Origin of the sequence: Acerihabitans arboris, from assembly GCF_010131535.1 — a bacterium.
In the GTDB taxonomy this organism is placed as follows: domain Bacteria; phylum Pseudomonadota; class Gammaproteobacteria; order Enterobacterales; family Enterobacteriaceae; genus Acerihabitans; species Acerihabitans arboris.
Genome location: NZ_WUBS01000010.1, coordinates 1 through 115,343, shown reverse-complemented (window position 1 = coordinate 115,343; position 115,343 = coordinate 1). Strand labels below are relative to the sequence as shown.

Annotated in this window: 101 protein-coding genes, 2 rRNA genes and 2 pseudogenes (1 of these 105 running past the window's edge); 68 read left to right on the top strand and 37 right to left on the bottom strand. The window is 58.4% G+C overall.

From position 1 onward, the window contains the following. Both GRH90_RS14935 and GRH90_RS14930 read right to left on the bottom strand, forming a co-directional pair. Window positions 1–127, bottom strand: partial view of a M24 family metallopeptidase gene (locus GRH90_RS14935; protein ID WP_162366756.1) — the beginning only. 584 nt of this gene lie to the left of the window's left edge; the window shows 127 of its 711 coding nt (coding positions 1–127); its start codon is at window positions 125–127; the stop codon falls past the left edge of the window. Window positions 128–260: 133 nt separating this feature from the next. After that, window positions 261–1,265 (bottom strand): ABC transporter substrate-binding protein, encoded by a 1,005-nt coding sequence (locus tag GRH90_RS14930; protein WP_162366755.1) that lies wholly within the window; start codon window positions 1,263–1,265, stop codon window positions 261–263. A 227-nt stretch (window positions 1,266–1,492) separates the two neighbouring features. Here GRH90_RS14930 and GRH90_RS14925 point away from each other — a divergent pair, with 227 nt between their 5' ends. The 8 genes from GRH90_RS14925 (at window position 1,493) to GRH90_RS14890 (ending at window position 11,625) form a co-directional block, all read left to right on the top strand. Next, window positions 1,493–2,263: a glutamine amidotransferase gene (locus tag GRH90_RS14925; protein WP_162366754.1), complete on the top strand. Its 771-nt coding sequence runs from the start codon at window positions 1,493–1,495 to the stop codon at window positions 2,261–2,263. Between the two features lie 48 nt (window positions 2,264–2,311). Then, a complete protein-coding gene (locus GRH90_RS14920; protein WP_162366753.1) occupies window positions 2,312–3,190 on the top strand; it encodes a nitrilase family protein in 879 nt (292 codons plus the stop codon). 265 nt (window positions 3,191–3,455) lie between these two features. Further along, entirely contained in the window at window positions 3,456–4,979 is a 1,524-nt protein-coding gene (locus tag GRH90_RS14915; protein ID WP_162366752.1) for a sodium:solute symporter family protein, read from the top strand. A gap of 16 nt (window positions 4,980–4,995) precedes the next feature. Then, window positions 4,996–5,769, top strand: coding sequence for a glucosamine-6-phosphate deaminase (locus tag GRH90_RS14910; RefSeq protein WP_162366751.1), 774 nt, complete (start codon window positions 4,996–4,998; stop codon window positions 5,767–5,769). After that, complete coding sequence (locus GRH90_RS14905; protein ID WP_162366750.1) at window positions 5,762–6,919, top strand: N-acetylglucosamine-6-phosphate deacetylase; 1,158 nt, start codon at window positions 5,762–5,764, stop codon at window positions 6,917–6,919. Before GRH90_RS14910 ends, GRH90_RS14905 begins: the two co-directional genes overlap by 8 nt. A 72-nt stretch (window positions 6,920–6,991) precedes the next feature. After that, on the top strand, window positions 6,992–8,128 hold the full coding sequence (locus tag GRH90_RS14900; RefSeq protein ID WP_162366749.1) for an ROK family transcriptional regulator: 1,137 nt from the start codon (window positions 6,992–6,994) through the stop codon (window positions 8,126–8,128). Between the two features lie 253 nt (window positions 8,129–8,381). Beyond that, window positions 8,382–10,244, top strand: a complete 1,863-nt coding sequence (locus GRH90_RS14895) for a hypothetical protein (protein ID WP_162366748.1) — start codon at window positions 8,382–8,384, stop codon at window positions 10,242–10,244. Between the two features lie 238 nt (window positions 10,245–10,482). Further along, window positions 10,483–11,625, top strand: a complete 1,143-nt coding sequence (locus GRH90_RS14890; RefSeq protein WP_162366747.1) for a transposase — start codon at window positions 10,483–10,485, stop codon at window positions 11,623–11,625. Window positions 11,626–11,706: 81 nt separating this feature from the next. On the opposite strand, the gene GRH90_RS14885 is transcribed toward GRH90_RS14890, so the two are convergent. Further along, window positions 11,707–13,863, bottom strand: a complete 2,157-nt coding sequence (locus GRH90_RS14885) for a sensor domain-containing phosphodiesterase (protein WP_162366746.1) — start codon at window positions 13,861–13,863, stop codon at window positions 11,707–11,709. A 379-nt stretch (window positions 13,864–14,242) separates the two neighbouring features. Here GRH90_RS14885 and GRH90_RS14880 point away from each other — a divergent pair, with 379 nt between their 5' ends. Genes GRH90_RS14880 through GRH90_RS14870 form a run of 3 tightly spaced genes read left to right on the top strand, consistent with a single transcriptional unit; the run spans window position 14,243 to window position 18,409 of the window. Continuing rightward, the gene (locus GRH90_RS14880; RefSeq protein ID WP_162366745.1) at window positions 14,243–15,871 is read left to right on the top strand and encodes an MFS transporter; all 1,629 of its coding nucleotides are present in this window, start codon (window positions 14,243–14,245) and stop codon (window positions 15,869–15,871) included. Between the two features lie 10 nt (window positions 15,872–15,881). Further along, window positions 15,882–16,991 (top strand): HlyD family secretion protein, encoded by a 1,110-nt coding sequence (locus tag GRH90_RS14875; protein ID WP_162366744.1) that lies wholly within the window; start codon window positions 15,882–15,884, stop codon window positions 16,989–16,991. Beyond that, entirely contained in the window at window positions 16,991–18,409 is a 1,419-nt protein-coding gene (locus GRH90_RS14870; RefSeq protein WP_162366743.1) for an efflux transporter outer membrane subunit, read from the top strand. Before GRH90_RS14875 ends, GRH90_RS14870 begins: the two co-directional genes overlap by 1 nt. A 131-nt stretch (window positions 18,410–18,540) precedes the next feature. Here the strand turns inward: GRH90_RS14870 and ompC are convergent, their stop codons facing one another. The 3 genes from ompC to treA form a co-directional block, all read right to left on the bottom strand. Then, window positions 18,541–19,629: a porin OmpC gene (gene ompC, locus GRH90_RS14865; protein ID WP_162366742.1), complete on the bottom strand. Its 1,089-nt coding sequence runs from the start codon at window positions 19,627–19,629 to the stop codon at window positions 18,541–18,543. A gap of 124 nt (window positions 19,630–19,753) precedes the next feature. Beyond that, complete coding sequence (locus tag GRH90_RS14860) at window positions 19,754–21,319, bottom strand: MFS transporter (RefSeq protein ID WP_162366741.1); 1,566 nt, start codon at window positions 21,317–21,319, stop codon at window positions 19,754–19,756. A 366-nt stretch (window positions 21,320–21,685) separates the two neighbouring features. Next, window positions 21,686–23,386 (bottom strand): alpha,alpha-trehalase TreA, encoded by a 1,701-nt coding sequence (treA, locus tag GRH90_RS14855; protein WP_162366740.1) that lies wholly within the window; start codon window positions 23,384–23,386, stop codon window positions 21,686–21,688. 478 nt (window positions 23,387–23,864) lie between these two features. Between treA and fucO the strand changes: the two genes are divergently transcribed. Further along, window positions 23,865–25,016 (top strand): lactaldehyde reductase, encoded by a 1,152-nt coding sequence (fucO, locus tag GRH90_RS14850; protein ID WP_162366739.1) that lies wholly within the window; start codon window positions 23,865–23,867, stop codon window positions 25,014–25,016. 46 nt (window positions 25,017–25,062) lie between these two features. On the opposite strand, the gene GRH90_RS14845 is transcribed toward fucO, so the two are convergent. Beyond that, complete coding sequence (locus GRH90_RS14845) at window positions 25,063–25,263, bottom strand: hypothetical protein (RefSeq protein WP_162366738.1); 201 nt, start codon at window positions 25,261–25,263, stop codon at window positions 25,063–25,065. 727 nt (window positions 25,264–25,990) lie between these two features. Here GRH90_RS14845 and GRH90_RS14840 point away from each other — a divergent pair. From GRH90_RS14840 to GRH90_RS14825, 4 genes are all read left to right on the top strand, one after another. Beyond that, complete coding sequence (locus GRH90_RS14840) at window positions 25,991–27,088, top strand: LacI family DNA-binding transcriptional regulator (protein ID WP_162366737.1); 1,098 nt, start codon at window positions 25,991–25,993, stop codon at window positions 27,086–27,088. 397 nt (window positions 27,089–27,485) lie between these two features. Then, window positions 27,486–28,799 (top strand): MFS transporter, encoded by a 1,314-nt coding sequence (locus tag GRH90_RS14835; RefSeq protein ID WP_218586256.1) that lies wholly within the window; start codon window positions 27,486–27,488, stop codon window positions 28,797–28,799. A 45-nt stretch (window positions 28,800–28,844) separates the two neighbouring features. After that, window positions 28,845–29,840: a 2-hydroxyacid dehydrogenase gene (locus tag GRH90_RS14830; RefSeq protein ID WP_162366735.1), complete on the top strand. Its 996-nt coding sequence runs from the start codon at window positions 28,845–28,847 to the stop codon at window positions 29,838–29,840. 26 nt (window positions 29,841–29,866) lie between these two features. Continuing rightward, window positions 29,867–31,066, top strand: coding sequence for a mandelate racemase/muconate lactonizing enzyme family protein (locus tag GRH90_RS14825; RefSeq protein WP_162366734.1), 1,200 nt, complete (start codon window positions 29,867–29,869; stop codon window positions 31,064–31,066). Window positions 31,067–31,099: 33 nt separating this feature from the next. Here GRH90_RS14825 and GRH90_RS14820 read toward each other — a convergent pair whose 3' ends face one another. Both GRH90_RS14820 and GRH90_RS14815 read right to left on the bottom strand, forming a co-directional pair. After that, entirely contained in the window at window positions 31,100–31,429 is a 330-nt protein-coding gene (locus GRH90_RS14820; protein ID WP_162366858.1) for a DHCW motif cupin fold protein, read from the bottom strand. A 33-nt stretch (window positions 31,430–31,462) separates the two neighbouring features. Next, entirely contained in the window at window positions 31,463–32,101 is a 639-nt protein-coding gene (locus GRH90_RS14815) for an RpiB/LacA/LacB family sugar-phosphate isomerase (protein ID WP_162366733.1), read from the bottom strand. Window positions 32,102–32,675: 574 nt separating this feature from the next. Here GRH90_RS14815 and GRH90_RS14810 point away from each other — a divergent pair. After that, entirely contained in the window at window positions 32,676–33,032 is a 357-nt protein-coding gene (locus tag GRH90_RS14810; protein ID WP_162366732.1) for a helix-turn-helix domain-containing protein, read from the top strand. Between the two features lie 360 nt (window positions 33,033–33,392). On the opposite strand, the gene GRH90_RS14805 is transcribed toward GRH90_RS14810, so the two are convergent. Beyond that, window positions 33,393–34,967 (bottom strand): hypothetical protein, encoded by a 1,575-nt coding sequence (locus GRH90_RS14805; protein ID WP_162366731.1) that lies wholly within the window; start codon window positions 34,965–34,967, stop codon window positions 33,393–33,395. A 176-nt stretch (window positions 34,968–35,143) separates the two neighbouring features. Between GRH90_RS14805 and GRH90_RS14800 the strand changes: the two genes are divergently transcribed. From GRH90_RS14800 to GRH90_RS14785, 4 genes are all read left to right on the top strand, one after another. Further along, on the top strand, window positions 35,144–36,424 hold the full coding sequence (locus GRH90_RS14800; protein WP_162366730.1) for a Gfo/Idh/MocA family protein: 1,281 nt from the start codon (window positions 35,144–35,146) through the stop codon (window positions 36,422–36,424). A 359-nt stretch (window positions 36,425–36,783) separates the two neighbouring features. Further along, window positions 36,784–37,476, top strand: coding sequence for an ABC transporter ATP-binding protein (locus tag GRH90_RS14795; protein ID WP_162366857.1), 693 nt, complete (start codon window positions 36,784–36,786; stop codon window positions 37,474–37,476). 71 nt (window positions 37,477–37,547) lie between these two features. Continuing rightward, window positions 37,548–38,480, top strand: a complete 933-nt coding sequence (locus GRH90_RS14790; protein WP_246236077.1) for an ABC transporter substrate-binding protein — start codon at window positions 37,548–37,550, stop codon at window positions 38,478–38,480. A gap of 106 nt (window positions 38,481–38,586) precedes the next feature. Continuing rightward, window positions 38,587–40,239 (top strand): ABC transporter permease, encoded by a 1,653-nt coding sequence (locus tag GRH90_RS14785; protein WP_162366728.1) that lies wholly within the window; start codon window positions 38,587–38,589, stop codon window positions 40,237–40,239. Between the two features lie 43 nt (window positions 40,240–40,282). Here the strand turns inward: GRH90_RS14785 and GRH90_RS14780 are convergent, their stop codons facing one another. Beyond that, window positions 40,283–40,609 carry a glucose PTS transporter subunit EIIB gene (locus GRH90_RS14780; RefSeq protein WP_162366727.1) on the bottom strand — a complete coding sequence of 109 codons (327 nt, stop codon included), beginning with the start codon at window positions 40,607–40,609 and terminating at the stop codon, window positions 40,283–40,285. Window positions 40,610–40,937: 328 nt separating this feature from the next. On the opposite strand from GRH90_RS14780, the gene GRH90_RS14775 reads away from it, so the two are divergent. From GRH90_RS14775 to epmB, 4 genes are all read left to right on the top strand, one after another. After that, window positions 40,938–41,459, top strand: a complete 522-nt coding sequence (locus tag GRH90_RS14775) for a hypothetical protein (protein ID WP_162366726.1) — start codon at window positions 40,938–40,940, stop codon at window positions 41,457–41,459. A gap of 10 nt (window positions 41,460–41,469) precedes the next feature. Next, entirely contained in the window at window positions 41,470–41,919 is a 450-nt protein-coding gene (locus GRH90_RS14770) for a DUF421 domain-containing protein (RefSeq protein WP_162366725.1), read from the top strand. Window positions 41,920–42,363: 444 nt separating this feature from the next. Further along, complete coding sequence (locus GRH90_RS14765) at window positions 42,364–43,206, top strand: fatty acid desaturase (protein ID WP_162366724.1); 843 nt, start codon at window positions 42,364–42,366, stop codon at window positions 43,204–43,206. A 334-nt stretch (window positions 43,207–43,540) separates the two neighbouring features. Further along, window positions 43,541–44,566, top strand: a complete 1,026-nt coding sequence (epmB, locus tag GRH90_RS14760) for an EF-P beta-lysylation protein EpmB (protein ID WP_162366723.1) — start codon at window positions 43,541–43,543, stop codon at window positions 44,564–44,566. Between the two features lie 28 nt (window positions 44,567–44,594). Here epmB and GRH90_RS14755 read toward each other — a convergent pair whose 3' ends face one another. Beyond that, the gene (locus GRH90_RS14755) at window positions 44,595–45,011 is read right to left on the bottom strand and encodes a winged helix-turn-helix transcriptional regulator (RefSeq protein ID WP_162366856.1); all 417 of its coding nucleotides are present in this window, start codon (window positions 45,009–45,011) and stop codon (window positions 44,595–44,597) included. Between the two features lie 213 nt (window positions 45,012–45,224). Here GRH90_RS14755 and GRH90_RS14750 point away from each other — a divergent pair, with 213 nt between their 5' ends. Both GRH90_RS14750 and GRH90_RS14745 read left to right on the top strand, forming a co-directional pair. Further along, a complete protein-coding gene (locus GRH90_RS14750; protein WP_162366722.1) occupies window positions 45,225–46,346 on the top strand; it encodes an NADH:flavin oxidoreductase in 1,122 nt (373 codons plus the stop codon). A gap of 367 nt (window positions 46,347–46,713) precedes the next feature. After that, complete coding sequence (locus tag GRH90_RS14745) at window positions 46,714–47,211, top strand: YciE/YciF ferroxidase family protein (RefSeq protein WP_162366721.1); 498 nt, start codon at window positions 46,714–46,716, stop codon at window positions 47,209–47,211. Window positions 47,212–47,531: 320 nt separating this feature from the next. On the opposite strand, the gene GRH90_RS14740 is transcribed toward GRH90_RS14745, so the two are convergent. After that, window positions 47,532–48,041, bottom strand: a complete 510-nt coding sequence (locus tag GRH90_RS14740; RefSeq protein WP_162366720.1) for a ferritin-like domain-containing protein — start codon at window positions 48,039–48,041, stop codon at window positions 47,532–47,534. Window positions 48,042–48,496: 455 nt separating this feature from the next. Here GRH90_RS14740 and urtA point away from each other — a divergent pair, with 455 nt between their 5' ends. From urtA to cho, 12 genes and pseudogenes are all read left to right on the top strand, one after another. Next, window positions 48,497–49,765, top strand: coding sequence for an urea ABC transporter substrate-binding protein (gene urtA, locus GRH90_RS14735; RefSeq protein WP_162366719.1), 1,269 nt, complete (start codon window positions 48,497–48,499; stop codon window positions 49,763–49,765). A 191-nt stretch (window positions 49,766–49,956) separates the two neighbouring features. Then, on the top strand, window positions 49,957–51,498 hold the full coding sequence (urtB, locus tag GRH90_RS14730) for an urea ABC transporter permease subunit UrtB (RefSeq protein WP_246236076.1): 1,542 nt from the start codon (window positions 49,957–49,959) through the stop codon (window positions 51,496–51,498). Further along, entirely contained in the window at window positions 51,498–52,571 is a 1,074-nt protein-coding gene (gene urtC, locus GRH90_RS14725; protein WP_162366717.1) for an urea ABC transporter permease subunit UrtC, read from the top strand. The genes urtB and urtC overlap by 1 nt, the downstream gene beginning before the upstream one ends. Continuing rightward, complete coding sequence (gene urtD, locus GRH90_RS14720) at window positions 52,571–53,377, top strand: urea ABC transporter ATP-binding protein UrtD (RefSeq protein WP_162366716.1); 807 nt, start codon at window positions 52,571–52,573, stop codon at window positions 53,375–53,377. The genes urtC and urtD overlap by 1 nt, the downstream gene beginning before the upstream one ends. 36 nt (window positions 53,378–53,413) lie before the next feature. Beyond that, window positions 53,414–54,112 (top strand): urea ABC transporter ATP-binding subunit UrtE, encoded by a 699-nt coding sequence (gene urtE, locus GRH90_RS14715; protein WP_162366855.1) that lies wholly within the window; start codon window positions 53,414–53,416, stop codon window positions 54,110–54,112. A 32-nt stretch (window positions 54,113–54,144) separates the two neighbouring features. Then, window positions 54,145–54,219 (top strand): annotated as a pseudogene (locus tag GRH90_RS26700) (leucine-rich repeat domain-containing protein); the annotation flags it as partial. A 622-nt stretch (window positions 54,220–54,841) separates the two neighbouring features. After that, window positions 54,842–55,558, top strand: coding sequence for a leucine-rich repeat domain-containing protein (locus tag GRH90_RS14705; protein WP_162366715.1), 717 nt, complete (start codon window positions 54,842–54,844; stop codon window positions 55,556–55,558). Between the two features lie 176 nt (window positions 55,559–55,734). Then, on the top strand, window positions 55,735–56,259 hold the full coding sequence (gene nikR, locus GRH90_RS14700) for a nickel-responsive transcriptional regulator NikR (protein WP_162366714.1): 525 nt from the start codon (window positions 55,735–55,737) through the stop codon (window positions 56,257–56,259). Window positions 56,260–56,460: 201 nt separating this feature from the next. Then, window positions 56,461–57,564: a cobalt transporter CbiM gene (gene cbiM / locus GRH90_RS14695; RefSeq protein WP_162366713.1), complete on the top strand. Its 1,104-nt coding sequence runs from the start codon at window positions 56,461–56,463 to the stop codon at window positions 57,562–57,564. Window positions 57,565–57,568: 4 nt separating this feature from the next. Next, window positions 57,569–58,432, top strand: coding sequence for a cobalt ECF transporter T component CbiQ (cbiQ, locus tag GRH90_RS14690; protein WP_162366712.1), 864 nt, complete (start codon window positions 57,569–57,571; stop codon window positions 58,430–58,432). Window positions 58,433–58,464: 32 nt separating this feature from the next. Further along, complete coding sequence (locus tag GRH90_RS14685) at window positions 58,465–59,253, top strand: energy-coupling factor ABC transporter ATP-binding protein (protein ID WP_162366711.1); 789 nt, start codon at window positions 58,465–58,467, stop codon at window positions 59,251–59,253. Between the two features lie 108 nt (window positions 59,254–59,361). After that, window positions 59,362–60,225: an excinuclease Cho gene (gene cho / locus GRH90_RS14680; protein ID WP_162366710.1), complete on the top strand. Its 864-nt coding sequence runs from the start codon at window positions 59,362–59,364 to the stop codon at window positions 60,223–60,225. Between the two features lie 33 nt (window positions 60,226–60,258). On the opposite strand, the gene GRH90_RS14675 is transcribed toward cho, so the two are convergent. Continuing rightward, a complete protein-coding gene (locus tag GRH90_RS14675; RefSeq protein ID WP_162366709.1) occupies window positions 60,259–60,837 on the bottom strand; it encodes a DUF1097 domain-containing protein in 579 nt (192 codons plus the stop codon). Window positions 60,838–61,246: 409 nt separating this feature from the next. Further along, complete coding sequence (locus GRH90_RS14670) at window positions 61,247–61,708, bottom strand: Lrp/AsnC family transcriptional regulator (RefSeq protein WP_162366708.1); 462 nt, start codon at window positions 61,706–61,708, stop codon at window positions 61,247–61,249. Between the two features lie 152 nt (window positions 61,709–61,860). Here GRH90_RS14670 and yedA point away from each other — a divergent pair, with 152 nt between their 5' ends. Next, window positions 61,861–62,832, top strand: a complete 972-nt coding sequence (yedA, locus tag GRH90_RS14665) for a drug/metabolite exporter YedA (protein WP_162366707.1) — start codon at window positions 61,861–61,863, stop codon at window positions 62,830–62,832. A 187-nt stretch (window positions 62,833–63,019) separates the two neighbouring features. Beyond that, window positions 63,020–64,477 (top strand): MFS transporter, encoded by a 1,458-nt coding sequence (locus GRH90_RS14660; RefSeq protein WP_162366854.1) that lies wholly within the window; start codon window positions 63,020–63,022, stop codon window positions 64,475–64,477. A 94-nt stretch (window positions 64,478–64,571) separates the two neighbouring features. On the opposite strand, the gene GRH90_RS14655 is transcribed toward GRH90_RS14660, so the two are convergent. The 3 genes from GRH90_RS14655 to GRH90_RS14645 all read right to left on the bottom strand — a co-directional run bounded on the left by GRH90_RS14655 (window position 64,572) and on the right by GRH90_RS14645 (window position 69,588). Continuing rightward, a complete protein-coding gene (locus GRH90_RS14655; protein WP_162366706.1) occupies window positions 64,572–66,128 on the bottom strand; it encodes a methyl-accepting chemotaxis protein in 1,557 nt (518 codons plus the stop codon). A gap of 267 nt (window positions 66,129–66,395) precedes the next feature. Continuing rightward, window positions 66,396–68,885, bottom strand: a complete 2,490-nt coding sequence (gene torA, locus GRH90_RS14650) for a trimethylamine-N-oxide reductase TorA (RefSeq protein WP_162366705.1) — start codon at window positions 68,883–68,885, stop codon at window positions 66,396–66,398. Window positions 68,886–68,898: 13 nt separating this feature from the next. Beyond that, entirely contained in the window at window positions 68,899–69,588 is a 690-nt protein-coding gene (locus GRH90_RS14645; RefSeq protein WP_162366704.1) for a hypothetical protein, read from the bottom strand. Between the two features lie 281 nt (window positions 69,589–69,869). Between GRH90_RS14645 and GRH90_RS14640 the strand changes: the two genes are divergently transcribed. The 3 genes from GRH90_RS14640 (at window position 69,870) to speG (ending at window position 71,678) form a co-directional block, all read left to right on the top strand. Further along, window positions 69,870–70,493, top strand: coding sequence for a LysE family translocator (locus GRH90_RS14640; protein ID WP_162366703.1), 624 nt, complete (start codon window positions 69,870–69,872; stop codon window positions 70,491–70,493). Between the two features lie 204 nt (window positions 70,494–70,697). Further along, entirely contained in the window at window positions 70,698–71,027 is a 330-nt protein-coding gene (locus GRH90_RS14635) for a DMT family transporter (RefSeq protein ID WP_162366702.1), read from the top strand. Window positions 71,028–71,087: 60 nt separating this feature from the next. Beyond that, entirely contained in the window at window positions 71,088–71,678 is a 591-nt protein-coding gene (gene speG / locus GRH90_RS14630) for a spermidine N1-acetyltransferase (RefSeq protein WP_178113163.1), read from the top strand. A gap of 76 nt (window positions 71,679–71,754) precedes the next feature. Here speG and GRH90_RS14625 read toward each other — a convergent pair whose 3' ends face one another. From GRH90_RS14625 to glgX, 3 genes are all read right to left on the bottom strand, one after another. Then, window positions 71,755–72,225, bottom strand: a complete 471-nt coding sequence (locus GRH90_RS14625) for a GNAT family N-acetyltransferase (protein WP_162366701.1) — start codon at window positions 72,223–72,225, stop codon at window positions 71,755–71,757. A 34-nt stretch (window positions 72,226–72,259) separates the two neighbouring features. After that, on the bottom strand, window positions 72,260–73,093 hold the full coding sequence (locus tag GRH90_RS14620; RefSeq protein ID WP_162366700.1) for a hypothetical protein: 834 nt from the start codon (window positions 73,091–73,093) through the stop codon (window positions 72,260–72,262). A gap of 292 nt (window positions 73,094–73,385) precedes the next feature. Beyond that, entirely contained in the window at window positions 73,386–75,533 is a 2,148-nt protein-coding gene (gene glgX, locus GRH90_RS14615) for a glycogen debranching protein GlgX (protein ID WP_376766084.1), read from the bottom strand. 477 nt (window positions 75,534–76,010) lie between these two features. Between glgX and GRH90_RS14610 the strand changes: the two genes are divergently transcribed. The 3 genes from GRH90_RS14610 to GRH90_RS14600 all read left to right on the top strand — a co-directional run bounded on the left by GRH90_RS14610 (window position 76,011) and on the right by GRH90_RS14600 (window position 78,117). Continuing rightward, window positions 76,011–76,826 (top strand): shikimate 5-dehydrogenase, encoded by an 816-nt coding sequence (locus GRH90_RS14610; protein ID WP_162366698.1) that lies wholly within the window; start codon window positions 76,011–76,013, stop codon window positions 76,824–76,826. 346 nt (window positions 76,827–77,172) lie between these two features. Then, on the top strand, window positions 77,173–77,649 hold the full coding sequence (locus GRH90_RS14605) for a cucumopine synthase-related protein (protein WP_162366697.1): 477 nt from the start codon (window positions 77,173–77,175) through the stop codon (window positions 77,647–77,649). Window positions 77,650–77,691: 42 nt separating this feature from the next. Next, window positions 77,692–78,117 carry a hypothetical protein gene (locus GRH90_RS14600; protein WP_162366696.1) on the top strand — a complete coding sequence of 142 codons (426 nt, stop codon included), beginning with the start codon at window positions 77,692–77,694 and terminating at the stop codon, window positions 78,115–78,117. Between the two features lie 120 nt (window positions 78,118–78,237). On the opposite strand, the gene GRH90_RS14595 is transcribed toward GRH90_RS14600, so the two are convergent. Next, the gene (locus tag GRH90_RS14595; protein ID WP_162366695.1) at window positions 78,238–79,251 is read right to left on the bottom strand and encodes an alpha/beta fold hydrolase; all 1,014 of its coding nucleotides are present in this window, start codon (window positions 79,249–79,251) and stop codon (window positions 78,238–78,240) included. Between the two features lie 159 nt (window positions 79,252–79,410). Between GRH90_RS14595 and GRH90_RS14590 the strand changes: the two genes are divergently transcribed. Further along, window positions 79,411–80,046: a TetR/AcrR family transcriptional regulator gene (locus tag GRH90_RS14590; RefSeq protein WP_162366694.1), complete on the top strand. Its 636-nt coding sequence runs from the start codon at window positions 79,411–79,413 to the stop codon at window positions 80,044–80,046. A 140-nt stretch (window positions 80,047–80,186) separates the two neighbouring features. On the opposite strand, the gene GRH90_RS14585 is transcribed toward GRH90_RS14590, so the two are convergent. The 12 genes from GRH90_RS14585 to GRH90_RS14530 all read right to left on the bottom strand — a co-directional run bounded on the left by GRH90_RS14585 (window position 80,187) and on the right by GRH90_RS14530 (window position 92,697). After that, entirely contained in the window at window positions 80,187–80,612 is a 426-nt protein-coding gene (locus GRH90_RS14585) for a VOC family protein (protein WP_162366693.1), read from the bottom strand. 21 nt (window positions 80,613–80,633) lie between these two features. After that, on the bottom strand, window positions 80,634–81,731 hold the full coding sequence (locus tag GRH90_RS14580; protein ID WP_162366692.1) for a PDR/VanB family oxidoreductase: 1,098 nt from the start codon (window positions 81,729–81,731) through the stop codon (window positions 80,634–80,636). A gap of 88 nt (window positions 81,732–81,819) precedes the next feature. Then, a complete protein-coding gene (gene glnT, locus GRH90_RS14575) occupies window positions 81,820–83,178 on the bottom strand; it encodes a type III glutamate--ammonia ligase (RefSeq protein WP_162366691.1) in 1,359 nt (452 codons plus the stop codon). A 38-nt stretch (window positions 83,179–83,216) separates the two neighbouring features. After that, window positions 83,217–84,203: an aldo/keto reductase gene (locus GRH90_RS14570; RefSeq protein ID WP_162366690.1), complete on the bottom strand. Its 987-nt coding sequence runs from the start codon at window positions 84,201–84,203 to the stop codon at window positions 83,217–83,219. 44 nt (window positions 84,204–84,247) lie between these two features. Further along, the gene (locus GRH90_RS14565; protein ID WP_162366689.1) at window positions 84,248–85,411 is read right to left on the bottom strand and encodes an aromatic ring-hydroxylating oxygenase subunit alpha; all 1,164 of its coding nucleotides are present in this window, start codon (window positions 85,409–85,411) and stop codon (window positions 84,248–84,250) included. A gap of 55 nt (window positions 85,412–85,466) precedes the next feature. Beyond that, the gene (locus GRH90_RS14560; RefSeq protein WP_162366688.1) at window positions 85,467–86,525 is read right to left on the bottom strand and encodes an LLM class flavin-dependent oxidoreductase; all 1,059 of its coding nucleotides are present in this window, start codon (window positions 86,523–86,525) and stop codon (window positions 85,467–85,469) included. Window positions 86,526–86,573: 48 nt separating this feature from the next. Next, on the bottom strand, window positions 86,574–87,485 hold the full coding sequence (locus tag GRH90_RS14555; RefSeq protein WP_162366687.1) for an amino acid ABC transporter permease: 912 nt from the start codon (window positions 87,483–87,485) through the stop codon (window positions 86,574–86,576). 191 nt (window positions 87,486–87,676) lie between these two features. Then, a complete protein-coding gene (locus GRH90_RS14550; protein ID WP_162366686.1) occupies window positions 87,677–88,456 on the bottom strand; it encodes an amino acid ABC transporter ATP-binding protein in 780 nt (259 codons plus the stop codon). Between the two features lie 14 nt (window positions 88,457–88,470). After that, window positions 88,471–89,244, bottom strand: coding sequence for an SDR family NAD(P)-dependent oxidoreductase (locus GRH90_RS14545; RefSeq protein WP_162366685.1), 774 nt, complete (start codon window positions 89,242–89,244; stop codon window positions 88,471–88,473). After that, window positions 89,241–90,944, bottom strand: a complete 1,704-nt coding sequence (locus GRH90_RS14540; RefSeq protein ID WP_312857192.1) for an FAD-dependent oxidoreductase — start codon at window positions 90,942–90,944, stop codon at window positions 89,241–89,243. The genes GRH90_RS14545 and GRH90_RS14540 overlap by 4 nt, the downstream gene beginning before the upstream one ends. Before the next feature lie 40 nt (window positions 90,945–90,984). After that, window positions 90,985–91,881: an ABC transporter substrate-binding protein gene (locus tag GRH90_RS14535; protein WP_162366683.1), complete on the bottom strand. Its 897-nt coding sequence runs from the start codon at window positions 91,879–91,881 to the stop codon at window positions 90,985–90,987. Window positions 91,882–92,361: 480 nt separating this feature from the next. After that, window positions 92,362–92,697 carry a DUF2002 family protein gene (locus GRH90_RS14530; RefSeq protein ID WP_162366682.1) on the bottom strand — a complete coding sequence of 112 codons (336 nt, stop codon included), beginning with the start codon at window positions 92,695–92,697 and terminating at the stop codon, window positions 92,362–92,364. 263 nt (window positions 92,698–92,960) lie between these two features. On the opposite strand from GRH90_RS14530, the gene GRH90_RS14525 reads away from it, so the two are divergent. From GRH90_RS14525 to mprA, 12 genes are all read left to right on the top strand, one after another. Beyond that, complete coding sequence (locus GRH90_RS14525; protein ID WP_162366681.1) at window positions 92,961–93,275, top strand: ElaB/YgaM/YqjD family protein; 315 nt, start codon at window positions 92,961–92,963, stop codon at window positions 93,273–93,275. A gap of 351 nt (window positions 93,276–93,626) precedes the next feature. Then, entirely contained in the window at window positions 93,627–93,866 is a 240-nt protein-coding gene (gene nrdH, locus GRH90_RS14520) for a glutaredoxin-like protein NrdH (protein WP_162366680.1), read from the top strand. A gap of 7 nt (window positions 93,867–93,873) precedes the next feature. Further along, window positions 93,874–94,287: a class Ib ribonucleoside-diphosphate reductase assembly flavoprotein NrdI gene (gene nrdI, locus GRH90_RS14515; protein WP_162366679.1), complete on the top strand. Its 414-nt coding sequence runs from the start codon at window positions 93,874–93,876 to the stop codon at window positions 94,285–94,287. Further along, window positions 94,269–96,419, top strand: a complete 2,151-nt coding sequence (gene nrdE, locus GRH90_RS14510; protein WP_162366678.1) for a class 1b ribonucleoside-diphosphate reductase subunit alpha — start codon at window positions 94,269–94,271, stop codon at window positions 96,417–96,419. Before nrdI ends, nrdE begins: the two co-directional genes overlap by 19 nt. Window positions 96,420–96,439: 20 nt before the next feature. Then, complete coding sequence (nrdF, locus tag GRH90_RS14505; RefSeq protein ID WP_162366677.1) at window positions 96,440–97,411, top strand: class 1b ribonucleoside-diphosphate reductase subunit beta; 972 nt, start codon at window positions 96,440–96,442, stop codon at window positions 97,409–97,411. Window positions 97,412–97,888: 477 nt separating this feature from the next. Beyond that, complete coding sequence (gene proV, locus GRH90_RS14500) at window positions 97,889–99,091, top strand: glycine betaine/L-proline ABC transporter ATP-binding protein ProV (RefSeq protein WP_162366676.1); 1,203 nt, start codon at window positions 97,889–97,891, stop codon at window positions 99,089–99,091. Further along, window positions 99,084–100,289, top strand: a complete 1,206-nt coding sequence (gene proW, locus GRH90_RS14495; protein ID WP_162366675.1) for a glycine betaine/L-proline ABC transporter permease ProW — start codon at window positions 99,084–99,086, stop codon at window positions 100,287–100,289. The genes proV and proW overlap by 8 nt, the downstream gene beginning before the upstream one ends. Before the next feature lie 86 nt (window positions 100,290–100,375). Continuing rightward, window positions 100,376–101,377: a glycine betaine/L-proline ABC transporter substrate-binding protein ProX gene (gene proX / locus GRH90_RS14490; RefSeq protein ID WP_162366674.1), complete on the top strand. Its 1,002-nt coding sequence runs from the start codon at window positions 100,376–100,378 to the stop codon at window positions 101,375–101,377. Between the two features lie 148 nt (window positions 101,378–101,525). Continuing rightward, complete coding sequence (locus GRH90_RS14485) at window positions 101,526–102,725, top strand: MFS transporter (RefSeq protein ID WP_162366673.1); 1,200 nt, start codon at window positions 101,526–101,528, stop codon at window positions 102,723–102,725. 92 nt (window positions 102,726–102,817) lie between these two features. Beyond that, on the top strand, window positions 102,818–103,561 hold the full coding sequence (locus GRH90_RS14480; protein WP_162366672.1) for an AzlC family ABC transporter permease: 744 nt from the start codon (window positions 102,818–102,820) through the stop codon (window positions 103,559–103,561). Beyond that, complete coding sequence (ygaH, locus tag GRH90_RS14475; protein ID WP_162366671.1) at window positions 103,558–103,893, top strand: L-valine transporter subunit YgaH; 336 nt, start codon at window positions 103,558–103,560, stop codon at window positions 103,891–103,893. The genes GRH90_RS14480 and ygaH overlap by 4 nt, the downstream gene beginning before the upstream one ends. Before the next feature lie 94 nt (window positions 103,894–103,987). Next, window positions 103,988–104,506, top strand: a complete 519-nt coding sequence (gene mprA / locus GRH90_RS14470; RefSeq protein ID WP_162366670.1) for a transcriptional repressor MprA — start codon at window positions 103,988–103,990, stop codon at window positions 104,504–104,506. Between the two features lie 129 nt (window positions 104,507–104,635). Here the strand turns inward: mprA and GRH90_RS14465 are convergent, their stop codons facing one another. Then, window positions 104,636–105,862, bottom strand: coding sequence for a tRNA/rRNA methyltransferase (locus GRH90_RS14465; RefSeq protein WP_162366669.1), 1,227 nt, complete (start codon window positions 105,860–105,862; stop codon window positions 104,636–104,638). 221 nt (window positions 105,863–106,083) lie between these two features. Between GRH90_RS14465 and trxC the strand changes: the two genes are divergently transcribed. The 8 genes and pseudogenes from trxC (at window position 106,084) to GRH90_RS14425 (ending at window position 114,786) form a co-directional block, all read left to right on the top strand. Further along, window positions 106,084–106,521 (top strand): thioredoxin TrxC, encoded by a 438-nt coding sequence (gene trxC, locus GRH90_RS14460; RefSeq protein ID WP_162366668.1) that lies wholly within the window; start codon window positions 106,084–106,086, stop codon window positions 106,519–106,521. A 192-nt stretch (window positions 106,522–106,713) separates the two neighbouring features. Then, a complete protein-coding gene (locus GRH90_RS14455; protein WP_162366667.1) occupies window positions 106,714–107,421 on the top strand; it encodes a tRNA-uridine aminocarboxypropyltransferase in 708 nt (235 codons plus the stop codon). Window positions 107,422–107,463: 42 nt separating this feature from the next. Then, entirely contained in the window at window positions 107,464–110,136 is a 2,673-nt protein-coding gene (locus tag GRH90_RS14450) for a bifunctional acetate--CoA ligase family protein/GNAT family N-acetyltransferase (protein ID WP_162366666.1), read from the top strand. Between the two features lie 136 nt (window positions 110,137–110,272). Next, window positions 110,273–111,628: a CDP-diacylglycerol--serine O-phosphatidyltransferase gene (gene pssA / locus GRH90_RS14445; RefSeq protein ID WP_162366665.1), complete on the top strand. Its 1,356-nt coding sequence runs from the start codon at window positions 110,273–110,275 to the stop codon at window positions 111,626–111,628. A gap of 101 nt (window positions 111,629–111,729) precedes the next feature. After that, a pseudogene (locus GRH90_RS14440) lies at window positions 111,730–112,072 on the top strand (YfiM family lipoprotein). Between the two features lie 272 nt (window positions 112,073–112,344). Beyond that, window positions 112,345–114,039 carry a pentapeptide repeat-containing protein gene (locus tag GRH90_RS14435; RefSeq protein WP_162366664.1) on the top strand — a complete coding sequence of 565 codons (1,695 nt, stop codon included), beginning with the start codon at window positions 112,345–112,347 and terminating at the stop codon, window positions 114,037–114,039. 48 nt (window positions 114,040–114,087) lie between these two features. Continuing rightward, window positions 114,088–114,420: a hypothetical protein gene (locus GRH90_RS14430; protein ID WP_162366663.1), complete on the top strand. Its 333-nt coding sequence runs from the start codon at window positions 114,088–114,090 to the stop codon at window positions 114,418–114,420. Then, complete coding sequence (locus GRH90_RS14425; RefSeq protein WP_162366662.1) at window positions 114,421–114,786, top strand: hypothetical protein; 366 nt, start codon at window positions 114,421–114,423, stop codon at window positions 114,784–114,786. A 235-nt stretch (window positions 114,787–115,021) separates the two neighbouring features. On the opposite strand, the gene rrf is transcribed toward GRH90_RS14425, so the two are convergent. Together rrf and GRH90_RS14415 are read right to left on the bottom strand one after the other, a co-directional pair. Further along, window positions 115,022–115,137, bottom strand: a 5S ribosomal RNA gene (rrf, locus tag GRH90_RS14420). Window positions 115,138–115,261: 124 nt separating this feature from the next. After that, a 23S ribosomal RNA gene (locus tag GRH90_RS14415) occupies window positions 115,262–115,343 on the bottom strand; the annotation flags it as partial.

The following is a 115,343-nucleotide window of genomic DNA, read 5'->3' as shown; positions in this document are numbered from 1 at the left end:
GGCCCGCCTGGGCGCCGGCCTTGGCCAACTGTTGCGCCCGCCGCAGTCCGGCCGGGGCTTCCGGGGCGACATCCGGCCCGGGACGATAGGCCCAGGCGGGTTTCATCGGTGGTAGTGATAAAGGCATGATGGCGCATCCTTTTGGCAAGCGTTGCCGGCATGGCGCTATGACGGCGTTAAGGGTTACTCGGCGATACGCCGGCGCTGATGCCGGGTGACCTGATTATAGCTCCCGGCATCGGGTGTCGTTACCGCACGCGTTACGGCAGGTACTGATTGCTGAAATACTGCTCTGCCGGCAGCGGCGATTTAACAATACCCTGCGCCTGGATGGCCGTCAGCAATTCTTTCCATACCGCCAGGTCCATTTGCAGCGACCTGCCGTCCACCGGCGCCAGCAAAGGCACGGTATCGGCCCATTGCTGTTTGATAAAGGTGGCGTCGTAGGCTTTGCTGTAGGCTTTGCCGAAAGCCGCCACCCCTTCATCGGGATGCTCGACGGCGTAGCGGATGCTCTTTTCAGTGGCGCGCATAAAGGCTTTGGCCAACTGCGGATTCGCCTTCAGCCAGGCCTGGTTGCCGGCAAACATCAGGATGGGCGTGTTCGGCACGCCGTGCTTGATGGCGGCCAGGAACTCCGGCGTCTGCTTGCCCATGGTGGTCATCTCGGTACCTTCGGCGTTGGTGATGCCGGTAATGGCGTCAACGCGTTTTTGCAGCAGTAGCGGCACCGTATCGTCCGCCGCCGTGACCATATTGACGTCATTAAGCGTCAGGCCCGCGCTTTTCAGCATCAGGGCCAGCTGCGCCTTGCTCCAGGCGTCATTGTAAATACCGATGGTCTTGCCCTTGAGTTCGGCAACGGTATAGGGTTTGCCCTGCTGGCTGATAATGCCCCAGTTGTTTTCCTTGCCGTAACGGCCGATGGCTTCCACCGGCGCGCCCTGCTCCTTGGCGAAAATGACGTCCATTACCGTGGTAAAGGCCACGTTGGCGCGGCCGGTGCCGAGGAATTTCATGGTATCGGCGACGGTGGGCGGCGCGACGATATCCAGATCAATGCCCTCCTCGGCGTAAAATCCCTTATCCTTGCCCAGCACCCAGGGGATCCAGAAGCCGTCGGCCACCGGCCATTCCTGGATAAAGGTCACCTTGGCCGGCGATGCGGCAGCGGCGGCGCCCGTCAGTCCCGGGGCCGGTAGCAAAGAGCCCAGCAGCGTGGCGCCGGCTAATACCGTTCCTACTAAAAACGCACGTCTTTTCATACTCAACACTCCGGCAAGGACTAGTGGATTAATTAAGCGGTCTAGTGCATATTGAAACGGTTCAATGTTTCATGTCAATAATCTTTTAAAATTAAATTTTCACTTGATATATAATAATAAAAATGACAATTTCATTTATTGAAACGGTTCAATAAATGCAGAGTATGGCGCGCTAAAAAGGTGCAGCGCCGCACTACTTTGATCCACGCTTGCGGAGGGCGATATCGATGAGTCGGAAACAGATATTATTAGTGGGTGAGACCTGGGTCACTTCGGCAACCCATTTTAAGGGGTTTGATCAATTCGGCAGCGTGACGTTCCATTCGGGCGCCAAGGCGGCGATTGCCGCGCTGGCCGACACGGAATTTGTCCTGACGCACATGCCGGCGCACGAGGCGGTGGAGGAATTCCCGTTTACCGGGCAAGAGCTTAGCCGTTATGACGCTATCCTGTTGTCGGATATCGGCGCCAACTCGCTGCTGCTGCATCCCGACGTCTGGCTGCACGGCAAAACGGTGGCCAATCGGCTTGATGTGCTGCGCGACTGGACCGCCGGCGGCGGCGCGCTGGCGATGTTCGGCGGCTACCTGAGCTTCCAGGGCATCGACGGCAAGGCGCGCTGGCATCGCACCGCGGTGGAGCAGGCGCTGCCGGTGGAATGCCTGCCGTATGACGATCGCATCGAGGTACCGCAGGGCTTTCGTCCGGTTATCGACCCGCTCCGGCAGGATCATGCGCTGTTCAAGGATATCACCGGCGATTGGCCGCTGCTGCTGGGCGCCAACGAAGTGATCCCCAAGGCCGGCAGCGATGTGCTGGCGCGCCTACCGGACGAACTGGGCGGGCATCCCCTGTTGGTCACCGGCGCCTGTGGACAGGGACGGACGCTGGTCTGGACCTCGGATATCAGCCCGCACTGGCTGCCGCAGAGCTTTATCGACTGGCCGGGTTACAAACAGCTGCTGCTCAATATGCTGGACTGGCTGACCACCCGTTAATCCGCTGATTACCGGGGCCTTTTTTACCGACATTATCCGGAGACCGCCATGGCGTCTAAACCGACTGAAGCCTTAGTAACCGTAGCCTGCCTGCAAATGGAACCCGTATTCGGCGAGACGGCGCGCAATGTCCAGGCCACCGTCGCCCTGATCGAGCAGGCGGCGGCGCGGGGAGCCAACCTGATGGTGCTGCCGGAACTGTGCAATACCGGTTATGTGTTCGCCTCCCGCGCCGAGGCGTTCGCGCTGGGCGAAACCCTGCCCGACGGCCCCAGTTGCCAGGCATGGATCGACTGTGCCCGGCGGCTTGGGGTATATATCGTCGCCGGAATCACCGAGCGCGAGGGCGAGTTGTTATATAACGCCGCGGCGATCGTGGGTCCGGAGGGGTTTATCGGCCGCTACCGCAAGGTACATCTGTGGGGTGACGAAGCCATTTTCTTCGAGCCGGGCAACCTGGGTTTCCCGGTGTTCAAAACCCGCATCGGCACGCTGGGGTGCCATATCTGCTATGACTGCTGGTTCCCGGAAAGCTTCCGGCTGGCGGCCTTGCAGGGCGCGGAGATCGTTTGCGTGCCCACCAACTGGGTGCCGATTCCGGGCCAGGACCCCGACCGCGAGGCCATGGCCAATATCATCTGCATGGCGGCGGCGCACACCAATTCGGTATTTGTCGCGGCGGCGGATCGGGTAGGCGTGGAGCGCGACCAGCCCTTCATCGGCCAGAGCCTGATCGTGAGTTATACCGGCTGGCCGGCGGCGGGACCGGCCAGCGCCACAGACACCGAAATCGTCATGGCGACCCTAAACCTGGCCGACGCAAAACGCCACCGCAACTGGAATGCCTTTAACCAGGTGCTGCGCGACAGGCGTACCGACGTGTATGACCAGATGCTCGGGTCGGCCCATAATCCGGGTAATTTCTAGACTCCCCGGCGGCGGACAGGGTCATAAAAAAGTCCTATGACCCGCCCCGCCTGCGCTGGCAAATAAATGTGATATAACTCTCTTTCATCGTCCTGGGGACGTGTTAGGTTTAATTAGTAATTAATTAGGACTAATTAAACTGCGGACCAAACGACAAGACGGGAAAATATCCTTCAATTAGTCCTAATAAGTGACTAATTGAATCACACGGCGGGCGCAGGGGCCCGCCACGTTGCGCTAACAATACCAGCTACCGGAGTGTGTTATGAACGGGACGGACTATGTGGTCATGGCGCTGTACGCGCTGATGATTGTGGTAATCACGCTGTGGGCAATGCGTAAGGTCGGCAGTACCAAGGATTTTTTTGCCGCAGGCGGTAAAATGCCCTGGTGGCTGTCCGGCATTTCACATCATATGTCGGGTTATAGCGCGGCGGTATTCGTGGCTTACGCGGCGGTGGCCTACAGCTACGGCATTACCATTTATTTCTGGTGGGCGCTGCCCATTTCCATTGCGGTATTTATCGGCTCGTTTATTTTCGCCCCGCGCTGGGCGCGGCTGCGCATCCATATGCATATCGAATCGCCGATGGAGTATCTCGCCACCCGCTATAATGTCCCGACACAGCAACTGCTGGCGTGGAGCGGCGTGCTGCTGAAAACCTTCGACGTCGGCGCCAAATGGGCGGCCATCGCCATTATCATCAACGTGTTCACCGGCCTGGCTCCGGTCTGGGGCATCGCGATTTCCGGCGCCTTATGTCTGTTTTATACGGTAATGGGCGGCCTGTGGGCCGATGCCTGCAACGACTTCGGCCAGTTTGTGGTGCAGTTTATCGCGGCGATTGTCATGGTGGCGGCGGTAGCCTCCCACCTGGGCGGCGTGCACGAGCTGCTGACCGTATGGGACCGATTGCCGCCGGCCCATACCGATATTATCCGCGAGCCTTACACCCTGGGCTTTATGCTGGCCTACTTTGTTATCTACACCCTCAGCTACAACGGCGGCACCTGGAACCTGGCGCAGCGCTTTATCGCCTCGCCGCGCGGCAAGGATGCGCATAAGGCCGCGCTGCTCTCCTCGGTGCTGTACCTGGTATGGCCGCTGGTGCTGTTCTATCCCATGTGGGCCGCGCCGGTGCTGTTCCCCAACATCAGCGATCCGTCCCAGTCCTATTCCATCATGGCGATGCGGTTATTGCCCAACGGCCTGATCGGGTTGGTGCTGGTGGCGATGTTCACCCATACCCTGTCGATGACCTCTTCCGACTCCAACGCCATCACCGCCGTGGTCACGCGCGATATCCTGCCCGTACTGTTTCCCCGCCGTTTCGGCAACGGCCAGTCCTCCCTGGTGGTGGCGCGCATAACGGTGGTGCTGTTTATCCTGACCACCCTACTGATCGCGGTTAACGCCAGCCGGTTCGGCGGCGTGCTGACCCTGCTGATTATCTGGTTCGGCGGCCTGGTCGGCCCTATCTCCATCCCGATGCTGCTCGGCCTGCTGCCCTGGTTCAGGAAATGCGGCCCGACGGCGGCCATCGGTTCCTGGGCGCTGGGGATTGCGGCGTTCTTCGCGGTCAAATTCGTGGTGCCGGGCATGAGCACCACGCAAATCGTGGCCATTCCGGTCATCACGTCGCTTATCGTCTACACCCTGGCGGGCGTGTTCCGGCGCAGCCCGGTCAGCCCGCGGGTGGAGACCCTGCTGGCCGCGTTGAACCAGGATCAGGACGGCGCGTTATCCTCCGGCCCAATCCACAGCCCGCGTAAGCAGGAAGCCGAATAAACCTAAGGAGCGTTATATGTCATTGCCGTTATTGAACCGTCGGTGCGAAAATTTAGCTGTCCAGGTGTTTGCCGATCGCCGGCAAATGGGGCGCCACGCCGGCGAGACCGCCGCCGCGTACCTGCGCAAATGCCTGTCCGCCAAGGATAACGTCAGGATCATTTTTGCCGCCGCCCCCTCGCAGAACGAATTCCTGGCCGCCCTGGCGGCGGCCGGGGACATCGACTGGTCGCGGGTAACGGCGTTTCATATGGATGAATATATCGGCCTGCCGGCCGGATCGGCGCAGCGCTTCAGCCACTATCTGAACCGGCATCTGTTTGATGTGGTCCGGCCCGGGCAGGTGCATCTGATCCCTGAGGGCGACGAGCGCCGGGTATGCCGCGATTATGCCGCGTTGATTAGCCGGGCGCCTCTGGATATGGTCTGCCTGGGCGTCGGGGAAAACGGTCATCTGGCCTTTAACGATCCGCCGGTGGCCGACTTTCACGATCCGGAAATCATGAAAGTGGTGGAACTGGACCCGGCCTGCCGCCGGCAGCAGGTGAACGACGGCTGCTTTGCCGCCATAGATCAGGTGCCCACCCAAGCGGTGACCCTGACCATTCCGACCCTGATGTCGGCGGCCCGCCTGTTTTGCATGGTGCCGGGCATCACCAAACGCGCGGCGGTGCGCGGCCTGTTGCAACTGCCGTTGTCCACCGCCTGTCCCGCCACCGTCCTGCGTACCCATCCCGCCTGCGAGCTGTTTACCGACGTGGACGCGTATGGGGAAATTACCCATGGATAAGGTCAAAATCCGCGGCCGGGACTACCGGGATTTAACCGCCGTCGAGATCCATGCCGCCGGCGGACTGATAAGTGACATCCGGCCGCTGCCGCAGGACGATAGCCTGCCCATTCTGGCGCCGGGTCTGGTGGATTTACAGGTTAACGGCTACGCGGGCGTTGATTTTAACCGCTGCCCGATTGAAGAAGAGTCGGTGCTGGGCGTCACCCGGCATCTATGGCGCCAGGGGGTCACCACCTTCCTGCCCACGGTTATCACCAACGGCGATGAGGAAATCACCGCCATGGTGGCGGCGATCGCCAGCGCCCGCCGGCGGTTTGCCCCGGTCGGGCAAAGCGTGGCCGGCATTCACCTGGAAGGCCCCTTTATTTCCCCCGAGGACGGACCGCGCGGCGCGCATGACAAAACCTTTGTCAAGGCGCCGGACTGGACGCTGTTTCAGCGCTTCCAGCGCGCGGCGCAGGGCAATATCCGCCTGCTGACCCTGTCGCCCGAATGGCCGCAGGCGCCGGCATTTATCCGCCGCTGCGTGGCGGAGGGCGCGGTGGTATCGCTCGGCCATACCGCCGCCGATGCGCGACAGATAACCGCCGCCGTCGAGGCCGGCGCCACGCTGTCGACCCATCTGGGCAACGGGGCGCATTTGCTGCTGCCGCGCCATCCCAATTATATTTGGGAGCAACTGGCGCAGGACCGGCTGTGGTGCGCCATGATCGGCGACGGCGAACACCTGCCGATGTCGGTATTAAAAGTATTTATGCGGGTCAAGGGCGCGCGCGGCATATTGGTCAGCGACGCCACCAGCCTGGCCGGCATGCCGCCCGGGCGCTACCGTCTGCACATTGGCGGCGAGGTAACGCTCAGCCCGCAGGGACGCCTGTCGATGGCCGATAACCCGCAGCTGCTGGCGGGGTCGGCGCGCTCGTTGCTCTATGGCGTCAATACCCTGATCCGCCAGGGCCTGGCAACGCGCCGCGCGGCGTGGGACATGGCGTCGGTGCGCCCCTCGGCACTGCTTAACCTGCCGACGCGCCACGGGCTGAACATCGGCGCGCCGCTGGACGCGGTGGCGTTGCGCCAGGACCGGCAGGGCGAATTAACGGTGCTGGCCGCCTACCAGCGGGGAGGATGCGTCTGGCGCGATGAATAGGTTTTTCCGGACATCATTGGTTATGCCATAATACCCGCTGATGCTTAGCCTCAAGCCATGGTAAACCAGACGATGACAGAGCCAGGAAAAGGCCCCGCGCTACTGCGCCAGTATAACGAGAAACATGTCTTGTCCTTTTTGCGCCAACAGCGCGTCAGCTCGCGTTTGGATATTGCCCGCGCGCTATCGTTAAGCAAAAATACCATTTCACTGATCGTGGATGATTTTATCGCCAGGGGCTACGTCGCCGAGCTTGGCGTGGCTCAGTCCAATGCCATCGGCCGTCCCAAGATCTACATCGCGCTGCTGCCGGATAAAATGAAGGCGGCGGGCATTATGGTCGAGCGCCAGCAGCTGCACTGGGCGGTCTATGATTATTTTTCCGATGTGATTGAACAGCAAACGCTGGCGCTCGACACCACCGAACCCGGGCCGGTACTGGCCGAGATCGCGCGCATAATCCAGTGGATGTACCGGCGTTATCCGGCGCTTATCGGCATCGGCGTGGGTTTCCCCGGCATTATCGACCCGATTGCGGGCGTGATGCACATTTCGTCGCATCTTGGCTGGCAACAGGTCGATCTCCTGGCGGCTTTGGATAAAAGCGTCCCGCCGCCGGTAGGCGTGATGAATATCGTCAAGGCGGCGGCGCTGGTCTCGCGCCAGCGCGGCGCCGGCCTGCCGGGCGCCGAACCCTGCTTTTACCTGCGTATCGCCGAAGGCATCGGCGGCACGCTGCTGACCGAGCACGGGGTCTATTACGGCGGCAGCTGGACCGCGGGCGAAGTCGGGCACCTGAACGTGGCCCCCGACGGGCCGCTATGCTCCTGCGGACAACGCGGCTGCCTGGAATCATTGATCGGACTCAGCGCCGTTAACGCGCAGCTCGAACTGCTGCAGCCGGGGCTGCGATGGGCCAACCGCGCGCAGGCGCCACGGCTGGCGGAGCAGGTCATCGCCCGGGCGGGTGAATTGCTGGGCAAGGCGCTCAGCCAGATCATCCACCTGGTCAATCCCCGGACCCTGCTTATCGACTGCGCCTATAATACGTCGCCGCTATTCACTGAACAGGTATTGTCCGTGGCGCGCCGCAATACCCTCGCGTTCGCCTACGGCCATACGCAGATCCGCTTTCTCTCCCATAGCTACGATCCGGCCCAGGGCCTGGCGCTGGCCATGATCCAGCGTTTCGAAAAAATCGATCTGTAGCCATTACCCGCGCCGCTGGAAAACAACACCTTATTAACCGGGCGTACGGCCACGCCGAGGGTTTATAGCCCATTGTTGTTGGGTATAGTTTCCGTTATCTAAGATGCGGGAGTCAATAAAAGGGAGTATATCAATTTTGTGATAGACCGGGGTTCAAAATAATCCACAAAAAAATGATTAGCATAAACTATTCATCACATAAATAACCACCGGATTTTTATTTGTTAACCGACCTTATGAGGTGAAAGAACCAATGGATAAAATTACCTATTCAGGTGACCTTTTGTATGGCGTCATCAACAAAAAATATGTTAAACAATACAATAAAAGTTGTGCTGGCCGATCATTACTTATACCAAGAAAAATTGCCAATAGCCAACATACCCCCGCAGATAAAAGGAATATTTTCGAACAATGCGGGTCGGAAAAGAGCAAATTGCACACTGAGACGGGGAACGATTCTCATCCGGCCGGAAGTAATAATATGTATGGCAATACTTTTTCTGGCGGCCTAATCGAGATTAATAATATCCATCCTTCAACTACGTTGAGCATGTCATGTTCTTTCAACCCGTCAAATATTTCTGGCGCGGCAAGCGCCCTGAACATTTCATTCACATCGGCCACATCGGGCGCGCAGCCTTACTGCCGCACTGCAAATATCGACGGAATCAACGCGGCCATTTTGATCAATGAATTAGATATACATCGGTTAAACATGGAAAAAATGGATCGTATCTGGCTGCTTAAGCAGGAATCAAAGACGGTAAAGGAGCAATTGAAACAGGATATTTTACGCAATGGCCGGCTGCGCAAACTGATCCAGCCAAACTATGGAACCCTCGCGAGCAGACAAAAACAACTGCACGCCCCTACGCTTCAGGCCGCTACTCCCTGCACGCCTCATCAAAGTCACATAGCCGCCCTTTGTGCAGACTACCATAAGCTACTGACTGAAATTGAAGCGTCGAACACCCCCCCTAATACTTTTATCAAAGACCAGGACGGCCAATACCTAAACAGCGATGTGGTTATCTTGACCCTGTCCTCCATACTGCATTATCTGTTCACAACGGACTCCGATACCCTGCCCGGCGGTGCGCGGCCCATCCCACCGGGTTTCACCGCGGGCACAAGGCACGCGCGCCGCGCGGCGGAAAGCGCTGCAATCGGCGCCAGCCGGGCTGCTGCAACGCATGGATATGAGTTGCTGCGCATTACCCCGGAATACCTGGAGAAAACATGGCAGATAAAACAGCATATTATTGCCCTTATAAATGAGTTGAATAATGAGCTCAAGCAAAATGCCCAACTTCGCCGGTTGATGCGGCAATTTTCCGTGGCTATCCCCCCCTTAAGACACATGCATACCTACACCCTTAAGTCCGCTGATTTAAACGATCCGCAAAAATGCGGCATTTGCGTTCTCTGGACCAAGTATAATAATTTTTTCCATCGCTTAAAGGCATTGAAGACGCAGCCTTACACCTTTGCCGGAGAATATGATGTGCGTTATCGCAACATGTATTCCACGGTATTTAAATTAACCTATACGCTGCTTTCCACATTAAAAAAAGATAAGGACATCCTGCTCGACAGCCTGCCGCGTCACGATATAAATCCATATGATTCAATATACCCTGGCACGTCAAACCTTTCATGGACGGATATTACCGCAGCCATTACTATCGATCCGCCCGTTGCCTTGCCAGGGGATGATTTTCCGCGGATTAACCTGGCTGAAACAGGAAAAACATGGAATTTACTAAAACATATCAACAGGATAAAAGATGAATTCGCCGATGCGCTGTCACTGAATTTCAGGCTGCGCCAGCAGCTTGCGCAACATTTAGGCCCGCGCGCCGCCGACATGCACTTTCATACCGACGAACTTGGGAAAATGGATTTTGACAACTCCCGACAATGCGATTTCTGCAGGCTTTGCGCCAATTACAACGTTTTTTTCAATCATAGCACCAAATTAGAAGCACGATTCAATACCTGTATCAGCGAAAATTATTTCATGGTTTTTGGCTTGACGCACATCTTGCTGGCGCATTTAAAAAAAGATACCCAGCCTTTGCAAGACCACCTGCCATCTTTTTCTGTGGAATAATGACCAAAAATGCAGGAATCCCCGTCCCGCGGAGTCGACCGGCAAAGGCTGACATCGAAATAGCCGGGGTATTGGCCGCGATGCGGGTCAAAACGCCCTGAGGGCCATCACTCCGTATCCGGAACACCAGCAGCATTAACCGTTGGATAAATAGTTATTATTATATAATAACGCCTTATCCGTTGGTTTTTTCGTTAAGGTCATGCCCTGAATGTGACAATACTCACCTGGAACAAAGATGAATAATATTTATGTTTTTAACTCACCAATTACTGTTAATTATCCACCTGATAATATTACAGATGTTGCTAATAACAATGAAGCAAGAATAACATTTCCTGGTCACCTCTGCCGGTGGCTCAGGACGGCTGACGAAACAATGGCAAGTCATTTTTTGGCAGTGGGCAACAATACCTCCCCCCGCCTGCCCATCACCTTCAATAACTGGAATAAGCACACCGAACATTGCCGCGCGCGCAATAACTCACTGGCCCGATTTTCCCGTTTCCTGGCTAAAATAAAACCACAGGGCTACCCCCCTCCCTTTAAGGAGACGGCGCAGCAGGCATTAGCGATTACGCGGTTTTCGGTAATAGAAAAAACCGGTATAACCTATCGTACCCGTTTTTCCCTTCAGCAAAAAATGTTTTTCCTTCATGAGGCATTCAGGCCGGGCAGTTCCTTTATCCAGGTGGCGAGAAGGTATGGCCTGCAAAAGTCTACGTTATTCAGCTGGAGGAAACGTTACGCACCCACCGGCGGCTGGGAATCTATTATCAACAACGAATTTGCCCTGGACAGGGTATCCGCCCGCGTATCGTCGAGCCATGCCGTTCCCGGCCCTGTTATGCCCATGGATGATTGTCCGTCTTATCATGCAAGCCGCGCCAAAGCGGGGATATTACCGTTATCGGCATTATTCTCACGTATCAACCAGCTGAAAATTCATCTTCGCCATCGGCTGAAAACTAACATTTCCCTTATAAAAAGCATTTATCACCATACCAGGGATAGAGAGTTATACCGGCAGCAACTGCATCTGGATTATCGCTATGGGGACCAGCCACGCCATAAAGCATCCCGCTGCGTTTTGTGCCGACTCTATACGCAATACAGCCATTATTTCAGCTATATACCGCCAGCCGTCCGTTCACCGGGCAGCGCGATCGGCACTGACGAGATTTTTCAGCATGCGGCGTTATGGCATGCCCTGTCGTTAAAGCTGATTGCCCTGCTGGAACACGAAAACGATAAACTCAGGATCCTGCAGCGGGAAATCGCTGGACCAGAGCGGGATGCCAAGAAGGATCAGGACTTGCCGCTCGATTTTTCGCATCCAGTATCAAGCAGGCCGTTAACCATGAAAACGGATTTCCTATGACCAACAGCCACCAGCCAGGCCTCGGGCGTCATGGGTTCCCTTTTGTCGGCCGGCCCTGATGGGCCGCTTTTGCCGTCGCCCTCAGCGATCCAGCCCCAGGCGCCCGGCGAATTCATCGGCCGGCATCGGTTTGCCGAACAAAAAGCCCTGCGCTTCCAGGCAGCCTTTTTTCTTCAGGCGCTCGCTCTGCTCCAGGGTTTCAACCCCCTCGGCGATCACCTCCAGTTTAAAGCTGCTGCCCAGGTACAAAATGGCCCGCACGATGGCCGCATCGGGGGGGGAATCCACCATGGCGCGCACAAACGTCTGGTCAACCTTCAAGCGGGTTACCGGGTAGTGTTTCAGCATGCTGAGGGACGCGTAGCCGGTGCCGTAGTCGTCAAAAGCGATGCCGACGCCGTCCGCGCGCAGCTCCCTTAACGGGCGAAGCATATGCTCATCATGGCGCAAAATAATGTTTTCGGTGATTTCCAGCTCCAGCGCCAGCGGGGATAACCCGGTTTCCTTAAGGATAGCGCGCACCTGCTGCGCCAGCGTGCCGGTCCTGAACTGGGCGCTGAACAGGTTGACGCCGATACGGAAATCGGTCGCGCCCCGGTCGCGCCAAACCACCGCCTGTTCACAGGCGGCCCTGATAACCCATTCCCCGACGCGCTCGGCCCAGGGGCCGGACTCCAGCGCGGGCAGGAAGGCCGCCGGTCCCAGCAAGCCTTTGTCCGGATGGCGCCAGCGCAGCAGGGCTTCGGCGCCGACGATGGCGTTATCGGACAGCCTGACCTGCGGCTGGTAAAACAGCTCGAATTCCCCCCGTTCATACGCCCTGCCCAGCTCGCCCTGGTAAGAGCGCTTGGCCAGGGACAGCTCGCGCAGTTCGCGGGTAAAAAAACGGCGACAGTGGCGACCTTCGGCCTTGGCCTGGTACAGCGCCAGGTCCGCGTTGGTCAGCAGCTCCTGGATGGTCAGTCCATGGATGGGATAAAGGACGATGCCGACGCTGGCGCCAATATTCACCGGCTGGCCGTCGACGGTCACAATCTTGGTGATTTCATCGATAATCCGATCGGCAATTTCCGCCGCCCGTTTGGCATCGGCCAGACCGGGCAGCAGCAGCGCAAACTCGTCGCCTCCCATGCGCGCAACCACGTCGCCCGAACGGACGCAGTTCTGCAGCTTAAAGCCCACGTCCACCAGCACCGCGTCCCCGCCCGCATGGCCCAGGTTATCGTTAACGTCCTTGAAACCGTCGAGGTCCACCAGCATGATAATGGCGGCGTCCTCATCCCTGAGCGTCTGCTCCAGGCAGGAGGCCAGCAGGGTGCGGTTGGCCAGGCCGGTAAGGTGATCCATATGCGCCAGCTGGAACAGGCGCTCCTCGTTGCGGCGGCGCTCGGTAATATCACGCAGTATGGCGCCAAAACTGATCTGGTCGTGGTCTATCCACGACGACGCGGACAGCTCCACCGGAATCCAGACGCCGTCGGCGGAGCGTACCTTCAGTTCCAGGGTGCCGCCGTGCAGCGGCCCCTCTTTACTATTGGCCAGCCGGTGCAAACGGGCTATCAGTCCGTCCGGCACCAGCACGTTGACGTTGCGTCCGACGATCTGTTCGCTGTCATAACCCAGCAGCTTGCCCGCCGCGGCGTTCCAAAAGGTAATGGTGCCTATTTCGTCGGCGCAGATAATGGCGTCGGGAGACGTGTGGGCGATATTCTCGAAACGGTACTGGCTGGCGCTGCGCGCGCGTTCCAGACGGCGCATTTCCAGCCGGTCCATCACCAGGGCGGCCAGATCCCGCATGTTTTGCTTATCGCCGCCGCTCAGCCCTTTACGGGGCACGCGATCGATAATACACAGCGTGCCGAGGGCGTAGCCTTCCAGGTTGCGCAGGGGGATACCGGCGTAAAAACGGATAAAGGGCTCGCCGGTCACCAGGGGATTATCCCTGAACTGCGGATCCTGATGGGTATCGGGAATAACCATAATGTCGTGCTGCCGGATGGCATGGGCGCAAAATGAAATATCGCGCGGCGTTTCGCAGGAGGCGACGCCCATGCTGGCGGCAAACAGTTGCCGTTGGGTTTCGATAAGCGAAATCAACACAATGGGCGCATCAAAAATATTGGCGGTCAGATGGATGAGCCGGGTGAAGCCTGCTTCAGTTAATGTTGAATGAATCCCATATTCTTCCAGCACGGCAAGACGCTTATCTTCATCCCAATCAGACGGCGAATAATTCATATATGCCTCTTTGAATCACGTAAGGTAATAATTAAAAAAATTATCTATTTCATGCCTCAAAGCAGCATCGGTGTCATGAAAAAAGGTGTGCCCAAGCCGATATGGAGAGCAAAGCGATGAAGCTTGCCGAGCCGTCGGATGCTACACCATTTCACCACGTTTTTTCTTTTAAAGTATAGACAGCGCTGACGCAATGAGCGGCAGAATCATCCACGCTTCGTTAGCGTCCGGTCTCAAGCCAAAAAAACCGTAAATCAAGAAAATCACGCTTACCCGCTAGGTAACCGCTAATATGTCATGTTAGGTTTATTTTGCCATCAGAAGATAAGAGTTTCTGGTGTTTATATATGATTAACCACAGGGCGCACGGAGGGCCTGCGTGAAAACAGATCCTTACGCCCCGCGCGATTGGTTGCCGCATGAGAAGCCGACCCTGCCAGGTTCGCCCTCCACCCCGCTTCATTCGATACCCAAACGTATCGCCTATGGCATCGTCGGCGTGCTGGTATCGATAACCGGCGGCCTGGGCAACGCGCTGGTGACGGCCAACCTGAGCAACCTGCAGGGCACCTTCGGCGCGTACTCCAATGAAATCGCCTGGCTGCCGGCCGTTTACCTGATGACCAATGTGTCGATCAACCTGCTGTTGGTTAAGTTCCGCCAACAGTACGGCCTGCGGGTATTTACCGAAGCCTTTTTGGTACTCTATGTCCTGGTGGCGTTTTTTCATCTGTTTGTTAACGATCTTAACTCCGCCATTATGGTGCGCGCCGCTCACGGCATGGTCGGCGCGGCGCTGAGCTCGCTGTCGATTTATTACCAGATCCAGGCGTTTCCGGCCAGGCATCGCCTGAAGGGGTTAACCATCGGCATCGGGGCGTCGCAGGTGGCGATTCCCCTGGCGCGGCTGTTCTCATCGGAACTGCTGGCGCTCAACGAGTGGCGCGGCCTCTACCTGTTTGAGCTGGGGCTGGCCCTGCTGTCGCTGGGCGGCGTCCTGTTGCTCAAGCTGCCGCCCAGCGATCGTATCAAGGTCTTTGAAAAGAAAGATTTCCTGACATTTATGCTGCTGGCGCCCGGCATGGCGCTGATCTGCGCGGTGCTCTCGCTTGGCCGGATCGACTGGTGGTTATCCGCCCCCTGGATCGGCGTGTCGCTGGCCCTGGCCGTAGTGCTGATTACCGGCGCCATCCTGGTGGAGCGGAATCGGCGCAATCCGTTGCTCAATATCCGCTGGCTCAGCAGCGGCAGTATCGTGCGTCTCGGGCTTATCATGTTGCTTATCCGCATCGTGCTGGCCGAGCAAAACACCGGCGCCATCGGCTATCTGCAGCAAATCGGCCTGCTTAACGACCAGATGCGCGGCCTATCGCTGGCGATCCTGGCGGGTATCGTGGCCGGCATCGTCATCAGCGCCCTGACCATCAATGCGAAAAAGCTCAGCCAGCCGATCGTTATTTCGCTGGTGTTAATGACCTTTGCCTCGCTGATGGATGCCCAGTCCAATAGCCTGACGCGACCGGATAACCTGTATTTCAGCCAGTTCCTGCTCGGCTTCAGCAGCGCCTTTTTCCTGGCGCCGGCGATGCTGGCCGGCATCGGCAGCGTGGTGACCGAACCGCGCAACCTGGTCAGTTTTTCGGTACTGTTCGGCATGAGCCAGAACCTGGGCGGATTAATGGGCTCCGCCCTGCTGGGCACCTTCCAGGTGGTACGCGAGAAATTTCATTCCAGCCAGATTGTCGAGCAGTTGACCTTGCAAAATCCCCTGGTCGCCGAACGCGTCGGCGGCTATAGCGCCGCCTATGGGGGAATGCTGAACGATAGCGATCTGTTAAGCGCGCAGGGCCTGGCGCAGCTGCAGGCCATCGCCACCCGGGAGGCCAACACGCTGGCCTATAACGATGTGTATATGCTGACCGCGTCCATCGCGCTGGCAACCCTGGTCTGGATTTTATGGCGCTTGTTCCGGCTGCGTTTGCAGGCCCGGCGCCGGGTTCAACGATAACGGAGCGATAATGAGTCAGCAGCCCGACGGTCCGGCCCCGGCGCCGGAAAAGGAAAAAAGCAGTTACGCCCGCATCCTGACCACCCTGGTGGCGGTAGCCATTGCCATCGTCGGCGTATTGGTTATCTTGTACGCCTGGCAACTGCCGCCGTTTACCCGTCAGGTACAGACCACGGATAACGCCTATATCCGCGGCCAGGTGACCGTTATCAGCCCGCAGCTGAGCGGTTACATCACCGGCGTCTACGTGCAGGATTTTGCCTGGGTGCGTAAGGGTGACCGCTTGATGGCCATCGACGAGCGCATTTATCAACAGCGGGTGCACCAGGCCATGGCGCAGCTGGATATGAAAAAGGCGGCGCTGGCCAATAATATCCAGCAGCGCCGCAGTAGCGAGGCGGCGATTGCGCGCAACCGGGCGACGGTGACCAACGCCCAGGCGCAGGCGGAGAAAGCCCGCCTGGACTTAAAGCGCGTCCAGGACCTGACGTCCGACGGCTCGTTATCCGTTCGGGAACGGGACGCCTCGCGCGCCAGCTACAGCCAGGCAACGGCGGATATCGCCCAGGCGACGGCGGCGCTGGAAATGTCGCGACAGGATTTGCGGACGGTGATCGTCAACCGCGCCTCGCTGGCGGCGGACGTCGCCAACGCCCAGGCGGCGCTGGAACTGACGCAGATCGATTTGGCCAATACCCAAATCGTCGCCCCGCGCGACGGCCAACTGGGCCAGATCTCGGTCAGGCAAGGAGCCTATGTCAGCGCCGGCACCCACCTGACCTCGCTGGTGCCCCGACAAATGTGGGCGATCGCCAATATGAAGGAAACGCAAATGGCCGGCATCCGGCTGGGGCAACCGGTGAGCATCCGGGTAGATGCCCTGGATGACGCCCGGCTTGACGGCGAGGTGGAAAACATTTCCCCGGCCACCGGCTCGGAGTTCAGCGCCATTTCCGCCGATAACGCCACCGGTAACTTCGTGAAGATTGCCCAGCGCATCCCGGTGCGGATAAAAATCCACGACGACGGCCGGCTTTACCGGCGGCTGCGGCCCGGCATGTCGGTGGAAGTCAGCATCAGTACCCTCAATGCCGAAAACCGGCAAGGCGAGGTACGGTAATGTCCGCGAAGATATCCCGGTTGGCGTTAACCTTGCCCGGACTGCTGCTGCTGTCCGCCTGCCACTCCGGCCGCGAGCCGGTGGCGCAGGCCAGCCTGCGCATCCCGGCGCAGTGGCGCGAACAGGTGGGACCGGCGGCGCCGGTGGAAGCGCGCTGGTGGCGGGCGTTCAACGATCCGGTATTAAGCGGGCTGGTGGAGCGGGCATTACGCAACAATACCGATATCCTTACCGCCCGCGCCCGGGTGGACGAATACCGCGCCCGGCTGCGCGCGGCCGAAGGCGACCGCCTGCCGTCGCTGGACGCCGGCGTCAACGGCGCCCGCGCCCGCGTGCTTTCCTCCGCCACCGGCCTGCCAATCCACAGCACGGTATACCAGGGCATATTGCAGGCGGGCTATGACGTGGATCTGTGGGGACGGCTCGCCGATACCGCCGCCGCCGCGCGCGCCACCTATGAGGCGCAGCAGGCCGCGGCGGCGGCGGCCATGCTGACGGTCGCCTCTACGGTGGCCTCGGGGTATCTAACGCTGCACGCGCTGGATCAGCAGTTGGCGTTAACCCGCGCCACCCTGGACTCGCGGCAAAACTCGCTGAACCTGGCGCGCCGCCAGTTTGAAACCGGCTATTCCTCGCGCCTGGAGTATGTGCAGGCGCAGGCGGAATACCAGGCCGCCAGCGCCCAGATCCCGCAATTGTCGCATCAGATAACGGAACAGGAAAATGCGCTGAGCATCCTGGTGGGCGATAATCCCGGCGCCATCGCGCGCGGCGGCGATGCCGACCGGCTGCGGCCGCTGCCCTTGCCGACCCTGCTGCCCTCGGAACTGCTGCGCCGCCGCCCGGATATCATCCAGGCCGAACGACAGCTGATCGCCGCCGACGCCACGCTCAAATCCGCCCGCGCCGGTTTGCTGCCGTCGCTGAACCTCACCGCCTCGGGCACCCTGCAGGACAATGCCCTGGAAAAACTGATCGATAATCCTTTCCGGCTGTGGAGCATCGGCGGCAGCGTCCTGGCGCCGTTGCTCAATCGCGAGGCGCTGAACGCGCAGGTGGATCTCACCACCGCCACCCGCAACCAGGCGCTGTATAATTACGAGTACGTGGTGCGTTCGGCGTTTAGCGAGGTGAACAACAGTCTTGACGCCATCCTGCGGCTACAGGAACAGCTGACGGAAACCGCGCGGCAGGAGGACGTGGTGCGCGAGGCGCTGCGCATCGCCCATAACCGTTTCAGCAACGGCTACGCTTCCTACCTGGAGGAGCTGGATGCCCAGCGTACCCTGTTTACGGCCCAGGTCGGCGTAATACAGCTGCGCAACAACGTATTGCTGGCGCAAATCGATCTCTATCGATCCCTTGGCGGCGGCTGGCGGGTGGACGGCGACAACCTGCCGGTGTCGCAGGACCGGTGAAACCGAAGGGTCCGGCCCCGGTGGAAATGCGGCCGCCCGTTCCCGAGGGATTGGGCGGCCGCATGTTTCCGCTTATTCCAGCGGAATTTATTTGGCTCGCTTCCCGGTGAGCCAAATGCCCGGCGGCAGGATTAGAAATAATAGATCAACGCCACGGCCAGCACATCGTCGGTATTGATGCCGCTGTTTTTGGTAAAGTCGTTATCTTTAAGCAGATTGACTTTATAAATAACGTCGGTGGACATGCGCTTATTGAAGAAATAGGCGCCGCCGACGGCTAAGTATTTCAGCGTATCCTGGTTGCCATAGCCTTCAATATCCTTACTGCGGGTCTGCAAATAACTGACGATCGGCGCCAGGCCGTTGACGAATTGATATTGCGCCAGCAGTTCCACCACCTCGGCCCGGTTGGCAAAACCATATACGCTACGGCTGCTGCTGCCGAACGGCGTCGCGTTATAGGTTTCGGTATAGGTGGCCGCCAGGTAGATTTGATTGGCGTCATATTTCAGGGCGCCGCGATAGGCGTCGGCCCGGTCGCCATGGCCATAGGCCAGGTTATTTTGTCCTTCGGTACGATCGGAGGTGGCGAAGGTGGCGCCGGCGCTGATGCCCGCGCCAAAGTCATAAATCAGCGACGCGCCGTAGCCTTTACCGTTCTGGCGCAGCGCATCGCGGCCATTATTGGTCTCGGTGCTGCTGCCGTTCTTGCCCTGGTACTGGGCGGTGAACTTCAGGCCGTCGAGCAGGATATTATTGCGGTAGGTCAGCAGGTTGCTGGTGCGTTTGAACATAAAGTTGTCGATACCGTAGGCGTCGCCGCCAAATTCGGGTATGACATCGGTCCAGGCGCCCAAATCGTACAGCACCCCGAAGTTACGCCCGTAATCCACCGACCCGTAGTCCTGGGTCCGCAGGCCGGCGAAACCCAGGCGGGTGACGCTGGTGCTACTGGCGCTTTCCGCCTGGTTGGCGTTGACCTGGTATTCCCATTGCCCATATCCGGTCAGCGAAGAATTAATAATGGTCTGGCCCCGGAAACCAAAACGGAAATAGGTTTGGTCGCCGTCTATTCCCGGATTATCGCTGAACATATGCAACGTATCGACTTTGCCATATAAATCGAGCTTATTGCCGTCTTTATTGACGATTTCCGCCGACATACTGTTGCCGACGATCAAGACCAGCGGCAAAACCAACCAAAGAAAACGAGATTTCATTTTATGCCAACCCTCAAAATATTAATTTAAAATTTAATTGGAATAGAGAATTACAGCGCTGCGCCCATATTTATTCCCCGGCCGTTTCGGCCAATGGTTTTTCTGCTAAGACTTATTATTTTGGTTAAATCGCGTTTTCCCGCGGAACGGCTTTTTCCGGCGCGCTTTTATGCCGGTTAACGTAGCCGATGTTGTTATTGCCCCACAGGGATTCGTATTTCATCCCGGTCAGCATTTCCACGGTGGCCCGCGCTTCCGGCGTGATCTGCTGCGGCAGCGGGTGATTGGCCTCGCGCATCTTCTGCGTTTCCTGCTGCAGCACCCGGTGGGTCTTCAGGTTCAGCCTAAAGCGCAGGGAGATGATAAAACCCGCGGTCAGCACCAGCACCGTGCCGACGCACAGGATGGCCAGGATGGCGTGGCTGACCTGCGGCAACTGCACTTTTTGCCCGGAAACAAATCCCGACAGCTGCAGGAACACCCCGACCAGCATGACCGCCCCGGCCTGCGACGCCTTGCGGGTCAGCGTCATGATGCCGGCGAAGATGCCTTCGCGCCGCTGCGCGGTGATCGCCTCGTCCACATCGGCGATATAGGTGTAGATATTCCAGGGCACATAGTTGATGCCGCCCCGGCCCAGGCCGGCGATGGCCGATACCAGCAACAGCAGCGAAAACGTGTCGCTCAGGCCGGCGTAATACAGCACGCCGTAGGAGATGGCGCTCAGGCCGAACAGGGTTACCACCAGGCGGTAGGACGGCGCCGGTCCAAAACGGATGCACAGCGGGATCATGCCGATCACCGCCACGAACTGCAGGATCGCCATGACGCCCATCAGGTTGGACGCCACGGTGGCGCTTTGCATCAGCACGAAGACCACATAATAGGTAAACACCGCGTTGAACACGTCCTGGGCGATATACCCGCCCAGGTACAGTCCCAGGTGTTGGCGAAAGATGCGCACGCGCAGCGTGGAGGAGAGTTCGGTATGCAGGCGCCTGAGGCTCTGGCCCAGCGTCAACTGCTGTTTTTCACGCTCAAGCCCGAGCGCCGCCTCCGATTTCAGCGCCGCCGGACGTTCCCAGGTAAACAGGTAGACCAGGGTCAGCACGCAGGCGCAGATCACCGCGAACACTACGCTGGCGTAAAAAAACGAGATGGCGTTGTCCTTGCCGAAATGCGACAGCAGGATGCCGGGCAAAAAGGCGGCCAGGATGGCGGACAGCTGCGCCAGGGCGATGCGGGCGCCGGAAAACTTGGATTTTTGTTTAAAATCGTCGGTCATTTCCGGCACCAGTGTTTCGTAGGGCACCAGGATCATGGTGTAGACCACGTCGAACAGCAGGTAGGTCAGCAGGTAATAACCGTAGCCCATGCCGCCGACCCACATCAGGCAGTAGCTGAACACGCAGGGAATGCCGAGCAGGATAAAGAACTTGCGGCGGCCGAAGCGCTTGCCCAGCCAGGTGCCGCCGAAGTTATCGGTCAGGTAGCCCATCAGCGGGCTGGCCACCGCGTCCAGTACCCGGGCGCAGGCAAAGATAAAGGTAGCCTCGATGGGCGACAGGCCGCAGAAGGTGGTGTAGAAGTAGAGCAGCCAGGCGGCGGTCAGGGCGGTGGTGCCCGCGCCCAGGAAGTCGCCGGAGCCATAAGCCAAATATTGGGGTAGTCCGATGGAGCGTGTTTTCATTGCTGTGATGTCCAGGGTTGTATCTTGGGTAGACAAAGGTTGAAGAACATCTGAATCTGCCGTTTATAACGCGATTCAAGATAGAGCCAACCGACAATGAAAACCTTTCTGCGGCTGCCAGAACCTGTCGTCCGGTGGCAGAAAAACGAAGGGAATAGCGATCGACGTCAAATATATAAAAAAATAGTTTATTATTTATAAAACGCAATTTTAATTAATTAACGGCAATTAAAATAAATATCCGGCCCCGGATTACGCGCCGGCGACTTGCGCAAGCCGGTGGAATTTCTGCGCGGCACCCATAAAAAAACGCCGCGCAGCGGAGCTGGCGACGTTTATTCAATGCAAGCATGGGACAGGCCGGGGTCAGACGCTGACAGCCGCCGCCGGCTGCGGCGCCGTCACGGAGGCGGGCGTGTTGTCCGCATACCCCGTCATCTGGTCGGAATACATGTCCAGCAGCTTCAGGGTCACGCCGTTGGTCCAGCCAAAGCCGTCCTGCAGCGGGTATTCGCCGCCCCCGCCGCCGCCAAGGCCGCTGCCTTCCACCACGTATTTTTCCACCAGCTTATGCTGGTTGTTAAACAGCCGCTGCACGTTGCCCAGGAAGCGGGTGGCAATCTCCTCCGCCAGGTCGCCGTGCCCATAGTTGCGCAATCCTTCCACCGCCACCCACTGCAGCGGCGCCCAGCCGTTCGGGGCGTCCCACTGCTGGCCGGAAACATTAGTGGTGGTAATCAGCCCGCCCTGTTTCAACAGCTGATCGCGTATCGTCTGCGCGGTGCGCGCAGCGCGATCCGGCGGCGCAATATTGTTATACAACGGGAAAACCATGGCGGCGGTCAGCTGATCGCGCAGCCTATCCTGGCGCAAATCAAAGTCGGCGTAATAACCGCCCTCCTCGTTCCACAGGTGCAGGTTAATAGCCTGCTTGCGGCGCTCGGCGCGCTGGCTGTAATAGCTGGCCGCGTCAAGGTTATTGCCAAGCTGGCTGGCCTTGGCCAGGGTCATTTCCAGATGGTAAAGCAGCGCGTTCAGATCCACCGGCAGGATTGAGGTGGTGCGGATAGACGACAGCTGCAGCGGGTCGTCGAACCAACGCGAACTGAAGTCCCACCCGGACGCCGCGCCGGCCCGCAGGTCGCGGTAAACTTCCCCCGCGGGACGATCCTTGGCCTCGCTGGCGGTGACGATATCGTCCATGTAGGATTCCGTGCGGGGGGTATCCAAATCGTCCCAATAACGGTTAAGCAGCGCGCCGTCATTCATGCGCGCCACCCGTTCGGCGGCGGCGCCGTTTTCCAGCGCGTCGCCCCCTTCCATCCAGTACTGGTATTCTTTTTTAAGCTGCGGCAAATAGTTTTGATAGACGCCGTCGCCGTCCCGGCTGGCCAGCAAATCCACCATCAGCGCAAAAAACGGCGGCTGCGAGCGGCTCAGGTAGTAGCTGCGGTTGCCGTTGGGAATGCGGCCGTAGGTCTCTATTTCATGGGAAAAATTATCGGTCATGTCCACCACCAAATCCCACTTGTCGCATTCGGCCAGGCCCAGCATGGTAAAATAACTGTCCCAATAATAGACTTCGCGAAACCGCCCCCCCGGCACCACGTAATCCTTCGGCAGCGGCAGCAGCGAATCATAAGGCCGCACCCTGGACGTGTTGCGGGTGAGCACCGGCCACAGCGTATTGATATGTTCCCGCAGGCTTTGCCCGTTAGGCGGCACATATTTCACCCGGTCGGTGGGGAAAATGAAGTTTTTATCGACAAAGGTATGCAGTTTGAAGTTTTTACGGCGTTTTTTCGTCTGGTAATCGGACAGGATTGCCTCCGGGGTTCGGCGCGGCACCGCATCGGCAAAGGTCTTCTGGTCAGGAAAGAGTTTTGCCGTCTGGACGTCGATATACAGCTGTCCGAGCAAGGCATCCGGCCCCTGGCGTACATTGATGTTATATTTATTTTTTGTTTTTGCCAGTGCCGTCGAAAAAACCTGGCCTGACGCGGTGCTCAGCGACATGCCCATCGTTAGAAATCTTTTCCAGGCCCACCTGAAAGAGCGTGTAATCATAGGTGAATTCTCCATTTTTATACGCCATCCGGCTAATCTGGCCACGGCCGGCTTTGACAAAAACCGTAGCTGACTTATAACTATAGCTACTCACGCCACAAGCTGGGGGCGTACTGGCAATTTAGCCGGGAAAATTAGCCGGTTAGCCGGTTTAACGGTCATATTCGGAATTATCGTAACCCAATTGACGCCCATGGAGCGCTGCCGTCGGATCCACTGGCCAGGACAGGCTCGCCGGGAGGCGGGAGGCGGGAGGCGGGATATCAATCCTGCCCAAACAACATGACAATTACATTAAACACTAACAATTAGCAACAATAACAAAAATAATACATTTGTAGATAAAAAATAATTTATCCGGCAAGCCAACTTCCTTAAATAACCATTAGTGTGAAGTAGAGCAGTTAATATCCCTTGTCGCCTCCGATGCCAGGTGAAAATATTAACTTATTCACTCACCCGACAAAGGTTATTTATTATGGCTAATAGAATGATCCTTAACGAGACCTCTTACTTCGGTAAAGGCGCCATCGCCCATATAATTGATGAAGTACAGGCCAGGGGCTACAAAAAGGCGCTGGTGGTAACCGATAAGGACTTAATGCGTTTTGAAGTGGCCACCCGCGTAACCGATCTGCTTGAAAAATCCGGTCTTCAATTTCAAATTTTTGACAACGTTGTACCAAATCCAACCATAGCGGTGGTAAATAAAGGCGTCGCCGCGTTTAAGGCGGCCGGGGCGGATTATCTGATTGCCATCGGCGGCGGGTCGCCGCAGGACACCAGCAAGGCCATCGGCATCATTATCAATAATCCCGAATTTGGCGATGTGCGCAGCCTGGAAGGCGTCGCCGCCACCAAAAATCCCTGCGTGCCCATCCTGGCGGTGCCTACTACCGCCGGCACCGCCGCCGAGGTCACCATCAACTATGTGATTACCGATGAGGAAAACCGGCGCAAATTTGTCTGCGTCGACCCGCACGATATCCCGTTGGTGGCCATTATCGATCCGGAAATGATGGCCAGCATGCCCGCCGGGTTGAAGGCCGCTACCGGCATCGACGCCCTTACCCATGCCATTGAAGGCTATACCACTCTCGCCGCCTGGGAACTGACCGATATGTTCCATCTCAAGGCGATAGAAATTATTGCGCGATCGTTACGCGATTCCGTACGCGGCCAGGCGCGGGGCGTCGAGGATATGGCGCTGGGCCAATACATTGCCGGCATGGGATTTTCCAACGTTGGGCTGGGGCTGGTCCACGGCATGGCGCATCCGCTGGGCGCGTTTTATGATACGCCGCACGGCGTGGCCAATGCGGTCCTGCTGCCGACCATCATGGAATATAACGCCGCGCATACCGGGGAAAAATTCCGCCATATTGCCGTGGCGATGGGCGTGGAGGCGGCGAAGACCATGGATATTGCCCAGGCACGCGCCGCCGCCGTCAACGCGGTCAAACAGCTGTGCCATGACGTGGGGATCCCCGCGTCGCTGCGGGATGTGGGCGTGAAAAAAGAGGATATAGCGCAGCTGGCGAAAGCCGCGTACGCCGATGTCTGCACCGGCGGCAACCCGCGCGCTACCACGATTGCCGATATTGAACAGCTCTACGAGTCAATTTTTTAACCGCAGCTCAGGCGGGCCAGCCGACGCCGGGCTCAAACCCGGCGTGTTAAAGGGAGCGCGCGCGATCTAAATGGGCGCGATACTCCATATCGCTCACCCGCTGCCAAACCTCGGCCGGGATATACACCGGCATGTTCTCGCAGCCCATGGCGCTGAACAGGGCATCCGTTTCGGATCCGGCGAACATATCGCTGGCCGGTTCTTCCGGCGGGGTGACAAACAGACGTTTTAAACGATCGACAATCATCTCGATTCTCCTGGCTTTTACACTACGCCTGATAACACGGAACCTCATAGCCGGGGAGGTTAATCCTGTACAGATAGCCTACCGACTGTATATGACGGTTATACTGTTATATACATAAATCGCCGCCGCGTGAAAGCATTTTTTCGGCTAACCTTATGCCACCCATGCGCTGCCGCCCGATGATGGTCCTCCCTGTCCCATGCCCGTCGGCCCGGCCGGCGCCCGCCTGTCATCCCCGGGGTTTCCCGCGGGCGTGGTAAAGCCCGGCATTAAATAAATGCGCAAATTTCATGAGGGTTAATGTGTAATAAACGTCCGCTAAAAAATCTTATTTAACGCTTAGATCAGGTGAACTCAAAATGTATTATCCTGATGATTATTCTATTGTGACATAATAGTTTATTGCGCGGCCAGCCATTATACGGACATGCCATGGCGTGAATGTCCTGCGTGCGCAAACACGCAATTTATTACTTAGATAAATTATATTCACTAAAATATTACCATTGACTTGTTTATTGATGAAAGCGGCACTCCGGTTATTGTTCTCGCCCGGTTGGCCCGCCGGCCGCTCTTTTGGCCAATATGGCTAGGATAAAGATCGCCGGTTGAAAGCCGCCCCGCGTTTTACCGGCATCCCGGCACCGCCGTAACCTTCGCGTGTTTAATTTGCTCGTATCCGCGCGCCGTTGTAGCATTGTCGGCGTTTCCCTTGTCGAGCCATACCATGCCCAAGCCTAAAAAAGCCCATCCCGTTACCGCGCGCTCAACCCACGGTATTACTATTTTTGACGTGGCCAAACTCGCCGGCGTGGCGCCGATTACCGTATCCAGGGTGATGAACCAGCCCGACCAGGTCAAGGAATCCACGCTGCTTAAGGTACGGCGGGTGATTGAAGAGACCGGCTATGTGCGCAATCAAATCGCCGGTTCGCTGGCCTCCAACCGTACCCGCCTGGTGGCGGTGGTGGTGCCCATGCTGACCAACCCGATTTTCGCCGATACCTTCCAGGCGATTGCCGCCAGGCTGGAGCAGGCCAATTACCAGGTGCTGTTGGGCATTTCAGGTTATAAGGCCGCCCAGGAGCAGGAACTGCTCGAAGTGGTGCTGAGCCGTCGTCCCGACGGCATTATCCTGACCGGGACCATTCACACCGAGGTCAGCCGCAAACGCCTGCGGGCAACCGGCATCCCGGTGGTGGAAACCTGGGACATGACCGACGACCCCATTGACATGCTGGTGGGGTTTTCCCATGAAACCATAGGCCAGCGGGAAGCGCAGCATCTGCTGGCGCAGGGATATCGCGATTTTGCCCTGATTGAAGTTGACGATCCGCGCGGCGTGCGGCGCAGCAACAGTTTTATCCAGCAGCTTGCGCGCCAGGACGTTACCCCGCTCGACCGCCAGACCTTCCACGGATTGCCGACCCTGGAACAGGGGCGGTTGGGCCTGGTCAACCTGCTGCATCTGCTGCAACGGCCGCCGGTGGAGATCAGGGCCGGATCCGCCGTGATCCAACGGCCGTTAATCCTGGTCTGCACGTCGGACACCCTGGCGCATGGCGTATTGACCGAGGCCGCCAGCAGGGGGATAGCGGTTCCCGGCCAGGTCGCGGTAATGGGATTCGGCGATATGAATTTTGCCGCCCATACCTTCCCCGCCCTGTCGACGGTTAAAATCGACGGCACCGATATCGGCCAGCGCGCGGCGTCGGCGTTGCTGGAAAGATTAAAAGAGCCTAACGGCGCGCCGCCGGAGGCCATGGACGTGGGTTTTACGCTGGTAAACCGCGACAGCACCGGTCCGCTGATTTCCACGCGCTAATCCCTTCCGTCCCCATCCGTGCCGAGCTGGGGTGCGGGTTATGTGATCGTCGTCCCTTTAAAAATTTTTAGCGTCTTTTATAGTCGGCCCGTACCCTACGATTATTTACCCCCCTCTTTAGTAGACGTTTGATTATAAAACCTAAACGGACAAACTCAATATGGCTAAAGTACCCTACAATTTCCATGAATTGCATAAAAATGGTAGCGATACCATAAACAGCGGCGCGGCCGATGTCCTTGATGCCGGCGCCCTTTCCCAGCGGGTCCGCGCATCCGAGCGCACGAATGGTAGCGATACCATTTCAGCCGATACCGCCCTGGCGACCCCGCGCGGCGCGGCGCCGACGGCCGGTCCGGCCACCGGCGCCAAGGCCACCCATGTGCGTTACGGCATCATGGCGATGCTGTTTTTCATGACCGCCATGAATTACGCCGATCGTTCCACCCTGGCCATTACCGGGGCGGCCATCCAGTCGAGCTTCGGTATTTCGCCGGTCACCCTGGGCTATATGTTCTCCGCGTTTGCCTGGACCTATGTGCTGGCCCAGATCCCCGGCGGCCGGATACTCGATCGCTACGGCTCCAAGCGGGTGTATGCGGCCAGCATGTTTATCTGGGCCGTGTTTACCTTTTCCATGGGCTTTGTCATCGGCCTGCCGGTGGCGTTGGGCATTGCCGCCCTGTTTGCCCTGCGCGTCCTGATAGGGCTGGTGGAAGCGCCGATTTTCCCGGCCAATAGCCGTATCGTGGCCACCTGGTTTCCCGCCGCCGAGCGCGGCACCACCTCCGCCCTGTTCACCTCGGCGTCCTATTTCGCTAAAGTGGTGTTCGCCCCGCTGATGGGCTGGATAACCCAAAGCTTCGGCTGGCAGTACGTCTACATGCTGATGGGCACCATCGGCGTGGTGATTACCCTGGTCTGGCTCAGGGTGGTTTATGCGCCTAAAGAGCATCCGCGCATTAACCGGGCGGAACTGGACTATATCGTCGCCGGTGGGGCGCTTATCGATATGGACAGCCCGGAAAATACCCAAAGTAAAAAAATCAATCCCGCCGAGACCGTCGCCACCTGGCCCTGCGTGCGGGAAATACTGGCCAGCCGCATGATGCTCGGGATCCTGATCGGCCAGTACTGCGTCACCACCCTGACCTATTTTTTCCTGACCTGGTTCCCGCTGTACCTGGTGCACGATCGGGGCATGTCGATCCTCAAAGCCGGCTTCGTCGCCGCCATCCCGGCGGTGTGCGGGTTCGCCGGCGGCATCCTTGGCGGCCTGGTGTCCGATTACCTGCTCAAACGCGGCATGTCGCTGACCGCGGCGCGCAAAATCCCGCTGGTGCTCGGCATGCTGCTGTCCACCTGCATGATTATCTGTAATTACACCAACGTGGAATGGGTGATCATCACCCTGATGGCCCTGTCCTTTTTCGGCAAAGGTTTTGGCGCGCTGGGTTGGGGCGTCATGTCGGATGTGGTGCCGAAACAGGCCAGCGGCCTGGCCAGCTCGTTATTTAACGGCATCGGCAACCTGGCCGGGATCTCCACCCCGATCGTTATCGGCTACCTGGTCAACGACGCGGGTAATTTCTCCGCCGCGCTGGTGTTTGTCGCCTCGCACGCCATCGGCGCCATCTTTTGTTATTTAGTGGTGGTCGGGCCGATTAAACGCCTGGTGCTGAAGACCTCGCTGGGGTCGGCGGTACGATAATCCGCCGTCGCACGGCGTTATATATCAATCAATATGGGAGAACACATGAAGATAGTAATGATTGGCGAAGCCGCCACCCACCGCGATGAGATCGCGGACCAGCTGGATTTTAAGGCCGAGTTCGCGGCGCTCCCCCGGGAAGCCCATGAGTCCGACGCCTGGGACCGGCAGATCGACGGAGCCGACGTCCTGGTTGCCATGCGCTTTCAGCGCCGGGGCGCGCCGCCCCGATTCCGCCTGCTGCACGCGCCGGGCGCCGGCCTGGACGGCATCGACTTTGCCGCGCTGCCGCCGGGCTGTACGGTGTGCAACGTGTTTGAACATGAAATTCCCATGGCGGAATATACCCTGGCCTGCATGCTCGACCATGAGATTGGCCTCGGCGCGGCGCGGGCCAGCTTTGATAACCGGCGCTGGTCGCAAAGCTACCTTGAGCGCAAGCCGCGCGGCGAGCTCAACGGTAAGACAGTGGTGGTTATCGGCTTCGGCCGTATCGGCCAGGCGGTGGCGGCACGGGCGCGGGCCTTCGGCCTGGAGGTGGTTGCCATCTCGTCGCGCGCCATGGACGGCAAGGTGGAAGGCCCGGCGGATCGGGCATTTACCCCACGGCAGCTTAACGAGGTCCTGCCTCATGCTGATTATGTGGTGCTCTGCTGCCCGCTTAACGACGCTACCCGCGACTCGTTCGGCGCGCCTCAGTTCAGCGCCATGAGCCGGGACGCGGTGCTGATTAATATCGCCCGCGCGGCCATCGTCAATGAACAAGCGTTGTACAGCGCGCTCAGCGACCAAAGGATCGCCGGGGCTTACCTTGACGTATGGTATCGCTATCCGGCCGGCGGCGGCGAGGCGGTGCCGCCGTCGTTTTATGATTTCGCCGCGTTGCCCAACGCCTTCTGTACCCCGCATATTTCCGGCTGGACCCAGGGATTGTTCGCCCGGCGCTATGCGTTTATCGCCGGCAATATCACCCGGCAGCGCAACGGTGAGCCTTTGCTCAACGTGGTGCACGACGGCCGCCAGGCCACGTCGCGCCCTTAAATAATGGATGATGATCAAGGCATTATATGAAAATAACCAAAATAGAGACCTTCAGGTTGCATGAGCATGCCAACCTGCTGTGGGTAGAGGTGCATACCGATGAGGGCCAGGTTGGCCTGGGCGAAACCTTCAGGGGCGCTGAGGCGGTGGAGGCCTACATCCATGCCATTTGCGCGCCGATGCTGTTGGGCAAGGATCCGCTGCAAATCGAGCGACATAACAAAACGCTGCTGCGCGGCTATCTGGGGTTTAACGGGTCGGGCGTGGAAACCCGCGCCGCGTCGGCGCTGGATATTGCGTTATGGGATATTTTCGGCAAGGCGGCACAGCTGCCGTTGTACCAATTGTTGGGCGGCTTATGCCATGACCGGATGCGCGCCTACAATACCTGCGCCGGGATTAATTTCAACAGCCGGGGCGAACAGCGCCGCACCATAACCACGGGCGGGACGGCGCCGCGCACCCGCTACGACGACCAGGTGGCCTTTGTCGACTATCCGGACGAGCTGGCGCAAAGCCTGGTTGAAGAAGGGTTTTCCGCCATGAAGATCTGGCCGTTCGACAGCGTCGCGCTACAGAGCGACGGCCAGTATATCGGCGCGCGGGATATCCGCCGGGCGCTGGAGCCGTTTGATAAAATCCGTCGGGCGGTGGGCGATAATATCGAGATCATGTGCGAGTTTCATTCGTTATGGAATACGACCGCCGCGCTGGCGATTGCCCGCGAACTCGGGCAATACAATATTCTCTGGGCGGAAGATCCGATTAAAATGGATTCGCCGCAGGCGCTGGCGGACTATCGGCGCTTATCCGGCCTGCCGGTCTGCGGCAGCGAAACGCTGGCCACCCGCGGCACCTTCCGCGACCTGCTGGCCGCCGACGCGCTGGATTATGTCATGATCGACCTGTCCTGGTGCGGCGGCATCAGCGAAGCCAAGAAGATTGCCGCGCTGGCGGAGGCTTACCAAAAACCCATCGCACCCCACGATTGCACAGGCCCGGTGGTGCTGATGGCCTCGCTGCACCTGGGCCTGTCGTCGCCTAACGCCATTTTCCAGGAGGTGGTCAGAGCCTATCTGGCGGGATTTTATCCCGAATTGGTGACGGTATTGCCCGAACTGCAGCGGGGATATCTGCTGCCGCCCGCCGGCGCGGGTTTGGGAACTGAGCTGAGCGCGGGGTTAAAAGCGCGGCCGGATTGCATAACCCGCAGCTCCGGCCGGTAAGGCGCGGCGACGGGCGATGACAAGCCCGAGCCGTCAGTCGACGATAAACAGGGTGGCGCCCTGGTCGGTATAGGACCGGTGCGCTTCCGCATTATCCGCCACCTGGTAACTCATGCCCGGCGTCAGTGTAAAAACACGCCCATCCGCCAGTTCGGTATGCAGCTCGCCTGACAGGCAAAACAGAATATGCCCTTTTGAGCACCAGTGATCGGCCAGGTAGCCGGCGGTGTACTCCACCATGCGCACGCGGATGTCGCCGAAATGGCGGGTGCGCCAGGAGACCGCGCCGCGCTCGCCGGCATGTTGCGTGGGTTCAATGCGCGACCAATCGGTAGTGCCGAAGGGGATATCCTGTAAGTGCATGGTAGTCATGTTCCGGGCCGGACAAGAAGTCCCTCAGGCTACCAGAGCTTCGATATAGGCGCCAAGGGCTTTATCCCGGCAGTTGGCAAAGAAATATTCCTTGAATTTCTCACCGGCGACGGCGCCTTTAAGCAGATCCTGATCGAGATCGGCCAGGATGGACAACAAATCGCGATAGCTCACCGCTTTTACCGCATCAAGGATCTTTTTATTGCGCTGCTCAGGCACCACGCGCTCTTTCGGATACCCCTGGCCGCCGGCGGTTTCGAACAGTTTCTCGAAAATATACTGCAGGTTGAGCTCCGCACCCCAGCCAAAACCTTTGGCGAACGGCAGGGAGATGGCGTTGCCGTCGTTAATCTGCGCAAACATATAGCCGTCGGCAGGATCGATGGCCAGGCCGCAAATCACGCCCGGGAAAGAGTTGCAGGCAAGCATGGCGCCGGCGCCGGTGCCGCAGCCGGTCACCACGTAGTCGGCCGCGCCGGAATTCAGCAATATCGCCGCCAGGATGCCGTTTTGCACGTAGGTCAGCGTGGCCTTGTCCTCGGCAGAATACATGCCGTAGTTAAACACCTGATGGCCCAACGGCTCGACGACCTTGGCCAGGGTGGCGGCGATCAGCTCGTTTTTGGCGGCCTGGCTGTTTTCATTGATCAGTGCAATTTTCATAAAGGCGTTACCCATTGTAGATGAGAATGATGTGCTGTCATGATAAAGAAACCAGCATCACTATTCAATAAAATGAAATGCTGTTTTACTTTCAATTATGCCACCCCGCCGCCGGCAAAAACCTCGGCGGCGTCACGTTAACCACGAAATTCAGACGACCATGGCCGCTGATGGCGCCAATTTCCGCCTATTGATAATAGGTGCATTCATAATTAAATTATAATTTAATTAATTTCAATAAATGCAATAGTAGCGTGATCGGCTATACTTTTTTGCAACCTTTTTTCGCTCTTATCTCCTGCTAGTGGTATTACTTCTTAAGCGCCCTCTGGCTTTAAGAATTATTTTAATAACTTTCCCATTCCATTAAATGACATGTATCAATGAATTATCAGGGTGTTACCAAGTGAACTGTCTTTGTTTATAAGTCATATGTAACCAGGATGCTATATTACAAGGAAAATTTATGTTTAGATATATAGATTGTGGACTATCAAATATCTGGCTAACTAACGGTTATAAGCATCATAATACTGGCAATAGAAAATTTACCGACATAAAAGATATTGTGGGATTGCATCGATTGATCGCCCAGCAATTAATCAACCGCCACAGTCCGCTTATCTCGTCGGAAATGCGTTTCCTGCGTCATGAATTGAATCTTTCCCGCCGCACGCTCGGCATTAAGCTGGGGGTGGAAATGGCATTCATCGCCCATTGGGAACGCAGCGGTCGACGGCTGCCCCACGTCGCCGACATCAGCCTGAGAATATTATATGCCACGACCCGGATAACGGATCGTGAAACCCATATCTCGATCCATCTTCTCGCCGACGCCGACTACCCTCCCTCGTCCGAGGCCATGATCTTCATCTGGTCCGACGGCGGATACTGGTTATCCTCAGCCGATCCGACGCCGGCCGGCGACTGAATCACCCGTGCCGCCGCCCTGGCCGCGAGCCGTCATCACCGTACCCGCGATAGCGCCCGCCGATCGGGTTCCACCCGCCCTGCCGGGGGGGATAAACCTGGACACGGGTCATGGCATCGTCCGGGGTGGCCCGCGCGTCGGCGAGATTGTGACGAGGCGCATATTTTGCCCCACATTTTACGCCCGCGATCGCCTTTCGCTACTGCCCGCGAGTGACATCCGTCACGATCCTTTCGATGACTTCATGAACCTCATCACACTTTAGACGCTTATGCCGCCGACGGGGGCGGCAGGGGCCAGATGCCAGTGGGCTTTATCCCGCCCGGCGTTTAGCATCGTGACGTCCGCAGCACGCGGGCATCAGCGTAAACGGCACTGTTGCGCCAGGGCGTGCAGCCGGGCCGGATTCATCATCATGCGGAGGTACAGGGGATGGTCATCGGCGCTATCGTCAAGCCAGCGGTCTATCTTGTCCGCGCATTGCCCCGCGGCGGCGATGGCGGTAGCCAGCTCCGCGCGCAGCGATGGGCTGTCGCCATATTTGTCGATAAAGCCATGCAGCTCGAGCAGTTGCCGGACGTGGCCGAACATGCGGGAATACCACTCCGCCCGTTCCCAGGCGGCCGCCAGGTTAGCGCCCATGCCCGCGGGCAGGGCTCCGCCGTGCTCAAGCTGTTGCGCCATATGCCGCAGGTGACGGGCCAAAAACTCCACCTGCTGCCGCTCAAGGCGGATAAGCTCCCGCTGCGCCAGCCCCGTGTCCCGGTCGTCGGCCGGAAACAGCGGCTGGAAAGACGCCCGCCAGTGGGCCCCGTCGGCGCCCGAATTGAGCAAACGCCACGCGTCGTTAATGTCCTGCGGGATCTGGCTGTGGCAATGCATTACCCGCCCCAGCAGATAGGGGGCCTTGCACATCCAGTCATAGCTGGTAAAAAACAGCTGGCGCAGCATTTGGCGCTGGCGGCCGTCCACCGGGCGGGCGCCTTTGGCCTCGAGCCAATCATCAAGCAGCGTGACGGCCGCCGCCGGCTGCGCGTCATTTACCATGCGCGCCAGGCCATAAAGATTGCTTTCATTGACCGAATCCAGCAGCGGGCCGTTGTTAATCCATTCCCAGCTGATGCGCACGCTGATCGCTTCCAGCCGCTCGCCTATCACCGTTTGCACCCAGCCCAGGCGGCCCTGTATTTCATCAATCAACAGGCAGGGCAACAGGGTCCAGCCGTAATCAATGCCCCACAAATCGATATCAATCCACATCCGGCGCCGGTCAAAAGCGCCGATCGCCGGGTTATTGGCAAAACCGGGACGATAGTCCACCGCCGTGGCCTTCAGCGAGGCGCGCACATCCCCCGGCAACCGGGCCAGCGTCTGGTGCAACTGCCGGCGGGGCCAGCTGTCGTCGGTATAATCGCGCAGCGCCAGCTTTTTATTTTGCCGCCGCAGCTGGCGATAGAGCGACAGCAGCGGCGCGTGCCACTGCGTTTCATTAAACGCCGGGGTCTGGAGGCTGAGAATGATGCCGTCAATCAAGGGCAGTTGCGCAAGCGACGCGCTGACCACGTCGGTATAAAAATAATACAGGAATTTTTCACCCCGGCCCGCATCGTCCGCCAGGGACAACTCGGGAAATTTGTGCTCGATGCGGCCGTCTTGTGGAAAGGCTTCACCCTGCAGCCAGACCGTCAGCCGCCGCGCCCGGCACCAGGCGCTCAGGCGCTGCAGGTAAAGCAGCGCGCCTTCCCATTCATGCTGCAGGTTGGCCTTATCCGCGCCCTGGTAATGGGGAGAGGGTTGGGCAAGCAGCGCCAGGATATTTTGTTGATGAATCACCAGGCCGGTGAACCGATATTTTTCCATGACCGCCGCCATTTCCAGGAAATGCGACCAGTGCCAGATAAGCGGGGAGTTAACTTCCAGCAAACATTGCGGCACGGTATTTTCCCTGAAAAGTCGGCTGAGAGGCGAATATAGGTTCCCCGGGTATAAAGCATCCGCTTTAGCCTGTCAATAAGGCGGCCTCGCTTGCTGATGAAATGAGGGTGATCAAATTGACCCTGATGAAATCGGGATTAAATAATCTACAGTGATGATAACGGGAGAATAATAAGATGAAAAAATATGCGTTGGTCGGCACCGGCGGGCGGGCCGGGCTTTATTTACAGGCGATCGCCGGGGAATACCGCAACCGGGGAAAGTTTGTCGCCTTTTGCGATACCAACCGGACGCGGATGGAATACGCCAACCGGTTAATCGGCGCCGAGGGCCATAACAGCGTGCCGATGTACGCCGCAACCGAGTTTGACCGCATGATGACCGAAACACTGCCGGATATCGTCATCGTCACCTCTATCGATCGCACCCATCATCACTATATCGTGCGCGCGATGGAATGGGGCTGCGACGTTATCAGCGAAAAGCCGATGACCATCGACGAGGAGAAATGCCAGGCGATTATCGACGCCATCGGCCGCACCGGCAAAAACCTGCGGGTGGCTTTTAACTACCGTTATGCCCCGCACCATAGCAAGATCCGCGAACTGCTTGCCGCCAGGGTCATCGGCGACGTGTTTTCAGTACATTTCGAATGGCTGCTCAATACCGAACATGGCGCCGATTATTTCCGCCGCTGGCACCGCGATAAACGTAACAGCGGCGGTTTGCTGGTGCACAAATCCACCCATCATTTCGATCTGGTCAATTTCTGGCTCAACAGCGAGCCGGAAACGGTATATGCCCAGGGAGACCTGCGCTTCTACGGCAAGGCCAACGCCGAAAGCCGGGGCGTAACGCAGTTTTATTCCCGCGCGTCCGGCAGCCGGGCGGCGGCCGGCGATCCCTTCGCGTTGCATATGGATCAAAGCGAACCGCTGCGGGAACTCTACCTGAACGCCGAACATGAGGACGGTTATTACCGCGACAAAAGCGTCTTCGACGACGGCATCAGCATCGAGGACGTGATGGGGGTGATGGTGCGCTATAAAAACAAGGCCATCATGACCTACTCCCTTAACGCCTACCTGCCGTGGGAAGGCGTTAACGTGGTGTTCAACGGCAGCCAGGGCCGTCTGGAAATGAAGCTGGTGGAAACTTCGTATGTCAACGGCGGCGGCAAAAAAGAGCTGGAAGGCGTAATTGAGAGCTGCTCCATCCGGGTATTCCCCATGTTCGCCGCCCCCTACGGGGTGCCGGTGGATTTCCTGGCCGGCGGCCATGGCGGCGGCGATCGGGTGATGCTGGCGGATTTATTCGGCACGCCGGCGCCGGACCCGTTAAAACGCGCCGCCACCTACCGCGACGGGGCAATGTCAATCCTGACCGGCATTGCCGCCAACCGCTCGCTGCGCACCGAACTGCCGGTGCATATCCGCGACCTGGCGGTAAAACTCTAGCCGGCCGCCGGCATTAAGGCACCCGGCCATAACCGCGCGCGGCCATCTTCCCGGGCGCGGTTATGGCCATCGGGCGCCGGCATGGCACATCGCAACCGGCGCATTTACCGTTGCGGCAATAAAACCGTCATATTCCCTCTTTATACTCCAGCGAAGATTAAGTCCCAAAGAGGATAACAATATGTACGCCCGCCTGTCCTTAGCGCAGGGGCGAACGTCCGGTCGAAGGTCAGCGCCGGGGGTTGTGCCCTGCGCCCTATTTTCCCCCAGGCATTATGCCCGTAATAGCCCCGCCGCACGCCGATTCGTGCCGGTCGTTCGCCTGTTTTATCGCGCCGGAGTTCCAGCGGGGGTCCATGATGCAAAACATAGCCGATAGCACCGATACGCCCATCGTGATCTGCGGACTGAGCCAGGAGTTTACCGGCCGGCGCGTGTTGCAGGACATCCACCTGCGGGTGCCCGCCGGCACCACACTGGCCCTGCTCGGTCCGTCCGGCTGCGGTAAAAGCACCCTGCTGAAATTATTGGCCGGGCTGCTGCAACCTTCCAGCGGCGAGATCCGTTTCGGCGAACGCCTGATCGCCAGCCGGGAGGTCTGTATTCTGCCCGAGCAACGCGATATCGGCATGGTGTTCCAGGACTACGCCCTCTGGCCCCATATGAGCGTGGCGCAAAATGTCGATTTCCCGCTGCGCATGCGCCGGGTGGCGCGCGCCGAACGGGCACTACGCGTCGCCACCGCGCTCGAGCGAGTCGGCCTGGCCGCCTTCGCCGGCCGTAAACCCTCGGAGCTGTCCGGCGGCCAGCAGCAACGGGTGGCGCTGGCCAGGGCTATCGTGGCCGAACCCAGGGTACTGCTGTTTGATGAGCCGCTGTCCAATCTCGACAGCGAACTGCGCGAATCGTTATGCCGGGAAATGGCCCGACTGCTCCGGCAGTTGGGCATTACCGCCGTTTACGTCACCCACGATCGCAGCGAAGCGCACCAGCTTGCCCACCACATTGCGCATATGGCGCAGGGGCGCATCGTCGATCACCACGCCGTTTGAACCGGGGAAAACCTATGCAACAGATTACCGCCCATTTATTAAGCCGTCTCAGGACAGGAGCCTTAACCACGATGATTGTCGCCACCACCCTTATGGCCGCCGATGCGCAGGCGCTAACCTTATATACCGCCGGCCCCGGCTCCCTGGCGAAAAAGCTGGCGGCCGGGTTCCAGCAGCAGTCGGGGATTAACGTTGATATTTTTCAGGCCACCACCGGTAAGGTCATGGCGCGCCTCGAGGCCGAACAGGCCAATCCACGCGCCGATATCCTGGTTTCCGCATCATGGGACACCGCTGAAGAACTGCAACAACGGGGCTGGCTGCTGGCTTACGACAGCCCGAACGCCACGCAGGTTCCGGCGCAGTTCAAAACCGACTACTACGTGGCGCAGGGCATTTCGGCGCTGGGTATCGTATGGAACAGCGCCAGCGGCACGCCGGAGCCGCATGACTGGCAGGATTTGGCGCAGCCGGCGTTCAAAGACCGGGTGACCACGCCCGACCCGGCGCTGTCGGGCGCATCCCTCGATTTGCTGATGGGGTTGCAAAACGCCTTGGGTGAGAAAGCCTGGGCGCTGTTCGGCCGGTTGAAGGATAACGGGATGATTATCGCCGGGCCCAATGCCCAGGCGCTGACGCCGGTATTGCAGGGCGCCAGGGCGGCGGTGTTCGGCGCGGTGGACTACGTCGCCTACGGCAGCGCGCAGGACGGCGAGTCGGTGAAAGTGATTTTCCCGTCCAGCGGCACGGTTATCGCCCCGCGGCCGATGATGATCCTGAAAAGCAGCGCCCAGCCCGAACAGGCCAAGGCCTTTATCGACTATGCGCTTTCACCCGCCGGACAACAACTGGTGGCCGAAGCGTGGCTGATGCCCGCGCGCAGCGATATCAGCGCCAAACGTCCCTTGTTCAGCGACCTGCGGCTGCTGCCGGCCCAGGGTGCCCAATCCGCCACGCGGGAGACGGCGCTCGACCGGTTCGCCAAACTGTTCGGCCAACGTTGAAACCGTCGCAAACCAGCCGCGGCGACGCCGGGATCGCCATGCGCCCGCAACGCTTCTCCGTGGCTCGTGAAGCGAAACATATTGCCTACACCCTGAGAAGCGCGTTATGCGAAATATAGTGCTGCCGTTGCTGACCCTGGCGGCGCTGCTGGTCCTGGTCGCGCTGCCGGCGCTGTTTGTACTGCTGCAGGCCGTTTTTCCCCAGTTGGCCTCGGGTTCGCTGGCGGGCGCGTTTGGCGCGGTCCCGGCCCTGGCGCGCGATCCCCAGGTGCCGGTGTTGCTCGGCGGCACGCTCAAAACCGGCCTGGGCGTGGCCTTCGCCTGCGCCCTGATCGGCATTCCCCTGGGCGCGCTGCGCGGATTATTTGCCGTGCCGCTGGCGCGCTGCTGGGATGTGCTGATCCTGGTTCCCTTCCTGACTCCGCCTTATATCGCCGGATTGTCCTGGATGCTGGCGTTGCAGCAACACGGCTATCTTGAGCAACTCACCGGCCTGCGGTTGGATCGGGTCCTGTTCAGCCGTACCGGCATGGTCCTGGTCATGAGCCTGAATATTTTCCCGGTGGTCTATTTTGCGGTGTCACGCGCCATGGAGACCGGCGGACATCGGCTGGCGGAAGTGGCGCGGGTCCACGGCGCCGGACCGTGGCGGGCATTTCGCCTAATCACCCTGCCGCTGGCGCTACCGGCTGTTTTTGCCGGCCTGCTGCTGGCGTTTACCCTGGCGATTGAAGAATACGGCGTACCCGCCGCCCTGGGAATGCGCGCCGGGGCGCCGGTATTGACCGTCGCCATTGAACAGCGCCTGGCGGACTGGCCTATCGATTTAACCTCGGCGTCGTTGCTCTCTTTATTGCTGGTGGCGCTGGCGCTGACGGCTTACGGCATCCAGCGCGCTTTGTCCGGCGGCCTGGACGTGGCCACCACCGGCGGTAAACCGGCGGCGATTGCCTCCCGGCCTCTCGGCGTATGGCGCTGGCCGGTGCTGCTATTGTTCGGCCTGGTAACCGGGCTGGCGGTGACCGCGCCGGTGGCAGCCATGCTGGCCACCGCCTTCTCCGGCACGGTTTCGGGCGGATTGACGGCGGCCAACCTGACGTTACGCCATTTCGTCAACCTGTTTGCCCGGCACAGCGAGGCGACCGACGCGTTGGGCACCAGCCTGGGCCTGGCCTTCGGTACCGCGTTGCTGACCGGCGCGGTGGGATTTATGGTTGCCTGGCTGACGTTAAACGCCAGGATGCGCGCCAAGGCATTTATCGACGCGCTGTCGCTGCTGCCGGCCGCGCTGCCGGGCGTGGTGGTCGGCGTCGGCCTGATCCTGGCCTGGAACCGGCGTTTCTGGCCGGTGACGCCCTATGACAGCTGGGTAATCCTACTATTGGCCTACAGTTGCCTGCTGCTGCCCTACCCGGTGCGCTATGCCGGAGCCGCGCTGCGCCAGCTGGGCGCGAACCTGGAGCCTGCGGCCCGGGTGCATGGCGCCACCGCCGGGCGGGCGCTGCGTTATATCGTACTGCCGCTGGTATTCCCGGCGCTGCTGGCCTCGATGCTAATGGTGTTCGCCATCGCCTCAAGGGAACTGGTCACCTCGCTGCTGCTGTCGCCGCCCGGGGTACAGACGGTCTCGGTATTTATCTGGCGCCAGTTCGAACAAGGCTCGGTGGGCGACGGCATGGCGATGGCCAGCATCGCCATGTTCTCGAGTATCCTGGTGATGCTGGCGGCGCTGGGATTGTTGCAGCGCCGGCGCCGCTAAGCCGGCGCGGGCAAAACAGGGATAAGGGTATCAGCCGCGGGGATTATTTTTCCTGGCTGTCGCCAAGGCCGAAACGTTCCGACAGCTCACGGCGCAGGTTATCGGACTGACGGCCGAAAATCGCCTGGACCTCCTGGCCGATAACCACGACGCCGAGCGCGCCCAGATGCTGGATCTGGCCGGTATTCACCTTACCCAAATCCTTGACCTTGACCCGCAGCCGGGTGATGCAGGCATCGACATCGACGATATTACCCTGCTCGCCCAGGGCGGTAATCAAAGAGGCAATATCCGGATCGCGCGGGGCAAGGTTATTCTGGTGCGTTAATTTTTCTTTAAAGAAACGCATAAACTCTTTGATATTGACCATTCTGGTATCCTTATGAAAACTATCGACAGGCGCACGGCGGACTGGTGCGCGCCCCCCGCCGGCATGCGGGCGGGAAACGCATTCGGCACCGACAATATCCTACCGCGATGCCCGGTTGCCGGAAAGCGTGATTAATGTCCCGATCCCCGATTGTGGCCACCGGCGTGGAAAAATGTGATCCAGGCACATTTTCCGACACGCCGTTGCGCGTCGCCCATGGCGCATTATCTTCGGCCAATGGCATTTTTACGCCTATACTTTTCAGGACGTGAAACGTGAGGATAGCGCGGTTATCTTCTTATAATTATCGGCTCTCGAGGTAACGGCGATGGATAACAAGCAAATACCCGACGACTATCGCAACAGGCATTACCCGGTAAAGGAAAATATGCGTTTTCAGCTTTTTGCCTGGAAAATGCAGAAAGTTGGCTTTTTGCTGCTGTTTCTCTTTATTGCCGCAGCCTGCCTGGGACTGTTTTCCCAGGGCGTGCTCAGCAATGCGTCCACTCAATCGGCCAGCGGAAACATGCGGCTCGAATATGACCGTTTTGCCCGCAACAGCACGGATACCAATTTTATTATCCGGGTAAAAATCAACAAGGAGAACCAGCTAACGACGGTTTTTCGCGGCGATCTCCTGGATAATTACGATATCGAATTTATCCAGCCCCTGCCGGACACCTCATTTATCAGTGATAAGGCCCTGACATTAACCCAACCCATCAGCAAAAAGGATACCTGGTACAGTATTTATATGACACTGAAGCCCAATAAAATGGGATATTTCACTAATACCATAACGCTTTCCGATAATGAAAAAATAACGTTTAACCAATTAGTTTATCCCTAGGGAGAACAGCATGGACATGGTATTAAGAGCGGCATTTATCTACCTGATCCTTATCGTCGTATTTCGCATCTCAGGCAGGCGCACGTTGCTTGAGATGAACAGTTTTGATTTTATCTTATTGCTGATCATCAGTGAAGCCTGCCAACAGGCGATCCTGGGCGAAGATTTTTCAGCGATCGGCGCCACGATTTCCATCGTTACCCTGATAGGCCTCGATTTAGTTCTTTCCTGGCTCAAGGATAAATATCATATTGTCTGGCTGGCGGCCGACGGCCCGCCGCTGCTGCTGGTGGACGACGGCAAGGTGCTTGAAATGCGGCTTAAGCGGGTCAAGATCTCCCATGACGACCTGCTGACCAGCGCGCGCAAGTCCGACGGCATCCTGGACTTAGACCATATCCGCTATGCCATCCTGGAGCAAAATGGCAAAATCACCATTATTCCCAAAAAAGATCAATGAGCCAAACCGCTCGCCGGAAGACGCCCCTAATTCCGGCGAATTCCCCCCTCGCCCTGCCCTCTTGCCCGCAGTCGTTCCCGACCTCTATTTTTCGTCAATTAGCACTATTTTTATACTTTTATAATATTTTAATTAAACACAATTAACTACTAATTAAAAATAATCGATAAATAATTTTTATTATAGCGTATTGACAGCAGGTGAATATGTATTGTTATATGAGTTTTTCTTGATCCATAAAATAAAAGCAATACAGTTGATATTTTTATTAACCTCAAAATACGTTAGGTATCATTTTGACCAGAACATAATATTATTAATCGCCGGAGGATATATTATATGTTTAAAAACACCTTTACACATTCAATATTAAGGGATTATAAAAGCAAACCATTTAAATGGTTTGTTATCTATTTAATTAAGTTTTTATTTTGGATGGGCTGGATGGCAATATGCATATACGGCATTCTGGCGCTTGAGCACTGGTTGCCCAGGCTTTTCCCCCAAGGGCTGCTGGGGCTGGCCTTTGCCCATGGCGTCGAGCTGCAGCACCAGGCGCTGCACCATACCGGCTTTCGTTCCAGGCGAGCCAATCATTACGCCGGCTTCCTGCTCGGGCTGCCGATGCTGGTCTCCTATTCCGCCTACCGGGACAGCCATCTGTTCCACCACCAGGCGCTTGGCAGGCCTGATGACGAGGAATTTTTCAAGCATGACAAGACCTCCGGGTCACCGCTTCGGCATAAGGTCAAACACATTTTTATGCTGCCTCACTTTTATTGTCAATTACTCAAATTCACGGATGCGTGCAAAGGGCGCGCGTTCCCGCTGAAAATTGCGGCCGGCGATGCGGCCATGATACGCAAAGAATATCTTCTGATGGGCGGCGTATTTTTTACCGCCGCGCTCGGCAGCCTGGCGGCCGGCAGCGATATTTTTATCCAGTGCTGGCTGGTGCCGCTGTTTTTTGTCGCCGCGCCCGTCCACAGCCTGATTGAATTTCCCGAACACTATGGCTGCGACAGATTCGGCGCCAGGGTGTTTGACAATACCCGTACCATCCATACCCATCCGATAATAAGCTGGTTTACCAATGGCAATAATTATCATGTGGAACACCATGCCCTGCCTTCTTTGCCCATGGAGCAACTGGCCTGGGTGCATCATCAAATGAAGGGGGAAATGCGCTATTACTGCCACTCCTACGCGGCTTTTTACCGGCAGGTTATCAGCCAGGCCTGGACCCGCCGCCGCCATGCCAAAACCAATTCCCATCAGGAGAAATAGGCCGATAATGCTGTCCTGGGTCAACATGCCGCAGGCGGGTAATGGCCATCCGCAATTCAGCCCTGTCGTAAATAAATAGGAATTTATATTGATAAATAAATTGAACCATACTCATATGTTTTGAGACTGGTTAATATATTCCTGTGATGAAGACTCGTTTCTATAACTAAAAAAACATGCTAAGCTATCTGGAAATTAACATAGCTTGTCATTTGTTTTTGCGGCATTTTCAATGAATATTGCCACGGTGCGTTTATCAGGCCGGGTTAATATATCAGGATAAAGTTAATTAACCCGCTCACTAACAATTAATCAGCTCACAGATAAAGAAAAAATGGCCAACATACCTGTCAAGGAAATAACGCCTGCGAGCGACTGGCAAACACAATTGTCCGAGGCCATTTCAGATCCTGATGAATTATTATCATTGCTGGGACTTAGCGACCATCCCCGCCTGCGGCAGGGCAAGCAGGCGCGCCGCCTGTTCCCGCTGCGGGTCCCGCGCGGCTTTGTTAAGCGTATGGAGGCAGGCAACGAAAATGACCCGCTGCTGCGGCAGGTGATCACCGCGGCGGAGGAGTTTATCGAAACGCCGGGCTTTACCACCGATCCGCTTGAGGAACATAACGGCGTGCTGCCGGGCCTGCTGCATAAATATCACAACCGGGCATTGTTAGTGGTGAAAGGAGGATGCGCCATCCATTGCCGCTACTGTTTTCGCCGCCATTTTCCCTACTCTGAAAACAACGGCAACAAGGTCAACTGGCGTAATGCCATCGCCTATATCCGCGCTAACCCGCAAATCGATGAAATCATTTTCTCCGGCGGCGATCCGCTGATGGCCAAGGATCACGAACTGGCCTGGCTGGCCGACGAGCTGCAATCGATACCGCATATCAAACGTTTACGCATCCACAGCAGGCTGGCCGTGGTGATACCGGCGCGCATTACCGCGCGGTTGTGCCGGATGCTCGCCGCCACCCGGCTGCAGGCGGTTATGGTCACGCATATCAACCACGCCAATGAAATCGACGCGGAGGTGGCCGGCGCCATGGCGCGGCTGCGCGATGCCGGGGTAACGCTGCTTAACCAGAGCGTGCTGCTGCGGGGCGTCAATGACAATGCCAGTGTCCTGGCGGCGCTAAGCGACCGGCTGTTTAACGTCGGCATCCTGCCATACTATCTTTTTGCCCTGGATAAGGTGAAGGGCGCGGCCCATTTTATGCTGGACGACGACGAGGCCAGGGGCATCGTCGGCGAGCTGTTCACCAAGGTTTCCGGCTACCTGGTGCCCCGGTTGACGCGCGAAATCGGCGGCGAGCCGAGTAAAACGCCGCTGGAGATGCCGCTAGCCTCCTGAACGGGCGCGCTTGATACCCAGGCCTTGGCTAGCCGGGGTTGCCCGCCCCGGTATTCGAGTTGCTGTCGAATGCCGCGCGCGCGCGCTCCACTTCGGGCAGGTAATCGACGGTCCAACCGTACAGCGCCTGAAAAGGTTGCTTCAGGGTGTGCCCAAGGGGAGTAATCCGATATTCCACCGCGATGGGCGAGGCGGTGATGACGCGCCGCGCCACGATGCCGTTGCGTTCCAGGCGCCGTAAACTCTGCGTCAGCGCCTTTTGGGTAATGCCGTCAAGGCGGCGCTTGATGACGTTAAAACGCAATGGCTCCGCGCAGAGGGCGGCAAGGATCAGCACCGACCACTTATCCGCTATCTGATCGAGCAACAGGCGGCTCGGGCAATCCGCCGCGCTAAAAACAGGATAATGACCGTCCGGCGCGGCGGTTCCTCCGGGGCAGCCCATGAAGTCTTGCGCCTCCGGCATGGCGGTGTCCACCGTAAGGTCCGCGGGACGCGGATCATCGGACATGGCGATTTGCGCCGCGCTGCCCCCGGCGTGTTGGTCTCCCGGCATGGCGGTTTCCTCTTGGTTACCTGGTAGCGTTAAAGTGCCTGATTGACTCTCGGTATACATAATATACCATCAAATCCTTATCGTTAACCTGAGATTCAATCTATGAATGCACCAAGCATCGACATCCTGTTCCAGCCTTTCCGGATAAAAACCCTGTCATTAAAAAACCGCATCGTCATGGCCCCCATGACCCGCTCTTTCTCGCCGGAAGGCGTGCCGGGAAAAAATGTTGCCGCCTATTACCGCCGACGCGCCGAGGCAGACGTGGGGCTGATCCTTTCCGAGGGTACGGTGATCGACCGTCCGGCGGCCCGAAATGATCCGAACGTGCCGTTCTTCCACGGCAAAGAGGCGCTGGCGGGCTGGCGGCGGGTAATCGATGAAGTCCATGCCGCCGGCGGTAAAATGGGGCCGCAGCTCTGGCATGTGGGGGCGGTAGCCAGCTTCCAGACCGAATGGGTGCCTGATGTACCGGTGGAAAGTCCCTCGGGGCTGGCCGCGCCGGGCGTGCCCCGGGGTGAAATCATGAGCGACGAGGCCATAGCCGACACAGTGGCCGCCTATGGCCGCGCGGCGGCCGATGCCAAGCGGTTGGGCTTCGATACCTTTGAAATCCATGGCGCCCATGGCTATCTGATAGATCAGTTCTTCTGGTCCGGCACCAACCTGCGTAAGGATCGTTTCGGCGGCGCCACGATCAAAGAACGCGCCCGTTTTGCCGCCGGGGTATTAAAGGAAATGCGCGCGGCGGTCGGGCCGGAGTATCCGATCATCCTGCGGGTAAGCCAGTGGAAGCAGCAGGAATACACCGCCAGGCTGGCGGAAACCCCGGACGCCATGGCCGACTGGCTGGCGCCGCTGGTGGACGCGGGCGCGGATGTGCTGCATTGCTCGCAGCGGCGCTTCTGGGAGCCGGAGTTTCCGGAACAGGACGGGGAAAACGGGCTAAACTTCGCCGGCTGGGCCAAGAAATTGACCGGTGCGGCCACCATTAGCGTCGGTTCCGTCGGCTTGTCGGGAGATTTTATCGATAGCTTTGGCGGGGAAAGTTCAAGTCCCGTCGGACTGGATAATCTGATCCGGCGGCTGGAACGCAACGAGTTTGATCTTATCGCCGTCGGCAGGGCGCTGATAAGCGACCCGCGCTGGGTGGCCAAGATACGCGCCGGCGACACCGGGAACATGGCTGATTTCAGCCCTGCGGCATTAGGCGAATTATTCTAGCCGGAAGGCCATGCCTTTTTACCGACGCCTCTGTACCCCCCAGCTTCGCGCCGGGGGGAATTAATTTATTTTATCCCGCCGCTCCCACGCGCGCAAAACCGCTAGAACATATTATCATTTTTATCCACGGTAGTTATTCTGTTAAATGCCACTATTTTTTATTGCCCGCCAGGATATATATTACAAAAGCCTCCTCGCTAACTAATTGAAACCAATCATAACAGGAAATCTGTTCAACAATATTGACCTAACCAGGGCGCGCAGTTTGTTTTATTGGCCACGGTAGACTAGAGTTATTATTATCAGTTGACTAGCTATTAGCCACTGTTTACAAATTATAATCTCACAACTTTTTATGGTGATCCCGATGAATATCAAGACCCTTGAAGACCTGTTTATCCATGCCCTTTCGGATGTCTACAGCGCCGAGAAACAAATCACCCGCGCCTTGCCGAAAATGGCCAGGGCCGCGACCGATCCCCAGCTGATTGACGGTTTCAAACTGCATTTGGAACAGACCCATGGACAAATCGAGCGTATTGATAAATTGGTGGAAGTAACGCCCAATGTCAAGATTAAGCGCATGAAATGTCTGGCAATGGAAGGGTTGGCGGAAGAAGGCCAGGAAATTATCGATGAGGTGGAAAAAGGCCCGGTTCGTGATGCCGGCCTGATCGCCGCGGCCCAAAAAGTAGAACATTATGAAATTGCCACTTATGGCACATTGGCTACCCTTGCCGGGCTGCTGGGCTACGCCGAGGCAAAAACCCTGCTGGCCGAAACGCTGCAGGAAGAAAAAGATACCGACATCAAATTATCCAAGCTGGCCAGTATTAAAGTCAACGCCGACGCCGGTAAAAAATAATTATTACCATCATGTTCACGACTTAAGCGCACTATAAAATCTATAAAGTTATTCCCGTACTTCTAGGCGCCACGCTATTTTTTAATTTATATTTATCGCACAAAAATCCCGGCTTTTAGTTGCCGGGTTTTTGCGTTTTATCGCATTATTTCAGCGGTATTTTATAACGACGGCAGCTGCGATATATTTCTGACAATATAAGGAAGCGGGCATACTTACGCCGGGTTAGGTAAATACAAGAATTAAGCAATTTTCTGGTTAACAATATCGGGCCAGGCTTATAGCCGGGCGTGCGATAGCTCACTTCCTGGGCTAATGGACTATTTTTTAGCTTCCGTGTGCGGCGCCTGCGAACGTGCCAGGAACTGCCGGGTGGTTTCCGGCAGGTGCTCCAGCAGCCAGGCGGCCATCGCTTTCTCCTGCGCCAGGATCTGCTCGAAAATACGCTCCCCCTCGACATCCCCGACCGCCTGCGCCGCGGCGATAAGCGCGGTATAGGAGGCGATTTCAAAATTTTCGAAAGTATAGCCGCTGATGCCGCCTTTGATCACTTCGTCGCTGGCAAACATGCCGCCCATCGCCTGCCCCATGGCGGCCACTTTCCCCGCCATATCCTTAAACGTGGAGCTGGATGAATCATAACGTTTGATTACGCTTTCCACTAAGCGCTGCTGCTCGATGGTTTCATCGATATGCAGTTTGATCCGGGCCTTCAGCGCCGGGTAGTGTTCCAGACGTCCCGCCATGCCTTTCAGCATGCTCTCCGCCTGCTCTTCCATGGCGTGCGCGTCACGCAGCCAGTCCAGGTAATTGTCATGTAAATCAGCCATAATTCACCTCTCAAACAGTGACGACCTATTAGAAAAAAATACAAATATTTATTATCGAATTACTTATTCAGTTTAGCTCCACTAATCAAACGCGCCAGTAGTCTGTTCATAAATAGAGCGGAAGACACGGAAAACAGCGCGGCGCCGTGCGCCATTCCCGACCGGCGTGGCTCCGGCATCTCGCCTGACTCACCGGCATGCACAATTTTGGCGAGCCGCCCTGCCCCGTTAGTGCCCCAAACCCCCCCAACCCAGGCCCTGGCGGACTAAAAAACCAGCAATTCGCCCCCTAATGCCGCGCAGGCGCCCGTTTTTAGTGCGGAAAACGCGCCGGCACGGCGGCAAAGAAGCCGGTAAGTGCGGCCGGCCCGTTATGCCGCAGCTGGCACGGGGATTGCTTGGGCCATTCAGTCCGCCGGTCATTGTTAATACTCATAAATTCAGGAGTGAATTGTATGCAACGACGTAAGTTACTAAAAGCCTTCGCCCTTTCCGCCACGTTTATCGGCATGGGAATCAGCTGGGGCGCGCTGGCTGCCGATACCATCAAGGTCGGCGTGATGCATTCCTTATCCGGCACCATGGCTATCTCGGAAACCCCGTTAAAAGACGTGGCCCTGATGACCATCGACGAAATCAATGCCCAGGGCGGCGTGCTGGGCAAAAAGCTGGAACCCGTGGTGGTGGATCCGGCGTCGAACTGGCCGTTGTTCGCGGAAAAAGCCCGGCAATTGTTAACCCAGGACAAGGTGGCGGTGGTGTTCGGCTGCTGGACGTCGGTATCGCGCAAATCGGTGCTGCCGGTCTTTGAAGAGTTGAACGGCCTGCTGTTTTACCCGGTGCAGTATGAAGGCGAAGAAATGTCGCCCAACGTCTTTTATACCGGCGCGGCCCCTAACCAGCAGGCCATCCCGGCGGTGGAATACCTGATGAGCGAAGACGGCGGCGGCGCCAGGCGTTTCTTCCTGCTCGGCACCGACTATGTTTATCCGCGCACCACCAATAAGATCCTGCGGGCCTTCCTGCATTCAAAAGGCGTGGCGGACAAGGATATCGAAGAAGTCTACACCCCGTTCGGTTATAGCGATTACCAGACCATCGTCGCCAATATCAAGAAATTCTCCGCCGGCGGCAAAACCGCGGTGATCTCCACCATCAACGGCGACTCCAACGTGCCTTTCTATAAAGAGCTGGCCAATCAGGGCATCAAGGCGACCGATGTGCCGGTTATTGCCTTCTCGGTAGGCGAGGAAGAGCTGCGCGGCATCGATACCAAGCCGCTGGTCGGCAACCTGGCGGCCTGGAACTATTTCCAATCGGTGGACAATCCGGCCAATAAGAAATTTGTCGCCCAGTGGAAAACCTATGCCAAGTCGCACAATCTGCCCAACGCCGATACCGTGGTCACCAACGATCCGATGGAAGCCACCTATGTCGGCATCCATATGTGGGCGCAGGCGGTCGAAAAGGCCAAGTCCACCGATGTGGATAAGGTGCGCGCGGCGATGGCGGGACAAACCTTCGCCGCCCCGTCCGGCTTTACCCTGACCATGGACCAGACCAACCATCACCTGCATAAGCCGGTGATGATTGGCGAGATTGAGTCCGACGGCCAGTTTAACGTGGTATGGCAGACCGAAGGGCCGGTGCGCGCGCAGCCCTGGAGTCCGTTTATCCCCGGCAATGACAAAAAACCGGACCATCCGGTGAAAAGCGCCGAGTAGCTCGTTACTCTGCCCGCCGCGTTTGGGCTAAACAGCCAATCGGCGGGCAGCCATGCCGAAGGGGCCTACCCGGCGCCGGCCGCCCGGTTCCCGATGACAGGCCGCCCGGCCGCATGCGCCATCGGTCCTTGGCGCCCCACAGGGTGAAATATATGCGTTATCTAACTCTATTACTGCGAGGGGTCGGCCTGATGGCGATCCTATGCCTGCCGGCCCGGGCCATGGCCGGACCCGCCGCCGACTTTGCCGCGGCCAGCCGCGCCGATCGGGCCAAACTGCTGCAACAATGGTCAAGCGCCCCGGACGCCGCCCGCCTGCCGCTGTTGCAGGCCTTGCGTCAGGAAACCATGGTGGTTGACGAGGCCGGCAAGCCCTTTATCCAGCAGGGCGCGACGCTGACGCCGATGGAAGGCGCCGCCGCGCCCGCCGGGGGCGTCAAGAAGATCTGGCTGAACAACCGCCTGCGCAATCTTATCGCCAATGCCCTGTCCATCCATCAATTGGTCAGCGAGGATGCCAAGGTCAGGCTACAGGCGGCCGACGCGCTCCGGCGCGAAGCCCAGGCCGACCAGTTGCCGCTGCTCCAGGCCCGGCTGCCCTTGGAAAAAGATCCGGCGGTACACGGCGCTTTATTGATAGCGCTCGCCAACCTCCAGCTTAACGATCCCCGTGCGGAGGTACGGCTGCAGGCGGTCACGCTGCTCGGCGAATCGGGCGATCCCGATATCCAGGTACGTTTGCAAGCGCTTACGCTTGAAAAAACCGAACCCGACGCGCAGGTGCGCGCGGCGGCGCTGGGCAGCCTCAAGCAGGTGCAGCGCCGGCTGATGATAGGCGATCTGCTCGGCCAGGCCTTTACCGGGCTGTCCCTGGGTTCCATTTTACTGCTGGCGGCGCTGGGACTGGCCATCACCTACGGTCTGCTGGGAGTGATCAACATGGCGCACGGCGAGATGCTGATGCTGGGCGCCTATTCGACCTACCTGGTGCAGCAAATGATGGAGCAATACACGCCCAGGCTGCTGCCGTTTTACCCGCTGCTGGCCCTGCCGGTGGCCTTCACTGTCACCGGCATCATCGGCATGATGCTTGAGCGTACCGTGATCCGTCATTTATACGGCCGTCCGCTGGAAACCCTGCTGGCGACCTGGGGCATCAGCCTGGTGCTGATCCAGGGAGTGCGCATGCTGTTCGGCGCGCAAAACGTCGGCGTAGCCAACCCTGGCTGGCTTTCCGGCGGCATCCGGCTGCTGCCTAACCTGGTATTGCCCTATAACCGCCTCGCGGTGATCTTGTTCGTGCTGTGCGTGCTGGCGCTGTGCTGGCTGCTGCTGAATAAAACCCGGCTGGGCATGAATATCCGCGCGGTAACCCAGAACCGGGCCATGGCCGCCTGCTGCGGCGTGCCCACCGGCCGGGTGGATATGCTGGCCTTCGGCCTGGGCTCAGGCATTGCCGGCCTTGGCGGCGTGGCGTTGTCACAGCTCGGCAACGTCGGTCCCGAACTGGGGCAAGGATACATTATCGACTCGTTCCTGGTGGTGGTGCTGGGCGGGGTCGGCCAACTGGCGGGCACCGTGGCGGCGGCGTTTGGCTTGGGGATCGTCAATAAAATCCTCGAGCCTGAAATCGGCGCCGTGCTGGGCAAGATCCTGATCCTGGCGTTAATCGTGCTGTTTATTCAAAAACGTCCGCAAGGGCTGTTCGCCGTCAAAGGCAGGGTAATCGACTGATGAGCCAACCTTTATCCCTTACCGGCCTGCAAAAGGCGCCCCGCGCCGCCATGGCGCTGGGCCTGCTGGCATTTATCGCGCTGGTTGCCCTGCCGCTGCTGGCCCTGCTGCCCGCCGCGCATCCGCTGAATATCTCCACCTATACCCTGACCCTGGTGGGCAAGATCCTCTGCTACGCGGTGGTCGCCATCGCGCTGGATCTGGTCTGGGGATATGCCGGGCTGCTGTCCCTTGGGCACGGACTGTTTTTTGCCCTCGGCGGCTACGCCATGGGCATGTACCTGATGCGCCAGGCGGCGGGAGCCGGCCTGCCGGCCTTTATGTCCTTTTTATCCTGGAGCGAGTTGCCCTGGTTCTGGGCCGGCACCCAGCACTTCGCCTGGGCGCTGTGCCTGATCGTGCTGGCCCCCGGTCTGCTGGCGTTTGTTTTCGGCTATTTTTCCTTTCGCTCCAAAATCAAGGGGGTCTATTTTTCCATTATGACCCAGGCGCTGACCTACGCCGCGATGCTGCTGTTTTTTCGTAATGAAACCGGCTTCGGCGGCAATAACGGCTTTACCGGGTTTACCACCCTGTTGGGGTTTTCGGTCACCGCCACCGCCACCCGCGTGGGCCTGTTCCTGATGACCGTACTGCTGCTGGCGGCGAGCCTGCTGCTGGGCTTCGCCCTGGCGCGCAGTAAATTCGGCCGGGTGCTGACGGCGGTGCGCGATGCGGAAAACCGGTTGATTTTCTGCGGCTACGATCCCAAGGGGTTCAAGCTGTTTGTCTGGACGCTGTCGGCGGTGCTGTGCGGCCTGGCCGGCGCGCTGTACGTGCCGCAGGTGGGCATTATCAATCCGGGTGAAATGTCGCCGACCAATTCCATCGAGGCGGCGATCTGGGTGGCGCTGGGCGGCCGCGGCACGCTAATCGGGCCGCTGCTCGGCGCCGGCATCGTCAACGGCGCCAAGAGCTGGTTCACCATGGCGATGCCGGAGTACTGGCAATTGTTCCTGGGACTGATGTTTATCCTGGTCACGCTGCTGTTGCCGCAGGGCGTGATCGGCCTGCTGCGCGGGAGGAAAAGCTGATGAATGCCCTTTCCGGCCGGGATGAACTGCTGACGCAAAGCCATCCCTCCGACGCCCGTCGCCGCCGGTTCGATCCGGTGCTGGCGCTGGAAAACATTAACGTCAGCTTCGACGGTTTCCGCGCCCTGACCAACCTGTCGCTGCAGATCGGCGTGGGCGAGCTGCGCTGCGTTATCGGCCCCAACGGCGCGGGCAAAACCACCTTGATGGATGTCATCACCGGCAAAACCCGTCCGCAAAGCGGCAGCGCCATTTACGATCGGCACACCGACCTGACCCGGCTTAACCCGGTGCAAATCGCCCAGGCCGGCATCGGCCGTAAATTCCAGAAGCCGACGGTGTTCGAGGCCTTGACGGTATTTGAAAACCTGGAGCTGGCGCTGAAGACCGATAAATCCGTCTGGGCCTGCCTGCGCAATACGCTGAGCGACGAACAGCGCGATCGCATCGACGCCATGCTCGCCACCCTGCGCCTCGGCCAGCTGCGCCGGCGTCCGGCGGGTCTGTTGTCCCACGGGCAAAAGCAGTTTCTCGAAATCGGCATGCTGCTGGTGCAGGATCCGCATCTGCTGCTGCTCGACGAACCGGCCGCCGGCATGACCGATGCCGAGACCGCCTATACCGCCGAGCTGTTCCGCTCGCTTGCGGGTAAGCACTCGCTGATGGTGGTGGAACACGATATGGGTTTTGTGGAAACCATTGCCGATCATGTCACCGTATTGCACCAGGGACAGGTACTGGCCGAGGGATCGCTGCGCGATGTGCAGGCCAACGAGCAGGTAATTGAAGTCTATCTGGGACGGTGAGAAACGGATTATTTCGCATTACGCGGGAGAAAGATGATGCTACAGGTGGAAGAGTTAAACCAGTTCTACGGCGGCAGCCATATCCTGCGCGGCCTGTCGTTCGAGGCGCAGATAGGGCAGGTTACCTGCCTGCTCGGGCGCAACGGCGTGGGCAAGACCACGCTGCTCAAATGCCTGATGGGCCTGCTGCCGGCCAAAACCGGCCGCATCCGCTGGCAGGGGCAGTTGATCAACCAGCGCCGGCCTCACCAGCGGGTGCAGGCCGGCATCGCCTATGTGCCGCAGGGACGGGAAATTTTCCCGCGCATGACGGTGGAAGAGAATATCCTGCTGGGCCTGTCGCGCTTTTCCGGCGCGCGCGCCAAACACCCGCCGGCCCAGGTCTACGAGCTGTTCCCGGTGCTGGAGCAGATGAAAAACCGGCGCGGCGGCGATCTGTCCGGCGGCCAGCAGCAACAGTTGGCCATTGCGCGCGCGCTGGCATGCCAGCCGCAGTTGCTGATCCTCGACGAGCCGACCGAGGGTATCCAGCCGTCGGTTATCAAGGAGATCGGCGTGGTGATCAAGACCCTGGCGGCGCGCGGCGATATGGCGATTTTGCTGGTGGAGCAGTTTTATGATTTCGCCGCCGCCCTGGCGGACAGTTATCTGGTGATGTCGCGCGGCCAAATCGTGCAGCGCGGTCTTGGCGCCGATATGGAAACGGACGGGGTGCGCGGGTTGGTGACTATCTGATGGCGACTTCACCATATCAATAGCCCCGCCATTTTCACGCGGCGTGGGATGACTGGGCGAGCCACGCCTGTCCCGGTGAATATCGCAGCCAAGCAGTGTTGAAATGAAAGAAGCCCCCTATCGCAGGTGTTTATATGATAAACAGATTACCTGATAAGCGGCCATCCTCTCTTGATAATCTCGATCTCGACATGAATAATCCGGACACGGTGCCGAGCCGCGCGGTATGTAACCTAGCTAAAAGAATTTAATAGGAAATTAAATTTATTAATAGAAGATGCCTTCGCCGCAGAAAAACATTCAATAAGTAGTAAACCAAGAAGGTGTATTATGGCTGAAAAATAAAATGAGCTGGCTTTGCTGCCAAGCATTGCTTATGCTTATTAAAATTTATTATTTACGATAAGTTATCAATATAACCATGATCCCGATAAATCGTTATTCCAACCCTGCCTCATTGATTATCACGGGTGATGGCCATATCGATGCCCGTTTGGCGGAGACATCGGAAACCGCCAGGAGTCACGGAGATGCCTGATCGATTTGGGTGATTGGAAGAACCAGGCCGCGCCTGGGGAAATTCGGGGTAAGCGGTGGCGAGAGTAGCAGATCAGCACGCTATTTATAATGATCTCCGCAATACTGCCTTTTTGCGCATAATAAAATATGCACGTATCCATCCCATATCTCTGTCAAGAGATATATTTATTTTCAAAAGGATTAATATGCATGATTAACTCAACAAGCCTCAATCCAAATTTACAAGGGTATCAGATTCCTATCAATTCCCCGCGCCCGATTAAATCGTCTGATGAAATATTATTCCAGAAATGGAATGCGTGGGAAAAAAAAGCCGTGCCGGGAGAAGACCGCCAGACGGCGGTTAAAATAATGAAGGATTGCGTGGACAGAAACGCCGAAAAACTCGAGCTGGCTGGACTCAACCTGCGCACACTGCCTGCTGGTCTGCCACCTTCCTGCACTGTATTAATCCTCAACAATAATCACCTCACCGAGCTGCCACCGCTGTCTGACAACATAACCAGGGTGGAGGTATCGCATAATCACCTAACAAAACTATCAGAAAATAAGCCAGAATCCCTAACTGATTTTCAAGCTAATGATAATTGCCTTACAGAAATGTCGGAAAATTGGCCGGAAAAGATGGAATGGATTCGCGTTGATAATAATCAAATCACCCACCTGCCCGAAAGCCTATGCAAATCAACCCATTTAATAATTATAAATTTAGAGAATAATAAGCTGGTCAGTCTTCCGCCAGATCTCAAGAACTTGCCTAGCTTCCCTGAAATACGTTTGAAGGGCAACCCGCTATCCGACGAAGCCAAGGAATTTGCACAGGACTACAAGAAGTTTATACCAAATAGACTCTATATTGATTTCGATGACAGGGTTCAATCCGACCCTGCCAAGAAAGCCATGTAATCGCCGCCCGTTCAAAGGTGACCATTCAGACGGTCACCAAGCTCAATGACAAAACGGCGCATCGCCAACCGGCGGTATTGGATTGGCAGATTCCATTTGCTCCCTTGCCGGCTGGCCCTATGCTTTATGGCAAAAATGTTCCACACTACGGCTTTGCCACATAGCCAGGATGCCCTATGCAGCGATTAACCATTTCCCTCGACGATCGGCTGGCGGCCGAGCTGGACGAACTGATGCGCCTGCGCGGCTACAGCAGCCGCTCGGAGGCGTTCCGCGACATGCTGCGGCGCGACCTGGGCCAGCAGGCGGCCGCCGCCGACCCCGAGGCGCCGTTTATCGCGGTGCTCAGCTACGTTTACGATCACCATGAGCGACAGCTGGCCACGCGCCTGACCGAACTGCAGCACGACCACCATGAATTGACCGTGTCCACCATGCATGCCCATCTCAGCCATGACGAGTGCGTCGAAACCGCCATCCTGCGCGGCCCGCTGGGAGTACTAACCGATTTTGCCCAGTCGGTGATCGCCCAGACCGGGGTGCGCCACGGCAGCATTAACCTGGTTCCGCTGGACGCGCCCGCCGCGCGCGACGCCAAAAAAATTACCGTCCATGCCGCTATGACGGCAGAGCATGGCCGCGCGGGCGATCGCGAGCAGGGTCATCGACATCCCCATAAGCACGCCCATAAGCACGCATAAAACCGCCGGCGGATGTTCACTATGGGCGCCGGGCTTGCAAATGTGCCCGCCGGGTTTTTGGCGGTTAATTGCGCCCGATCAATAACCCGGTATGATTTTTTCTGGAAAAGTATGAACGGCGGGGGCATACTGATTTTCACCCAGGTTTTAGCCCCTTAGCCACGCGGTGCGATGCGCGCGGTCTGAATACAGGGTTGTCCGATGCATATTCCCGATGGTTATCTCAGCCCGTCCACCTGCGCCGTTGCCTTCCTGATTGCCGCCCCGTTCTGGTGGGTGGCGCAAAGGCGCGTCCAGCGCCTGCTGCACACCCGCCTGGTGCCGCTGCTGGCGGTGGTGTCGGCGTTTTCCTTTGTGATCATGATGTTCAACCTGCCGCTGCCGGGCGGCACCACCGGCCACGCGGTGGGCATGGCGGTGGCGGCCATTGCGCTCGGTCCCTGGGCGGCGATACTGGCTATCTCGATGGCGCTGTTTATCCAGGCGGTCTTTTTTGGCGACGGCGGCGTTACCGCGCTCGGCGCCAACTGCCTCAACATGGCCATTGTCGGCCCGCTGGCGGCCTACGGACTCTACCGGCTGATTGCCGCCGGCTCGGCCATTACCGCCAGGCGGCGGGTGGTGGCCGCCGCCGCGGCCGGCTATTGCGCCATCAATATTTCCGCGCTGCTGGCGGCGGTGGAATTCGGCGTCCAGCCGCTGTTGTTCACCGATGCCGCCGGCACGCCGCTTTACGCGCCCTATCCGCTGTCGGTGGCCGTGCCGGCCATGCTGCTGGGCCACCTGACCTTCGCCGGACTTGCGGAAGCGGTGGTTACCGGCGGCATTGTCGCTTATCTGCAAAAAGCCAATCCCGACCTGCTGCGCGCCACCGCCGGTTCCGCCGGCAACGCGCCGCCGGCGCGCCTCTCCGGCTGGCGGCCGGTGCGCTCGCTGTGGCTGGGCATGGCGGTGGTGATGATTTTAAGCCCGCTCGGCCTGCTGGCCGCCGGTACCGCCTGGGGTGAATGGGGCGCCGCCGACTTTCAGGATGCCGGCGCCAGGGCCGAAATCACCCGCGCCTCCGGCAATATCGCGCCGCCACAGGGCGTGCCGGCCGGCATGCGGCGGCTGGAGGCGCTCTGGTCCGCGCCGATGCCGGACTACGCCCCGTCATTTATGCAAAACGCCCACGTCGGGTATGTGCTGTCGGCCATTATGGGCAGCGGAATGATCCTGCTGGCGTTTTACCTGCTGGCGCGCCTGACGCGACCCGCGGGCCTGACGCGACCCGCGGGCTATCGCCCGTCCTCCGGGCGTCGTTAAGGCGGTGCGGGAACCTTCCTTCAGCCACCGGCGCGCCCCGGTAAGCCGGCATTTTGTCGCCCGCCTGCTGGCGGGCCTGCAGGCGGCCATGGCCCATGCCGACGACGCGCAGCTTACGGCCGACCGGCCGGGCTGGCTGCAGCGGCTCGACCCGCGCGTTAAGCTCATCGGCCTTGGCGCGTTGATTTTCACCGCCGTCGCGGTGCATTCGCTGGCGGCCCTGGCCGGCCTGCTGCTGTCGGCGGTCATCATGGCGCGGCTCTCGGCGATATCGCTGTCCAGGCTGCTGCGCCAGGTATGGCTCGGCGTGCTGTTGTTTACCGGGATGCTGGCGCTGCCGGCGCTGTTTATGGTGCCCGGCGCGCCGCTGCTTACCCTGCCCTTCCCGCCGCTGACCGTCACCTGCCAGGGGTTGCGTTCCGCCGCGCTGCTGGTCGGCCGGGCGGAAACCTCGGCGACACTGACCCTGCTGCTGGTGTTGACCACCTCCTGGCCCCGCCTGCTCAAGGCGCTGCGTTCGCTGCGGGTGCCCAGGATGGCGGTGATGATCCTCGGCATGACCCATCGTTATATTTTTGTACTGCTCGGCAGCGCGATGGCGCTGTTTGACGCGCGGTCAAGCCGGATGGTCGGTCCCCTGCCGCCCGGCGAGCGCCGCCGCCTGGCGGTCAATGCCGCCGGCAGCCTGCTGGAACGCTCGCTCTATCTCAGCCAGGAGGTCCATTTGGCCATGCTGTCGCGCGGTTTTCGCGGCGAAATACGGCTGATGGACGATCTGCGCCTGCAAAAGCGGGATTGGCGGGCGTTGCCGGTATTTATGGCGCTGGCGCTGGCGGGGTTTGCCTGCCAGTGGCTGCGGTTACCCTGAGTGGTGGTTACCCCGGAAAAGGAGCGTTGCAGATGAACCAGGATCCGCCGTTAAACGAGCCGCAGCCGGTCTATGACTTACAGCGGGTGGGTTATGCCTATCAGTCGCAGCCCGCGCTGCTGGACATCACGCTACAGGTCCGGGCGGGCCAGCGTATCGCCCTGCTCGGCGCCAACGGCTCGGGTAAATCCACCCTGCTGCGGTTGTTGGACGGCCTGTATTTTCCCAACGCGGGCACCCTGCGGGCGTTCGGCCGCAGACTTGATGAAAACGCCCTGCGCGCGGACGCGGACGCGTATGCCTTCAGGCGGAGGGTTGGGCTGGTGTTCCAGAATTCGGACGTGCAGCTGTTTAACCCGACGGTGTATGACGAACTGGCCTTCGGGCCGTTACAGCTCGGCTGGGATAAACCGCGTATCGCCCGGCGTATCGACGCCATGCTGGAGCAATTCGGCGTCGGCCATTTGCGCCACCGCTCGCCCCACCGGTTGTCCGGCGGCGAGAAAAAACGCGTTGCCCTGGCGTCGGTACTGATTATCGAACCCGAAGTGTTATTGCTCGACGAACCCTGCAGCGGCCTGGATCCGCTAAGCCAGGGCAGTATGGTGCAATTCCTGCGCGACAGCCGCGGACGCACGCTAATCACCGCCACCCACGATCTGGCCATGGTTCCCGATATTGCGGATGACTGTATTGTGCTGCGTGAGGGGCGTCTGGCGGCCCGGGGCCGGACCGCGGCAATTTTATCCGACGGGGCGCTGCTGCGGGAATGCCATCTAGCCTGGCGCCGGCAGGAGGATGATAACCTTCAGCGGTTTTAACCCGCATAATGCCTCTTTAAATAACGTTTAGCCGTTATAATGCACTGTCGTATCAAAAAATAACCTGCTATGCTGTACATAACAACAGTAAAAAAAGAGTTCATGTCAGTGTCTAAACGTTTGTCCGCCGCCCGCAGGGAGTTCGACCCCGCCGAAGCCTATCAGTATCCGGAACATCTGCGCCAGTATCTCGACGGCCTGCCCGCCGCGCCGGGCGTGTATGTGTTTCATAGCGACAGCGACGTAATGCCGCTGTATATCGGCAAAAGCGTCAACATACGCAGCCGGGTGATGTCCCATCTGCGCACCGCCGAGGAAGCGCGCATGCTGCGTCAGTCGCGCCGCATCAGCTACCATCTCACCGCCGGTGAAATCGGCGCCCTGCTGCTCGAGGCGCGGATGATCAAGGCGTTGCAGCCGCTGCACAATAAACGGCTGCGGCGCAGCCGCCAGCTGTGCTCGATTCATCTGGCGCGGGGCATGCCCGTCATCGTCTCGGCCAAAGAAATCGATTTTGCCCGCACGCCGGATTTATACGGCCTGTTTTCCAGCCGGCGCTCCGCGCAGCAGGCGCTGTTGGATATCGGCGACGGCGAATTGTTATGCTACAGCCTGCTGGGCCTGGAAAAGCTCAGCCACGGCCGCCCCTGCTTCCGCTTTCATCTCGGCCGCTGCGCGGGCGCGTGCTGTGGCCAGGAGAGTCCGCAAGAGCACCAGCTGCGCCTGGTGGACGCGCTGCAGCAGATGCGCGTCGTGGCCTGGCCTTACCCCGGCGCCATCGGCCTGGTGGAACACAGCGGCGATCGGCGGCAAATCCACGTGGTCAACAATTGGTTCTATCTGGGATCGGTGGACAGCCTGGACCAGGCGGCGGCCCTGAACACCGTGGCGCGGGATTTTGATCGTGACGGCTATAAAATCCTGAGCGGGCCGATATTAAGCGGCCGCCATGAGATCATCGAACTGGCCTAGGCCGGTTATCTTCCCTGCCGCCCCGCGTCCCGCTCAACCGAGGTCCGCGCCATTGGATTCGTTACCCCGGGGCGCGGCCGGTTTCGCCAGGCCATTCCCACGCAACGGCCGCGCGGCGGCCCAATATCCGTGAAACGCCTGACAGGCCCAACCGGCGAATCCGCCGATGGCGGTCGCGCCGCCAAGGTGCGCAAAAGTTCCGGGCGACAGCCCCATTTCAGCGGCATGGAACGTCACCATACCGAGAAACCAGGCCAGCGTATTGTTGACGATACGGGTAGCGCGCAGGCCCAGGATCAGGATGGCGACCAAAAATACCACCAACGGCAGGGCCAGCGCGCCCAGGGGCGGCGATAATGCCGACATCGCCACATGGGAAACGGCTGCCAGGCTTATCCCCAGCCACAGGCAAATCATGGCGCACGCGCCTTCGCGCCATGACGCCGGGCGCGTGAACCAGGCGATCAGGCCGGCGAACATCACCCAGACCTCAAGCGCGAGAGCCGCGCTGCTCCAGGCGGCAAGGGCCGCGCTTACGGCGGCGGTCACGGTGAAAAGGATAAACTGCCCGGGGGGTTGACGGTGCAGGTCATCGCTTTGGCGGGTAGGCATGTCCGCACTCCTTTCGAAGTAGATTCACCCGATAAGATAGGCGACCAGTTAACGACGGTCGATGTCGCACAGCACATATTATCTTTGCGTTTTACGCGGCGGCATCCGCCGGCCATCGGATCCGTTACCGCCGCGCAACCAAAAAAAAACGGCCCTGGAAGAGGACCGCCTTTTGCCGGCAAATCTCGCCGTTAACCCGGGCATGCGCCGGGCAGCGCTATCGCCTAGTACAGGCTGTGTTTAGCCGCCTGGGCGTGGATCTTGCCTTGTTCCTTCAGGAACTTGTTAAGCTTACGTATAATTTTCATTGCAGATTCCTCACATTGCCTTGTTATTAATGCGATGCTAATCACACTTTTTCCGCAGTTTAAGCAAAATGAACCGGCGTGTCAATTTTTTGTGAAGATTATCAAACTTTTTTTAACCCCTCGGTAACCGCCGCGCCGGGCGGCGCAATACGCTCCACCGGCGCCGAGAGGATAATCGAGGTCTTGGTGGCGCCGAACTGGCTGATCCGCTCGATAAACGCTTCCATTGCCGCCATATCCCCGACCGCGCCGCGGATAATCACGCAGGCTTCGCCGGTTACCCTGAAGCACTGCAGGATTTCCGGGATCCGCGTCAGCATCTTCAGGGTATTTTGCCAGTGGTTATGGTTAAGCCGCAGCTCCACGATAAAAGCGATGGGCAGGCCGAGTTTTTCCAGGTTGACGTGGGCGTGGTAGCCGGTAATCACCTTTTTCGCTTCCAGCTTGGCCACCCGTTCCGCCACCGCCGGCGGCGAAAGGTTTACCCTTCTCGCCAGTTCGGCATAGGTCAGCCGGCCGTTTTCCACCAGCGCATGCAGTATCAGCTCATCATATTTATCCATAGGTGTCCCGTTTATCCGCCGCCGTTGAATCAAAGGTGTTATCAGGCTATTTTCGTGGTTTAACCGGCTGATTACGACAAAATAAGTGTATTGATCGGCATAAATAAAGGTTTACTAATCGTCCAAACGATAATGGTTTCAAAGGTAGTGAAATGCAATCTCGGGATTCTAACGGACTGAAGCTGGCCCTGGCGCTGTTTACGCTTTATATCATCTGGGGATCGACCTATTTTGTTATCCGCATCGGCGTGGGCAGTTGGCCGCCGCTGCTGATGGCCGGCGTGCGCTTTTTTATCGCCGGTATCGCGCTGTTTACCGTGCTGCGCCTGAAAGGCGACGCCATGCCATCACTGCGCCAGGCGGCTAACGCCGGCATGATCGGCATTCTGCTGCTGGCGGTGGGCAACGGTCTGGTGACCGTGGCCGAGCATATGCAGGTGCCGTCCGGCATCACCGCCGTGATTGTCGCCACCGTGCCTCTGTTCGCCGCCTGCTTCGGCAGTTTTTGGGGCCTGCGCGCCACGCGCCTGGAGTGGTTCGGCATCGTCCTGGGCCTTATCGGCATTATTTTGCTTAATACCGGCGGTAGCCTGACCGGCAACCCGCTTGGCGCGCTACTGGTGATCGTGGCCTCCGTCAGTTGGGCGTTTGGTTCCATCTGGAGCTCCAGGCTTGATTTGCCCAAGGGCATGATGGTCGGGGCGGTGGAAATGATCGTGGCCGGGACGGTGCTGCTTGCCGCCAGCCTGCTTAACGGCGAACGCCTGACCAGGATGCCGGACCTGGCCGGATTGCTGGCGGTGGGCTACCTGATTGTGTTCGGCTCGATGATCGCCATCAGCGCCTATATGTTTTTACTCTCCCATGCCCGTCCGGCGCTGGCCACCAGCTATGCCTATGTCAATCCGGTGGTGGCGGTGCTGCTCGGCATGGGGTTTGCCGGCGAACGCCTTAACCCGGTGGAATGGCTGGCGTTGGGCATTATTATCCTGGCGGTGACGATCGTCATGGTCGGCAAATCCTTCGGCGGCCACGGCAGGTCCGCCTCCCATTCCCTCGCGCCGGTCGACGCCGCGGATAGCCGACCGGCCGCAAAGGAGATCGATCCCGGGTCCGCGCGTTAGCCAAACGGCCGATTGGTAAACCAGTGCGATTTTTTGTATGACAAATCTTTTACGCAAGGTAAAGTGTTATGACCCGCCGGCGAACGGCCGGGGATCTTCGGACGGTGCCGGCATGGCCGGCCGGTGACAGTTGATAGCGTAAGGATTAAGTCAGGCAATGGCGAACGAGAAACAACCGACATCCCCCATGGAGGAAACCGACGCGCCCGACGCGCCGGAGGAGACCGCCTCCCGGGGGTTGTCGGGCATGGCGCTGCTGGTGGCCGGCGCATTTTTTATGGAATACATCGACGGCACGGTGATCGCCACCGCGCTGCCGCAGATGGCCCTGACCTTCGGCATATCGCCGGTGGATCTGAATATCGGCATGAGCGCCTATTTATTGACGCTGGCGGTGTTGATCCCGGCCAGCGGCTGGATAGCCGATCGTTTTGGATCGCGCCAGGTGTTTACCGTGGCGTTGGCCATCTTTACCCTGGCGTCCGTGCTGTGCGGGCTGACGCAAAATGTGCCGCAATTCGTGGTAATGCGCATCCTGCAAGGCGCGGGCGGCGCGCTGATGGTGCCGGTCGGGCGGCTGGCGGTATTGCGCAGCACCCCCAAGTCACAGTTGATCAAAGCCATCGCCACGCTCACCTGGCCGGCGCTGGTGGCGCCGATCCTCGGCCCGCCGCTGGGCGGCTTTATTACCGATTACGCCAGCTGGCGCTGGATCTTCTTTATCAACCTGCCCCTGGGGCTGATAGCGATTTTCGCCGCCTGGAAACTGATCCCCAATCCGCCGCGCGCCGCGCGGCCGCCGTTTGATCTGTTCGGGTTTATCGCCAGCGGCGCGGCAATGCTCAGCCTGGTCTATGGCCTGGAACTGACCGGGCGGCATGACGCGTCCTGGCCCTATATGATCCTGTTTTTAGCCTTGGGCGTGCTGGCGCTGGCGGTAACCGCCCGGCATTTGCAACGGGCCGAGCAGCCGATGATCCGCCTGGGTTCGCTCAAGGTACAGACCTTTCGCGTGACCATGGGCGGCGGATCGCTGTTTCGCATGGCGATAGGCGCGGTGCCTTTTCTGCTGCCCCTGCTGTTCCAGGTCGGGTTCGGCATGGATGCGTTCCACGCCGGGTCGCTGGTACTGGCGGTATTTGCCGGCAACCTGGCGATGAAACCGGCGACCACGCCGCTAATCCGCCATTTTGGCTTTCGCAAGGTATTGCTGGTTAACGGTACGCTGGCGGCGCTGTCGCTGCTGGCCTGCGCCTTCCTGACGCCGCAGACGCCGGGCTGGCTGACGCTGGCGGTGCTGTTTTTCGGCGGCCTGTGCCGCTCGATGCAGTTTACCGGCATCAGCACGCTGGCGTTTGCCGATATTCCGCAAAGCGACATGAGTTACGCCAATACCTTGTTCAGCACCGCGGTGCAGTTATCCATCGGCATGGGCATCACCATCGGCGCCATCGGCATCCGCCTGGGCGAACGGCTGGCGCCCTGGCTCGGGCTGGGGGATTTGCCGGGGATCGCCTATCGGCTGGCGTTCGTGCTGATTACCCTGATGTCGCTGCTCGGCCTGCTGGATCTGCTGCGGCTGCCGGCCAATGCCGGCGAGCTGGTCTCGCGCAAGCCAAGGCCCGGCAGGGCCAAGGCCGGTTAACATAACTGGCTGGTATTCAAGCGGTATAAAAAACGCCCGCTGGCGAAAACCCGTCACAGGTTTTAACCCACGGGAGCCTTCAACTCCGGTTGAATCAGGCGGTCTGGAAGAAACTGACCGCCCGGCGCAGCTCCTGCCCCTGCTCGGTCAGCGAACGGGCGGCGGCGGCGGCCTGTTCCACCAGCGCGGCGTTCTGCTGGGTGACCTGATCCATCTGGGCCACCGCCTGGCCGACTTCCCGGATGCCCATATGCTGTTCGCTGCTGGCGGTGGCTATTTCGCGGATAATGGCGGCCACTTTATCCACCGAACCGACCACTTCGTTCATCGCCTTGCTGGCGTTATCCGCCCGATCGGACCCGGCGCTGATCTTCTCCACCGTGCCTTCAATCAATGTTTTGATCTCCTTGGCCGCGTCGGCGCTCTTTTGCGCCAGCGTGCGCACCTCGCTCGCCACCACGGCAAATCCTTTACCCTGGGTGCCGGCCCGCGCCGCTTCGACGGCGGCGTTAAGCGCCAGCAGGTTGGTCTGGAAAGCAATACCTTCGATAACCGCAATGATGTTGACGATTTTTTTCGAACTTTGGGAAATATCGCGCATATGCGTCAGCATTTCCGCCACGATTTTACCGCCCTGGGTGGCGGTGCGCGAAGTGACCGCCGCCAGTTCGCTGGCTTGCCTGGCGTTATCGGCATTGTGGTGCACGGTCTGCGTCAGCTGCTGCATATTGGCCGAGGTCTGGATTAACGAGGCCGCCTGCTCTTCGGTGCGTTGGGAAAGATCGGTATTGCCCTGGGCTATCTGTCCGGAGGCCACCGATATGGATTCGCTGCCGCTGATAATACCGCTGATGGTGCCGCGCAGCTCCTGGCTCATGGTATTTAACGCCGCCAACAGGCTGCTGCCGTCCCTGGCGCGCAGCCTGATGCCGGTGGTCAGGTCGCCGGCGGCGATTTTACGCATAATCGCCGTGGCATAGGCCGGTTCGCCGCCCAGCTGGCGCCACAGGTTGCGGGAAATCACGGTGGCCAGCAGGCCCGACGCCAGCAGGGCGAACAGCGCCAGGCCGATCAGACTGTACTTGGCGATAATATATCCTTGGGCCGCCTGCGCCGCAGCCTTCTCGCTGCCGCTCACTTCCCTATCCACCATGGTCGCCAGATCCGCCATCAGCTGCGTACGGTATTTGCGCGACGTATCGCCGCTGATCTGGATGGCGCCGGTAACATCGTCAGCCGACATGGCCGCCACCATTTTATCATTCGCCTGGCTGAACTGATTGAAGTTAGCCATGATTTGGCTGAATAAGGCGGTGGAGCCTGCTGGAGTATTGAGGGCCAGGTAAGCATTTTGGGCGCGAAGAAAATTCGCCACCGCCTGCATCAGTTCCACCCGGTGTCCTTCCCGATCCTTTTCCGTCGCGGAGGCAATATACTGCACCTGCTGCAAACGCAGCTCGGCCAACACGCCGCGCATTTCCAGCGTATAGCGTACCCCCGGCAGCCAATTATTGCGATAGGCGTCGATATGGGTATTGTTGGCGCTCAGCTGGTAGAGCGACACGCCCCCCAGGCAAAGCATCAAGGCGATAATGATGGCAAAGCCGCTGAACAGCTGAACCATAAAGGGCAAATGAGTTAATTTTTTCATGACCGTGGCCATCCATGAAGAGAAGTATGGTCTATCGGCATAAAATAAGTGACGATGAGTATCCGGATGGGGTTTATTTACGTTCCGTGATCAACATGTCATTTTTGAAAACCAAGATGTCATACCAATTAAATGTCCGATCTGGTCAAGCCGAGGGTAATGGACCGCGGAGCGCCGGACGGGATCGGCAATAGCGCCGGCCGGCGCATGATGGCGCCCAGCGATGCGTCGCGGGGTCAATAATCGCCCGGCGCGCTGCCGGAACGATCAGATCGTCCTATCCGCACTGGCCGGCAGGTCATACGCATGATTAGCCGGCGGCACGCCCTGGTATTTTTCGATATTCACCTGCGCCATCTGGCCGCAGTTGCCCTGGGCCAGCCGGGAGGAGCCGATATCGAACGTCAGACAGTTGACGCTGCCGTTGGTGCATAGCGCGCCGGGCTGCGCCGCGTCGGCCGCGTCATACCAGGCACCCTCGCTGATACGCACCACGCCGGGCCGGATATCGCCGCTCACCACCGCGCCGGCCAGCACCTGGCCGCGATCGTTCCAGGCGCGCACCAGATCGCCGCTGTTGATGCCGCGCCGTCCGGCATCCAGATGATTAATCAGTATCGCCTCACGATCGGCCACCGCATACTTATCCCGCAGCGGCGTGTTGTCCAGCTGCGAATGCAGACGGTTGATGGGATGCCCGCTGGTCAGGGACAAGGGAAAACGTTCCGCTTCCGGCCCGCGATACCATTCATGGGGAGGCATCCAGGTGGGGTGGCCGGGACAGTCGTCATACCCCATCGCCGCCACGGTTGCGGAATAGATTTCGATTTTACCCGATGGGGTGCCCAGCGGATTGAGCAGCGGATCTTCGCGGTAATCGGCAAAACGCACCCAGCGCCGGCTGGCGTCCGGGATGGGAAAACACACATAGTTATTGGACTGCCAGAATACCTCGAACGACGGCAGGGCCACGTTATTTACCGCCGCCTGTTTTTGCATGGCGTCATACATGCCCGCCAGCCACTGCATTTCGCTTTTGCCGTCGGTAAAGGCCTGCTCCCGGCCCAGATGGGCCGCCAGGGCGCGGAAGATATCAAAATCGTTGCGCGCCTCGAACTGCGGCGGCACGCATTGATGCATCGGGAAGACATAACGCTGGGAATAATCGCCGCCCATATCCAGATCGTTGCGTTCGTAGCTGGTGGTGGCCGGCAATACGATATCGGCGTATTTGGCGGTAGCCGTCCAGTACGGCTCGTTCACCACTATGGTCTGCGGACGCCGCCAGGCGGTGATCAGGTTATTGATATCCTGGTGCTGTTGCAGGGTGTTGCCGCCCGCCACGTACACCATTTTGACCTCCGGATAGGTAACCTTGCCGCCGTTATGATCAATGGTTTTGCCCGGGTTCGCCAGGCAATCGGCGATGCGCGCCACCGGGATCGGGCGCGGTGCGCCGGCGGGGGCGACGCCCGCGGACATCCCGGCCAGCACGCCGCCGCGCGCGATGGGGCTGCCGCCCGAGGAATAGTGATAACTCAGGCCGAAACCGCCGCCCGGCAGGCCTATCTGCCCGAGCATGGCGGCGACGGTCACCAGCGCCCAGTGCTGCTGCTCGCCGTGATGCTGGCGCTGCATGCCCCAGCCGCTCATGATCATGGTGCGCTGCCGGGCCATATCGCGGGCCAGCTGGCGGATGGTATCGGCCGGCAGCCCGCAGATATCGGCGGCCCAGTCGGCGTCCTTCACCTGCCGGTCGGTTTCACCCGTCAGGTAGGCGGCAAAACGATCGAAACCCACGGTGTAATCATGCACGAAACCGGCGTTATACAGTTTTTCGGCCAAGAGCGTTTGGGCGATGCCCAGCAACAGGGCGCAATCGGTATAGGGCCGCGGCGCCAGCCATTCGGCGTCCAGCTCGCGCGCGCTCTCGTTATGTACCGGGTCGATACAGATCATGCGGGTGCCTTTTTGCCGCAGCGCCATAAAACCGCCGGGACCGACGTGATCCGGCACATTCCAGCTGTTTCTCAGCGTCACCATGGGGTTGCAGCCCCACAGCACCACCAGTTGGCTGTGCTCAATCACCTCCGGCCAGGTGGTTTGCTGTTCATACACTTCAATCGACCCCACCACGTGCGGCATAATCACCTGGGCGGCGCCGGTGGAATAATCCCCGGTGTATCCCAAAAACCCGCCCGCCAGGTTCATCAGCCGTTTCAGAAGAGCCTGGCAGTTATGCAGCATGCCGACGCTTTTCCAGCCATAGGACCCGGCGTAAATGGCCTGTGGACCGTGCTCTTGCTGCACCCGGATGATTTCGTCGCCCACCAGCCGCGTCGCCTGCTCCCAGCTGACGCGCACCCACTGGTCGCGGCCGCGCAGTTCGGTACGGCTGCCGGGGCCGCCCTCCAGCCAGCTTTTGCGCACCATGGGATAGCGCACCCGATTGCCCGCGTGGACCTGATGCGGCGCCATGCCGATCAGCTCATTCGGCGCCGGGTCGTCGCCTACCGGCCGCGCGTCCAGCATCCGGCCATCCTCGACGGTGGCCTCGAACGCGCCCCAGTGCGCGGCGCTTAACAGGCCGCCGGACGCCGCCCTCAGGGCGCTGAACTGCGGCAGCGCCTGGCTGACCGCCTGCGCCAGCGCCGAGCGCGACCATTGTCCGCCCAGCCACGACGCGCCGGCCAGCGCCCCGCAACCATAAAGGAAACGGCGGCGGCTCACGCCCGCGGCTGAAAATGCTTTAGCCATAACGGCCTCCTGTTCAGGGGTGGGCGGCATCGGCCGGCATATCGCCGGCGTGCTGTTGCACATACTGGGTCAGCAGGCGGATCTGCTCTTTATCCAGCGAGGTGCGCGGCGCCATGCCTTTCATCACGCCGATCCATTGGTTGGCGGTGAAGTTGCGGGTAGCGGGCAGCGCGTGGCAACCGCCGCAGTTGGCCGCCATGCTCCCGGCGGCGGAACGCCAGATTTTTTGCCGGTCGTCCAGCAGGGCGGCCTTCGGCAGCCAGACGTCCAGCGCCACCTGATGCCATATCTGCCCGGCGGGCTGGTCTGCGGCATCACCGATAATCTTCAGCTGCGCCCTGGCGGTTTCGTTTAACGAGGCGCTGATAATACGTTTACCGACAGCGGCATAGATCACGCCGTCGGCGCCCTCCTGCTGCCAGCCGCCGAGGGTGGCCTGCACCCTGTCGCCATCGCGCCGGATAACGATCAGTTCGGTGGCGGGCGTCAGGGTTCCCGCCTGGACGGACAGATCGGCGCCCAGGAAAAACGGCTGGCTGCCGATGGTAAACAGCCGGGCGGCGCTGTCGTTTGCCGCCGCGGCCGCGGCGGCCAGATCCCCGGCGGCAAACGACGGCCGGATGCATAACATCGCGGCCAACAGCAGCCATCCGCCGGCGCTGCGGCGGATGCCGACGGCCGGGGGCAGTAAGCTTGACATCATGGAGCTTCCCTTTAAAACCCCGGCCGGGCGCCGGGTAAGGAACCATTATGTCCATAATGACCAGGACGATATTGATCGAACATAATGAATGAGGGAAACAGGGCCAAAAAACCTGCCCTGTGCGTTGCCGGGGATGTTTTTAACGCGCGCCGGCCGGGGAAATATCACCGGCCGGCGCCAATGCTATCGCGCGGATAAAAATTCCGTGAGATAACTAGAGGACCGGCTGGCAACGGTGGCGTCCACTACCTGGCGACGCCGTCTGGATTGAGGAGAAGGATATGTTTGGGGAACTGTTCCCGGTGATGACCATCAGCGTCGCCCTGTTAATTGGCGCCATGAGCCCCGGGCAGAGTTTTGTGCTGGTGGCCAAAACCTCCCTGTCATCCTCCCGGCGGGATGGTCTGGCGGCAGCATTGGGTATGGGCGTCGGCAGCGCCGTGTTCGCGGTTATCGCGTTATCGGGCCTGCATTCGGTATTGCTGACCGTGCCATGGCTTTATTCGGCGCTCAGGCTGGCGGGCGGCCTCTATCTGTTCTGGCTGGCTTTCGGTATGCTGCGCGGCGCCGGTAAACCGCTGGTAATCGAGCGCGGGAGACCACATTTTACCGGCGTCAGGAAGGGCTTTAGCTACGGATTACTGACCCAGTTGTTCAATCCCAGCACCGCGCTGGTCTTCGGTAGTGTTTTTGCCGCCCTGCTAAGCCATACTATTCCCTGGCATCTCTATCTCATCCTGCCCGCCCTGGCGTTTATGATCGATTTCCTATGGTACGCCCTGGTAGCCTATGCGCTCTCTTCAGCTGGGCCGCGCGCCGCCTATCTCGGCTGCAAGGCGTGGATAGACTGCCTAGGCGGCGGCGTGATGGCGCTATTAGGCATAAAGCTGATTATCAGCAAATAATATTATTTGCCACCGACGTCGGCTATCCGGCGCGGCGCGAACGGACATCGAAAAGCTATCCCGGGCGTATTAACCTGTAACAGATTCACGTTAGCATAATCACTACAGAGATTATTCACCGAATTTGTCATAATATTGCCAATTTTCTTATTGAGGGGGGTTGTGATAATATCGGCAGCCCTTTAAAAACCAAAGAATAATCTTATGACCTATGTGTACCTGGTAATAGCCATTATTTCTGAAGTGATTGCCACGAGTTCGTTGAAAGCGTCGGCCGGTTTTACAAAAATTTACCCTTCCATTGTCGTTATCGTCGGGTATTGTATTTCATTCCTATTGCTATCGCTGGTGCTTAAAACCATGCCGATGGGCGTCGCCTATGCGGCATGGGCAAGCTTAGGCATTGTATTCATTGCTGTTTTTGGTTATTTCTTTTTTGATCAAAAACTCGATATCTACGCCATATTGGGCATGGCAATGATTATCGGCGGCGTGCTGGTAATGAATGTCGTGTCAAAATCAACCAGTCATTAATTAGCTATACTATTATTAATTAATTATTCCGTATATTAACAAGTACTATTGGTAAATATCATGATTGTGGAAAATGCGATATCACATAGTTACAATATCAAACTTCATCCGTTGGAACGCGAGGATCTGCATTTCGTCCATCAGCTGGATAATAATGAAAGTGTCATGCGTTATTGGTTCGAGGAACCTTATGAGGCGTTTGTCGAGCTTAACGATCTCTATGACAAGCATATCCATGACCAAAGCGAACGGCGTTTTATTATTGATAAGGAAGGCGTCAGCATCGGCCTGGTGGAATTGGTGGAAATCAATCATGTCCACCGCCGCGCCGAATTCCAGATACTGGTCGATCCCGCCCACCAGGGCCAGGGCTACGCCAGCATTGCCGCGCAGCTGGCCATGAACTACGGTTTTATGGTGCTTAACCTGCATAAGCTGTACCTGATTGTCGATCAGGAGAATGAAAAAGCGATCCATATCTACGGCAAGCTGGGGTTCAAGGTCGAAGGCGTGTTGCTGAAGGAATATTTTGTCAACGGCGAATACCGCAATACCATACGCATGTGTATCTTCCAGGACGAATATCTGGCCGGCAAGGCGGCGTTGAACGGCCGCGAACAGCACAAAGAGCATGCGCCGCCCGCGCCGTAATGCCATTAAGGAATTGCCCAGCAACGGTGTTTTGGTTATAGAAATGCAGCGGGCCGTGTCTTGTGCATAGCAATGATCAGGAGCCCACATCCGTCACGGTCTTACGCATATAGATGCTCAGGGGATCCTCCTGGTAATCGCCAAAGGGGCCGGTGCGGACAAATCCATGCTTTTCATACAGTCCCACGGCATCCATTTGATAAATACCGGTTTCAAGATACAGGGCCGGCAGGGCATCCCGGCGAGCCCAATCCTCCAGACCCGCCAATAACGCCGACGCGATACCGTAACCGCGAAAAACCGGATCGACGAACAGGCGTTTGATCTCGGGCAGGTTAGGGTTATCCAAATACAGGCAAACGCAGCCGGCGGCCTGCGCCCCAGCCCGCGCCAGCCAGACCCGGGCCCTTGCGGCGCGCAGCGCGCCGACCGGCACGCCGTGGTTACTGGCGGCCGGATACAACGGCAATTGATAGTCATCCAGTTTGGCGACCAGCAGGGCAAAATCCTGATCGTCCAGGCCAACCGGCATGATGGTGAAATTCATAAAGCTCCCAAGGCGCCCAAGAGGACAACTTTCATTATATTTTTATTTTGTAAAATTCCCTGGTGGTGAACACTTCCGAACTGCAGTTAACATAAAAATCATCCAACAACGACATGGCATTATCAAGATAAACCGAGATATCGCAGCCGTAGTCAATTTTGCTTTTCATCAGTGTATTGGTCGGCAGGGTTTTATTGATACGGGTGATGGCCGCCTTGCAGCCGCGCTTATCGGCAATAATCACCCGCTCCGGCGTAATAAGCCTCACATTCCAGCCCGCGTCGATAACCGTGGCCCTGACGTCAAAATCCTCGCCGGCTACCTGGGCCACATCGCGCATGATATTCACCTGCTCGAGTATAAAGGCCTTCACCGAGTCGGGGTCCAGGACAACTTTCTGATAAGGTTCCAAAATCCTGCTCAGCACGCCTTTGACGATCAGCGTGATCTCCGTATCTTTGTTAAACTGAAAATAGGAACCATAACCATCGGTAAATACCAGATCCTGCCGCTTATCAAAAAAAACCGGCGCCAGATCGATTAGTTTATCGTGAATTTGCGCATCCAGCTTAAACGCCACGCCCCGCTCGGCGCGATGCTGGTTCGCCCAAAGCTTAACGGCCTCGTCTATCTTTTGATTTCTGACATAGGACATTGCGTAATAATTGGTTTTAAGAAACTTATTAACATCCACCAGTTCTTTGAATAATACATCCGACTGGATAAAACTGAGGTTAAATTCCCGAGCCAATACAGACTGGGTTAAAAAGGGCTTGTCCAGCATCAGGTATACCGCGTTTAACAACAAATCGTCACCAAATTCAAATTGGCGGATAAATCTTAATGGGCTGTAGCGGAACGTATTCATCTCTTATCAAGTCCCATAATATATTGCTGCCACCATATCACGGGCAAGGCAACCGATACGTTTTCTGGTCGACCGCATCCAAACTATTCACGTTTAGAGAGTATCGGCAACGGGACATGAATATTTAGCGAAAAAACGCCGTAAAATCCCGCGCGGCGCGCATGGGCGGCGAGGGACAAATCAAGAGGGAATACCTGGCGTCGGGCTTAGACCCCATGTGCTAAAGGGAGAGCGCGCCAATAGGGCCGGACGGCCTTCCCAGGCCGCCCGATCGCACCCAGTCAAAGGGGGTTTACGCCACCACCATAGTGGTCTTGGTGTTCACCAGTTCAAACAATACCACCGTCCGCGACGGACAGGTATAGGCATGGCCGAACCCAAAGCTATGCTCATTGATATCGTCCGGCTGGTAGGTGTCAAAAATATGCCGCCAGCCGTAACCGTGCGCCACCTCGGGCAAGGTAAACACCACATCCTCATGGGACGCGCTGAACAGCAACAGCACGGTGCTCTGTGAACCGACCCGCAGCAGGCCGGTGGGCTGCGCGCGGCCGTCCAGCAGCATGCCGATGCTTTTCAGGTTGCCATCGCCCCAGGCCTCCTCCGACATCTCCTCGCCATTAGTCTGGACCCAGGTCACATCCTTGATATTCAGTTTTTCATTCAGCTTGCCGCTAAGGAACCGCCCGCGATGCAAAATCGGGAAACGATTACGCAGGGCAATCAGCCGATAGGTAAACAAAATCAGGGACTCGCCCTTATCGTCGATTTTCCAGTTAACCCAACTGATATCGCCGTCCTGGCAATAACCGTTATTGTTACCCTGCTGGGTACGGGCAAATTCGTCCCCCGCCAGCAGCATCGGCGTACCCTGCGAAAACATCAGCGTCGCCAGCATATTACGCATCTGCCGCAGCCGCAGCTCGCAGATCGCCGGATCGTCGGTTGGCCCTTCCGCGCCATAGTTGGCGGAGATATTGTCGCTATGGCCGTCGCGGTTATCCTCGCCGTTGGCGTCGTTATGCTTTTGCTCATAGGACACCAGGTCATTAAGCGTAAAACCGTCGTGGGCGGTAATAAAATTAACCGACGCATGGGGTTTACGCCCGCGATGATTAAAGATATCGGCGGAGCCGGCCAGACGGGTGGTAAATTCCGCTAACTGCCCTTCGTCGCCGCGCCAGAATTTACGCACCGAATCGCGGTAGCGATCGTTCCATTCCGACCATCCAGGCGGAAAACCGCCCACCTGATACCCACCCGGGCCACAATCCCAAGGCTCGGCAATCAGCTTGCATTGGCTGAGGATCGGGTCCTGCCGACAGGTATCCAGGAAACCGCAGCCTTCGTCAAATCCGTAAGCCTCGCGTCCCAGGATAGTCGCCAGATCAAAACGGAAGCCGTCGACCTGCATCTCGGTGGCCCAGTAGCGCAGCGAATCCGTCACCATCTGCAATACCCGCGGATGGCTCAGGTTCAGGGTGTTGCCGGTACCGGTATCGTTGATGTAATAGCGCTTTTCCTCGGGGAACAGCCGGTAATAGCTGGCATTGTCGATGCCTTTGAGCGACAGCGTCGGGCCGAGCTCATTGCCTTCGGCGGTATGGTTGTACACCACGTCCAGGATCACCTCGATGCCGGCAGCGTGCAGCGTGGCGATCATCTGTTTGAATTCATTTACCGTCGAGGTGGCCATATACTGCGGATGGGGAGCAAAAAAACACAGCGTATTGTAGCCCCAGAAATTATGCAGGCCGTTTTCCTGTAAATGGCGATCGTCGGCAAAGGCATGGATCGGCATCAGTTCGATGGCGGTCACGCCGAGGGATTTAATATAATCGACAATCTGCGGCGTGCTGAGCGCGGAAAAGGTGCCGCGCAAATGTTCCGGTACCGCCGGGTGGCGCATGGTATACCCGCGCACATGGGTTTCATAAATCAGCGTTTTTTCCCAGGGGATAAAACTTTTACCGTTAGCCGGCCACGAAAACGCCGGATCGATGACCCGGCATTTCGGCATAAAAGGCGCGCTGTCGCGCTCGTCAACGCTCAGATCTTTATCTTCCGCCTCCGCCTCCATATCGTAGGCAAACAGCGCATCGTCCCATGTCAGCCCGCCCCAGATCTGCTTGGCATAAGGATCGAGCAGCAGCTTGGACGGATTAAAACGATGTCCTTCCTCCGGCGCATAGGGGCCGTGGACCCGGTAGCCGTAAAGCAGGCCGGGACGCGCGTCCGGCAGATAGCCGTGCCAGACCTCGTCGGTATATTCCGGCAGCTCGATACGGTCATACTCTTCCCCTTCCTCGGTGAACAGGCACAGCTCCACTTTGGCGGCATGGGCGGAGAAAAGAGCGAAATTGACGCCCAGGCCGTCCCAGGTTGCGCCCAGGGGCACCGGCATGCCTTCCCGGACGCGCGTTTTGCGATCCGCGTCCAGGCGACTGACGATATCGGTATCGGTATTGGGATGGGCAATGCGCACCCCTTTGTCATCAATGGTTACCACGACCTGGTTATCGACTTTGCTCGCCATGGTGGTGGTAGTGGTCGGAATAACAATTTCATTTACCTTCGACGATCCCTTAGCCATCAAATTCGTCTCCTGCGCATATTTTTTTAGTCCATCCAATCAAGACGCCGCCCGTTGCCCGCGCAGCGGCCGGCATCCGGTGAATAACCACGATCCTGCCCATCGGGGCATGGGGGTAAACGGCACAACGGCCGGGGAAATAGGGGTGGTACGACACGCCTTATTGCAGTGTAGTACCGGTTTGCGGTTATGCCATAAGCGTTGGTAATGTTTTAGCGCCGGGAACGCTGCGGTCCGCCGGCCTCCTGCCGGCGGCGCGATGATGTGATATTCTTGATCAATAGCGTAACGGCATTTTTTACGACGCAGGGCAAACAGGAACCTATGATGAATATCAATAAAGATACTTTGTTATGCATGTCGCTGGCCGCCCGTCCCGGCAATTTCGGCACGCGTTTTCATAACTATCTCTACGAAAAGCTGGACCTGAACTATATCTACAAAGCCTTTACCACCGGCGATCTGGCCGCCGCCATCGGCGGCGTCAGGGCGCTGGGCATCCGCGGCTGCGCGGTGTCGATGCCGTTCAAGGAAGATTGCATCCCCTACCTGGACGAGCTTGACCGTTCGGCGCGCGCCATCGAGTCGGTGAATACCATCGTCAATACCGACGGCCGCCTGAAGGCCTATAACACCGATTACATTGCCATTGAGCGCCTGCTGGCCAAGCATCAGGTCGGCCCGGACACCGTCTTTGCCCTGCGCGGCAGCGGCGGCATGGCCAAGGCCGTGGCCGGCGCGCTGCACAACGCCGGGTTTCGCCAGGGGATGATTATTGCCCGCAACGAAAAAACCGGCCGGCGGCTGGCCGATCTGTATGGCTACCGCTGGCAGGCGGATGAAACCGGGCTGGACGCCGCGCTGCTGATTAACGTCACACCGGTGGGCATGGCGGGAGGGCCGGGGGCTGAAGAACTGTCGTTCAGCGAACGGTGTATTGAACGGGCCGACCGGGTATTCGACGTAGTGGCGCTGCCGGCGGAAACGCCGTTGATCCAATACGCGCGCCTGCATGACAAAGCCGTGATTACCGGTGCCGAAGTGATTGCCATCCAGGCGCTGGAACAGTTCGTGCTGTATACCGGCGTACGTCCCGACGACGACCTGGTGGAGCGCGCCGCCGCCCACGCCCGCGGCTAAGCGTGGACCGCGGCGGTAAAATCGGCGATTCCCTTCGGCGCGCGGGCGTGATGCCGCACGCGGTGGATGCGTCCGCGTCCGGGCGCCTGGGGAGCTGAGTGAACGACTGCCGGGCCTGGGTCACTATGCGCCGGCGTCATAAGCCGCGCGCCGATCGTGGTGCAACGGACGCACTGTTAACGTACGTGTGGTTCGCCGTGATGCGGTGATAAACAAACGGCAATATTAACCCTTTGATTTATATAGGCCCATAGCGCCTCTCTTCGTTGGCATATTACTTGCTTATTAATTAGTTAATTAATTAATAAGCTTTCAGAGCTAATCAAGCCAACCGGAGAGTAACGACATGACCGTGGACGAAGTGATAGCGCGTTTCGAACAGGAGCGCGAAAAAATATGGTTCGAGCAGCCGGACGAAGTACGGGATTTGGGCAACGGTATCGTGCCACGCGGCACCGGCGCGCGCGGGCAATATCTTAGCACCATCATCTTTGCCGAAGGCGAAGCGCGCACCATGGCCGATGAAATGCTGTGGGGGCTGATCCGCGTGGCGGAAGATACCGATGCCGATTTACCCACGCTGCAATCGATCATCAAGGAAATTATCGGTTATAAAGCGGATTTTTTCGACTTTGTCAGCCTGCCCCACGCCGCGGCCATGATCCATCTGTATGTGGATACCGCCTGCCAATGCACTACCCTGCATGACCTGTGCCGGCTGTCCCACGCGGCGCTGTCATACGCCAACCGTCTGCACATGTGGGTTGATTTTATTCTGCCATGGGGCCTTGGCGACGGCTTCCGCCGGGTTAAACCGGCCTGACCCTTTCCCTTATTTCCTTTTACGTTACCATCAGGTGCCAGAATGAAACTCAGAATGAACGTTGCGGACGAACCTATTTGCATTATCGAGGTATGGGAAGATAAAGTACCCAACCTGGTCAAGGAACTGCGGGCCAAATTGCCGATGAAAAGCGTATTGCAGCACGGCAAATTAATCGGCGACATGGTGTTTTTTACCATGCCTATCGTGGCCCCGTGGGAAAACAAATTCAAAACCGAAGAAGTCGGCAAGATGCGGCGGGAAAAATACGGCAAGGTTACCGGGTCGGTGTGTTTTTACAGCCCGCGCCAGCAATTTTGCGTGGTGTATGGCGACGACACCGCCGAAGAGCCGTTACCCATATCTTATATCGGCGAAGTGATCGAAGGAGACTTGCAACTGCGAGTTACCGGTCTGGAAACCTGGTTTGACCAGGGGCGCGTGGTGGAACTGGAAATTATCGAGTAACCCCCGGGTGCCGGGCGGCGGCGCGAACGGTACCCCTGCGAACACCTTTCAGCGGCTAGCCGCCCATCGTTCAGACCAGGCCGCCATTTCTTTGCGCGCCGCGCCGCCCTAATGCGCGCCTTACTTTTCACCGGCCAGCAGTTCGCGTATCGCCTGTTCGATAAAGGCGGTTTCCGCGGCGAAACGGCCCGGCGCGCCGGCGCAGTGGCCGTAGGGAGACAAGATCGGCCGCCACTGGGCCCGTTTCAGCCCTAAAAATTCCTTGAACGCTTCCTCCTGGGTAAAATACTGGTCGGTATTGCAGGGCATGACGATGGTTTCGGCGGTAATGGCCGCCAGCGCCGCTTCCAGGCTGCCGCCATATCCCGGCGCCAGCCCGGCGTCGGCCTGCTGCCAGGCGCGCAGCATGCATAACAGATCGTTGGCATCCCACCGCTGATGATCGCGCTCCCAGTCCCGCAGCAGATCCTCGCGCGTAGGGAAATGAAGCCCCTGGTACAGCTCGTCGCGATAGAATGCGGCGGAATAGGCCCAGCCGGCATACACCCGGCCGAACGCGGCCAATCCGGCCAGCGGCGGCTCGGTATAATGACCATTATTGAACGCCGGATCCGCCCGCAGCGCCGCCTTGACCCCTTCCAGGAACACATCGTTCAGCGGCCAGCAGCGGGCGCTGCCGCAAATCGGCAATAGCGTCCGCACCGCCGCCGGATAGGCCGCCGCCCATTGCCAGGCCTGCATCGCCCCCATCGACCAGCCGCACACCAGCGCCAGGCGTCCGATGCCAAGATGATCCGTCACCAACCGGTGCTGCGCCCGAACATTGTCCCCCACCGTTACCGCCGGAAACCGCGGCCCGGCCTGGCGGCGCGAATTACTGGGCGAGGTGGAGACGCCGTTGCCGAACATATTCACGGCAATAATAAAGTGGCGCGCCGGATCCAGCGCGCGGCCCGTGCCGATCGCCGGCCGATAGGATCGATGGGTGCCGGTATACCATGACGGCAGCAGCACGGCGTTATCCCGCTGCTGGTTAAGCCGGCCGTGGGTTTCATAGGTGAGCATGGCGTCATGGAGCGTCTCGCCGGATTCCAGCGCGAACGAGCCCAGGTCATAGGAGTGGTAATCTGGCATGGCTTCCCCCGGCTACGTGGCCGATATTATAGATGTTAATTAATCAGCTAGTTAACTTGTTGCTGATTTCCCGCCTGTGATAGTATTTACTGTATAAACCAGATTATCCCCATGCTGAAATAACCTGATTCTTAGGCCAGGGTTGCCCGGACGCACTGTATGAAAACCAATGACGTAAAAGAAAAGATCACGGTTAAAAGCGGTAAAAACCTGCAAAGCGACGTGGCCAATACCCTGCAGGATTCAGCGCTGGAACTGTTCGCCAAACAGAATTACTCCTCGGTCAGGATCAAGGATATCGCCGAGGCGACCGGACTCAACTCCGCGCTGATATATTATTATTTTGGCTCCAAGGAAAATTTATTTCTTAAAGTCATCGAATCCACGGTGGAAAAAGCCTTCGAGCAATTTGATTCCATCAAAATGAACGCGGCCAATCCCAGGGACGTGCTGTTTTTGTGGATCCAAATCCATATATTGCAGTTTTACCTGCTGCAGAAATTGGCCAAGATCAGCCTTGATTACGCCGGCACCAATGGACGCACGCCCGATATCGACAAAGCCATCAAGAAATTCTACGAAAAAGAATCCGTGGTCCTGAAAAACACCCTCAAGGACGGCATCAGCGCCGGCGTATTCCGCGAGGTCAATCCGGTGGATATGGCGATGTTTATCTCCACCTTTCTCGACGGCGTATTATTTCGCACCGTCATGTTCCCCAAATTCAAATATAAGCATGCCATTAACTGCATGCGGGAATTTGTCTTCGAGCATCTGGACGTCAAGGCCAAATAAGCCCGGCGGCGCGGGGACAACCCGGTTAGTAAAGAACGCCGTCGCGCCGGCCATAAGCCGGCACCAGCCTGCCCGCCATCGTTAAGCCGCGCGCTGACATCGCGGGCTAACAGCCGCCCGGGGGATTGCCATGGCGGACATCAGTGGGCGAACAGCTGGCCGATATCCTTGAACGCCTTGAACTCCAGGGCGTTCTGGCAGGGGTCGAGCAAGAACATCGTCGCCTGCTCGCCGATTTGCCCCTTGAACCGGATATAGGGTTCGATCACAAAGGCCGTGCCTTGGGCAGTCAGCCTGGCCGCCAGCGCCTCCCAGTCGTCCCAGGACAGCACCACGCCAAAATGCGGCACCGGCACATCGTGGCCGTCCACCGGATTGGTGTGCGCGCGCTGCTGGCTTGGGGTTTTAGGATGCTCGTGGATCACCAACTGGTGGCCGAAAAAGTTGAAATCCACCCACTGTTCGCTGCTGCGGCCCTCTTCCAGGCCAAAGATAGCACCATAAAAATGGCGCGCGGCGCTCAGGTCGTAAACGGGTATTGCCAGATGAAAAGGTGCAACGGACATAGCTTGACTCCTCAGGTAAATTTATAGATCAATCACTAATCGTGCCGACCGCGCGCGCGAACAGCAGAGCAGGATTTTCGTGTTGGCGTCCTTCTCCGCCGGGCTCAGGTACTCGTCCCGGTGATCCGGTATGCCGGCCTTCACCCCGGCCAGGCAGGTGCCGCAGATGCCCAGGCCGCAGGATATTTCCACCTCGACCCCGGCCTGGTTAAGCGCGTCGGCGATGCTCAGATTGGCGGGAATCGGGATAATGTCGCCGGTACTGAAAATCTCGACGTCAAACACCGACTCGTCACGCACCTCCGGCGGGGTAAAGCACTCATAATGGCAGTCCTCCGCCGGCATTCCCGCCGCCTCGCAACGATCGCGCACGCTTTGCATAAACGCCAGCGAACCGCAGTAATACAGGCTGAAACCGCCGTGCCGCCGTTGCCAGTCGGCCAGTAACCGGGCTAGCAAGGCAGCCTGCCCATCCTCGCCGCAGGCGGCTGGCGATGCCCCACCGGCCGGGGAAAGACCCTGGGCCGGCATGCCGGCGGCGGCCACTGCGATATCATCCGGCGCGGACACCGCCTCGCCCGCCGGCGGCGCGCCACTGCCCACCACCCGGCAATGAGCGGTAATATTTTCCGCAAGCGCCCGATATTCCGGCTGCTGCGCAAACGCGCTTAAGGTGTCGGCCCTGCCGAAATAATGCAGTTGGAACTCCCGTCCCCGCGCCTTAAGCGCCAGCGCCATCGACAGCAGGGGCGTGATGCCGATGCCGCCCGCCAGCAGCAGCGACGCGCCGGGCCGATCCGCCAGCGGGAAGTCATTGCGCGGCGCGGATATCTCCAGCAGGTCCCCCGCCCGCAGCCCGTCGCGGATATAGCCGCCGCCGCCCCGGGAGCGATGGGTCGCCAAAATCGCCAGCCGGTAACTATCCTGCCGCGCGGCATCGCCGCATAACGAGTACTGCCGGATAAGCCCGTCGGGCAAGCGCAGCTGGATATGCGCCCCGGCGCTAAACGACGGCAGCGCGGAGCCGTCGGGACGGGCCAGGGTGAGAAAAACCACCCCGGTGCCCCGATGGATTTTATTCACCACCCTGACGTTAAAAAAGTGCTGTGATGCGTCCATAAATCGCCGTCCTGCCGGCATCGCGACGGCGGAACGCCCGCCGTCGCGTGGTTTAACGGTATCCCGAAACGGGCATTCACGCCCCGCCTCAGAATATCGTGCTGTATTGATCGATTTCCCACTGGCTGACATGGAGATGGTAACTGTTCCATTCCTGGGTTTTATATTTTACGAATTCATCGCGCAGCGCGGTGCCGAGGGTGGCTTCGATAAAAGGATCGGCGGCAAACGCCTCCACCGCCTCCAGCAGGTTCTGCGGCAGGAAATCGATGCCCCGCGACCGGCGCTCCTGCTCACTGATGGAATACAGGTTGTCCTCGTTAGGCTCGCGCGGGTCGATTTTTTCACGGATCCCTTCCAGGCCCGCCGCCAGCGCCAGGGTGGCCGCCAGATAAGGATTGACCGCGCCGTCCGCGTTGCGCGATTCGCAGCGGCCGCCGCCGGCGGGCACCCGGACCGAGTTGGTGCGGTTATTGGAACCGTAGGAATTAAACACCGGCGCCCAGGAGAAATAGTTCATCGCCCCCTGGCGCACCAGCCGTTTATAGCTGTTGACCGTCGGGGCAAAGGCCGCGCACAGCGCCCGGCCGTGCTTGAGCAGTCCACCGATAAAATAGTAGCCGGTATCGGACAGGCCCAGCCCGCGCGGGTCATCTTTGCTGGCAAAAATATTGTCGCCGTTGTTGATATCGTAGAGCGACATATTAAAATGCGCGCCGGTGCCGGTTTTATTGGCAAAGGGTTTCGGCATCATGGTGGCCACCAGGCCCAGCTCCTTGGCATAATGTTTGGCCATAAAGCGGAAAAAGATAAACCGGTCGCAGCTGGTCAGCGCATCGGCATAGTTAAAATCAAATTCATACTGGGAATTGCCGTCTTCATGATCCAGGGAGTAGAGATCCCAGCCCAAATCGTTAATGGTGCCGGAGACCTTATCCAGCCAGGCGAACTGGTCGACAAATCCGCGCAGATCGTAGCAGGGCTTGTTTAATTTATTATCTTTTTCCGGCACCGACAGGCCGCCGTCCTCATCGCGCTTGAGCAAATAAATCTCGCATTCGATGCCCAGGTTAAAACCAAACCCCATCTCCCCGGCCTGCGCCAGCACATTTTTCAACGCCACCCGGGTATTGAGCGCGTAGGGTTCGCCTTTAAACGCGTTGTCCGCCGGCATCCAGGCAATTTTCGGCTCCCAGGGCAGCTGGATAATATGGTCCAGATCCGGTATGGAGGTCAGCTCATCCTCATTGGGCAATTGGCCGAGCCCGTCCAGCGCATAGCCGGTATAGCGCTCCGATCCGGCCGCCATCTGGCTGAAATGGCCAATCGGCACCACCTTGCCCTTGGGCACGCCGTGGATATCCACATAGGCGCCCATGCAATATTCCACCCCTTTTTGCTTTAACTGCTGGGCAATTTCCGCTATCTGCTGCTGACTTCTTTTCATGATAAGTTCTGCTCTCCAGGTAAATATCGCGTATCGGCTCAGGTATGCTCGACGATCGCATGGGGGATGTAGGGTGCCTCGAGCGACGCGATCTCGTCAGGCGTCAGGGTGATTTCCGTGGCGCCGGCCGCGTCCTCAAGGTGCTGGAACGACGTGGCGCCGATAATGGGCGAGGCCACCGCGGGTTTGGTGAACAGCCATGCCAGCGCCACCTGGGCCTGGGGTACGCCGCGCCCGGCGGCAACGGCGGTGACCGCCTCGATTACCGCCCGGTCGGCCTGTTCGGTGGCGGTATACAGGAAGCTGGCGTAAGCATCGTTGGCGCCGCGATCGGTGGCCGTCGTCCGCTGCCATGGCCGGGTCAGCCGTCCGCGCGCCAGCGGACTCCACGGCGTGACGCCGACGCCTTCGGCCTGGCACAGCCCCATCATTTCCCGCTCCTCCTCCCGGTAAAGCAGGTTGAGGTGGTTTTGCATGGCGATAAACGGCGTCCAGCCGTTTTCACGCGCCACGTGCAGCGCCTTGCAGAATTGCCAGGCGAACATGGAGGACGCGCCCAGGTAACGCACCTTGCCCATTTTCACCAGGTCGTGCAGCGCCTCCAGCGTCTCCTCCAGCGGCGTGTCGTAATCCCAGCGGTGAATCTGGTAGAGGTCGATATAATCGGTATTCAGGCGTTTCAGGCTGGCGTCGATTTCGGTCATGATGCATTTGCGCGACAGCCCTTTACTGTTCGGCCCCTGGCGCATCGGGTTAAACACCTTGCTGGTGATCACCACATCCTCGCGCCGGGCAAAATCCCGCAGCGCCCGGCCGAGGATTTCTTCGCTGTCACCTTTGGCATAGGCATTGGCGGTATCGAAAAAATTCACGCCCAGTTCCAGGGCTTTCTGGATAAAGGGCCGGCTTTGCCGCTCATCCAGCGTCCAGGCATAACCGCTTTTTTCCGGCCGGGCATAGGTCATGCAGCCCAGGCACAGCGCGGACACATCCAGCCCGGATCGGCCAAGTTTTACCATTTTCATGCGGGTTACCTTAGTATTAGCGCGGCGTGACGCCGGCGCGCGCCCTAGATACGGGTGCGGATATAATTGGCCAGATGCCAGACCGTGGTTTCCAGATGCCCCAGGCGTCCCGGCGCCGCCAGCCTGGATAAGCTGCCGCGCTGCTGGGCGGCGTTGATGGCCAGATCCTCATCGATAATCGACAGGCTGGACGCTTTCATGGCGGCGGCGGTATCGGCAAATCCCGGCTGGGCGCTGGAGTCCTTCGACACCAGCACCAGGCGGTGCCAGACGGTCATATGCTTATCGATCGGCAGCAGTTGGCTGATGCTCAGCCGGTCGGGATTGAGGCCAATCAGGCAACTGGGGTAAACCAGCATCAGGTCGATTTGCCGCATGTCCTGCTCGCTGAATCCCGACAGCGGGATAAGCCCCTCGGTCAGCACCTCGGACAGCTCGCCGTTCTTGCGCAACGGCTGATGGCATAAGGTCCAGCCCGGACCGTCCTCGCCGATATAGCTGAGGCGTCCCGGAAAGCTGTCTTCCAGGGTGGTGCGGTGGACGGCGGAGTGGTGATAACACTCCATAAAAGTCTCCACCGCCATTTTCCAGTTGAACGGGCAATCGTAATCCAGGGTATAGGCGGTATCCAGCTCAGCCACCTGGTATTTGTCGAACATGGCGTTAAGCGGCTTGAGCCGTTGCGCTATCGATTCCACCTGGTCTGAAAAGGTAATAAAAATCAGGCCGTGGAAAATCTCGTGTCTTATCCGCGGCAGCTTGCATTGCTTGCGATCAAACTCCGCCGCCTGGTTCATATAGGGCGTGCCGATCAGGTTGCCGCCCAGATCATAAGTCCAGTTATGGAACGGACAGACCAGGGCCTTGGCATTGCCGCTGCCCGTTACGATCGGCGCCCAGCGGTGCAGGCACACGGCGGACATCACGCTAACCCCGTCCGGGCCGCGCGTCACCACCAGCGGTTCGTTAACGATATCCAGGGTAAAATAATCGCCTACATTGGGTATTTGCGAAATATGGCCGGCAAAGACCCAGTCCCCACGGTATATTTTTTCCATTTCGTGGGAAAAGAAAGCATCGCTGTTATAGGCTTCCGGCGGCAGCGTCGATGATAAAGCGGCATCGTCAGAACGCTGCTGTTTAATTTTTTCCACAATAGTGGCGCTGTCGTCAATTGCGCAGTCAATCCGCCGTGAATAGTCAGGCATGATTTTTCCCCTCGATTAACAAATATATTGGGTAATACGTTATGCGGGATATTCTTTAATGAATATCCACCGTGACCTTACCAATCGTTTTTTCCAATAACGGAATAACCTCCCGACCGAATTTCTCCAAGGATTGCCTGGCCGCCTGGATCGGCATATCGCCAAATTGGAAAAAGCAGTTGTAATGGGAGGGATTAATATCCGCCACTTCCTTGATAATCCGCTCGGCGACATAATGCGCGTCGCCGATGATTAAATTATCCCGTACCACCGCCACATCCGGTTCATCGGGAAATTTGGGGGCGGTGATAAACGCCCCCTTGGTGTCCGGCGTCTTGCCGTGCAGGGCGCTGATCATCCTGGCGACAAACAACGCACGCTCCGCCGCGTCCAGCGCCGCTTTTTTGCTATCGGTGACATGGATATACTGCTGCACCGCCAGCGGCGTGGACGCCATCAGGCCGGCCTCGCGCCATTGCCGCCGGGCGTCCCGCGCCATCTCCTTCAAGCGCGGCGAGCCGCGCCAGCCCGCGGTGATAAACGCGGTCGCCCCCCAGCGCGTGAAGCGCTGCAATAAAGCCGGATTGGTGGTGGTGATAAACAGCGGCGGCAGCGGTTGCTGCAAAGGCGTCAGCAGGAAATCCGTTTCCACGCGCTCTCCCTGCCAGGACAACGACGACGCCTTGCCGCCGGTCAGCGCCGCCTCGATAAACTGCCAGTTTTTCAGCAGCACGGTATTGCGCTGTTCAACATCGATGTTATAGCGATCGAATTCATAGGCCTGGTAGCCGCTGCCGATGCCCAGCACCAGCCGCCCAGCGGTGAGCCTGTCCACCAGGGCGATCTCCTGCGCCAGGCGCATCGGCTGGTATAGCGGCAGGACAATCACGGCGGTGCCGAGCTTAATGCGCCGGCTATAACCCGCCATATGGGCCGCCATCAGCAGCGGCGATACGCTGATGGAATAATTGGTAAAATGATGTTCGGCAAACCAGGCGGTTTCAAACCCAAGCTCCTCGGCAAGCGCGACCATTGTACGCGTGTCGTTGATCACCCCTTGTATTCCCTGGGGATTGTCCTGGTAAGACATTAAATTAAACAGTCCTAATTTCATAACCGTCCCCTGATGGGTAATATTGACCAATACAATGTATATTTATCATCACGCCGCCGCGCCCTGGCCCTTGCGGAAATATTTTTCAATCCGCCCCTGCACCCAGCTCAGCAGGGTGGTGGCAACCAGGTACCAAATACAGGCCACTATCAATAAAGGAATATTTTCAAACGTCCGAGAATAAATGGACTGCGCCGAATACAATAAATCCGATAACGAAATAACGCTCACCAGCGAGGTGGTTTTCAGCATCCCAATCACCTGGTTGCCGGTGGGCGGAATAATAAAGGGTATCGCCTGTGGCAGGATGACCCGCCGCAGCCACTGCCCTTTATTCATGCCCAGGGCGCGGGCCGCTTCCTGCTGGCCGTTATCCACCGAGGACATGCCGGCGCGGATAATCTCCGCCATATAGGCCGCTTCGTTTAGCCCCAGCCCCAGGATGGCGGCGGTATAGGGGGTAATCAAATCATTCATGCTGCCCTGGTATAGGGTGAATACATGAGGTATCCCGATGTAGGCTTCGGGATACAGCGCCGCCAGGTTGTACCAGAAAATCAGCTGCACCAGCACCGGGGTGCCGCGAAAAAACCAGATATACCCCGAGCTGAAGTGCGCCAGCAGCGGGTTGGCGGACAGGCGCAGCGTGGCGATCGCCACGCTCAGCAGGATCGCCAGCAGCATAATCACCAGCGTCAGCCACAGGGTGACCCATAATCCCGCCAGTATCGTCGGCGAAAACAGATACTGCCCCACGGTCGGCCAGGCGAAGTTCTCGTTCATCACCATCGAATGAACCAGCATGATCAGCAGTAAGGCGCAGACGGCCACTGAAATCCAGCGCCCCGGATAGCGGGTCGGCACCACGGTCAGGGCATCGTGGGGAAAGGCCGCCGCCTTGTTTTGGCCGGTATCGGGCGGTCGTTGTCCCAGGGTCTGGTATTGTTGGTTATCTGTCATCTTATCTCTCATTCACGCTCACTGACTTTTCTTAACATAAGCAGGATACGGCACCGGCAGCGCTATTATTAATTAATCAGTTAATTAATAATATGCACCTGCACTCTCATACTGTCAATAAAAAAACAGCGGATATTTAATTTTTTAATTAACAAAATATACATTAAAAACAGCATATTAATCATAGTCACTCAATGTGACAGGTGCTTAGCGAGAAAAGCGCGCGTCCGGGGATGCTGCGGCCGCTGAAACATTTCCGCCGGCGGGCTTTTTTCAATAATCGCCCCATTATCCATAAACGCCACACAGTCCCCCACCTCCCGGGCAAAGGCCATTTCATGGGTGACCACCACCATGGTCATGCCCTCCTCGGCCAGGCCGCGCATCACATCCAGCACTTCGCCGACCAGCTCCGGGTCCAGCGCGCTGGTGGGCTCGTCGAACAGCATCAGGGTGGGTTTCATCGCCAACGCCCGGGCGATGGCGACCCGCTGCTGCTGCCCGCCGGAGAGCTGTGACGGGTACGCGTTCAGCCGATGCGACAATCCCACCCGCTCCAGCAGGATTTTCCCCTGATCCAGCGCCTCGCCGCGCGGCACTTTACGCACCCGCATCGGCGCTTCAATCACATTTTCCAGCGCGGTCATATGGCCGAACAGGTTGAAACGCTGGAACACCATGCCGATACCGGCGCGTTTGCGGGCGATTTCCGCCTCTTTCAGTTCGTAAAGCTTGTCGCCCACCCGGCGGTAGCCCATCAGCTCACCGCCGACGTACAGCGCGCCGCCGTCGATTTTTTCCAGATGGTTAATGCAGCGCAGAAAGGTCGATTTGCCGGACCCGGAAGGTCCGATCAGGCAGGCCACCTCGCCTTGCCTGATCTGCAAATCCACGCCCTTGAGGATCTCCTGGCCGTGAAACCGCTTTACCACCTGATAGGCGGCTACCGCCGGTGTATCGTGTTCCGACATCGTTGCTCCCCTCTTTATCTTGTCATATACCAGGTGCACAGCCCGCCGCCGTCCACTACCAGCATTTGGCCGGTGGTGTACGCGGCGTCGGGGGAGAGCAGATAACCCACCGCCGCGGCCACCTCCTCCGGCAGTCCGGCGCGTCGCAGCGGCAGGCGCGCCACTTCGGCGGCCAGCTGCGGCTCGCGCCGTTGCCAATCGTCGGCCGCGGCTCGTATCGGCCCGGGACTGACGCCGTTAACCCGGATACCGTAGTCCGCCCATTCGACGGCCATCTGCCGGGTCAGGTTGACCACCGCCGCCTTGCTCGGGCCGAAGGCCCCGGCGCCGGGATAACAGCGATCGGCCGAGGCCCCGGCAATATTCACGATGCTGCCCCCACCGGCGGCGCGCATGATTTTCGCCACCTCGGTGCCCACCACAAAACATCCGTTCAGGTTAACGCTCACCACCTGTTGCCAGGCGGCATCGTCCAGGCTGAGCAAATCACCCGCCGCGGCGGCGCCGGCGTTATTCACCAGCATATCGATGGCGCCGAAGTCGGCGGCGATCGCGGCAACCCGGGCGCCAACCTGGCCGCGATCGGTGATATCGCCATAATAGGCCCGCGCCCGACGCCCGGTTTGGCGGATCTCCGCCACCAGCCGCTCCGCCGAATTCCGATCCTGCCTGAGCAGTAATGCAATATTGACGCCAGATCGGGCAAGCATAAGCGAGACGGCGCGGCCGATGCCTTTGGATCCGCCGGTAACCAGGGCGGTTAACGCCGGTCGGGTATCAGGGTTCATAACAACTCCGTAGGTTCATTGGCCGGTGCGATACCGCCGGCGGCCGGTGAAAACATGTCCCCGGCTAAAGGGATAGCGCCCGCCGCCAGGGTACGGCCGCAGATATAGCCCCAGGTCAGGTTGGGCCCGAGGGTGGTGCCGGCGCCGACGCCGCGCGTGCCGATGGGATTGGCCATCGCCACGCCGGCGCAGAACAGCCCGGGAATCACATGGCCGTCCAGGTGCAGCACCCGGCCGAATTCGTCGGTGCGCGGGCCGCCTTTGGTGGCGGTAAAGCTGCGGTTAAACGGCACGGCGACAAACGGCGCCTGTTTGATGTTCATCAGGCCGCCGTGAAAACGCCGATCGCCCTTCCCGTGGCCATGGGCCTGATGCCGGTTAAAATCCTCGTCGACGCCCGTGGCGCAAAACCTGTTAAAGCGCGTGACCGTCTGTTCCAGGGCCGCCGGCGGTAAACCGAGCTTAACCGCCAATGCGCCAAGCGTCGGGGCCATCCGCATCCATCCCCGGCTGCGCAGGGCGCAGGCCAGCACTATCGGCGCCCGCCACAGCAGTCGGGCGTCGGCAATCAGCCAGGCGGGAAGATGTTGCGGTAATCCGCCCGGTTCCTCGCGCGCATCCAGCGCTTCGCCGAGGTTAAAAGCAAATTCATTGGTAAAACGCAGGCCGTCCCGGTTAACCAGGATGGCGTTAGGCTCGTACTGAAAAAACACCGACAGTCCATAGGGCCGCCCTTCGTAGCGGGTCGGCAGCGATCCGCTCATATTGGCCTGATCCATATGCGCCAGCCGGGCGCCGGCGGCCTGCGCCATCCGGTGCCCGTCCCCCTCGTTGGTGCGCGGGCTGGAAATCGCGTCGAAAGGCCCCGGGAAATGCGCGGCGCGCCTGAGCGCGTCCCATTCAAAACCGCCGCTGGCCAGCACCACGCCGCGCCCGGCCGTGACGCGGGTCAAGCGGCCGTTTCGGCTGAACCAGGCTCCCGTTACCGCGCCCCGCGCGTCGGTTATCAGATCGATAACCCTGGCCGACGTTTCAATCCGGCAGCCCTTGGCCAGGCAGCCGGCCAGCAGCCCGGTGATCAGCGCCGCGCCTTTGGTGCGGGTGCGGGTAAGGCAGCGCCACAACAGGCGGGGGGCAAGCTTAAGCGCCACCCTGCACGGATGATGATAGATATCCTCGCCAATCACTTCCAGATAGGTATATACCTGCGGCAGCGGGGAGCGCCGGATCGGCCGGCGTTCCTTGCCCAGCACCCCGGCGCGCAGCGGATCGGGCGTCAACATGCGGCCGAACGCCTTGGCGCCGGCGCAGTCCATCAGCGGATCCGCCTCCGGCGTCAGGGCAAAACGCAGCGGCGTATGGGTTTCCAGAAAGCGCAGCATCTCGGGCGCGTAAAACGCAAACTGCGCCCAAAGCCGGTCCTCGGTGGCGCGCCAGCCCGCCGGCGCGGTGGCGCGCAGATAGGCCAGCGCCTCACGCGGGCTATCCTCCACGCCACGAGCCAGGGCATGATGGTTGGCGGGCACCCACACCGCGCCGCCCGACATGGCCGAGGTACCGCCCAGGACGGCGGCCTTTTCCACAATCAGCACCTTAAGCCCCGCCGCCGCCGCGGCCAGCGCCGCGCTTAACGCGGCGCTGCCGGAACCGACCACCAGCACGTCGCATTGCAACAGGCTGTCGGCTACCGGGGCACGCACGCCCCCGGCACGTTCATCCGCCCGCGTCATCCTTGCGCGCTTATTGCATCGGGCGGGTGGTGAACAGGTTGATGCCGGGCTGTTCCAGCATCACCGGTTCCAAATCCCATTTTTTCATGATGCGGGCGTATTCACCGTTAGCCCAGAGTACTTTCAACGCGCCAAGCAACGCTTGGGCCAGCGGCTGGTTGTCCTGTTTCACCACGATGCCCAGATAGTATTTCGGCATCAACGGCATGCTGACGGTGCGGATCGGGCGGGGAGCGACTTTTTTGATCTCCGCGGCGGCGGCGGCATCGTTAAGCACAAAATCGATGCGGCCGGCATACAGCGCCAGGAGCACGGCATCCGCCGAAGGTAGGGTCGTCACCTTAATGGCCGGTTTATGGTTCTTGGCGCAGTTGGGGGTAAAAATATCGCTGATGGCATGCTCAAAATCGGTGCCGGACTGGACGCCGACCTTCAGGCCGCACAGCGATAACGGATCGCTGACGATACTTTTGTTGCTGGCCAGGGTATAAACTTCATTGGTGGCATAGGCATAATTCACGAACGTCACCTGTTTTTCACGCTCCAGACTGTCGGAAATACATTCCATCGCCATATCGTAGCGGCCGCTTTTTACCCCCGGGATCAGGCCGGCGAAATCAATGGATACCGGATTGACGCCCACCCCCAGCACCTTACCGATGGCGTTCCACAAATCGGGTTCAAATCCCACCATGGTTTTATTATCATCGGCAAACACTTCGCACGGCGGGTAATGGGCATCGGTAACCAGGTTGATGACGCCCTGGGTCTTTATCTTGGCTGGCAACAGCTCGTGCAGGGCATTGTCCTTGCCGATCGGCGCCGCGTCCTCGGCGCAAACCGCGCTCCCCAGAGTCAGGCCGGCACACAACAACATAGCGTGGAGCAGGGATGATGTAATTCTCATGCTTGGAATACTCCTGAAACGTCTTTATCTGGTAAACCCGATGATATGGGCGTAAGAGCCAATAGGCATTGTTGGCGCCTGCGGCGACGGCCAGCCGTGATAGCGTACCGATGAGAGGAAGTAGCAACTAGCGTGCCATCAATTAACTAATCAATTAATTAATTGATTAATGACCAAATCCCGTGGCGCGACCGAGAATGCCGACCGACCGACACGCCCTGCGGCTGCTGTAAAAATGACCTATGGAAGTGCAGATGTTGCAATTTTTCATCATATTAGTGCGCGTCTTGTTGCACACCAGACCCTTTCGCCATATTACATGCTGAATACGGGCGACAAACTTCCGGCGGTCATTCAATTATGCCGTCTAAAGAAATATAAATGGCATGAAACACTAAAAAAGCCCCCAACGACGGCTGATGGCATAACCGAAAACCGGTATGGCGCGATAAACCAAACGAGGGGGAGCTGGCGGCGGGGTTAATTGAACATTTTTTGCAAATAGTGGGTTAACGAAGCGCGGGAAGAAAAACCATGGGGTATGCCGTAATGGCTTTCGGGTTTCCCATCCGGATCGGCGGGGAACACTTGATAGTTGTCGCTGGAGCGCACCGGCGACGTCGGGGCGGCAAACAGGCTGCTTTTGTCGCGCAGCGAAGGATGAACAACCAGGGCGGTCCGGCCCAGTTTAGCCTCCCGATTCACGTAGACGTAGTGGTGACCTTTACGGTAACCGTAGCATTGCCGGGTGATATAATCTCTTTCGAAGCCGGAATTCTCCAGTTCGCGAGCGACTTCATCGGGTCTTAAGTACATTATTTGTCCTCTCTTCAGTCACAGTGAAGTGATCCCAGCTAATGTAATCAGTTAAGCGGCCGGTCAGTAGACGCGGCGCGTGTTTTCGGATTAATCCAAAAACGGCCGGTTCGCCGGTATCAGGCCGCGCGCCGGGCCGCGCCAAGCCGCCCGCCGCGCTTGTGCGGGCCTGGCCGGTAAGGTGGGGCGCCGCCTTAGCGCGGCGGCAGGAATCGCGTGAATAGTCTACAGTTAAATCATCATTAGCCAAAAGGGAGAAACAAATGTTTACCAAAGCTGAAAAAGACGATCTTCAAAGAGATGTAAAAGACGATGTTTCTCTGTTAGCCGATACATTGGATGAATTGCTTAGTACGTCTGAAAAAACTTCTAAAGAACAGCTGGACGCCCTGCGCAGTAAAGCCAAAGACGTACTGAAAGACGCGCGCGCCCGCGCCGGCGGCACCAGCCGTATCGGCCAGTATGCCCGCGACACCGCAATCCAGACCAAAAACTATGTGGTCGATAAACCGTGGCAAAGCCTGGGCATTACCACGGCCGTCGGTATCGTGCTCGGCGTATTGCTGTCGCGCCGTTAACACCTGAGGGCGTAAAGCCCGCGGGTGCTGGTCACAGGCGAGGCTGCCGGTAGGTTGATAGTCACGTACTATGGCGCTATCGCGCCGGCTGATTTTCCCGACAAGAATTATTTACCGCATCCGTGAACCAGTCATTTAATGGTGAAAGCCCGCGTCCCGCAAGGAGCGCGGGCTTTTTGTATCCTGCGCCCCGCCCCAGGTTGACTAAATTGTAGCGTAATACCATATATTGTGTGGTTGAAAAAAATAACATCTACATATAGTATTAGTTTCAGGCACCACAGCTGATTGCACCATTGCCACCAAGACCATTATACCCAATAATTTTAACGCGTAAGGGGAATGCGAATCATGACTATTACTATTTACACTAAACCGGATTGCGTTCAATGTCACGCCACCTGCCGTGCGCTGGACAGAAAAGGCATCAGCTACCGGTTAGTGGATCTGGTGGCCGACGGACAGGCGCTGGCCCATGTGAAATCCCTCGGCTACCAGCAGGTGCCGGTGGTGCAGACTCCCAGCGAGCACTGGAGCGGCTTCCGGCCTGACAAGATCAGCCTGCTGGCGGCCGCCGCCATGGCCTCATAAGCCGGTCATGTTAACCCCGGAACCGCTGCTGGTATACTATTCCAGCAGCTCGGAAAATACGCATCGTTTTGTCAGCAAGCTGACGCTGCCCGCGCTGCGCATTCCCCTGGCGACCAACCAAAAACTGAAAGTGGAGCGGCCCTATATCCTGATAGTCCCGAGCTATGGCGGCGGCAGCGAGCATGGCGCCGTGCCGCCCCAGGCTATCCGCTTTCTTAATGATACAACTAACCGTTCCTGGATCCGCGGCGTTATCGGAGCCGGCAACCGTAACTTTGGCACCGCCTTCTGCCTGGCAGCCGAAATCATCGCCAAAAAATGCCAGGTGCCTTTCCTTTATCGTTTTGAGTTATTGGGAACGGCGGAAGACGTGACGCAGGTACGTATGGGAGTAACCGAATTTTGGCAACAGCAGAACTGAACATCACCCAACCCGGCCCGGTCCTGGCGGATTATCACGCCCTGAACGCCATGCTCAATCTCTATGACGAGAACGGCAATATTCAGTTCGACAAGGATCGGCAAGCCGTCGACCGGTATTTCGAGCAGCACGTGCTGCCCAATACCCGGCAGTTTCCCTCGCTCGCCGCCAGGCTGCGTTATCTGGTCGACGAAGGCTACTACGAAGCCGAGGTGCTGGCCCCCTACTCCCAGGACATCCTGGAGGCCCTGTTTCGCCAGGCCGACGAACGGCAATTTCGCTTCCAGACGTTTATGGGCGCGCTGAAGTACTACACCAGCTATACCCTGAAATCCTTTGACGGCAAACAGTACCTTGAGCGCTTCGAGGACCGGGTATGCATGGTGGCCTTGACGCTTGCCGCCGGCGACGGCGCGCTGGCCTCGCGGCTGGTGGAGGAGATGCTGTCGGGACGCTTCCAGCCGGCGACGCCGACGTTCCTGAACTGTGGCAAACAGCAGCGCGGCGAGTATGTATCCTGCTTCCTGCTGCGTATCGAAGACAATATGGAATCCATCGGCCGCTCGGTCAACGCGGCGCTGCAGTTGTCCAAACGCGGCGGCGGCGTGGCGTTTATGCTGACCAACCTGCGCGAGGCCGGCGCGCCGATCAAACGGATCGAGAACCAATCGTCCGGCGTTATCCCGGTGATGAAAATGCTGGAGGACGCCTTCTCCTACGCCAACCAGCTTGGCGCGCGCCAGGGCGCCGGCGCGGTCTATCTGCATGCCCATCATCCGGACATCATGCGTTTCCTCGATACCAAACGTGAAAACGCCGACGAAAAAATCCGCATCAAGACCCTGTCGCTGGGAGTTGTCATCCCCGATGTCACCTTTGAACTGGCGCGCGACAACCGGCCGATGTACCTGTTCTCGCCTTACGACGTCGAGCGGATTTACGGCCAGCCGTTCTCCCAGCTGAGCATTAGTGAAAAATACCATGAGATGGTGGCCGACCCGCGCATTCGCAAAACCAGCATCGACGCCCGGCAGTTTTTCCAGACGCTGGCCGAGATCCAGTTTGAGTCGGGTTACCCCTATATGGTGTTCGAGGATACGGTAAACCGCGCCAACCCCATCGCCGGGCGCATCAATATGAGCAACCTGTGTTCGGAAATCCTGCAGGTCAACAGCGCCACCGAATACCACGAAGATCTCAGCTACCGCCAGGTGGGCCATGATATCTCCTGCAACCTGGGCTCGCTGAATATCGCCCGCGCCATGGACGCGCCGGATCTGGGTAATACGGTGGAAACCGCCGTGCGCGCCCTGACCGCGGTATCCGATATGAGCCGGATTAACTCGGTGCCCTCCATTGTCAAAGGCAACGACGCGTCCCACGCCATCGGCCTGGGGCAGATGAACCTGCACGGCTACCTGGCCCGCGAGCATATTTATTACGGCTCGGAGGAAGGCGTTGATTTCACCAATATGTATTTTTACGCCGTGGCCTACCACGCGGTGCGGGCGTCAAACCGCCTGGCCCTCGAACGGGGCGCCACCTTCGAGGGTTTTGCCAACTCCCGTTATGCCAGCGGTGAATACTTCCAGCCGTACGTGGAGCAGCTGTGGCAACCCGTCACCGAGCGTGTACGCGCGCTGTTCGCCAAGGCAGGTATCGCCCTGCCCACCCGCGACGACTGGCTGGCGCTGCGCGCATCGGTGATGGCGCATGGCCTTTATAACCAGAACCTGCAGGCGGTGCCGCCGACCGGCTCCATCTCCTACATCAACCACTCCACGTCCAGCATTCACCCGATTGTCTCGCGCATCGAGATCCGTAAAGAGGGGAAAACCGGCCGGGTCTATTATCCTGCGCCCTTCATGGACAACGACAATCTGCAGTATTACCAGGATGCCTATGAAATTGGGCCGGAAAAAATTATCGATACCTACGCCGCCGCCACGCGCCATGTCGATCAGGGTCTGTCGCTGACGCTGTTTTTCCGTGATACCGCCACCACCCGGGATATCAACAAGGCGCAGATCTACGCCTGGAAAAAGGGCATCAAGACGCTGTACTACATCCGTATCCGCCAACTGGCGCTGGAAGGCACCGAAGTCGCCGGCTGCGTCTCATGTGCGCTGTAAAGGTAAAGGAGAATATCACCATGACCACCGCGTCCAAGGTTTCCCCCGTCCAGGCGGTAAACTGGAACCGAATTGAAGACGACAAGGATCTTGAGGTCTGGAATCGCCTGACCGCCAATTTTTGGCTGCCGGAAAAATTGCCCCTGTCCAATGATATCCCCTCCTGGTCGACATTATCAAAGCAGGAGCAGGAGCTGACCATCAGGGTATTTACCGGGCTGACATTGCTCGATACGGTACAAAATACCGTTGGCGCGCCGGCTTTAATGGCCGATGCGGTCACCCCGCACGAGGAAGCGGTGTTCTCTAATATCAGCTTTATGGAAGCGGTGCATGCGCGCTCTTACAGTTCGATATTTTCCACGCTGTGCGCTATGCCGGAGGTGGATGAGGCTTACCGTTGGAGCGAGCAGAATGAAGCATTGCAAAATAAAGCCGCCATCATTTTGCGGCATTATCGCCATGACGATCCGCTGACCAAAAAAGTCGCCAGCGTATTCCTGGAATCCTTTCTGTTTTATTCCGGTTTTTACCTGCCGATGTATTATTCCAGCCGGGCAAAACTAACCAATACCGCCGACCTGATCCGATTAATTATCCGCGATGAAGCGGTGCATGGCTATTATATCGGCTACAAATTCCAGCGCGCGCTGGAGCGGGCGACGCCTGAACGGCGTGAGCAAATAAAAACCTTTACCTACGACCTGCTGCAGGACCTGTATGAGAACGAGCTGGTGTATAGCGCACAGCTGTACGACGGCGTCGGCTGGACCGGGGATGTCACGGCGTTTTTGCACTATAACGCCAATAAAGCCTTGATGAACCTGGGTTATGAGGCGCTTTTCCCTGCGTCGATGACCAATGTTAACGCGGAAATCCTTTCCGCGCTGTCGCCCAACGCCGATGAAAACCACGACTTTTTCTCCGGTTCAGGGTCATCCTACGTGATGGGCCGCGCGGTCAACACCGAAGACGAAGACTGGGCTTTTTAATCCCATTGGCGGGGGCGTGTTATTCCCCCTCGCCAAGCGATATATTATTCGCGCTGATAGCTGTTTATTCAAACCATTATCATTAACATGAAATCCCCTGCAAAATTAAATTAATTATCCCCAGATGGCATCAATTATAAAATCTGCTTTCGGATACGCATCCCCATGCCGGCGGCATTATCCGCGGCATCCTTGGGCGCATTGGCCGGAAAAGTATTCCCCTATTCCCCTTGACGAGCGAAAATTCCTCCCGGAACGGGGCGGTGGAATAAAAAATTTCCAGAGTGGATTATTTTCCTAAACCCTTGCCCTGTTTAGCCGTTTGGGCCGAAATGCGCTCGTCCTGCCGACAGGATATTTCGCTGGATAAGGGATTGGGGGTTGTCTAAAAAGCTCAGTATGTTAGGGTATACAGCGTTTTTATTTCGGCAGGACCCCTAAATATATTAGAAAACCATACGGGAAATTGATAATTGCATGGCTGTTAAACTTGAAGTAAAAAACCTCTATAAAATATTTGGCGAACATCCCGAGCGCGCATTTAAGCTGATTCAGGCGGGGCACGACAAGGATAAAATATTTGCCAAAACCGGTCTGACGGTTGGCGTAAAAGATGCCAGTCTGGCCATTGAAGAAGGCGAGATATTCGTCATCATGGGGTTATCCGGTTCCGGTAAATCCACCATGGTACGCCTTCTCAATCGTCTGATAGAACCGACGCGCGGCGAAGTCCTGATTGACGGCGTCGATATCGCCCGGATCTCCGACAGCGCGCTGCGCGACGTCAGGCGTAAAAAAATCAGCATGGTGTTCCAGTCCTTTGCGCTGATGCCGCACCTGAACGTGCTGGACAATACCGCCTTCGGCATGATGCTGGCCGGCATGCCGGCGCAGGAACGCCACGCCAAGGCGCTGGAGGCGCTGGCGCAGGTGGGGCTGGATAAACACGCGTTGTCCTGGCCCGACGAGCTGTCCGGCGGCATGCGCCAGCGCGTCGGCCTGGCCAGGGCGCTGGCCAACGATCCCGACATCCTGCTGATGGATGAGGCGTTTTCGGCGCTCGACCCGTTAATCCGCGCCGAAATGCAGGACGAGCTGGTCAAGCTGCAGTCCCGCCACCAGCGCACCATCGTCTTTATTTCCCATGATCTCGACGAGGCTATGCGCATCGGCGATCGTATCGCCATTATGCAGGGCGGCGTGGTGGTACAGGTGGGCACGCCGGAAGAGATCCTCAATAATCCGGCTAATGAATATGTCCGCACGTTTTTTCGCGGCGTGGATGTCAGCCATGTGTTCAGCGCCAAGGATATCGCCCGCCGCCGTCCGGTGACGCTTATCCGCAAGACGCCGGGGTTCGGCCCCCGTTCCGCCCTTAAGCTGCTGCAGGATGAAGACCGCGATTTCGGTTATGTGCTGGAGCGCGGCCAGAAATTTATCGGCGTGGTATCCATCGATTCGCTGAAAGCCGCCCTGGCGGCCAACCTGCCGCTGGAGCAGGCGCTGCTCGAGAGTCCCGCTCCCGTCCCCGGCGATACGCCGCTGAGCGAACTGATCTCCACCGTCGCCCAGGCGCCCTGCGCCGTACCGGTGGTCGGTGATGAGAATCAGTATATCGGCATTATTTCCAAAGGCATGTTGCTACAGGCATTAGACAAAGAAGGGGCGATCAATGAGTAAGCCAACCACCGATCCATGGACGGGCGTACAGGCCGCGCCCACAGCGGACGCCACTTCCGCGCAGCACGCGGTCGATACGCCATCGGCCGATCCCTGGGGCGCCACCGGCGCGCAGCCTCATGACGCGGCGACCGCCGCGCAAAACGCACCCGGCGCCGGCAGCGGCGCCGACGCCTGGGGGACTACCGCCCCCACGGCTACCGATGGCGCGGGCGCGCATTCCGCCCAGCAAGGGGCCGACTGGCTCAACAGCGCCCCGGCCCCCGCGCCCGAGCATTTTAACCTGCTGGATCCGTTTCACAGCACCCTGATCCCGCTCGATACCTGGGTCACCCACGGCATCGATTGGGTGGTGTTGCATTTCCGCCCGCTGTTCCAGGGCATCCGGGTGCCGGTGGACTTCATCCTCGGCGGCTTCCAGCATTTGCTGCTGGGCATGCCCGCTCCGGTCGCCATCCTGGTGTTTGCCCTGCTGGCCTGGCAGATGTCGAGCCTGGGCATGGGCATCGCCACCCTGGTCTCCCTGGTGATTATCGGCGCCATCGGCGCGTGGTCGCAGGCCATGGTGACGCTGGCGCTGGTGCTTACCTCGCTTTTGTTCTGCGTGGTGATAGGTCTGCCGCTGGGCATATGGCTGGCGCGCAGCGAGGGCGCGGCAAAAATCATCCGCCCGCTGCTCGACGCCATGCAGACCACGCCGGCGTTCGTTTACCTGGTGCCCATCGTCATGCTGTTCGGCATCGGCAACGTGCCGGGGGTAGTGGTGACCATTATCTTCGCCCTGCCGCCGGTGGTGCGCCTGACCATACTGGGCATCAAGCAGGTGCCGGAAGACCTGATTGAAGCCGCCGAGTCGTTCGGGTCCAGCCCCCGCCAACTACTGTTCAAAGTGCAGTTGCCGCTGGCGATGCCGACCATCATGGCCGGTATCAACCAGACGCTGATGCTGGCGCTGTCGATGGTGGTCATCGCCTCGATGATTGCCGTCGGCGGACTAGGCCAAATGGTCCTGCGCGGCATCGGCCGCCTGGACATGGGACTGGCGACCATCGGCGGGGTAGGCATCGTGATCCTGGCGATTATCCTCGACCGGCTGACCCAGTCCCTGGGACGCGACAGCCGCAGCCGCGGCAACCGCCGCTGGTATGCCGGCGGTCCCCTGGGTTTGTTTACCCGTCCGTTTGCCAAAAAAGCCTGACCCTTTCCCGGGAGCGGACCCACGTCCGCTCCCGTCGCCTGATTGTTTAAAAATTTATCATTAAAAACTATTCAGAAGGATATCCTATGCATAAGACCGGAATTTGGGCGTTAGCGCTCACCGCGGCGCTGGCCGCGCCAATCTCTTTTGCCGCCGGGCTGCCGGGTAAAGGCGCGCAGGTCCAACCCCTGCAAAGCACCATTTCGGAAGAGACGTTCCAGACACTGCTGGTGAACAAAGCCTTGGAAAAGCTGGGTTACGATGTCAAATCAAGCCGTGAAGTGGATTACAACGTCGCCTACACCTCCATCGCCTCCGGCGACGCCACCTTTATGGCGGTAAACTGGGATCCGCTGCATGCGGACCAATACCAGGCGGCCGGCGGCGACGCCAAGTTCTATCGCCAGGGCAATTATGTCGAGGGCGCGGCCCAGGGCTACCTGATCGACAAAAAAACCGCGGATAAATACCATATCACCACCCTCGATCAGCTCAAGGATCCCAAACTGGCGAAACTGTTCGACGCCAACGGCGACGGCAAGGCCGATCTGACCGGCTGCACCCCCGGCTGGGGCTGCGAGGCGGTGATTAACCACCAAATCAAAACCTACGGACTGACAGACACCGTGGAGCATAACCAGGGCAACTACGCGGCCATCATTGCCGACACCATGGCCCGCTTCAAGGAAGGCAAGCCGATCCTGTATTATACCTGGACTCCTTACTGGGTCAGCGACGTCCTGGTTCCCGGACGGGATGTGGTTTGGCTGCAGGTGCCGTTCTCTTCCCTGCCCGGCAAGCAGAAAGACATCAGCACCAAGCTGCCTAACGGCGCCGACTATGGTTTCCCGGTAAACGCCATGCGCATCGTCGCTAATAAATCGTGGGCGCAGGCCAACCCGGCGGCGGCGAAGCTGTTTTCCATCATGCGGCTGCCGATAAGCGATGTGAACGCGCAAAACCTGCGGATGCATGAAGGCCAGGCGTCGGAAGTGGATATTGAACGCCACGCCAACGGCTGGATCGCAGCGCACCAGGCGCTGTTCGACGGTTGGGTAAGCACCGCGGCCGCGGCCGCCGGCAAATAATAGTAAGTAATACGGCGTTTTTGAGACGTCGATCGCACCTGTTTATCCCGCGATAACAGGTCACGTCAAAAAACGGGGGGCATTCGCCCCTCGTTTTTTTGGCGCTTATGAGGAATAATAGCCCCCCGATTGGTTAACAGACTCACCAATGAAAACAAAAACTGACCACCCAAGTTTAAGTCCGGCGCTGATTATTATCATGGCTATCGCCACCGGACTGTCGGTCGCAAGCAACTACTATGCGCAACCCCTCCTGGACACCATCGCCCAGGCCTATCAGCTGTCGGTAAACCAGGCTGGTTTTATCGTCACCGCCGCCCAGTTGGGTTATGCCTGCGGCCTGATGTTTATCGTGCCCCTGGGAGATAAATTCGAACGGCGCGGGATGATCGTCATCATGACGCTGCTGTCCGCCGCCGGGATGCTGGTCACCGCGTCGGCAGGCAGCCTGTGGATGATGATTGCCGGCACGGCCCTGACCGGCCTGTTCTCGGTAGTGGCGCAGATCCTGGTGCCGCTGGCCGCCACCCTGGCGGATCCGGCCAAGCGCGGCAAAGTGGTCGGCATGATCATGACCGGCCTGTTGCTGGGCATCCTGCTGGCGCGGACCGTCGCCGGCGCCCTGGCCTCCTATGGCGGCTGGCGCACGGTATACTGGTTCGCCAGCGCCCTGATGGTGGTTATGGCGCTCATCCTGTGGTTCGCCCTGCCGCGTTATAAACAGTATTCGGATCTCAACTACCCGCAGTTGCTGGCCTCCATCTTGCGTATGTATGTCACTACCCCGATACTGCGTACCCGGGCCCTGATCGGCTGCGTCACGTTTGCCAGCTTCAGCAACCTGTGGACCTCCATGGCGTTCCTGCTGGCCGCGCCGCCGTTTTATTTTTCGGAAGCGAAAATCGGCCTGTTCGGCCTGGCGGGCGCCGCCGGGGCCCTGGCCGCCTCACGGGCCGGTCACCTGGCCGACCGGGGCAAGGCCAAGACGACCACCCGCTACGGCCTGCTGCTGTTGCTGGTCTCCTGGGCCTTCATCTGGTACGGCCAGTATCAGGTCATGGCGCTGATTGCCGGCATTATCGTGCTGGATCTGGCGGTGCAGGGCCTGCATATCACCAACCAGAGCGTGATTTACCGGCGTATGCCGCAGGCGCGTAACCGGCTGACCTCCGGTTATATGACCAGTTATTTCATCGGCGGCGCCATCGGCTCGCTGATTTCCGCCTCCGCATACCAGACCGCCGGCTGGACCGGCGTATGCATCGCCGGAGCGGTGCTGGGCGTGCTCAACCTGCTGTTGTGGTGGCGTGGGCAACATCACGAGGACAACGGCGTGACGGCCGCCTGAGGCCGCTTGCCGGGCGAGGCCGGTTACGGCGCCCCCGCGGACGCCATGCCCCCCATCCCGGCAACGCACGCCACTATCAGGAGGATCTGCACATGGATGCAAGCCAAAGCAATAATCCCCTGACGCCAGGGCCGCCGGCCACCTTCCGCGAAGGGATAGTCGACAGCCTGCCCATCGTCATCGGCTACCTGCCGGTGGCGTTCGCCTTTGGCCTGAACGCGGTTAAGCTGGGTTTCACGCCGCTGGAAGGCATCTTCATCTCCTGCGTCATCTATGCCGGCGCCAGCCAGTTCGTCATCACCACCCTGCTCAGCGCCGGCCTGTCGCTGTGGGTCGCGGCGTTGACCGTCATGGCCATGGACGTGCGCCACCTGCTATATGGCCCGGCGTTGCGTCACCGTATCCTGGGCGCCCTGTCGCCGCGCAAAACGGCGTTATGGGCCTTCGGCCTGACCGATGAGGTGTTTTCCGCGGCGATTGCCAGGCTAATTAAAGATAACCGCCGCTGGTCGGAAAACTGGATGATAAGCGTAGCCGCCTGTTCCTGGCTATCGTGGGTGATCGGGACCGCCGCCGGCGCATTGTCCGGCAACGGCCCGCTGGATGATTATCCCGCGGTGGAGGCCGCGCTGTCGTTTATGCTGCCGGCGCTGTTCCTTAGTTTTCTATTGGCGGCGTTCCAGCGGCGCCAAAGCCTGGTACTGGCGGCGTCGCTTACCGGCGCGCTGGCCGGGCTGCTGCTGATGTCGATTCCGATGGCCATCCTGGCCGGTATCGGCGGCGGATGCGTGGGCGCGTTGCTGGGTCCGGCGCTTAAGCCGGGGAAGGTTGAATGAATACCAACGTGATCATTATCGGTTTGGTGGTCGGAACGGCGAATTATCTGTTTAGGTATCTTCCACTGCGGTTCAGCGGCAGGCGTAAATCCATCGGTACCGGCGGCAACTGGGCCGGGCTTCTGCTGGACGGCATCGGCATCGCGTCCATTTGCGCGCTGCTGGTGGTTTCCAGCGTGCCCGAGGTCATGCGCGATCCGGCTAAGCTGGCGCCTACCCTGGCGGGTTTCGCGATATTGATTGCCTGTTTTTACCAGACCCGCAGCATTGTTATCTCCACCCTGGGCGGCGCGCTCTGCTTTGGCTTGGTGTTCAAATTACTGTCTGCCTGATCTATAGTTATCTAAACTTTTCATGGCGACAATATTTACATGGGTGATTACATTAGTTATTATATCCATAGTAACTAATGAGGTATTAATTTAAATGGACAGTTCCTTCACCCCCATTGAGCAAATGTTGTCGCAACGCGCCCAGCAACATCCCGAGTTTCCTTACCAGGAAATCCTGCTGACCCGGCTTTGCATGCATATGCAGGGCAAACTGCTGGAAAACCGCAACCGCATGCTAAAAGCCCAGGGTATCAATGAAACCCTGTTTATGGCCCTGCTCACCCTGGAGTCCCAGCAAAATCACAGCATCCAACCCTCTGAACTCAGTTCCGCGCTGGGATCGTCGCGCACTAATGCCACCCGCATCGCCGATGAGCTGGAAAAAAGGGGCTGGATTGTACGTAAAGAGAGTGAAAACGATCGCCGCTGCCTGCATTTGCAACTGACCGCCGACGGGGAAAATTTTCTCAACAACCTGTTGCCGCCGCAGCATAAATGCCTGGTATCGTTGTGGTCTACGCTCAATAGCAACGAGCAAAAACAGCTTGAGACGCTGACGCGTAAGCTGCTGACCAAACTGGATGACTTAATCGTCGAAGACGATATCGCCTGATTGGTCCTGGCGTGGGCGCGCGATGATGGCTCGCATCCCTGTGGCACAGGTATAAAGCAAAACGCCGTTACCGACTTTCGTCAATAACGGCGCTTCAGGCCCGGATGCCGGGCTGCGTGGGCGTCGGGCTTAGTGGTTTTGCCGCCACCACTCCGCCAGCAGTATCCCGGTGGCCACCGAGACATTCAGGCTTTCAACCCGGCCGGTACCGCCGATGGAAATCGCCAGATCCGCCTGGTCCACTATCGCATCGGACAGCCCCGCCCGTTCCTGGCCTATCACCAGCACCATTTTAGCCGGCATGTCGACCCTGGCAAGCGACGTGCCTTTATGGCTCGACGTGGTCACGATGGTATATCCCGCCTGGCGAAAACGCGCCAGATCGCTGAACAAATCGTCGGTATTAATGGAACTGATATGCTCCGCGCCGCCTTCGGCGGTACGCACCGCCGCGCCGGATTCCAGCGCCGCGCTGTCGCTGGTCATTACGCCTTTCACGCCGAAATGCGCGCAGCTGCGCAGCATGGCGCCGAGGTTATGGGGATTGGACACATCCTCCAGCGCCAGTACGCAATCCTTCTCCAGGGTCTGCCCGAGATAGGCGACGGCATCCAGGCCGATGCGTTTTTTGATCAGGAAGCAGACGCCGCCGTGATGATCGGTGCCGGACGCCAGCGCCAGTTCTTCTTCTTCCACCACATGGTAGGCCTTGCGGTTGGCGGCCATCCAGCGCAGCGCGTCGCGAAAGCGCGGCGTAACCGATTGCACGAACCAGGCGCGCACAATGGAGTCGGGGCGGCTTTTAAATAAGGCCTGGCAGGCGTTTTCGCCGTAAACGCGGGTCTCTTCCGCCCGCTGGCGCCGCAGCTGATCCGGATCGATCAGGCTTTTGCCGCTGATGCCGCCGTGATCGGCCACCGCCGGCGTATCGTCGTTTTGATACAGGGTCTTCCAGGGGGAATCCGGCGCGGCGGAAGGTTTATCCCTGCGCGACCGGCCTTCGCCACCGGCAGAATCACCGCGACGGGCGTCAGCGCGCGGAGCGTCGCCCCAGGGAGCGTCCCCGCGCCGGGTATCACCGCGCGGAGCATCGCCACGGCGGGTATCGCCGCGCGGAGCATCGCCACGCCGGGCATCGCCGCGCGGAGCGTCGCCACGGCGGGTATCGCCGCGCGGGGCGTCGCCACGGCGGGCATCGCCGCGCGGGGCGTCGCCACGGCGGGTATCGCCGCGTCCGGCGTTGCCGTCACGGCCTTGCTGGGGTGGACGAGAAGGACGACGCGGCTGTTCTTCTTCTTCTTTACGCACGTACATGACACGGACCTTGCCGTTTTTACCCTTTAACGAATCGCTCATTTGTCTCTCCACCCAAGTGCTGGGCGCGAAGATTACCCGATCTGGCCTTTTTTAGCTACCGGATAGCGGTAAAAGCCAGCAACTATCGAAGCCATCGGATAAATCACTTTGTCACCCTTCATTTCTTTAACCATACTTCAGAACAACATTTGGATAAAGCGTGGATATCATCGCCCGGCCGCCCTACGCCGGTTTAACCTCCACCAATAAGAGGCAAAAGCATGAATACGGTATGTGCATCCTGTCTGGCCACCAATCGCCTGCCGGAACAAAAGGTCAACGGCGGCGCGAAATGCGGCCGTTGCGGCGAGGCGCTGCTGGACGGTAAAGTCGTCCACGCCACCACCGACTCCCTGGACAAACTGCTGCAAGACGACCTGCCGGTAGTGGTCGACTTCTGGGCGCCCTGGTGCGGACCCTGCGTTGGCTTCGCGCCGATTTTTGCAGCGGTCGCCGAAGAGCGCCGTGGTTCGGTACGTTTCCTTAAAGTGAATACCGAAGCGGAACCCCAGTTGAGCACCCGCTTTGGCATCCGCAGCATTCCCACCATTATGGTCTTCAGGCACGGCAAGATGGTGGACTCGCTGCATGGCGCCATACCCAAGGGGCCGTTTGAAGAATGGCTGGACGAAGGCCTGTCCATCCCCAGCGCGACCTGAGTGGTCTTAACCTGGCCCCCTGCCCCGGCCGGTGAATTTCGCCGGCCAATTTGCCTGCCCGTCCATGCCGTGGGATCGCGGGCCCTTCGCCGCGTTTGAGCCACGGGCATGCGTTCCGGCCGGGACAGGCAAAAAAACAGTCCGCTTTCCCCGCCCGCTCCGGTAAACTATCTCTTTTCTTCCGGGCATCCCATGACGCACAATGCCGTGCTGGCGCTACGCCGATATCGCCTCGATCGCGCCACCCGCCCCTATCGCGCGCGCGGTTGCCGGGTACTCCGCTGCGAAGGCTGCCTGCTGCCGCAGGCCGTTTGCCTGTGCGACAGTATTTTGCCGGCGACGTCGGCCAGCCGTTTCTGCCTGATCATGTTTGACTCCGAGCCGCTGAAACCCAGCAATACCGGCCGTCTGATTGCCGATATACTGCCGGACACCCAGGCTTTCCTCTGGTCGCGCACCGAGCCGAATCCGGCGCTGCTGTCCGCCATAACCGATCCCGCCCGCCAGCCCTATGTGGTGTTTCCGGCGCACAATGTCGCCCCCGGCCGGCGCGTGGTGCGCCAGATCGATGCCCACGGCAAGCCGCCGCTGTTTATCCTGCTGGACGGCACCTGGTCCGAGGCCGGCAAGATGTTTCGTAAAAGTCCCTATCTGGCTGATTTTCCGATATTATCCCTTACCTTGGATACCCTCTCCGCCTACCGCCTGCGCGAAGCGCACGGCGAGGGGCACCACTGCACCGCAGAGGTTGCCGCCACCCTGCTGCTGCAGGCGGGAGACGACGCGGCGGCGCAAAACCTATCCGCGCTGTTTACGCTGTTTCGCGGTCGTTACCTGGCGGGTAAATCCCACCACCGCACACCGCAAATATCTTCCGCCATCACAACACCCCAGGCTTAAAGCGCTTACACTTACCGGGTGCGGCTGGATAGGAGACCACCGATGAGTCAACGAGGTTTGGAAGCGCTGCTGAGGCCGAAGTCCATTGCCGTGCTGGGGGCATCGGACAAGCCGGGCCGGGCCGGCAACCTGATGATGCGTAATCTGCTGGACGGCGGGTTCGGCGGGCCAATATTGCCGGTGACGCCGCGCTATCCCGCGGTGTGCGGCGTATTAAGCTATCCGGATGTGGCAAGCCTGCCGCTGGTGCCGGACCTGGCGGTGCTGTGCACCCGCGCCAGTCGCAATGCCGGGCTGCTCGACGAGCTTGGCAAGCATGGATGCAAAACGGCGATTATCCTCTCCTCGCCGCCGGCCCAGTTTGACGAGCTGAAAACCTGCGCCGCCCGTCACGGCATGCGCCTGCTCGGGCCGAACAGCCTTGGGGTGCTGGCGCCCTGGCAGGGCCTGAACGCCAGTTTTTCCCCGGTTCCCATCCATAAAGGCAAGCTGGCGTTTATTTCCCAGTCCGCCGCGGTGTCCAATACCGTGCTGGACTGGGCGCAGCAGCGTGAAATCGGCTTCTCCTATTTTATCGCCCTCGGAGATAGTATCGATATCGACGTGGACGACGTGCTCGACTTCCTGGCGCGGGACAGCAAGACCAGCGCCATTTTGCTGCACCTGGAGCACCTGAGCGATGCCAGGCGTTTCCTGTCGGCCGCCCGGGGCGCCGCGCGTAATAAACCGATCCTGGTGATTAAAAGCGGACGCAGTCCGCAGGCGCAGCGCCTGCTGAACTATCCCCAGGGCCGCGACGCCGCCTACGACGCCGCTATCCAGCGCGCCGGTCTGCTGCGGGTGCGCGATACCCACGAATTATTTTCGGCGGTGGAAACCTTAAGCCATATGCGCCCGCTGCGCGGCGAACGCCTGATGATCGTCAGCAACGGCATCGCCCCCGCCGCGCTGGCGTTGGATGAACTGCTAAGCCGCCATGGCAAGCTGGCCACCTTAAGCCCGGCCACGCGCGAGGCCCTGCAGGCGGTATTGCCCGACGCCGTGACCGCGTCCAACCCGCTCGATCTGGCGGACGACGCCACCCCGGCGCGCTACCGCGCCGCCCTCTCGATATTGCTCGACAGCCCTGACTACGATGCGCTGCTGATTATCCACGCCCCCAGCGCCGCCGCGCCCAGCAGCGAGACGGCGCAGCAGGTGATCGAACTGGCCAGGGTCCATCCGCGCGGCAGGCACGTGACCCTGCTGACCAACTGGAGCGGTGAATTCTCCTCCCGCGAGGCGCGCAAGCTGTTCACCGAGGCGGGCCTGCCTACCTATCGCACGCCGGAAGGCGTGGTCACCGCCTTTATGCATATGGCGGAGTACCGGCGCAATCAACAGCAGTTAATGGAAACCCCGGCCCTGCCGGTCGGGCTGACGGTGGACACGGCACAGGCGCACCAGCTGATCCGCCAGGCCCTGGATCAGGGCATAACCCGGCTGGCCACCCATGAGGTGCGTCCCATCGTCGAGGCGTATGGCCTAACCACCCTGCCCACCTGGATCGCGCTCGACGCCAATGAAGCCGTCGCCATTGCCGAACGTATCGGTTATCCGGTGGCATTGAAGCTGCGCTCGCCGGACATCGCGCACAAATCCGAAGTACAGGGCGTGATGCTGTCGCTGCGTAATGCGCGCGAAGTGGCGCAGGCGGCCAACGCCATGACGGAACGCGTGGCGCAGGCCTTTCCCCGGGCGCGCATCGAAGGCATGTTGGTGCAAAGCATGGCCAGCCGGGCCGGCACCCAGGAACTGCGCATCGTGGTCGAGCAGGATCCGGTCTTCGGCCCGTTGATCCTATTGGGTGAAAGCGAAAACGAATGGCGCCAGGCAGACCAGATGGCGGTGGCCCTGCCGCCGCTCAATATGGCGCTGGCGCGGAATATGGTGCGCCAGGGGCTGAAAAAGGGCGCGATCCGCACCCACCGTCCCCTATATTCGCTGGATATTGCCGCGTTAAGCCGCCTGCTGGTACAGGTCTCCAATCTACTGCTCGACTGTCCTGACATCATTCATCTGGATATTCATCCGCTGCTGGCCTGCGGCAGTGATATGACCTTGCTGGACGTCAGCCTTGAACTGGCCGAATGCCATGGCGATCCGGAAGCGCGCCTGGCGATCCGCCCTTATCCACAAGAGCTGGAGTCGGTGGTGATGCTGAAAAATGGCGAACAATGCCTGTTTCGCCCCATCCTGCCGGAAGACGAACCACTGCTGAAGCAGTTTATCGGCGAGGTGACGCCGGAAGATCTTTATTTCCGTTACTTCAGTGAGATCACGGAATTTACCCATGAAGATTTGGCTTATATGACCCAAATCGACTACGATCGAGAAATGGCATTTGTCGCGGTAAGGCAAAACGAGGCGGGAACCAGCATTATCGGCGTCACGCGCGCCTTTTCCGACCCGGACAACACCGATGCCGAATTTTCGGTGCTGGTCAGATCCGATTTAAAAAAAATGGGCTTGGGGCGTCTGCTGCTGGAAAAAATGATTGATTACGCCCGGCATCATGGGCTTAAGCGCTTAACCGCCGTTACCATGCCCGGTAACCAGGGCATGATTTCCCTGGCTAAAAAGCTGGGGTTCGCGGTCGAGCTGCGGTTGGAAGACGGCATTGTCGCGCTATCGTTATCGCTGGCGGGCGAATCCCGGCGGCAGCCGCCGGTTTAACCTCAAGCGCATATCAACCTGCGGCGAAACATAGCCACAACGGCGTTAAGTAATGTTATTATGCCCGATTCCACACATTTGTGTTTTTGCATATGGTCATTCCACCATACGATGACAAGAGAAGAAGCGCACTGTGATGTTGTCAAAATTTAGACGTACCAAACACCAACAACACCTTGCACAACTGCCCAAAATTCCCCAGACGGTTGCTGACGTACAAACGCTGTACAGTCCTGAAGATTTTCGTCTCGCCTTGCTTAACGCCATTGCCGGCGCCAAGAAGCGTATCTATCTGGTGGCGCTGTATCTTGAGCAGGATGAGGGTGGCGACGCCGTGCTTTCGGCCCTCTACCGGGCCTGCGAACTGCGCCCGGAGCTGGAGGTCGGTGTGCTGGTCGACTGGCATCGCGCGCAGCGCGGGCGCATAGGCGCGGCCGCGGTAAACACCAATGCCGACTGGTATTGCCGCATGGCGCAGGACCATCCCGGCGTGCAGGTTCCGGTGTACGGCGTGCCGGTAAATACCCGCGAAGCCCTGGGCGTGCTGCACCTGAAAGGCTTTATCATCGATGATACCGTCATTTACAGCGGCGCCAGCCTGAACGATGTCTACCTGCACCAGTTGGATAAATACCGCTACGATCGTTATCAGCTGATCCACAATCCTTCGCTTGCCGACTGTATGCTGGGCTACATCAAGCATCACCTGCTGAACGCGCCCGCCGTTAACCGGCTGGATAATCCCGACCGGCCGAAAAGCATCGAAATTAAAAACGATACGCGCCTGTTCCGTCAGTCCCTGCGCGACGCGGATTATACCTGCAACGACGCGGCAACCGACGATCGGCTGACCGTGACCCCCCTGGTGGGATTAGGTAAACAAAGTCCGCTCAATAAGACCATCCACCACCTGATGTCGTGCGCCGACAGTAAGCTGATCCTCTGTACCCCGTATTTTAATATGCCGGCGCTGCTGGTGCGCAATATCATCTCCCTGCTGCGCCAGAATAAGCAGGTGGAAATCATTGTCGGCGATAAAACGGCCAATGATTTTTATATTCCCGAGGATCAGCCGTTCAAGATTATCGGCGCCCTACCCTATTTGTATGAAATTAACCTGCGGCGTTTTCTCGGCAGGTTGCAGCGTTATGTGGACAACGGGCAACTGGTGGTCAGGTTATGGAAAGACGGCGACAATACTTATCACCTGAAGGGAATGTGGGTCGACGACGAGTGGCAACTGTTGACTGGCAATAACCTTAATCCCCGCGCCTGGCGCCTGGATCTGGAAAATGCCCTGCTAATTCACGATCCCAAGGGCGAACTGCGCGAACAGCGCGAGCATGAGCTGGGGCTTATCCGCACCCATACCACGGCGGTGACGCATTTTACCGAGCTGCAGGGGATCGGCGATTACCCGGTGAAAGTTCGCAAGCTTATCCGCCGTCTGCGGCGTATCCGCGTCGACCGCCTGATCAGCCGCATCTTATAGCGCCCACACTTTACGCATGGGCTCGCGATTGGGCGAGGCTGTCAGCCAGATGGATTGAGACCCTGCCAATAAGTGCCAGGCGATTATTCCAGGCGGCCTGCATGGCGCCGCTGCTGTTGTTCAGCATATTGTGCAGCATATTGTGCAGCATATTGTGCAGCGCCTCTACCCACATGGCCCACGACAGCTGGACCGGGCGTGATAAATCGGCGCATTTTGTCTCTTCCGCCGCATTAGCCTATGCGGGCAGCGCGGCGGCCGCACACCAAAACGCCTCTCCGGCCCGCAGCATTAATATCGGTTTTGCCTTTTCCATTTCCCTTGGCTCCGCCAAAGAGGCCTTTGACAGCCGCACTGCTGGCAGCGGATGGAGCTGGAAAGATTTTGCCTGGGATGTGGCGGGGGGTAGTCACCGGCTATAGTATTTATTCTCTCAATGATTGATTGATGATTATATTATTTCGCTCATAGTTAATTATTTCTCCCACTGCTATATAAATGGCGCGCGGGCAGTTCACTTGCCATTGCCTTTATAAGATAGCCTTTCATTTTTTAATCCTCTCCCCGTTTATCTTAACCAACATTCAACATGATGAAGCGATACGCTTCTTTCGCAAGAAGTCAACGCTATTTCCGTGTTAGATTGACCGAACTATTTTTATCAACAACCACGAGACAGCCTGTGTCGCCAAGTAATAAAAGGAGTATTTGTAATAATGGGTATTATTAGTAGCACGAGTGAGATTGTGCAATACATCTGGAGTTACGGTTCCAAGGCTCCATTACCCCAGGAGATTATTGGGGAGCATATTTCAAATTTATTCAGCCCCTGCATTGAGCAAAAAAAACTAACTTGGCAAAATGATTTGTTCACACAGGCTTTAGCGGACGCTCTTTCCAGGGAATCAACGGACAAAAATCCCTATGGCATCCCGGCTAAGCTTAACGTCGATTTCAACGGATGGGTCGTTACCGCCATACGGCCGGGAGAAAACCATGATGAAACAGGCCCGGTCACCATCGAGATACGCAAAGATAGGCAAAGTCATGAGGTACATGAGGTAACAGTTGATAAGGACATGTTTTTCCTTGGCTGCAACGTATTGATGTTACGACGGCGGTTCGACCTTGATAGTTCTCCCGGAATCTTTACGGATTGGGGGAAGATGAACATGATAAAAGCTGCACTGCCCGAGGCAGATCTGCGGGGGTGCACTCTACGCCAGGCCGACCTGCGCCAAGCAAACCTGGCGGAAGCCAACCTTACCGGCGTTGACCTTCAAAACGCCTACCTGTGCGAAGCTGATCTGACGAAAGCCAACCTTAGCGGCGCTAACCTGCGCAAGGCTTCTCTGGAAAAGGCTGACCTGCGCGAGGCTAACCTGAGCGACGCTGACTTGACGAATGCTAGTCTATGGGGGACCGTCTTGAGCGGGGCAGATCTGCGCCGCGCTACCCTACGAGATGTTTGCCTATATCAGATTGACGTGGGCCGGGGGGGATCCGAGATGCAATGGGGCAAACCTAACCTGAGCGGGGCCAACCTGAGCGAGGCCTACCTGAAGGATATTCACTTGAGCAAAGCTGACCTGCGCGGGTCTGTCCTGATAAAGGCGGACCTGCGTGGAGCGAAGCTGGAAAATGCAGACCTGCGTGATGCCGACTTGGGCGGGGCCAAACTGAGCCGGGTCAAATTGCGCGGAGCGAAGCTAACCGGGGCTGACCTAAGGGGAACTGACCTTAGCTATGTTGACCTGCGCAATGTTGATCTGACGGAAGCTAAGATGGGGGAAAATGATCTGAACGGAGCACAACTGGGAGGCGTTGACTTGAACAACCTGCCAAAACAAGGCGCTTTGCTAAAATTGCCCCACTGGAATACAACTTTACTAGACCGCTATCTCAATGATGCTAGCGGCACTGTGTTGACCATGATGGACAGCATTGACGAACGGCATGCGGACGTGAAATTACGCATGGCGCGTGAACTGGTGGCCTCGTTACAAAACGCTGACGTGTCCAGCGTCGCCCTGCCGCTGCTAGCTACCCTCTCTAAAGCGCCTTACTTGAGCGATGCCAGGATCGACACTTGGCTGGATACGGTCTGTGAACTGTATCTTAGTCAATATGAGGGGAAAGTTTTGCCGCCCCTTGACGTGGAGATGCAAAATCAGGTTACAGTCCTGTTGAGACTGTTGAAGATGTTCAGCCATCAGCCAGACCGGATGTTTTCCCATAACGGCGCGTTCAATCAGTTAGTCACTCGAGGGATAGAGGCTGATGATGAGATTGTTAATGGAAGCGCTGCCCGACTTTATCGCCTCTACCTAAGCAATGAAAAAGTAAAACCTTATGCCGCATTGAATTCATTTGGTATCGATGGCACCCGCCAGGATGGTTTGACGGGTTAAGATGCCATCAATTACATTCTTTTTTCTCACGAGACTGACGGGCTTGTCATGCTGCTTTCACACCATACGTTTCTTGGGACGCTTAAACCTGAACTCCTTAATGCCTTATCGGGCCAATATTATCTGTATAGAAACCTGGAAAACCTGGGTTCGGGGAGCTATTGGCAGGACAAGCTGTTTAATCAGGATTTCAAAATCTTCCAGGCATCTTATAACAAAGCGTTACAAGCAGCCCGTTTTCCTACATTGCTTAAAATACCGAAATTCGGTGAATTGCATGAGACTTTTGCCTCTGCCAGCCGGAGCCGGTCCGCAGCATCAAAGAAAGAGCTGATGGATCCGGCAGATCAAATAATGCTAAGAAACATTTTTGGTCCTTAAATGGTATATTCAGAGACTGAGCACGCCTCTTATTTGACCAGCGAGCACCGCGCCGAAATTATCAAGGCTTATGGCCTACCATCCGCCAGCGATACCGAGAAGGCCAAAACATTGCCGAGCCTGGCGGCGGTATTTACAAGCTATTCATCCGTAACGATTTTTGGAAAGGAGCAGCACTCATCAGAAATTCTCAGGCATTATGCTTATACGCTGATGGCCCAGGCGCATAAGCTTGATGTAAAAATTTTCCCGAGCGAGAAAAATAATAATTTTACCGACTGGGAAAATTGCCTGCAGGGCCGTCAAAATGCCTACACCTGCTCCGCAGTGTTATTCGATATAATGGTCGAACCTCTGCTCGAGTAGCGAACCGCCCGTTCAGCACATATGAAAAAGCCCTCTGTTTTCACAGAGGGCTTCGTCATTATTGGATGCCTGGCAGTTGATGCCCGCCTGCGGCGGCCACCCTGCGGGCCGTCGCCTGCGGCTCCGTTCAACCGGCAAAGCCGGTTGTCCTGCTCTCTGCCCGAGTAGCGAACCGCCCGTTCAGCACATATGAAAAAGCCCTCTGTTTTCACAGAGGGCTTCGTCACTGTTGGATGCCTGGCAGTTCCCTACTCTCGCATGGGGAGACCCCACACTACCATCGGCGCTACGGCGTTTCACTGCTGAGTTCGGCATGGGGTCAGGTGGGACCACCGCGCTAGTGCCGCCAGGCAAATTCATTTCCGTACGTCGCATTACCTTCCATGCCACGTCCGTTTATCCGGAACTTCGCTGAAAATCCGCTCGCCACCCCGCGGGGCAACGCGCTCTCCGCTTCAAACACCTTAGGTGTTGTAAGGTTAAGTCTCACGGGTCATTAGTATCGGTTAGCTCAACGCATCGCTGCGCTTACACACCCGACCTATCAACGTCATCGT

Excerpts from the sequence above, each read along its gene's own strand:
- GRH90_RS14930 (WP_162366755.1), bottom strand. The coding sequence starts at position 1,265 with ATGAAAAGACGTGCGTTTTTAGTAGGAACGGTATTAGCCGGCGCCACG.
- GRH90_RS14925 (WP_162366754.1), top strand. The coding sequence starts at position 1,493 with ATGAGTCGGAAACAGATATTATTAGTGGGTGAGACCTGGGTCACTTCG.
- GRH90_RS14920 (WP_162366753.1), top strand. The coding sequence starts at position 2,312 with ATGGCGTCTAAACCGACTGAAGCCTTAGTAACCGTAGCCTGCCTGCAA.
- GRH90_RS14915 (WP_162366752.1), top strand. The coding sequence starts at position 3,456 with ATGAACGGGACGGACTATGTGGTCATGGCGCTGTACGCGCTGATGATT.
- GRH90_RS14910 (WP_162366751.1), top strand. The coding sequence starts at position 4,996 with ATGTCATTGCCGTTATTGAACCGTCGGTGCGAAAATTTAGCTGTCCAG.
- GRH90_RS14905 (WP_162366750.1), top strand. The coding sequence starts at position 5,762 with ATGGATAAGGTCAAAATCCGCGGCCGGGACTACCGGGATTTAACCGCC.
- GRH90_RS14900 (WP_162366749.1), top strand. The coding sequence starts at position 6,992 with ATGACAGAGCCAGGAAAAGGCCCCGCGCTACTGCGCCAGTATAACGAG.
- GRH90_RS14895 (WP_162366748.1), top strand. The coding sequence starts at position 8,382 with ATGGATAAAATTACCTATTCAGGTGACCTTTTGTATGGCGTCATCAAC.
- GRH90_RS14890 (WP_162366747.1), top strand. The coding sequence starts at position 10,483 with ATGAATAATATTTATGTTTTTAACTCACCAATTACTGTTAATTATCCA.
- GRH90_RS14885 (WP_162366746.1), bottom strand. The coding sequence starts at position 13,863 with ATGAATTATTCGCCGTCTGATTGGGATGAAGATAAGCGTCTTGCCGTG.
- GRH90_RS14875 (WP_162366744.1), top strand. The coding sequence starts at position 15,882 with ATGAGTCAGCAGCCCGACGGTCCGGCCCCGGCGCCGGAAAAGGAAAAA.
- GRH90_RS14870 (WP_162366743.1), top strand. The coding sequence starts at position 16,991 with ATGTCCGCGAAGATATCCCGGTTGGCGTTAACCTTGCCCGGACTGCTG.
- ompC (WP_162366742.1), bottom strand. The coding sequence starts at position 19,629 with ATGAAATCTCGTTTTCTTTGGTTGGTTTTGCCGCTGGTCTTGATCGTC.
- GRH90_RS14860 (WP_162366741.1), bottom strand. The coding sequence starts at position 21,319 with ATGAAAACACGCTCCATCGGACTACCCCAATATTTGGCTTATGGCTCC.
- treA (WP_162366740.1), bottom strand. The coding sequence starts at position 23,386 with ATGATTACACGCTCTTTCAGGTGGGCCTGGAAAAGATTTCTAACGATG.
- fucO (WP_162366739.1), top strand. The coding sequence starts at position 23,865 with ATGGCTAATAGAATGATCCTTAACGAGACCTCTTACTTCGGTAAAGGC.
- GRH90_RS14845 (WP_162366738.1), bottom strand. The coding sequence starts at position 25,263 with ATGATTGTCGATCGTTTAAAACGTCTGTTTGTCACCCCGCCGGAAGAA.
- GRH90_RS14840 (WP_162366737.1), top strand. The coding sequence starts at position 25,991 with ATGCCCAAGCCTAAAAAAGCCCATCCCGTTACCGCGCGCTCAACCCAC.
- GRH90_RS14835 (WP_218586256.1), top strand. The coding sequence starts at position 27,486 with ATGGCGATGCTGTTTTTCATGACCGCCATGAATTACGCCGATCGTTCC.
- GRH90_RS14830 (WP_162366735.1), top strand. The coding sequence starts at position 28,845 with ATGAAGATAGTAATGATTGGCGAAGCCGCCACCCACCGCGATGAGATC.
- GRH90_RS14825 (WP_162366734.1), top strand. The coding sequence starts at position 29,867 with ATGAAAATAACCAAAATAGAGACCTTCAGGTTGCATGAGCATGCCAAC.
- GRH90_RS14820 (WP_162366858.1), bottom strand. The coding sequence starts at position 31,429 with ATGCACTTACAGGATATCCCCTTCGGCACTACCGATTGGTCGCGCATT.
- GRH90_RS14815 (WP_162366733.1), bottom strand. The coding sequence starts at position 32,101 with ATGAAAATTGCACTGATCAATGAAAACAGCCAGGCCGCCAAAAACGAG.
- GRH90_RS14800 (WP_162366730.1), top strand. The coding sequence starts at position 35,144 with ATGAAAAAATATGCGTTGGTCGGCACCGGCGGGCGGGCCGGGCTTTAT.
- GRH90_RS14795 (WP_162366857.1), top strand. The coding sequence starts at position 36,784 with ATGCAAAACATAGCCGATAGCACCGATACGCCCATCGTGATCTGCGGA.
- GRH90_RS14790 (WP_246236077.1), top strand. The coding sequence starts at position 37,548 with ATGATTGTCGCCACCACCCTTATGGCCGCCGATGCGCAGGCGCTAACC.
- GRH90_RS14785 (WP_162366728.1), top strand. The coding sequence starts at position 38,587 with ATGCGAAATATAGTGCTGCCGTTGCTGACCCTGGCGGCGCTGCTGGTC.
- GRH90_RS14780 (WP_162366727.1), bottom strand. The coding sequence starts at position 40,609 with ATGGTCAATATCAAAGAGTTTATGCGTTTCTTTAAAGAAAAATTAACG.
- GRH90_RS14775 (WP_162366726.1), top strand. The coding sequence starts at position 40,938 with ATGGATAACAAGCAAATACCCGACGACTATCGCAACAGGCATTACCCG.
- GRH90_RS14770 (WP_162366725.1), top strand. The coding sequence starts at position 41,470 with ATGGACATGGTATTAAGAGCGGCATTTATCTACCTGATCCTTATCGTC.
- GRH90_RS14765 (WP_162366724.1), top strand. The coding sequence starts at position 42,364 with ATGGCAATATGCATATACGGCATTCTGGCGCTTGAGCACTGGTTGCCC.
- epmB (WP_162366723.1), top strand. The coding sequence starts at position 43,541 with ATGGCCAACATACCTGTCAAGGAAATAACGCCTGCGAGCGACTGGCAA.
- GRH90_RS14755 (WP_162366856.1), bottom strand. The coding sequence starts at position 45,011 with ATGGGCTGCCCCGGAGGAACCGCCGCGCCGGACGGTCATTATCCTGTT.
- GRH90_RS14750 (WP_162366722.1), top strand. The coding sequence starts at position 45,225 with ATGAATGCACCAAGCATCGACATCCTGTTCCAGCCTTTCCGGATAAAA.
- GRH90_RS14745 (WP_162366721.1), top strand. The coding sequence starts at position 46,714 with ATGAATATCAAGACCCTTGAAGACCTGTTTATCCATGCCCTTTCGGAT.
- GRH90_RS14740 (WP_162366720.1), bottom strand. The coding sequence starts at position 48,041 with ATGGCTGATTTACATGACAATTACCTGGACTGGCTGCGTGACGCGCAC.
- urtA (WP_162366719.1), top strand. The coding sequence starts at position 48,497 with ATGCAACGACGTAAGTTACTAAAAGCCTTCGCCCTTTCCGCCACGTTT.
- urtB (WP_246236076.1), top strand. The coding sequence starts at position 49,957 with ATGGCGATCCTATGCCTGCCGGCCCGGGCCATGGCCGGACCCGCCGCC.
- urtC (WP_162366717.1), top strand. The coding sequence starts at position 51,498 with ATGAGCCAACCTTTATCCCTTACCGGCCTGCAAAAGGCGCCCCGCGCC.
- urtD (WP_162366716.1), top strand. The coding sequence starts at position 52,571 with ATGAATGCCCTTTCCGGCCGGGATGAACTGCTGACGCAAAGCCATCCC.
- urtE (WP_162366855.1), top strand. The coding sequence starts at position 53,414 with ATGCTACAGGTGGAAGAGTTAAACCAGTTCTACGGCGGCAGCCATATC.
- GRH90_RS14705 (WP_162366715.1), top strand. The coding sequence starts at position 54,842 with ATGATTAACTCAACAAGCCTCAATCCAAATTTACAAGGGTATCAGATT.
- nikR (WP_162366714.1), top strand. The coding sequence starts at position 55,735 with ATGCAGCGATTAACCATTTCCCTCGACGATCGGCTGGCGGCCGAGCTG.
- cbiM (WP_162366713.1), top strand. The coding sequence starts at position 56,461 with ATGCATATTCCCGATGGTTATCTCAGCCCGTCCACCTGCGCCGTTGCC.
- GRH90_RS14685 (WP_162366711.1), top strand. The coding sequence starts at position 58,465 with ATGAACCAGGATCCGCCGTTAAACGAGCCGCAGCCGGTCTATGACTTA.
- GRH90_RS14675 (WP_162366709.1), bottom strand. The coding sequence starts at position 60,837 with ATGCCTACCCGCCAAAGCGATGACCTGCACCGTCAACCCCCCGGGCAG.
- GRH90_RS14670 (WP_162366708.1), bottom strand. The coding sequence starts at position 61,708 with ATGGATAAATATGATGAGCTGATACTGCATGCGCTGGTGGAAAACGGC.
- yedA (WP_162366707.1), top strand. The coding sequence starts at position 61,861 with ATGCAATCTCGGGATTCTAACGGACTGAAGCTGGCCCTGGCGCTGTTT.
- GRH90_RS14660 (WP_162366854.1), top strand. The coding sequence starts at position 63,020 with ATGGAGGAAACCGACGCGCCCGACGCGCCGGAGGAGACCGCCTCCCGG.
- GRH90_RS14655 (WP_162366706.1), bottom strand. The coding sequence starts at position 66,128 with ATGAAAAAATTAACTCATTTGCCCTTTATGGTTCAGCTGTTCAGCGGC.
- torA (WP_162366705.1), bottom strand. The coding sequence starts at position 68,885 with ATGGCTAAAGCATTTTCAGCCGCGGGCGTGAGCCGCCGCCGTTTCCTT.
- GRH90_RS14645 (WP_162366704.1), bottom strand. The coding sequence starts at position 69,588 with ATGATGTCAAGCTTACTGCCCCCGGCCGTCGGCATCCGCCGCAGCGCC.
- GRH90_RS14640 (WP_162366703.1), top strand. The coding sequence starts at position 69,870 with ATGTTTGGGGAACTGTTCCCGGTGATGACCATCAGCGTCGCCCTGTTA.
- GRH90_RS14635 (WP_162366702.1), top strand. The coding sequence starts at position 70,698 with ATGACCTATGTGTACCTGGTAATAGCCATTATTTCTGAAGTGATTGCC.
- speG (WP_178113163.1), top strand. The coding sequence starts at position 71,088 with ATGATTGTGGAAAATGCGATATCACATAGTTACAATATCAAACTTCAT.
- GRH90_RS14625 (WP_162366701.1), bottom strand. The coding sequence starts at position 72,225 with ATGAATTTCACCATCATGCCGGTTGGCCTGGACGATCAGGATTTTGCC.
- GRH90_RS14620 (WP_162366700.1), bottom strand. The coding sequence starts at position 73,093 with ATGAATACGTTCCGCTACAGCCCATTAAGATTTATCCGCCAATTTGAA.
- GRH90_RS14610 (WP_162366698.1), top strand. The coding sequence starts at position 76,011 with ATGATGAATATCAATAAAGATACTTTGTTATGCATGTCGCTGGCCGCC.
- GRH90_RS14605 (WP_162366697.1), top strand. The coding sequence starts at position 77,173 with ATGACCGTGGACGAAGTGATAGCGCGTTTCGAACAGGAGCGCGAAAAA.
- GRH90_RS14600 (WP_162366696.1), top strand. The coding sequence starts at position 77,692 with ATGAAACTCAGAATGAACGTTGCGGACGAACCTATTTGCATTATCGAG.
- GRH90_RS14595 (WP_162366695.1), bottom strand. The coding sequence starts at position 79,251 with ATGCCAGATTACCACTCCTATGACCTGGGCTCGTTCGCGCTGGAATCC.
- GRH90_RS14590 (WP_162366694.1), top strand. The coding sequence starts at position 79,411 with ATGAAAACCAATGACGTAAAAGAAAAGATCACGGTTAAAAGCGGTAAA.
- GRH90_RS14585 (WP_162366693.1), bottom strand. The coding sequence starts at position 80,612 with ATGTCCGTTGCACCTTTTCATCTGGCAATACCCGTTTACGACCTGAGC.
- GRH90_RS14580 (WP_162366692.1), bottom strand. The coding sequence starts at position 81,731 with ATGGACGCATCACAGCACTTTTTTAACGTCAGGGTGGTGAATAAAATC.
- glnT (WP_162366691.1), bottom strand. The coding sequence starts at position 83,178 with ATGAAAAGAAGTCAGCAGCAGATAGCGGAAATTGCCCAGCAGTTAAAG.
- GRH90_RS14570 (WP_162366690.1), bottom strand. The coding sequence starts at position 84,203 with ATGAAAATGGTAAAACTTGGCCGATCCGGGCTGGATGTGTCCGCGCTG.
- GRH90_RS14565 (WP_162366689.1), bottom strand. The coding sequence starts at position 85,411 with ATGCCTGACTATTCACGGCGGATTGACTGCGCAATTGACGACAGCGCC.
- GRH90_RS14560 (WP_162366688.1), bottom strand. The coding sequence starts at position 86,525 with ATGAAATTAGGACTGTTTAATTTAATGTCTTACCAGGACAATCCCCAG.
- GRH90_RS14555 (WP_162366687.1), bottom strand. The coding sequence starts at position 87,485 with ATGACAGATAACCAACAATACCAGACCCTGGGACAACGACCGCCCGAT.
- GRH90_RS14550 (WP_162366686.1), bottom strand. The coding sequence starts at position 88,456 with ATGTCGGAACACGATACACCGGCGGTAGCCGCCTATCAGGTGGTAAAG.
- GRH90_RS14545 (WP_162366685.1), bottom strand. The coding sequence starts at position 89,244 with ATGAACCCTGATACCCGACCGGCGTTAACCGCCCTGGTTACCGGCGGA.
- GRH90_RS14535 (WP_162366683.1), bottom strand. The coding sequence starts at position 91,881 with ATGAGAATTACATCATCCCTGCTCCACGCTATGTTGTTGTGTGCCGGC.
- GRH90_RS14530 (WP_162366682.1), bottom strand. The coding sequence starts at position 92,697 with ATGTACTTAAGACCCGATGAAGTCGCTCGCGAACTGGAGAATTCCGGC.
- GRH90_RS14525 (WP_162366681.1), top strand. The coding sequence starts at position 92,961 with ATGTTTACCAAAGCTGAAAAAGACGATCTTCAAAGAGATGTAAAAGAC.
- nrdH (WP_162366680.1), top strand. The coding sequence starts at position 93,627 with ATGACTATTACTATTTACACTAAACCGGATTGCGTTCAATGTCACGCC.
- nrdI (WP_162366679.1), top strand. The coding sequence starts at position 93,874 with ATGTTAACCCCGGAACCGCTGCTGGTATACTATTCCAGCAGCTCGGAA.
- nrdF (WP_162366677.1), top strand. The coding sequence starts at position 96,440 with ATGACCACCGCGTCCAAGGTTTCCCCCGTCCAGGCGGTAAACTGGAAC.
- proV (WP_162366676.1), top strand. The coding sequence starts at position 97,889 with ATGGCTGTTAAACTTGAAGTAAAAAACCTCTATAAAATATTTGGCGAA.
- proW (WP_162366675.1), top strand. The coding sequence starts at position 99,084 with ATGAGTAAGCCAACCACCGATCCATGGACGGGCGTACAGGCCGCGCCC.
- proX (WP_162366674.1), top strand. The coding sequence starts at position 100,376 with ATGCATAAGACCGGAATTTGGGCGTTAGCGCTCACCGCGGCGCTGGCC.
- GRH90_RS14485 (WP_162366673.1), top strand. The coding sequence starts at position 101,526 with ATGAAAACAAAAACTGACCACCCAAGTTTAAGTCCGGCGCTGATTATT.
- GRH90_RS14480 (WP_162366672.1), top strand. The coding sequence starts at position 102,818 with ATGGATGCAAGCCAAAGCAATAATCCCCTGACGCCAGGGCCGCCGGCC.
- ygaH (WP_162366671.1), top strand. The coding sequence starts at position 103,558 with ATGAATACCAACGTGATCATTATCGGTTTGGTGGTCGGAACGGCGAAT.
- mprA (WP_162366670.1), top strand. The coding sequence starts at position 103,988 with ATGGACAGTTCCTTCACCCCCATTGAGCAAATGTTGTCGCAACGCGCC.
- GRH90_RS14465 (WP_162366669.1), bottom strand. The coding sequence starts at position 105,862 with ATGAGCGATTCGTTAAAGGGTAAAAACGGCAAGGTCCGTGTCATGTAC.
- trxC (WP_162366668.1), top strand. The coding sequence starts at position 106,084 with ATGAATACGGTATGTGCATCCTGTCTGGCCACCAATCGCCTGCCGGAA.
- GRH90_RS14455 (WP_162366667.1), top strand. The coding sequence starts at position 106,714 with ATGACGCACAATGCCGTGCTGGCGCTACGCCGATATCGCCTCGATCGC.
- GRH90_RS14450 (WP_162366666.1), top strand. The coding sequence starts at position 107,464 with ATGAGTCAACGAGGTTTGGAAGCGCTGCTGAGGCCGAAGTCCATTGCC.
- pssA (WP_162366665.1), top strand. The coding sequence starts at position 110,273 with ATGTTGTCAAAATTTAGACGTACCAAACACCAACAACACCTTGCACAA.
- GRH90_RS14435 (WP_162366664.1), top strand. The coding sequence starts at position 112,345 with ATGGGTATTATTAGTAGCACGAGTGAGATTGTGCAATACATCTGGAGT.
- GRH90_RS14430 (WP_162366663.1), top strand. The coding sequence starts at position 114,088 with ATGCTGCTTTCACACCATACGTTTCTTGGGACGCTTAAACCTGAACTC.
- GRH90_RS14425 (WP_162366662.1), top strand. The coding sequence starts at position 114,421 with ATGGTATATTCAGAGACTGAGCACGCCTCTTATTTGACCAGCGAGCAC.